The following is a 115,343-nucleotide window of genomic DNA, read 5'->3' as shown; positions in this document are numbered from 1 at the left end:
TACCCTTCTTTTTATTTCATTCTCGATGCTTTTTCCAAAATTTTGCGTGAAATTAAGGTATTCATCTGAATTGATATTTAAATTTTCTGCCGTCAACAATTCATCATCAATTTCTACATCAACATCCAATGCTACACACATCTGTTCTTTTTCAACGGGAGTAAAATAATAATTCGGAACCACCCCTTTTACATGTGAAAAAGCTTCTTCAATCTGGCTTGGATATACATTGACTCCTCTTACGATCAGCATATCATCGGCTCTTCCGAGAATGGGCCTCATTTTCACCATCGTTCTTTTCTGATTTTCATCATAATAGAGACTGGTAATATCGTTTGTCCAGTACCGCAAAAGAGGCATTGCTTTTTTCGTTAATGTGGTGATCACCAAAACTCCTTCTTCCCCAAAAGGAACAGGCTCTTTTGTAACCGGATTTAAAATTTCCGGATAGAAATGATCTTCCCATATATAGGAGCCCCCTTTTTCCTCGAAATCTTCCATCGAAACGCCAGGACCAATGATTTCGCTTAACCCATAAATATTAGTCGCATGAACACCTAATCTTTCTTCAATATGATGTCTTATTAATTCCGTCCAGGGCTCTGATCCTAATACCGCATATTTTAAGCTGATTTCGTCTGCTGAAATGCCTCTCTTTGCAAATTCATCAGCAATGGTCAGCGCATATGAAGGCGAGCAGCATAATACTTCGGGCTTAAAATCGATGATTAAATCTACCTGTCTTACCGTCATTCCTCCTGAAATCGGGAGAACGCTCATTCCTAATTTTTCTGCCCCGTAATGAAGACCAAGTCCGCCCGTAAAAATTCCGTACCCGTAAGCATTGTGCAATTGCATTCCCGGTCTTGCTCCTGCTGCATTTAATGATCTTGCAACCACTTCGCTGAATACCCCCACATCTTCCTTAGTATATCCTACCACTGTCGGTTTTCCCGTTGTTCCGCTCGAACAGTGAATTCTCTGTAATTCTTCTTTCGGAACAGTAAATAATCCGAACGGATACTGATCTCTTAAATCCTGTTTGTAAGTAATCGGGAGTTTTGTAATATCTTCAATCGACCTGACATCCTGTGGGATTATTCCCGCTTCATTAAATTTCCTTTTATAAAATTCCGACTTTTCTCCAAGATAATCAACCAATTCAACCAACCGCTCAGACTGAAGCTGTCTCAACTGGTCGAGCTTCAAATATTCAACATCAAAATCCATAGCTAACTAACATTTGTTAGGTGTAAATTTAAAAAGATTTTGGAATGTGACAAAATATTTATGACTTTTGTCATATTTTGAATGATTCTAAATAATTTGAATCAGGCACGACAGAAGAATTTCCGGGGATTTTGACTATTATTGCAGCAATATTTTATTGAACAGTATAGTTAATATTTAAAAATCCTTTAGCAACTATTTTAAATTTTCAATTATACGATAAAGGCTTAATATCTCAACAAACACGTTTGTACATCAGGCAAGTCTACTTATGATGCCCCAACAATCCGTAAAGAATTTTATCCCTTATTTCATCGGTAATTTCAGTAGTTGATTCAATATTCCTTTTAAACCAGAAGTAGGAATTGTTTAAGGTATGGAGGATAAATCTTGTGGTAAAAGCGGATGATCTGAGTTCCCAGTTTTCAGCCGTGTATATTTCGGAAATTAAGTTTTCCACTTCCTGTTGGTAATTTTTTCTCAATTCAACAAATTCAGGAAGTTTTTCTTCCAGATGCTTCCATTCGTTAGAATAAATATGAGTCACATCACGATTTTTCAGGACAACAGACAAATGTTTTTCTATAAACAGATTCAGCTTATCTTTAGGACTGGCCTCTGTATTTTTAACTTCCTGAAGTTCAGCAAAGAATTCATGAGCAATTCCAAAACAGATCCATTCCAGGATTTCTTCTTTTGAACGGATATGTGCATACAGAGATGCCGCTTTAATATTGAGTTTTGTTGCCAAATCCCTTACAGAACTGCCCATATACCCTTTCTCCTTGAAAAGTTCTACGGCAACGTCCAGTATTTTCTTTTGTTTTTCTTTTAACTCCATCTGATCTTCGCAAAAGTAATTATTTTGATTGTAATATTTTGATTTTGAGAAAATGATTTTCACCATTCGCCAGAATGGACCTAATCCTTGTATATATCACCAGGCTTTAGCTGAGATTTATTTCTGATTTCCACTACTCCGTCAAAACCTTTAGAATTTGCTATTCCTGTAGTAATGAATTATAGCTTAATCCGGGCAATCTGAAGTTAAACATTCTTCAAGGATTTCGATTTCTAAACATGACTGTTTTTCCACAATTCCTTATTCATATGAAGCGAATCGGAAATTTTGTCTTCATCAACATTCTTAAAAATACAAATTTCGGAAATTTTGTCTAATATTTTTAAAAATTCATCAATTGAACAGTTTTTGCGATATAGCGGTTAGAATTAAATGATTAAATAAGATCAAAGACATCAGAAATTAGAAAATCGGATTTAAAAATTAACATTTATTAGACTCTTATGGTCTGAAATCTGATGTCTGAAATCTAAAATTGAAAACCAAAACTTAAAGAATCAAAATATACAAGATATGAACTTAAACCAATATACCGTAAAATCACAGGAAGCCATCCAGGCTGCACAACAGGTGGCCATGGAATTTGGTAATCAGCAGATCGAACCTCAACATCTCCTTGAAGGAATTTTCCAGGTAGATGAAAACATATCGCCATTCTTACTGAAAAAATCTGAAGCAGATGCCCAGTTGGTAAGAAGCGCAACCGTGAGAATCTTGAAAAACTCCCGAAAGTACAGGGCGGAAATATTTACCTTTCGCAATCAGCGAATAAAGTATTGCTTGATGCGCCCAACATTGCTAAAAAAATGGGTGACGAATTCGTAACCATCGAACATTTATGGCTATCACTTTTGGAAACAGGCTCAGAAGTTTCAAAAATGCTCAAGGATATGGGCGTTACGAAAAGCCTTCTGGAAGGTGGAATTAAAGAATTAAGGAAAGGGAGTAAGGCGACTTCTGCAAGTTCAGAAGAAACCTATCAATCTTTAAATAAATATGCGAAGAACTTTAACGAACTCGCTGCTGAGGGAAAACTGGATCCGGTCATCGGCCGTGATGAAGAAATAAGAAGGGTTTTACAGATTCTTTCAAGAAGGACAAAAAACAACCCTATCCTGATCGGTGAACCGGGTGTTGGTAAGACTGCGATTGCAGAAGGAATTGCGCACCGTATTATTTCCGGAGATATTCCTGAAAATCTTATGGATAAGACTTTATATTCATTAGATATGGGGGCATTAATCGCAGGTGCCAAATATAAGGGTGAATTTGAAGAGCGTTTAAAATCTGTAGTTAATGAAGTTATAAAATCTGACGGGCAAATCATCCTTTTTATTGATGAAATTCATACACTGGTAGGCGCAGGAGGCGGCGAAGGTGCGATGGACGCTGCAAACATTCTGAAACCTGCTCTGGCAAGAGGAGAATTAAGGGCGATCGGTGCCACGACATTGAATGAATATCAAAAATATTTTGAAAAAGATAAAGCCCTGGAGCGCCGTTTCCAGAAAGTAATGGTGGAAGAACCGGATACAGAATCTGCTATTTCTATTCTCCGTGGTATTAAAGACAAGTATGAAGCACACCACAAGGTAAGAATCAAAGATGAGGCAATAATTGCAGCAGTAGAGATGTCTCAGCGATATATTTCTGACCGGTTTTTACCGGATAAAGCGATCGACCTTATTGATGAAGCTTCGGCCAAACTGAGAATGGAAATCAATTCGAAACCTGAAGAGCTGGATGTTCTCGACCGAAAACTGATGCAGATGGAAATCGAATTGGCTGCGATCTCAAGAGAAGGCAATCAGACGAAAATTGACCATTTAAAAGAAGATATTTCTAAAATTTCTGAGGAAAGAAATGAAATCAATGCTAAATGGCTTAAGGAAAAACAGAAATCTGAGGATTTAACCTCAATTAAAAAAGATATTGAATCTCTGAAACTGGAAGCAGAAAGAGCGTCAAGGGCAGGAGATTATGCCAAAGTAGCAGAAATTCAGTACGGAAAAATCAAAGAGAAGGAAGATGCTTTGCAGAAACTGGAACTTGAGATGCAGAATCATCAGAATGAACTGATCAAAGAAGAAGTGACGGCAGATAATATCTCTGAGGTAATTGCAAAATGGACAGGGATTCCTGTAACAAAATTATTACAGTCCGAAAGAGAAAAATTATTAAACCTGGAAGCCGAACTTCATCACAGAGTGGTTGGTCAGGATGAAGCCATTACTGCCGTTGCAGATGCGATCAGAAGAAACAGAGCGGGATTAAGCGATGATAAAAAACCGATCGGGTCCTTCCTCTTCTTAGGAACTACCGGTGTCGGAAAAACGGAGCTGGCCAAAGCACTGGCTGAGTTTTTATTCGATGATGAAAACAACATGACGAGGATTGATATGAGTGAGTACCAGGAGAGACACAGTGTATCAAGGCTGGTGGGTGCGCCTCCGGGATATGTGGGATATGATGAAGGCGGACAACTGACTGAAGCCGTAAGAAGAAGACCTTATTCCGTAGTCCTTTTAGATGAAATTGAAAAGGCACATCCGGATGTTTTCAACACATTGCTGCAGGTTTTGGATGATGGCCGTCTTACCGATAATAAAGGAAGGGTGGTGAATTTTAAGAACTCGATTATCATTATGACTTCGAATTTAGGTTCACATCTTATTCAGGAGAATTTTGAAAATATCACTGATGAAAACCAGGATACGATCGTCGGTAAAACGAAAGATGAGGTCTTCGATCTGTTGAAACAGACTTTGCGTCCTGAGTTTTTGAACAGAATTGATGAGGTGGTACTGTTCCAGCCTTTAAGAAAAAAGGAGATCGGAAAAATTGTAACCTATCAGCTGAGAGGATTCAATGATATGCTGGCCAAACGAAATATCATCATGACTGCTACCCAGGATGCTGTGGATTATCTGATGAATAAAGGATATGATCCCGTGTTTGGTGCAAGGCCGCTGAAGAGAGTCATTCAACAGGAAGTTCTTAATAAATTATCCCGTGAGATTCTGGCCGGAACCGTGAATGACGGTGACAGAATCACGCTGGATTATTTTGAGGAAACAGGTCTGGTTTTCAGACCTACAGAAAAATAAATAGTTTTTTTCATATATATTAATTTTTGTAATACGTGCTGTAGATCATGTCTGCGGCACGTATTTTTTACTTGTTCGCTTTTTCCGGTACACTATAAAACGTAAAAAACAATCCGTAAAATCACGGAGAATTAACAGGAAAAAAACGTAGTATTTAACCTGAAATTTTTCCGAAATTTGCGGGACTAACTAACATTTCACTATAAAACTAACATTACATTATGAACACAACCCCTACCCCAGATCCTGAAACTTTTTCACAACCATCAGCTCCTAACACCATGAGCTATGAATTCATTCAGATGCTGGTAGACAATTACAGAAATAATCATCTTGTGGCGATTAAAGATAAACTAAACCTTGATGATTCCCATTCCATACATTTCGGTCTGGATACTTTAAAAAAATTCATCAGCGATATTGAAACTGAAGCTCAAAAAAACAATCCTGACATTACGGAAGAAGATTTGGGAATTCGTTTTTATTATGCAGCCTATCCCACCACAGCTAACTGGAGTACGATGGCGAATACCCCAGTCGGTACAAATTATGCGGAGAGACACACCCTGGTCATGATCCCTACTCTGAAAAAACCAGATGAGAACGGCGATCTTTTAAATTATGATTTCAATCCGTTGGAAAGCAGCGAAGGAGAATTTCTGGCCTTGCCAACCCAGAACCAAGGTCTTTCCGGAGAGATCATGAGTCAGAATCATGGTGCCCTTAACCCGCCTAACCAGATTAAAGTTGAATTATTTTAATTCTTCATCTACTATTTAGATTTTGACCAGAAAACCCCATGACTGAACTAGAGAGAATTTTACAGGAATCTATGATCTGGATCGAAGGCCTGGCGGCTGTCGTTTCTCTGCTCTGTTACAACCGAATCAAAAATCAGTACTGGAGATATTTTTCTTACTATTTGGTACTGATGTTTCTGTGTGAGCTTTTCGGAAAATGGGGCGATAATATAGTCGATTACAATAAACCCGCTTTTTATAATTATTTTGTTATTCCGATTGAATTTATTTTTTTCTATTGGCTCTATGCTGCAAAATCTTTTGGAAAACCGAAGTTGTTTTGTATGATATCCGCCTTATACCTGCTGTCATTTATCCCGAATGAAATTCTTATGACCAAGAAAATAATTTTTTCGTTCAATTATACCTTCGGATGTCTGATCCTGATGGGGCTGGTAGTGATGGAGTATTATAAACAGATTAATTCATCAAATATTCTTAATTTCAATAAGAATCCGATGTTTTACATTAATCTGGGAGTTACCTTATTTTATATTGGTACTTTACCGTTCTGGGCATTTTTTGCTTATATCAGAGTGTACAGGGAGATTTACCACATTTACTTTTCATACTTTTTAGGATCAGGAATCGTAATGTATTTATTATTCTCAATTTCATTCATATGGGGAAGACGGAACTCTTAATAACACTTATTTTATTTAACATATTTTTCGTATTGTTTGTAGCTGCGGTAATTGTTTATATACGAAAATACAAACAGCGTAAAAAAGAATATCTCAATGAAATTGAAATGAAAAATGAGATTCATCAGAAAGAGCTTCTGGCTACACAGCTGGAAATTCAGCAGGCGACTATGCAGCAGATCGGGCGCGAACTTCATGATAATATCGGCCAGAAATTAACTCTTGTAAGCCTGTATACCCAACAGCTTTTATATGAAAATAAGGTTCCGGAAGTAAGTGAGAGAATAGACCAGGTATCCCAGATTATCAATCAGTCTCTTCAGGATTTAAGAAGTCTTTCTAAAACCCTTACCGATGATAATATAAATCAAAAGGAAATCGTAACTTTAATTCAGGAAGAAGTAGACAATACCAATGCTTTTAAAAAATGTGCTGTAGATTTCAAGCATAATTTTAAACGGCTGGATCTGAGCTTTGTTCATAAAAACGTATTGCTCAGAATCACTCAGGAATTTATTCAGAACAGTATAAAACATGCCCATTGCAGGAATATTTTTATCAGTCTGAATACTTCTGATGAGTATCTCTGGGAACTGAGTTTAAAGGATGACGGTATCGGTTTCGATAAATCGAATATAAGTTCCAATGGTATCGGCCTGACCAATATGAAAAACCGCGCAGCAATCATCGGTGCAGAATTCAGCCTTGAAAGCACGGAAAACTGTGGAACCAAGCTCAATATTATTTTAAAGAAACAGCCATGAAAAAGACCATTGTCATTGTAGACGATCACGTACTTATCGCAAAAGCTCTGGAAGGGATTATTGATAATTTTAAGGAATTCGAAGTGATCTATGTTGCCGAAAACGGAAAAGACCTTATTCAGCAGTTTGAGAACAACAGCAGGATTCCGGACATCATCCTTTTAGATATCAGTATGCCCATTATGGATGGTTTTGAGACGGTACTCTGGTTAAAGGAAAATCACCCGGATATCAAAGTAATGGCTCTCAGCATGCAGGGTGACGATAAAAGCGTTATTAAAATGATTAAAAACGGAGCGAAAGGATATCTCCTGAAAAATACGCATCCGAAAGATCTCGAAACGGCATTAACAAAATTAAATAATGACGGATTTTTTTATCCCGAATGGGCTTCAAAGATTATTTTCACCAATATGAATAACCATGAGCAAGCCGTTAATATAAGGATTTCGGACCGTGAGAAAGAATTTCTACAATATACGGTCACAGAGCTCAGTTATAAAGAAATCGCTGAAAAAATGTGCTGCAGCCCAAGGACGGTCGAAAGTTACAGAGACCAGCTTTGCGATAAGTTAGATCTTAAAACACGGGTCGGTCTGGCTGTTTTTGCCATTAAAAACGGTTTCGCAGAATCATAATACAAAACACATTCACTCATATTATCTCAAAAAAACCTTTCTCCAGTACGGAGAAAGGTTTTGCTTTAACCTGTAATTCTTAGAGGCAAACTACAAATTTTTCAAATTATCCTGCGGTGTATAATCCATAAATAGATCACCGTCCAGCCGGACAGATTTTACTTTTTTCTTGATAGGTATTGTCAGCATGGTTTGCTTCTGATCCTTTTCCCATAGTGCAGGTGAGAAATGAAGTTTTTCGATACTGCCGTCTTCGTAATTCAGAACAGCATCAAAAGGAATGGCAAAACCTCCGACATTATCTATATTTACTGTCAGGAGATCATTTATCTGAGAAACATTAGTTATTTTAAGATCAATATAATAATTGGTATAGAACCAGTTATTAAAGAACCAGTTTAAGTTTTTTCCTGAGCCTGTATTCATAGAGTTAAAATAATCCCATGGAACAGGATGTTTTCCGTTCCAGTTGTTCATATAATGATGAAGGGCTTTTTTAAACAATTCATCACCCAGGTAGTCTTTCAGTGCCAAATACGATAGGGAAGCTTTTACATAAGAGTTATTCCCGTATCCGGCTCCGCTTACCTGTGTACTCATGGAAATAACAGGCTGATCCTGTTCTGCAGAAGGATCACTGATCCATCTTTTGACTCTGAAATTTTTATAAAATTCTTTGGCAGCGGCCTCTCCGTTTTCATCAATCCCGATCAGGTATTCCAGGGTAGTTGCCCAGCCTTCATCCATAAATGCATAACGTGTTTCATTTATTCCCATATAAAAAGGGAAATAGGTGTGGGCGATCTCGTGATCTGCCGTGAGCCTTGCATCCTGAAAATTATCCGGAATACTGGAATCATTAATCATCATTGGATATTCCATGTCGGCATATCCCTGGATAGCCGTCATCACATTGTACGGATACTCCACTCCGGGCCAGTTTTTTGAGAACCAGTCCAGGTTATACCGCATCCACTCTACGTAGCGTTCAAAATCTTTAGCTCCTGCTTTATAACCTGCCTGTACACTGGCTCGCTTCGTTTTAAGCTGCACACTGGATGCATCCCAGACATAATGATTGCTCAGCGCAAAACAGAAATCTGTAATGTGGCTGGCTTTGAATTTCCAGGTATTCCATTTATTCTGTTTGGTCACCTTTCCGGATTTCATTTCATGTTCGGTAGCGATGTGCATCACTTTGTCACTTTTCAATGATGCTTTATACCGTTTTAAATATTCCGGCTGAAGTACGGCATCAGGATTCAGGAAATCCCCGGTGGCCCAGACCACATAATTTTTCGGAGCAGTAATGGCAAAGCTGTAGTCATTGAAATCATTATAAAACTCCTGTCGGTCCGAGTGCTGAATCATATCCCAACCGTTATAATCATCATATACGGAAATTCTAGGGAAAGAATAGGCCACATAAAAAGTTTCCGGGTCTATCTGTCCTTCTCTTCCACTCTGTACAGAAAGCGGATATTCCCATTCTATTTTAATTTCAGCTTTTGTTTTTGATTTTAAAACGGAAGTGAGCTTTACTTTTTCAACGGTGCTCCAGTCTTCGCTGTTGATATTGTATTTTTCACCATTGACGCTGAACGACTTGATATTGAGTCCGGATGACAGAAAATCTTTAGATACAAACCCTGATCTCGGAGACTGTGGCTTATGAAGATTATTGACAAACCGGATGGCCAGTTCATCAAGATCATCGGGGCTGTTATTGGTATACACTATTGTTTCTTTTCCGGAAACCGTTTTGGAAGTAGCATCTACTTTCACCTCAACATTATAGATCCCCTTATTCTGCCAGTAGTTTTTCCCGGGAGCGCCTGAGAGGTCGCGGGTCCCGTTTTCATAAGCTTTTTTAATATTCCTCGGCATATATAATTCCTGCGCGGAAAACTGCCATAATGAGACCATCATTACGATTCCGGAAAGAAGTTTTTTCATAGCTCCTGCTCTTTTAATAAATTTATATCAAAAGTAGGAAAAATGTCACAGAGAACAGCTAATTCTTTCCGGTAATCACTTATAAAACGAGTTTTATATTATTTTATAATCTTTCCTGCTCGTCTGTTTTCTTAATCGTTCTGGCATTCTTTACGGATTGATTTCCGAAGTTGAATTTTAATGTCAGTATAAAGCCCTGTGTATCCCGATAATCCAGAAAATAATTATCCTGATTGGCATATCGGGTACTTATTTTTTCCTGTGTGGATCTGAATATATCATTAAAAATTAAACTCGCCTCCAGCTTTTTGCTGAAAAACTTTCTGTTCATCACGAAATAAGCTGACCACGAATCCGATATTCTGAAGGTTCCCTGTATTCCCGGGGAATTATATTTGTGGCCCACTTCCATTTTCCAGTCTGAATTTTTATCTAAAGTGAAACTCGTGGATAGATTGGAAACCCAGTTCCAGACCTTATTTTTATAAACGATATCATCCACTCCTTTGAAATAATTTTCATTATGTTCAAGATTTTCAGACATCACCACACTCCACCATGGCTTAACCTGGAAGTTTTTGTAAAGACTAAAACCGAAGGCCTGCCCTTTCTCAATATTGGTAAAATAATAAATCAGATGACTGGTACTGTGTTCCTGATACGATATTTCCATAGACGGATTTATTTCTTTCCGGTAATACAGATCCAGATTCCATTCTTTCCAGGAGTAGGTAAGATTCAGATTATGGGTAATCGTAGCTTTTAATTTTGGATCTCCCTGGTAGTAGGAGAAAAGATTAAAATACGACTTGGCAGGATTCAGCCATGAATAAAAAGGTCTGGTGATACGTTTTCCGTAAGAAAAGCCAAACTCATGTTTACTTTCTGTGGTATATTGGGCATAAAAAGTAGGAAACATATTCCAGTAATTATTTTTATTTACCTCATAAGGCTCAGAAACAATACCTTCAAGATCGGTCATCTCGGCACGCAAGCCTCCTTTAAAATCCCATTTTCCTACTTTATATCCGAGAGAGGTATATAAAGAAAAATTATGCTCATTATAATCAAAGAGGCTGCTTTTTTCAGGTTGGTACAGCATTTCACCGTTTTCGTTATCTGAAAAATACAGTTGGCTGTATGTTTTTACAAAACTGTATTTGGTTCCGGCTTCCAGTTCCAGTTTATCATTTTTCCATTGATAATCGAATTGGGTAGAATACAACTTAACATCACTTTTATTGTCTGTGAAAAAATTGTCTTCTGTGGGCAACTGACCGGCAAAATTAAGATGGGTGAGAACATTCTGATATTTCTGAGCATTGTTTCCTGTAAAATAACTGATCCAGGCCATATTGCTTTTTTTATTCAGTTTACGGTCTATCTGGAAACTCACAGAATTATTAATCGACCTCGACTGGTGATCATTAACCGTAAGATAATAAGATTCGATCTGATTCTGGGTATTATAAATGAGAGTCGGCACATGATACGTACCAAAAGATTTAGGCGTAAAATATCCTGAATAATTGAGACTGGCATTGGTAAGACTGTCTATTTCATATTCAATATTGAAATTAACGGTATTCTGACTGTTATTTTTGTCTTTCCTGTTCATGGTACTGATCCATGTAGTTCCATTTTCAGGGTAATTTACATAGTCTGTCCCTTCCCGGTAGTAGGTTCCGGCTCCTCTGTAGAAACTTCCCATCACAGAAAGCTTTTTCTTTCTATAATATTGGGAGATTCCCACATTTCCCTTTGCATACTGAGTTTGTGTATATTTAGACGATAAAGTTCCCCGGTACCCTTCTATTGTATTTTTTTTCAGAACAATATTCAGGACAGCACTGCCGGAAGCCTCATATTTGGCAGGCGGATTCGTAATAACTTCTACCGACTTCACCTCATCGCCCTGTGTATTTTCCAACAGATTCCTAAGCTCATCACCGTTTAACATTATTTTTTTATCATTAATAGTAACCATAATTCCCGTGCTTCCTTTTATTGCCAATACCTCATTATTTGATGTCACACCAGGCGTCTGCTTCAGAATCTCCCAGGCATTCTGTGACGAAATATTAGAATTTTCGACATTGAATTCCAGACGGTCTACTTTTCTTTTTACCAAAGGCTTTTTCTTTGTCAGTGAGATCCCGTCTATATTTTGCTGATTTCTTTTGAGTATTATTTTTAAGATCTCCGTCCGGCTATCGCGATTGATTATGGTTTCAAAAGGATCATATTCATTTTCATGAATCACCAGTTTTACAGGATCATCATTAATTTCAGCTAAGGTAAAATGCCCTTCAGGATCTGTTAAAAATGTTTTAATCAGAACATTTTGAGAATTGTAAATATGAATCGTCACCGAATCGAGGTTGTGATTTTCTGTATCCCAAACGGTCCCCTCCAGGTTTTTTTGTTGGGAAAACATAAAAAACGGAAAACAGAGAAAAAAGAGAAATTTATACATACTATTTTGAAGAACAGTTTCATTATTCTTCACTGGCAAAATTGCAGATTGGCGGAAAGAATTACGGTTAACGGAAGGTTAATGCAAGGTTAATGTCTATTAGGGAAAGACTAAAATTTTATCTTTGCTCCGGATGATATTAAAAAGTAAATACCTGATCTCGCTCTTTGCGGCTCTGTTCCTGCTCCTTCTTGGGATTCAGGTTTATTTTATGTACAAAACCTATCAGGTGAAAGAACGTGAAATCTACAGGACCGTACACGAAGGGCTTACTCACTACACCGACAAATTAGAAGATGCGGGCGGACTGAAAAAAGCGGATAAGGATGACATTATTCAGAAGCTTTTCATCGATTACCATCATAAAAAAATCAGTAGGAAAGACTTTTTGGGATATTTCGAAAAAAACAGAAAAGAAAATCAGAGCAGACTCAGTAAATATATTGATCAGAAATTTGAGAAGGAAGGCTATCTCATTGCTGCCAAAATTCAGTATATATCGATCATCTATATCCCCGACAGCACAAAATTAATCGATCATCCTATTGTTTTATATGACACCGAGAACAGACTGGAAAAGGTGGGAATCTCAAATTCAGGAAGATGGGAAACCTCATCATCAGCTACGAATGATGAAAACAAAAAATTAGAAAAGAACGATTCTTTTCTGGTAAAAAGCAAAACCGAATTTCAGATTTTAAATATTAAAAGTATCGTTTTCAAAGAACTTACATTGCTGATTCTATGCTGTACCTCCTTACTGTTAAGTGTTTTACTGATCTATCTTTTTACCGTCAGAAATTTAATTAAACAACAGAAACAGGTAGATATGCTCCACACTGTGGTGGATAATATTTCCCATGAATTCAAAACGCCGATCGCCACCTTAAAAATTGCATCCAAAACGTTAAAAAAGGAATTCAATCCGGAAACGCTTCCTCTCATTGACAGACAAATACAGCGTCTGGAAAATTTAATGCTTCAGCTGCATACAGATGAACCGGAGACAGAAGTGATCAAAATAAAGCCTGCAGACTGGGACTTTTTTGTCCATGATCTGGCTTTCACCTATCCGGATATAAAATTTAACCTGAAAAACACTGTTTGTGAGGAGTTTCATCTGGATAAGAATCTGATGGAGACGGTTATTAAAAACCTTTGCGAAAACAGTGTGAAGTACGGAGCTTCTGATATTAAAATTGACATCAGTTCTTCTAAGGATACTCTTGAGATCGGGGTGTCGGATAATGGAGACGGAATCGAAAAGAGTGAACTGAACAATATCTTTGAAAAATTCTACCGAATACAGTCCAACAATATTCATAACACCAAAGGATTAGGATTGGGGCTCTATTTCGTTAAGAAAATCATTACAAAATATAACGGGAAAGTAGACGTTTCCAGCACCGTGAATTCCGGTACCGTATTTAAAATATCCATTCCCTATGAACACTAAAATTCTCCTTGCTGAAGATGACCCGGATTTCGGAATGATTCTGAAACAATACCTGGAACTGGAAGATTTTGACGTAATCTGGTTTCAGAATCCTGAAGAAATAATTCCCGTTCTATCATCGGAATTTCATTTTCATTTGGGTATTTTAGATATTATGATGCCCAATATCGACGGCTTTTCTTTAGCCAAAATGATTTTAAAGGAAAAACCCAATTTTCCCCTATTATTTCTGACGGCTAAAAATCAAAAGATTGACCGGCTGACCGGTTTGAAAATCGGGGCCGATGATTATATCGCAAAGCCCTGTGATCCCGAAGAGCTGGTCCTGAGAATTAAAAATATCCTGAAAAGAACGGCTCCCACCGCTACTGAAACCTCTATCAGAATAGGACAATATGTTCTTGATACGGAAAAACTGCTTCTCTCTCATCCGGCAGGCAACATCCGGCTGACCATTCGCGAGCAGGAACTGCTGCTTTATTTCCTTGCCCATAATCAGAAGACCTTAAAAAGAGATGATATTCTTGATCGTCTGTGGGAAACGAATGATTATTTTACAGGAAGAAGTCTTGATGTTTTTATCAGCAGGCTGCGAAAGTACTTTCAGCACGATCCGGAAATAAAGATCCTTTCTCTGCGCGGAATCGGCTTTGAAATCAATTTCCCAAAGGAATAAATTCTTTGTCGATCAAAAAAATAAGCTCTATCCGGATGAATAAAGCTTATGATTTATAAATTGTTATCTATTTAAAACTGTAAATCTACCAATACCGGAAAATGATCTGACGGATACAGTAAATTGTTTCTTCTGTCGTTAACATGTCTGTGTGACTTTATTCTGAATCCTTTTACGAAAATATAGTCAATCCTGTCTTTTGGAACTTCATTGACATTAAATCCTGTAAAGGTTCCTACCGGACCATAATGCAGTTTTTCCGAATTGTAAAAAGAATCTTCGAGATTCTGTGATAAAATCTTAACAGGCTCCGAATCTTCAGTTAAATTGAAATCTCCAGTCAGCGTCAGTGGTAAATTATCCGGATTAAGCTCTTTAATTTTCTTTAAAATCAATTCTGAAGATTTCACCCTGGCTACATTTCCGATATGGTCGAAATGAAGATTCATAGCCATCCATTCTTTTTTCGATTTTTTGTCTCTGAAAACAGCATAGGTACAGATTCTGTTCAAAGCAGCATCCCATCCTTTTGAAGGTTTGTCAGGGGTCTCGGACAGCCAGAAAGTTCCGGATTTTACAACCTGAAGTCTGCTCGTATCATAAAAAATAGCCGAAAATTCGCCCTTCATTTTTCCATCCTCTCTTCCAACGCCTACGTAATCATAACTTTTCAGTCCTGTTTTGATATCTTGCATCTGCTCAGGAAGCGCTTCCTGAACGCCAAAATAATCGGGATGATAATAGCTCAGTAAGTCCATGACATCCTGTTTTCTCTCCGGCCATGCATTTTCCTTATCGGATTCCACATTCAGTCTTATATTAAAACTCATTACTTTCAGGTCTTGCGAAAAGCTTAACCCGAAAAACATCAGGAATACCATAAAAAATCTCCAGTTCATAATCATATATTTTAATTAATAAAGAACAAAAATAAGACTTCTTCCGAAGAGAGAAGTCTTATGTGTAATTATTATGTTCGTTTTTCAATACACCAGACAGCAAACCTGATAATGGAAAAATGCAGCTAATGATCAACATGACTTAATTAATGTATAGTCAGTTGAAATAAAAGCTTATTAAAACTCAGGCTTTGTGGTTCTCATCTTTAAGCTGAAAACGTATTTCTTTATCAGTTTGATTTTTTTGCTTTAATCATGGCTTCCAGCGCATCCCACATCTCCTGCGGAATATCTTCCAGCATATTAAACTCACCGGCGCCCTGAAGCCACTCGCCACCGTCGATGGTTACCACTTCACCATTCACAAAAGATGAAAAATCGGAAACTAAATAAGCGGCAAGATTGGCCAGTTCCTGATGCTCACCTACTCTTTTTAGCGGATTTTTCTTTGCCAGATCGAACTGATCTTTCATATCTCCCGGAAGTAACCTGTCCCAAGCTCCTTTTGTTGGAAATGGTCCCGGCGCGATGGCATTAAATCTGATGTTATATTTCCCCCACTCCACAGCAAGAGACCGTGTCATCGCCAGTACGCCGGCTTTTGCACAGGCCGAAGGAACTACATAAGCAGAACCTGTCCAGGCATAGGTGGTTACAATATTTAAGACTGTGCCCGGAGATTTCGAATCGATCCAGTGCTTTCCTACAGAAAGCGTACAGTTTTTTGTTCCTTTCAGTACAATATCTAAAATAGAATCAAAAGCGGAATGGGTTAACCTTTCCGTTGGAGAAATGAAATTTCCTGCAGCATTATTCAGTAAGATATCGATTCTCCCGAATTCTTTTAAGGCAGTTTCTTTCATGGCTTCCACTTCATCCCAGTTTCTTACATCGCAAGCCACGCAAAGAACCTTTCCTCCGGTTTCTTCCTCCAGCTCTTTTGCAGTACCCTGTAATTTCTCCAGATTTCTGGATGTAATGACGACTTTTGCGCCCAATTGAAGAAAATATCTGGTCATGGCTTTTCCAAGGCCGCTTCCGCCACCGGTAACGATCGCCACTTTATCTTTAAGCGCATCTTCACGCAACATCGGCTGTGTATATGGATTCATAATTTTATTGTTTCAGTAAATTTAAGATTTTAAGTTGTTCGACACGTCATAAATGATATGCTCAAAATAATAAGGTTTTAACGGTTCAGGATTTCGGCGGCTTTGCCGCCGAAATCCTGAACCTCCGAAATAAACTAAAAAGACATTTTAAAATTAATTAAATTTAAGCTCCGAAAAAAATATATTCACTCATGAAAAGACCAGAAACTACTGTTTTTCTTTTTATTTTATTTTTTAGTTTATATGGTAAAGCTCAAAAATTAGAAAATTTACACCCCTACGTCAATCCGTTAATCGGAAGTGAAAAAATGGGACACACTTATCCCGGAGCCACGGCACCATTTGGAGCTGTCCAGCTAAGCCCGGAAACCGATACCATTTCTTACGAAATGAACGGTAAATACAACGGTGATGTCTATAAATACTGTGCAGGATACCGATATGAAGACAAAACAATTGTAGGATTCAGTGCTACCCATTTCAGCGGAACGGGGCATTCTGACCTGGGAGATTTTTTAGTCATGCCCACCGTGGGAAAATTACAGCTGAATCCCGGAACGGCAGCTCATCCTGAAAACGGATACAGAAGCAGATTTTCCCATCAGAATGAACAGGCAGAAGCAGGCTACTACAAAGTTAAACTGGAAGATGATAATATTTTGGCTGAATTAACGGCCACTACCAGAGTCGGAGTTCACCGGTATACTTTTCCGAAATCTGACCAGGCACACCTGATTTTAGATATGATGGCCGGAATTTACAATTATGACGGCAAGAATGTATGGACTTATATTCGCGTAGAAAATGGAAACACCATTACCGGTTATCGACAGACCAACGGCTGGGCGAGAACAAGAACCGTATATTTTGCGATGAAGTTTTCAAAACCGTTTAAGTCGTACGGACAGAAAAATTATGACGGGAAACAGGTGTATAACGGATTCTGGAGGAAATTTGACCAGACCAAAAACTTTCCGGAAATCGCAGGAAAAAACCTGAAGATGTATTTTGATTTTGATACCGATGAAAACGAGGCGATTGAAGTTAAGCTGGCCATTTCTCCCGTAAGTCAGGCCAATGCACTCGAAAATTTAGAAAAAGAAACCGGAAGCCTCTCTTTTGACCAGGTGAAAGCACAAACACAGGAAAGCTGGAATAAAGAACTAAACAAGATTGTTATAAAAGGTTCTGACACTGAAAAAATGAACTTTTACACCGCAATGTATCATACTTTTATCAATCCCACAACATATACAGATTTCAATGGAGAGTATAAAGGTTTAGATCAAAATATTCATAAAGCGGACGGCTTCATCAACTATACCACCTTCTCGATTTGGGATACCTATCGGGCACTTCATCCTTTCTTCAATATCATTCAGCCCAAGAGGAATGATGATATGGTAAAATCCATGATGGCCCATTATGACCAGTTTTCGATGAAAATGCTTCCGATATGGTCGCATTATGCCAATGATAACTGGTGCATGAGCGGATATCACAGCGTGAGTGTAGTGGCAGACGCCATTATTAAAGGAAACTACACCGGGGACGCACAAGCAGCACTAAAAGCTTGTGTAGAAACGGCCAATAAGAGAGATTACGAGGGAATCGGACAGTATATAGATCTTGGCTATATTCCTGCGGAAAAAAACGGGACTTCCGTTTCCAATACTTTGGAGTATGCCTACGACGACTGGGCTATTGCTCAGTTGGCAAAACATCTTGGAGAAACAGAAATTTATAACCAATTTATAAAACGCTCCGAAAACTGGAAAAATAATTTCGATAAAACAGTCGGGTTTATGCGGCCACGTTTGGCGGATGGAACTTTTAAAAAAGATTTTAATGCTCTGAGTACACACGGACAGGGTTTCATTGAAGGAAATTCCTGGAACTACAGTTTCTTCGTTCCTCAAAACCCGGATCAATTGATTCAGGCCATGGGAGGAAAGAAAAAGTTTGCCTCAAAGCTGGATGAATTGTTTACGATGCATTTACCGGACGAGTTTTTTGCAGATACTGAAGACATTACCAGAGAAGGAATCATCGGAGGGTATGTTCACGGCAACGAACCGGCCCACCATGTTGCTTATTTTTATAACTGGGCGGGACAGCCCTGGAAAACACAGGCGCAAATAAGACGCATCTTAGAAATGCAGTACAAAGCGACTCCTGACGGATTGGGCGGAAATGACGATGCAGGACAGATGAGTGCCTGGTATATTTTAAGCTCACTTGGGTTTTATCCTGTGGCTCCGGGTTCGGAAAATTATGCGATCGGAAGTCCGGCGGTTGATCACGCTGTTTTAAACTTAGAAAACGGAAAAACATTCGAAATAGAGGCAGTCAATCAGAGTCCTAAAAATGTATATGTTGAAAAAATCCTTCTGAATGGAAAAGAAATAAAAAACTATACCCTGAAACATTCTGATATTATGAATGGTGGAAAACTGAGTTTTCATATGCGTTCAAAAGCCCGGAAATAATTCTTATCAAGTTTTTAACTCTGGCAAGAGTACAATAAAAAAACAATCCGTAATTTGAATACGACAATCATGGTTTTGCATACATAAGATTCTTAATTTCTGCTGAATTTTGTATCAATAAAAATCAACAATATGAAATTGAATCAGATACAACTGGGAAGCCAGGGTCTAATCGTTCCGAACATCGGTTTGGGGTGTATGGGAATGACAGGTTTCGGAGATGCAGATATGTACGGTAAAACCGATGAAAAAGAAGCGATTGCAACCATTCACCGTTCGCTGGAACTCGGTGGTAATTTTTTAGATACAGCTGATTTATACGGCCCTTTCAAAAACGAACAGTTAATCGCAAAAGCTATTGAAGGAAATCGCAATGCCTATATTATCGCGACAAAATTCGGGTGGGAAATTGATGACAATGACCAGGTGACGTGGAAAATCAACGGAAAAAAAGAGTACATAAAAAAATCAGTTGAACGTTCCCTGAAAAACCTGAAAACAGACTATATCGACCTTTATTATATGCACCGTCTTGATAAAAATACTCCAATTGAAGAAACTGTCGGAGCGATGAGCGAATTGGTAAAAGAAGGGAAAATAGGATATATCGGGTTGTCGGAAGTATCTTCTGAAACGGTAAAAAGAGCGCATGCCGTTCATCCGTTTTCGGCAGTACAAAGTGAATATTCTTTGTTTGAAAGAACGGTAGAAGAAAAAGGAGTGATAAAAACACTGAAAGAACTGGGTATTGGTTTTGTGGCTTATTCTCCGCTGGGAAGAGGGTTTTTATCCGGAAATATCAAGACGATTGATGATTTGCCTGAAAATGATTTCAGAAGAGGAATTCCTCGTTTTCAGGGGGAACAATTTCATAAAAATATCGAATTGGTGAAAGCGATTGAAAGTCTTGCAAAAGAAAAAAATATCACTTCCTCACAACTGGCACTGGCATGGATCATCAGTAAAGGAATTCTTCCTATTCCCGGAACCAAACGCAGAAAATATCTTGAACAGAATATTGAAGCATCAACGATTGAATGGTCAGAAGCTGAACTTCAGAAGCTGGAAAGTATCGTACCGTTGGGAACAGATACAGGTAAACCTTATGATGAATTCAGTATGGGATTGCTGGACTATTAATGTACCTTTACTTATTAATCAATTCAACCTAACAGGTTTTAAAAACCTGTTAGGTTTATATCTGAACGAAATACTCTGACAACCCTGATTGAATGAAATCCGTACGCACCATAAAAATAAAAGTTTAAAACTATGAACACCATACAGTCTGTTTCAGCATTTCACAAATTGCTGTCTCTTCCTGAACCAAAGCATCCGATGGTAAGTGTGATCAATCTTCATGAAAGTGTTTTTATTGAAGATGAGGTCTGGAAAGGCTTTGTCAGCAGATATTATTGTGTTGCCCTGAAGCGGAATGCCACAGGAAAAATAAAATACGGACAGCAACATTATGATTATGACAAAGGGGTACTGAGTTTTACTGCTCCCAATCAGGTCCAGTACCTGGATCTGAAAACCATGGACTGTGAAAATACAGGATACCTTCTTATCTTCCATGAAGATTTTCTGTTGAAACATTCATTGGCAAAAACGATCTCTTCTTACGGATTTTTCTCCTATGCCGTGAATGAGGCATTGCATTTATCTGAAGAGGAAGAGAATAATTTGCTTGAAATAATGTATAAAATCGATAAAGAATGTCAGCATATCGATCATCATACGCAGGAAATTATTTTGTCACAGATTGAATTGCTGTTAAATTATTCCAAACGGTTTTACGAGAGACAGTTTATTACCCGAAAAAGCGGAAGCCATCAGCTTTTAACTAAATTTGAATCCTATCTGAATGATTATTTTGATAAAGAATCTTCTGATAAAGGACTTTTGACAGTACACCGAATTGCAGAAGCGATGAATCTTTCAGCCAATTATCTAAGTGATCTTTTGAGAGTGCATACCGGACAGAATACCCAACAGCATATTCATGAAAAACTGATCAGCAAGGCAAAAGAAAAGCTTTCAACAACAGCACTTTCGGTGAGCGAAATTGCGTATGAATTGGGATTTGAGCATTCTCAGTCTTTCAGTACACTCTTCAGAAAGAAAACCAATATGTCGCCGTTGGAATTCAGGCAGTCCTTCAATTGATTTCCCTGAACCATAGCCTACAGACTTCACAGATAATTATCTTTAAATTCAAATAAAGGGTAGAGTCTGACGGCGAAATTATATCCCGATCACAGATGATATGACTGACAGTTTTACACATGAAATCTTTAAAATGCATCTTCTCTGATGTTCCGTTTATGGGTTTGTCCCCATTCTGAAAGTGACATGATTACATTTTTAAGCGTCCTGCTGTAATCAGTAGAAATATATTCCACAATAACCGGAGTCTGTTCTGCGTGAACGACTCTTTTGACAAAACCATTAAGTTCCAGGTCTTTCAGCTCATTGGAGAGTACTCTTGCTGAAATACCCTGAATACTTCTCTGAAGTTCGTTAAAACGGATATTTCCGCTTTCCTGTAATACAATGATGATCTTCAGTTTCCATTTTCCTCCGATCACATACAGGGCATCTTCAACAGATGAAAGACTTTGAGAACATTTCTTACTGCATTCAGAATTATTTACCGTAATTGTTTTTTCCATACATCAGAATTTTTCAACTAACCAAAAAGTTACTGCTAACCTTTAGTTCACTACTAACTTTTCATAAGCAAATGTACATAATTTTGTGAAAGAAATTTTAATTAAAAAAAATGAGAAACATACTTCACATTATTTCAAGCCCGAGAAAGGAAGTTTCGGCAAGTAGAAAATTAGGAAATGCTGTTATCGAAAAGATTCAGGAAAAATATTCTGACAGTGTTGTAAGGGAACGTGATCTTACCCAAAATCCGGTTCCGTTTTTAGAAGAAGAACATATTATTACTTTCTTTTCACCGGCAGAAAACCATTCGCCAGAACAGCAATCTATCAACAGATATTCTGAAGATTTAATTTCTGAGTTGAAGGAAGCTGATATTATTGTTATCGATTCGCCAATGTACAACTTCTCTGTTCCTGCAACTTTGCGGGCTTATTTCGACTTTACCTCAAGAGCAGGATATACTTTTAAATATGATGAAAACGGACCTAAAGGTTTGCTGAATGATAAAAAACTGTATATTGCTTTTACGTCGGGAAATATTTATTCTGAAGGTCCTTATCAGATCTATGATTCTAATGTTCCGTATATTAAAAATATTTTTGGTTTTTACGGAGTTTCTGATGTCAGTGTCTTCCGTGCAGAAGGTTTGTCGATTCCGGGAATCCAGGAAACTTCTTTGGAAAAAGCGATTGAAGAGATTACGATTGATTAATTTTTTTAATAATGTTAGTTAATTAATCCTTGTCAGGGCTTTGAACCCTGACAGGGATTATTATTTACAATAAGTTTTGGCTAAAGCCTATTGATTCAACATAAAAAACGGGCTAAAGCCCGTTCCTATTGATATAATTATTTGTTTATCATTTATTCTGCCACTTCAAAAAGCAAACGCTCCCCGAATTTTGTATCATTAACTTTTCCATTTTCATAAACCAGGTTTCCATTGACAAACGTGTGCGTCACTTTAGAGTGGAAATTCATGCCTTCCAGTGGACTCCAACCGCATTTATAAAGGATATTTTCTTTTTCTACCGTCCAGTTTTCGTTTAAATCTACCAAAACCAAATCCGCTTTATAGCCTTCTCTTACAAAACCCCTCTTCTCCACCCTGAAAAGAATCGCAGGGTTATGAGCCATTTTTTCAACAATTTTTTCCAGAGAAATTTTCCCGTCGATATAATTTTCCAGCATCACGACTAAGGAATGCTGAACCAAAGGCGCTCCCGAAGGACATTTTGTATAGACATTCTGCTTTTCTTCCCAGGTATGAGGGGCATGGTCAGTGGCAATTACGTCAATTCTATCATCCAGCAATGCCTCCCAAAGCCCATCTTTGTCTTTCTGAGTTTTTACAGCAGGGTTCCATTTGATCAATCCTCCTTTGGTATCATAATCTTCGTTGGTGAATGTCAGGTGATGAACACAGACTTCTGCTGTGATTTTTTTATCTTTTAAAGGAATATCATTTCTGAAAAGTTCTGTTTCTTTTGCGGTAGACAAGTGAAAAACATGAAGCCTGGCTCCTGTTTTTTCTGCCAGCTCAACTGCTTTTGAAGAAGACAGATAGCAGGCTTCTTCACTTCTGATCAGATGGTGGAATTTTACAGGAATATCATCACCGTATTTATCCATATATTTCTGAGTATTGGCCCTGATGGTTGCTTCATCTTCGCAATGAACAGCAATAAGCATTTTTGTATTGCCGAAAATATTCTCCAGCGTTTCAGGATTGTCTACCAGCATATTCCCTGTGGAAGAACCAAGAAAAAGTTTAACTCCGGGTACATTTCTCGGATTTGTTTTTAATACTTCTTCCAGATTATCATTGGTTCCGCCCATCATAAAACCGTAATTGGCATAGGCTTTTTCAGAAGCAATCTCATATTTATCGGCCAGTAATTCCTGGGTAACTGCATTGGGAACGGTATTGGGCTGATCAATAAAACTAGTTATCCCGCCTGCAACAGCTGCACGCGATTCGGTCTCGATGTTGCCTTTATGGGTAAGGCCCGGCTCACGGAAATGCACCTGATCATCGATGACGCCGGGTAGAAGATATTTTCCTCCGCCATCAATAACCTGATCAGTTTCCTCTGAAATCCGGGAATCTATTTTGGATATTAAATCATTTTCAATTAAAATATCGCCTTCAACGATCTTCCCTTCGTTTACGATTTTTACATTTTTAATTAAGGTCTTCATCTTTACTATTTAGATTATATTTAGGACATAAGAAGTTATATTTAAATACTACTTTATTATGTTTCACGTATAAAAACAAAATTAAGGTTTATGAATGAATTTTGACCGTGCAGATCAAAATCTGTTTCTAAATATTTACATTTGCAGAAAAAATTTCGACTTTGTACAAGAAACTATTAGGGCAGACCATCATCTACGGAGTAGGAGCCATAGCGCCCAGAATAATACTTTTTATTCTTAATCCACTTTTGATCTACAAAATTCCCAATGAAGGTTTTGCGGTTTTCACACAGCTGTATGCATGGATTTCGTTTGTTAATATTATGCTTTCTTTTGGTTTTGAAACGGCTTATTTCAGATTCTCAGCAGAAGATGGAAATGAAAAGAAAACTTTCAATACTTCATTTTGGTTTCTGTTTTCAACCTCCACCCTATTCCTGGCTCTTTGTTATTTATTCAACCAGCCGATAGCAGATTATGCAGGTTACCATGACCATCCTGAATATATTAAATGGTTTGCACTAATCGCCTTTTTTGACAATTTACTGGTGATTCCGTTTGCATGGCTGCGTTTTCATAACAAGCCGGTCAAATATTCTGCCGTGAGAATTATTCAGGCAGTTTTTCAGGCGTTTTTCACGGCAGCTTTATTCTTCTGGATTCCACAAAGTATCTCAAAAGGCTTGGGTTTAAATCAGAATGTAGATTACCCGTTTTTCAGTAATCTTGCCGGAAGCGCTTTAGGCTTTTTATTACTGCTTCCGATCATCATAAAGGTAAGATTTCAGTTCATAACCTCTTTATTTGCCCGGATGATCAGATATTCGTTTCCTTTAATGCTGGCAGGGCTGGCCTTTATGGTGAATGAAAACTTCGATAAATCTATACAGAGAAACCATATATCAGATGAAGAGGCCGGTGCTTATGGAGGCTGTTATAAGCTGGCGGTACTGATGACCTTATTTGTTACGGCTTACAGAATGGGTATTGAACCGTTCTTTTTCAAACAGATGGATAAAGGGGACGCAAAAAAAACCTATGCAAAGGTGGCTGAATATTTTGCTTTTTTTGCCTGTGCCGTAGCCTTAGGAATCATTGCCAATATTGCCTGGCTGAAAGACGTTTTTATACCCAATAAATCTTACTGGATCGCTATAGATATCATTCCGATCATTGTTGTGGCCAATCTTTGCTTCGGGATCTATTACAACTTTTCAACCTGGTATAAAGTAACCGACAGGACCAGTATAGGAACTGTTATCTCATGGCTCGGAGCGGGAATCAATATCGCACTGAACCTGTTGGCACTGAACTATTTCCACAGTATGATCGGTTCTGCATGGGCCACTTTCGGGGCCTATGCCGTTATGATGATTGTATCCTATCTGTTGGGGCAGAAATATTATCCTATCCCCTACAGAATGAAAAAAATGTCGTTTTTCCTGATATTACTCGGCGTATTCAGTCTTATTATTGTGAAATATCTAAACTATCACATCGTAACCAGTAATTTATTATTCTTAATTTTTATCGGAATTTTGGCATACTCCGAAAAAGACATGCTGCTTTCCAAAATCAGGAAAAATTAACTTTTGGTCTCTGTTTTGCTGATAAACAGTCTGCGAAAAACGTGACGAGGGTTTCGAAGATATGATAAATGTTACTCTGAAGATGGGTTTTAATTTATTATCTTTAACCTGAAATTAAAACAAACAAATAAAAACATTCTTATATATTTTATGAAAATTATTGTTCCTATGGCTGGGCGTGGTTCCAGATTACGCCCACATACCTTAACGGTTCCAAAACCTCTTATTCCTATCGCCGGAAAACCTATCGTACAACGACTGGTAGAAGATATTGCTAAAGTTGCAGGAGAAAAAATTGAAGAAGTAGCATTTATCATCGGAGATTTTGGTCCGGAGATTGAAAAATCTCTGTTACAGATTGCCGAAAAATTAGGAGCAAAAGGAAGCATCTATTACCAGAATGATCCTCTGGGCACCGCTCATGCGATCAAATGTGCCGAACAATCGATGACAGGAGATGTGGTGATCGCCTTTGCAGACACCCTTTTCCGTGCAGACTTTATTTTAGATAAAAACTCCGATGGAGTGATCTGGGTGAAAAGTGTTGAAGATCCTTCTGCATTCGGAGTTGTAAAATTGGACAACTACGGTTTTATTACCGACTTTGTCGAAAAACCGGCAACTTTCGTTTCAGATCTGGCTATTATCGGTATCTATTATTTTAACAGTGCCGAAAAACTGATGGATGAGATTAATTACATCATGGATAATAATATTAAAAATGGTGGCGAGTATCAGTTAACAACAGCACTGGAAAACCTTAGAGCGAAGGGGGCAAAATTTACTTTAGGAAAAGTAAATGACTGGATGGACTGCGGGAATAAAAATGCTACCGTCGAAACAAACAGCAAAATCCTGGACTACGAAAAAGAAGAAATGCTGAATTATCCTGCTTCTGCAGTTATTGAAAACTCACTCATCATACAGCCATGTTTTATCGGTGAAAATGTAAAGATTTCCAATTCTAAAGTAGGTCCTGGCGTTTCACTGGGAAATAATACCATCATTGTGAATTCAAATATTGAAAACTCATTGATTCAGGAAAACACAAGGATTAATCACGGCAATCTTTCCAATTCGATGATTGGAAATTCGGCTCAGTACTTCGGGGTATCCAGAGAGATCTCATTAGGAGATTATTCCGTTTTAGATTTTTTATCTAAATAATAGATTATCATTAACGTAACTTACATAAAACCAAACCACACAAAATATTTTTGTGTGGTTTGGCGTTAATATTGCACCTTATTTTTTAACTCAAAGGTATATACATGAAAAATTGGATTCCGCTAATAGTATTACTTTTCGTGGTGACTTCCTGCAAAACCAGGAATGCCAGCCGGAAAAAAGACAACCCTATAAAAACAGACAGCACTTATGTTACCGGTAACGGTAATAATCCAAAGGATGCCAATGAACCGGTAAGAGACAAACTTACATTCTATGAACACGTATTGGTTCCGCCAAAATTTGATCAGATCAAAATCAACAGTAAAGTAAATGTAGAAACAGGCAGTTTTATTCCAACCCTTGATGCAACGATCTATATTGAAAATAATAAAAAGGTCTGGATGAATCTGTCAGCTCTCCTATTTAATGTTGCACGTGGAATTGCCACTCCTGAAGGCATTAAAGGCCAGGATAAAACCAGCAGAACGTACATTGATTCGGATTTTGATTACCTGAATAATTTACTGAACGTTAATTTTATCGATTACAAATCTCTAGAGAAAATTTTAATGGGCCGGACTTTTGTAAAAATTACAGATTCTCAGTTTACCCTCACAAAAAATGCCCGGGGATTTAAATTGGTCTCCAATACTAATCAAAAGATTGTAACAGACGATAAAACCAGAGAGTATAAAATTGTTTTACAGTATGATACGAATTACGACTTATTAAGTGTCAATTTAAGAGATGTCTTATCTCCTGACGAATTGGAAATTTCATACAGCAACTGGGATGAATTGAGTGGAATACGTCTTCCAAAAAATGTTAAAATAATTATAAAAGGCTCAAAATCTAGTCAGATTTTACTGGAAAATACGAAATTTGACTTTTCGAGGATGGAAACACCCTATTCTGTACCGTCCAGTTACAAGAAAATTGAGATTAAATGATTAAAAAATTTAGCTTTTTAATAGGTATCGTAATGTTCGGACTTCAATTTGGACAAGGCCCAAAGAAAGAACAGTTACAGAAACAGAATGCCGAGCTTAAAAAACAAATTGCACAAATAAATACAGATCTTGCGAAGACCAGAAATGAGTCTAAGCTGTCGATCGGTTACCTGACGAATGTTAATAAGAAATTGGTTTTAAGAGAGAAAGTTTATTCCAATACTCAGAAAGAGAAAAGATTTATTGAGGATGACATTTATCTTCGTCAGTTGGAGATCAACCGCCAAAACAGAGAGCTTGCTGTTCTCAGAAAGAATTATGCTGAAGTTCTGGTGAATGCTTACAAGAATAAAGGGGTACAAAATAAGGTAACCTTCATTCTGTCTGCGAAAAATATGGGTGAAGCCATCAGAAGAGTTCAATATCTGAAACAATACTCGGATTACCAGGATAAAAAAGCCGCAGAAATTACGGATGCTGCCAACCAGATTAAAAGAACCATCGCTCAGAAACAGTCTTCTGTAAAAGCTAAGGAACAGCTCCTGATCAATCAGCAGAAAGATTTAACCACGATTAACATTGAAAGACAGCAGAAAGAACAGCTTGTCGCAGAGTTTAAAAAGAACGAAGCAAAATTAACAGGTGACTTGAGACAGAAACAGGCGCAGTCAAAAGCTCTTGAAGGACAGATCCGAACCATTATCGCTGAAGAAATAAGAAAAGCAAAAGCTGAAGAAGAAGCAAGGCGAAAAGCTGAAGCAGAAAAAATACGTCTCGCAAAAATCGCTGCAGAAAGAGAAAAAGCAAGAATTGAAGCTGAAGCAAAAGCACGGGCCGAGGCGTTAGAAAGAGAGAGATTGGCGGCTGAAGCTGAAGCAAGAAAAGCAACGGAATTAGCGGCAAAAAGAGCGGAAGAAGAAAGAAAACGTACGGAGGAAGCTGCAAGAGCAGAGTCCAATGCGAGAGACGAAGCCCGAAAGGTAGCGGCCAAAAAGGCTTCGGAAGAAGCGGCTGCAAAAGCAAGAGAAGCTGCCAATAAAGTGACGGCAGCCCGGGCAGCAGAAGCAGCTCTGGAAAAAAGAAAAGAAGACGATAAAAAGGCCGCCGAAAGCAAAGCGATGACCAATTATGGAGTTACCACGGTAGCCGGAAGTAATTTTGCAGATAATAAAGGTAGGTTAGGCTATCCCGCCGACAGGATCGGTCAGATTACTCACCGTTTTGGAAGACAGCCACATCCTGTTTTTAAAAATATCTACGAAGAAAATAACGGTATAAAAATATCGGTGGCTTCCGGTACACGAGCAAAATCTGTATTTCCGGGAACCGTATCTTCAGTAATCGCCAGCAGCGACGGCACAAAAACCGTTATGCTGAAACACGGGAATTACTTCACCATTTATTCAAACTTGGGTAGTGTGAACGTTTCCAAAGGCCAGCAAGTTTCTGCCGGAACGATTCTTGGAGCAGTAGGTCAGGATTTCGACGGGTCTTATACCCTTGATTTCCAGGTATGGAACGGAAGTTCACCAGTTGATCCATTAGGTTGGGTTTCTTATTAAAAAAGATTAACTTTGCAAAAAGAATTAACATGAATACACTAACAATACTTGCCTTATCTTGGCAACATATCTTGATCGTAGCGATACTTCTGGTATTACTTTTCGGTGGCAAAAAAATCCCGGAACTAATGAGAGGAGTAGGTTCAGGTATTAAAGAATTTAAAGATGCAGTGAAAGAAGAAGACAAACCCGGTGCAGAAAAAAAGACGCCTTCTACACCTCCTGCCAATGATCCTTCTTCCAGCAACTAAATTCTACAGAATTAATGAACTTTACAGAGATTGCATGGGCCGTCTTCAATCGAGCTATTGAAGATTATCACATGTTTGATGACGTTAACACTCTAATTAATAACCCGTTCGAAAAAGACAGTTTGGAACGGATTTTGTATGCAAAGAACTGGATTGATACCGTTCAATGGCATTTAGAAGATATCATTAGAGATGAAAATATAGATCCGACAGAAGCTCTTCAGCTGAAGAGAACAATAGATGCTTCTAATCAGAAAAGAACTGATTTGGTAGAATTTATAGATGGTTGGTTTCTTAAAAAGTTTGAAAATATAACTCCTAAACCGGATGCAAAATTAAATACCGAAACTCCCGCTTGGGCAGTAGACCGATTATCCATTCTTGCACTAAAGGTTTATCACATGTCATTAGAAGCTCATAGAGAATCTGCTTCAGAAGAACACAGAGCCAGTTGTCAGAAAAAACTGGACGTCCTTCTAACCCAGAAAATTGATCTTTCGACTTCTATTGATCAGTTGCTTGCTGATATTGAGAACGGTGATGTTAAGATGAAAGTATACAAACAGATGAAAATGTATAATGATGAAAGTCTTAACCCAATCCTCTATCAAAAGGGGCAAAAATGAAACGACTATTTTTCTTAGGAGTACTATTAATAATAACATCTTGCGCAACGGAAAAACTTAATTTTTCTCCGTTGACAAATAATTTTTATAGCGAATCAAAAGGTTCGAATGCTGATAAGAGTTTGAAAAAAGGCATAGAAATTAACATCAAGGAAAATGTGAATGCCTCTGAAATTTCAAACCTGATCTCCACCTTTCCTAAGTTTAAAGACCCTGCTCTTAATGATGAAGTTTCTTCATTGAAATATAGCTTACAGAATTATCTGTATGCAATAGATGCCAACAATGCAGGCGGTAAAAACAGAGCAGTTAAAGATTTCGAAAGATCTTATAAAAAAATTCAAAGACTCAGGAAAAATCTCAACAAAGATGACGATGAGGTTCTTAACAGGTACTTGGTACGGTTAAAAACCAATATCACAATTATAGAAGACGTTATAAAAGGAAGTTAAAACTAATTAGAACGATTAATGATTAAAATTCAGGCGGAAGCCAATGTTCCGACGGAACACGGTACCTTCCGAATGATTGCTTTTTCCGAAAACGAAAACGACTGGATGCCCCATATGGCTATTATTGCCGATACTACAGATTTCTCTAAACCTGTAAATGTACGTTTTCATTCAGAATGTATCACCGGAGAAGTTTTCCATTCAAAAAAATGTGAGTGTGGTCAACAGTTAGATGCTGCAATGAAATATATCCACGAGAACGGAGGAATTATTATTTACCTTCGTCAGGAAGGGAGAAATATTGGAATCATTAATAAGCTTAAGGCTTATTCTCTTCAGGAAAAAGGATTTGATACAGTAGAAGCTAATCTGAAACTGGGGCTTCCCGCTGATGACAGAAACTTCGGGGTTGCTATTGAGATTTTAAACATATTGGATATAAAAGATATTAATCTGCTAACCAATAATCCTGAAAAGATAAAATATGTAAAGGAAAGCAATATTCATCTTAACTCAAGAATTCCTTTGCAAATTGCTGCCAATGAAGTAAGCAGAGGATATTTACAGACTAAAAAAGATTATTTTGGTCATTTACTCGACGAGAATGATAATTAAAATTTTCTTATAGAAAACATGGGCTCCGAAAGAATTTCTTTCGGAGTTTTTTATTGTAAGAATATTCTGGCCTTTAACTATATAAACTGCTTGTATAAAGATTGCAAGATTCTCCAAATTAACAATAATAAAGCTCCGAAATAAATTCCGGAGCTTTTGTAATTATAAAAAACTGAAAAGATATATTCTTAATTTACTTTGTAAGTCTTTATTTTAGACTCATCAATATGATAATATTTTACTACAGCATTATAATCGCTGTGATCTACAGAATTGGTACTTTTACTCTGGCTGGCAGGTACCAATACAATTCTGAATCTCTGATTTTGCAGGTATTGATTAACTTCTCCTGCACTCATCGATGATAAACTAAAGTTATTGTCATCAATTCTAATCTGAACCTCCTGAGAGTCAAAAACAAAATTATAATCAAATTTTCTTGCAGTAGCACTTGGAGTATCTAAATAAGTTGTTTTTGGAATCTGCTGCCAAGCACCTCCTGCACTTCTGTAAACTAATACAACATCTGTACCCTGAATATTAATTCCCTGGGAAAATGCATAATTATTAGCACTTGTAAAAGAACCAACAACATCTCTTGATTGTGAATAAGTATCGAAATCTTCATCATCGTCCTTACAGCTGAATACAAATAAGCTTACAAAAGCAAGTAATAATATTGGAAAAATTTTTTTCATTTTATAGAAGTTTAGTTATTATTTATAAAGCGTATTCAAATCATATACCAAAAATTTCAAAAACCTTGTTTTCATCGTTTTTTTAATTGTATTTTTGTTCATATCGAAAAATCATGAAGAAATTAGTGTACGCTACCCTCTTTATATTCTTTTTTTTAAGTTCAGGCATATCCGCTCAGTACCAGCCTGAAAACATCTCAAAAAAAGAGTTGAAAATAGCTCATCAATGGGTTGATAAGACCTATCAAGCGCTTTCTCAGGATGAGAAATTAGGACAGCTTTTTATCGTAGCCTTATATACCAACAGAGGTGAAAATGAAATCAGTAGCGTGAGAAACATTATCACTAATGATAAAATTGGAGGACTTATTTTAATGCAGGATGATGCCGCAAGAGAAATAAATCTGGTCAACGAATTTCAGCAAAAATCAAAGATCCCTTTAATGATCGGGATGGATGCAGAATGGGGATTGTACCAGAGGATTCCAACAGCACACAAATTTCCCTGGGCAACGACGTTGGGAGCTATCCAGGATAAGAAATTAATTGAGCAGATGTCTGCCAAAATTGCCGAAGACTGCCGGAGAATGGGCATTAATTGGAATTTTGCGCCAGTAGTTGACGTTAATACCAATCCTGACAATCCCATCATTGGCAACAGAAGTTTCGGTTCTGAAGTGAATAATGTGATCAGTTCTGCTTTATCGTATTCAAACGGGCTTCAGGATAACCGTATTCTGGCTGCGATTAAACATTTCCCGGGACACGGCGATACCAATACCGATTCACATCTAGACCTGCCCGTAGTCTCTCACGATATTAACCGGCTAAATAAAATAGAATTGGCCCCTTTTAAGGCTTTAATGGATAAAGGAATCGGAGGCGTTATGGTCGCACATTTGTATGTTCCGGCTTTAGAGTCAGGAAAAGGAATTCCTGCTTCCGTATCGAAAAACATTATCACAGGCCTGCTGAAAGAAAAATTAGGATATAAGGGCTTAATTATTACGGATGCTCTGAATATGGGAGCAGTAGCGAATAAATACAAACCCGGAGAATTAGATGCAATGGCTTTCAAAGCCGGAAACGATATTATGCTGTTCTCTCAGGGCGTGGCGAGTGGAAAAAAACTGATTCAAAAAGCCATTGACAGAGGAGAAATTTCCCAATCACGGGTGGAAGAAAGTGTAAAGAAAATTCTACTGACTAAATATTTCCTGGGACTTAATCAATATACTCCCAGAAATGCGGAAAACATCACTTCAGACATTAATAACAATTCTCATAAAGTATTGATTCAGAATTTATATTCGAATGCTTTAACTTTAATAAAGGACGACCGTAAACTGCTTCCGCTTCAGACAAAACAAATCTATTATGTTCCTCTGGAAGAAGCACCTTATCAGACTTTCGTCGATGAACTGGGATCGAATGTAGTCATAAAAAAAGCCGGAGAGATTAATACCATTCCCAATAATTCGACTGTGATCGTAGGCTTTCATAAAGATAATTCCACAGCCTATAAGCCGTATAAGATTTCAGAAACATCGAAAAGAGTCCTGGCAGACTTGGCAAAAACTCAGAATGTTATTCTCAATGTTTTCGGAAGTGCTTACGCGCTGAAGGATATTGATATTTCTAAAGTGTCCACAGTTCTCGTTTCATACGAAAATAACGATGATTCGATGACCGCTACAGCCAATGCATTAAAAGGAAAGACAAAAATCCGGGGCAGACTGCCTGTTCTGGTTAATGACCAACTAAAGGCAGGAATGGGTATCGATTTGGATACTGCGACTGCAAAACAATGGTGAATTCAGCTATTTACAACATCAAAACAACAATAAACTAATGAAAATAGGCATACTTTGCTATCCAACATACGGCGGAAGCGGAATCGTAGCAACAGAACTGGGAATGTCACTGGCCAACAAAGGCTATGAGGTTCACTTTATCAGTAATGCGCTTCCTGCAAGACTTGATATTACCAATCCGAATATTTTCTTTCACAGGGTGAATGTTCAGACGTATCCGCTTTTTCAATATCAGCCTTATGATATCGCATTAAGTTCCATGATCTATCGGGTAGTGAATCTTTACAAACTGGATCTACTGCATGCTCATTATGCTATACCCTATGCCTACGCAGCTTTTACTGCAAAACAGATGTTGCGGGAAGACAATAATGACATTCCGTTGGTAACCACGCTTCACGGAACGGATATTACTTTGGTAGGACAACATCCAAGCTACAAACATGCGGTAGAATTTTCTATCAATCAGTCGGATGCCATCACTTCTGTTTCAGAAAGCCTTAAAAGAGATACCTTACAGTTCTTTAAAATCAAAAAAGAAATTCAGGTCATTACCAATTTTATTGATAATTCTGAATTTGATGAACCGAGTGACTGCCAGCGCACCCAGTTTGCCAATTCTGATGAGAAAATCCTGATCCATGTTTCTAATTTGCGCCCGGTAAAAAGAGTCGATGAAGTACTACAGATTTTCAAAAATGTTCAGAACAAGGTTAAATCAAAATTAATCATCATCGGTGAAGGTCCGGATATGGAAAAGATCAGTCAGTTCTTAGAAGAAAACCCTGATCTAATTTCAAAGATCCGTCTGCTCGGTAAAGTAAACGATTTATACAGGATCCTTCAGCTTTCAGATGTATTTTTATTGCCTTCGGAACAGGAAAGCTTTGGTTTGGCCGCATTAGAAGCAATGGCTGCCCATACGCCGGTGATCAGCTCGAATGCAGGAGGAATTCCGGAAGTAAACATCCAGGGAGAAACCGGATTCTTAGCAGAAATCGGAAATGTGGAGGCGATGAGCAACTATACCATTAAACTGCTGAGCAACGATGAACTTTTAGCCAAAATGAAAGAAAATGCGAAAGAACAGGCTATAAAATTCGATTTAAAAAACATTCTTCCTATCTATGAAGAAATGTATAGAACAACGATCGAAAATTTCAAAAAAGAGTTGACAAAAGTGTAGCATTTCTGTTATATTTGTGTCACATTTATGACGGAAAAACTGCTTCAATATCTTTGGAACTTTAAGGTTTTCAAACATTTTGACTTCAAGGATATTGAAGGGAATTCCGTTGAAATACACGACTTCGGTAAATGGAATACAGATTCCGGCCCGGATTTCTTATCGGCAAGAATTAAAATCAATGATCTTATTTTTGCCGGAAATATTGAGCTCCACGTCAAATCTTCCGACTGGATCTTTCATAACCACTCTTCAGATCCTAATTATCAGAATATTATCCTTCATATTGTTTTTCAAAACGACATGGAAATCGAGGAGTTTAATCATAATCATATTCCGACATTAGAATTACTCAATTACATCGACCAGGATATTCTCTGGAAATATAAAAAACTGGCGGGCGGAAGTCAGTTTATTCCCTGCGAAACCATTTTTAATCCTACCCGGATCCCGGTTAATTTCCATGAACAGAACATGTTAAAAAAACTGGAGCAGAAGTCCCTGGAATTAGAAAAAAGCTTACAGCAGTTTAAAAACAATTTTGAAGCTGTTTTATTTCAGAGCCTCGCCTATTCTTTCGGTTTAAAAGTTAATGCATTTATTTTTAAGCAGATCGCAGAAAGTGTCGACTTCAGCATCATTAACAAACTCCGCCATAATGAGACGCAGCTCGAAGCATTATTGTTTGGTATTTCCGGTTGGCTGGAAAACCCTGAAGATGACCGGATGAAAATCTGGAAACGCGAATTCGATTTTATTAAAGTGAAATTTAATATTTCCGATCTAAAATTCCGTCCCAAATTCTTACGGTTACGGCCACCTAATTTTCCGACCATCCGTTTATCACAATTAGCGAATCTTTATCATCAGCATCAGAGTTTATTTTCTAAAATTATTCATATTCAGCGTTCAGAGGATATATTTGAAATATTTAAAAAAGTAAAAGCTTCGGAATATTGGGACAATCATTTCAATTTCGGAAAAATTTCTACGGTACACCAGCCAAAGACGCTGAGCAGAGACTTTGTTGAATTGCTGATTTTAAATACTGTTTTACCCCTGAAATATACTTATCAGAAATATCAGAATGAGGAAACAGCAGATGAAGTATTGAATTTTTACAGGCATCTTCCTGCTGAAAAAAACGCCGTGGTAAGTGATTGGAAAAGATTGGGATTGACTTGCAAAAACGCTTTAGAAAGTCAGAGTCTGATTTATCATTATAAAAATTCATGTGAAGAAAAAAATTGCTTAAATTGCAGTATCGGATTTAAACTTTTAAAAGAATCTTCAAATGTTTGATAATATTCGCCACAAAATGGAAAGAGAATGGTTTGGTGTTCTGACCAGAACAGGCGCAAAACTGGGCATTCCTGTCTCTAAGCTGAGGGTATTTTTCATCTACTCTACTTTTGCTACCGCAGGATTTTTCTTTCTTATTTATTTGGGATTAGCCTTTACACTTTGGATTAAAGATATTTTCATTACAAGAAGACCGAGTGTTTTTGATTTATAACCATGGAATTTTTACAAATTACAAGTCCTGACGATTACAGAGTTCAGGAAATTTTCGACTCCTACTGCAGTACCTTTCCCGAAGACGAGAGAAGAGACTGGAAAACGCTGGTTGCCTTATTCTCAAATCCGAAAGTTAAAATAATTTCGGTTTCATCCGAATCTAAAAATGTCGGGTATCTTATTATCTGGGAACTGAGCAATTATACTTTTGTGGAACATTTTGAAGTATTCCCGGAGTTCCGGAGTCAGAAATTAGGTTCGTACATCACCGGTTATTTATTTGAAAACTATCCCAGGATTATTCTGGAGATTGAGCCCGACCACTTAGGCGATGATGCCAAAAGACGTTACTCTTTTTATGAGCGGAACGGTTTTCATCTGATTGATGAAATGTATGTTCAGCCAAGTTACGGACCAGGAAAAAAACCACTCGATTTATGGTTGCTGGCCAACTATTCTCCTGAGAATATAAAGGAGATTAAAGATGAAATCTATGATGTCGTTTATCATTAAAATATAAATCCGGGATACAAACCCCGGAGTTTATTATGTATTAAACGTAAGATCAGTTTACTTCGTATTCCAGCTTGATTGTAATGCTTGCTTCTTTTTCTTTGGAAGATGTATTGAATGTTCCTCCATAGGAATAATCTTCGTTGGAATTGGGGGCAGTAATCTGAATAACACCCATGGTTGCTTTTTTCAGATTTCCAAGATCACTACCTGAGTTTTCTGCAATTTTTTCTGCGCGTTCTTTAGCATCTTTTGTAGCAGAAGCGATCATTTCCTGTTTTACGGTGGCTAGCTTTGTATAGAAATAACTGGGCGAAGATGAGGTAAACTCTATCCCGCGATTGATAATTTCTGTGATATTTCTCGAAAGATTCTCAATTTTAGTAACTTCTTTACTTTCTATGGAAACCCTTTGCGTAAGGCTATAGCCGGAGAATTCCCCCTGAACATTATTTCCGTTGGCATCCGTGTAGTTTCTGAACTGCTTTTGAATGTCAACCGAAGAAAAAACAATTTCGCTTTGCTTTACTCCCTTTGAAAGAAGATAGTCATTGATCGTTTTTTTGTCTATTGCCAGCTCATCATATGCTGCCTTCAGATCAAAATTATTTTTAGAAAAACTTCCGGACCAGGTTACGAGATCGGAAGTAAATTTTTTAGAACCTAATCCGGTAACTGAAATGGTATTTTCAGATTTATTCCTGTTTTTGACGGCATTTCCCAAAAGCCCTAGACCTATAATAAATCCAAGTGCACCAATGGCAATTGCTATAATATTTTTATTCATAAAACCAGCTTTTGTTTTGATTTACAATTAGATTCAACAATTCCCATTCCAATTTTAAGATTTTTTAACATGTTCAACGTTTATTTTTTCCTGTTTGCAAACGCTCAAGATACGTAGGAATAGTTTCTTCCATTCTGAATAAAACTCCGGATAGGTTTTTAGATTTTACATAGGTTCTGATATGAGGGTTTTCGGAAAACGAAAACTCGATAAATTCAGAAATTCTTTCAACGGGAATTCCCGCTTTTGTAAAATAATCATTATCGACTCTGTTTCTCACCCATAAAATATGCTCCTGTAAGTCATCATACCGGTAAGCTCTTTTTTGTCGCCGTGCTTTTCCACTGATCAGGTCGTATGCGCCCTGAACATTTAACTGTCCTAAAAGAATGGGAATCAGCACCTGCTTTACTTCTGCCGGTTTTTCTCTCATTTTACCTCTGGGTTGCGGAAGCCCTACGGCATCTCTTACCTGCTCCCCTTTAGTCCTACGGGCAGCATCTTCTTTTCTGGCCACTTTTACTTCTTCAATTTCTTCAGGAACTTTTATCATCATCATAAACACCTTAGAATTTATCCCGGATTTCAAAACTCTTACGGAATTTCTTTCATAGCCGACTTTTACGAACCTAAGCTCATCATCTTCTGATGCTGAGATTGAAAATTCTCCGGAAGAATCACTGTATGTTTTCTGGTCTGTAGCCATATTAATAACCATGACGGATGCGAGGTCACTATGATCCTGATCTGTAATTTTCCCGGTAACCGTTTCCTGAGAATAAATTATTCCAAAGAGAAAAATTAAAATTATTCCCCATCTGCCTTTTGCCATACCAAGAATTTATTTTTGAGTATAAGGTGCACGGTAAGAGGAGATACGCGTTAAAACAGCTCTCTGAAACCTGTTTAAATCTGCATCGCTGCAATATCCGTATTTTAATATATTTTTCCTTTCAAAACCTCCGGCAAAGACATAATAAATAAAATGCTGAATATTCGGTTTATCTATTTTCAGATCTGTAAAATACTGCTCACCCAATACATTGGTTAGATAAGTCATAAAATCCACATCATCCCATTTGTTTTTCACCTTCCCCACAGAAAATCCCTGTCCTTTAGGCTGTACAAATTCTCCGGCTCTTGCTGCCAGAATCCTGGGATCCGACTTTTTTACCATATACTGATCGATCTCTCTAACCAGCCGCTCCACTTTTTTAGGTCTGTTGAGGGTTTTGGAATCGATCTTCAGGTCTCCCGTAAGGCCTTTGGAGATTTCAATTTCAGGGATCTGAATGCTTGCGCGGGTAAGCCTAATGTTCAGCGGTGCGCTGATATTTTCCTTCGTAATTTTTACATTGAAACGATCGTAGCCGGTTTTAATAAATCTCAGCTCATCTCCGGCTCTTCCGGATATCATAAAATGACCGTCTTTATTGGAGGGTACACGTTCGTCTGTTCTGATATTAATAACAGTAACATCCTGCATCTCCAGATTCTCTTCGGACATCACCTTCCCGAAAATGTATTCCTGAGCATTACCGGTAATAAAAAATAGCGTTAATAAAATAAAGAGTAGTTTAATTTTCACGAATAGTTTTTTATGAAACAAAACTATCAATATTTTTAAATTATAGCATAAGTTTAACCACAGTTAACGCGTTTTGGGATTTATTTAGTATTTTGATTTTCGAAACCGTTAAATAGCGAGCCTGTATTGTTAAAATTTCATGTAAATTTTAGCTAACTTGCACTTCCAATTCTTCATAAAAATGCAAAATTCTTATACAGTAATCAATGCTTCTGCGGGCTCCGGCAAAACTTATGCCCTGGTGCAGCGTCTTTTGATGATCTGTCTTCGTTATCCTCATCAGCAGCACTCGATCAGGAATATTCTGGCACTCACTTTTACCAATAAAGCTGCCAACGAAATGAAGGAAAGAATTTTATCCTGGCTGGGAAACTTTTCGGCAGATTCTTATGCTGAAAACGGGGATTTAAAAAACATACAGAAGGCATTTGAGCAAGAAGGTCTGAAAATCACTATTGATGAATTGCATAACCGGTCTAAAAAACTCCTCGATTATGTGCTTCATAATTATTCAACACTTAATATCGGAACAATTGACCGTTTCAACTCAAGGCTGGTAAGAAGTTTCTCCTATGAACTGGGGCTGGCCAAAAATTTTAATCTTGAAATTGAAGCAGAACCCTATTTGATCGAGGCGGTAGATAAGATGCTTGATCAGATCGGAGAAAATGAAGTGATTTCCAATTCTTTCATGGATTATGTAGACTATAGCCTTGAAAACAATGAAAGAATCAATTTAAACAAAAGTCTTTATGATTCTGCAAAGGAATTTGTAAAGGATATCCATTATGAACACCTCAAAAATAATAAAGACTTCGACAGTGCCAATTATGAAAATATAAAAAATGCACTCCGGAAAGAAATTATTGCCAATAGAAAACAGGCTCATGAGCTTGCCACAAAATCGATTGAGCTTTTCAGGTCCAGAAATATTGAGGTTGAAGATTTTGCTCAGGGTAAAAACGGGATCGGAGGCTTCTTTGTAAAAGTTCTTGACTTTTATAATCAGCAGAGAACAGGTTTTCCGTTTCCCACAACACAGGAAGAATCCGTAGTTAATAATTACAGGAAGGGATGTTCTGCGAAATCTAAAAATAAAGAATCCGAGATATTTGAAATTTTGGAGCAACTGCTTGAAAACAGGATGCAGCTGATCCTTTTGTATATAGAAACACAGAAAAAAGAGAAAATTTTATCTGCTCTTCTTCCACTGAAAGTAAATAAGGATATTCAGGATGAACTCCATAAGATTGAAGAAGAGAATGACCTGGTCCTGTTATCAAAATTCAATATCCTGATTAATGAAAACCTGAGAAACGAGCCTTCCGCTTTTATTTATGAGAAAGTAGGATCCCAGTTTCAGCATTATTTCTTCGATGAGTTTCAGGATACCTCGGCACTTCAGTGGCAGAATTTTGTTCCGCTGCGAGATCATTCGGTATCTACAGAGAATACTACTTTTACGTTGGTGGGAGATCCCAAGCAAAGTATTTACCGTTTTCGTGGAGGAGAAAGTAAAATCATGCTGGATATTATCAACAAGAAGGAATTTTCACCAAGAGATGCTGAACTTCTTGTCTTAAAAGATAACTGGAGAAGCGCAAAAAATATTGTTAATTTCAATAACGAACTGTACCAGTACCATTCCAGAAACTTACAGGATGAGCATGCTTCTATTTTCGGAAGCGATGCCGGGCAGAGTCCAAGATCATCGAAAGAGGGGCGGGTGAAAGTCAATCTCATTGAGAATTTAACGAATGATGATTTTTATAACGATACGTCGGAGAAAATGCGCAAAGATATCCAAGAGAGCCTGGATCAGGGTTTTAAGTTTTCCGACATTACGATTCTCTGTCGCGGAAATTTTGATATTTTCAGTTATTCTCAGAAGCTGGGAAATCTTAAGGTCATCTATAACGGTGAAGAAACCAATGTTAAAACCATATCCGACAAGGGACTGACTCTGGAACTGTCTCATACCCTGAAAGCCGTGATTGAATTTCTGAAATGGGAAACCAATCCCAAAAATAAGCCCAACCTCATCATGATGATGTATTATCTGAATCAGCTGGGGAGAGTCAGAATGGCAGATTTCACGCTGGAAATGAGCAAAATTCTGGATATTGAATCTCATGAAGAAATTTTACAGTTTATTGAGAAAACCTATTCTTTACAATTAAAACAGGAGAATTTTCCGAGATTTAACCTGTATAATTTTATAGAATATTATATCAATGAATTTTCTTTTGAGGAGAAGGAAACGGACTTTCTGCTGAACTTCCTGGAAATGTTGTTCAACTTTACTCAGAATGCCGGAGCGAGTACAAAGGAATTCCTTAAATATTGGGATGAAGAAGCATCCAAATACACCATTCAGGCGTCAGAGAATATCGATGCCATACAAATTATGACCATCCATAAAGCCAAAGGTCTGGAATTTCCGATTGTATTTATCCCGATGATGAATAAAAACAGGGACAGTGAATTTACCAACTGGTTTGAGACAAGCACTGATGCAGCGCTGAAGTCGGTAAACATTAACCAGTTTAATAAGAACCTGGAAGTCTATGATCCTGAAATTGAGATCTTTAATAAGCAAAATTCTTACAAAAACCTGATCGACCGGTTATGTCTTCAATATGTAGCGACAACAAGACCTGTGGAACAGCTGTTTTTTTATATCCAGAAAGCCAATAAGACTTCCAATAATCTTGAACTTCTGGAATTTCTCCAGACAAAAAATCCCGACAATCTGGACGAGTTTGATTTGTATGACGTACATCCGGAAATGCTGAAAAAGTACTCTAAACACAAAACCTCATCTTTTAAAACCAAGGATATCCATATCCACAAGAATAAGAGCGAAGGCAATACCTCTATTAAAATAGCAACTCCGTCGAAAAATTATCAGGTACGTAATGAAAAAGTAAGGATCGGTCTTTTTGTTCACGAACTGTTATCCAAAATCAATACAAAGAAGGATATTGCCAAAGTACTGGAGCGCTATGTCCTCGAAGGGCAGATCATCATGGAGGAAAAAAACGAAATCCAGACGACCCTGGAAGAAATCGTGGATACTCACGCTGAGTTTTTTGATGAAAAATGGCAGGTGATCAATGAAAAAGACATCATGATCTCCCAAAACGGCGAAAGCCGAATCTACAGACCAGACCGTATACTGAAAGGTTCAGAGGGCTATATTATTGTTGATTTCAAAACGGGAGAAGAAACTGCAGCGAACGAAAAACAGATAGAAAACTATAAAAAGATTCTTGAATCGTTGGGAAGAAAAGTCCTAAAGACCCAGCTTATTTACTTATAATTATTTTAGCAGCAAAAACCATTTCCCGGTTTACAATTCACACTTATCTCATTAATTACATCACTTAATCATTATCGGTAATCAGTTAATTAATCCAGCTGGTTACCGATAAGGATTTTCCTATAACTTTAATAAAAGCTACTTTAAGATATTGATTACAAATATTTTAAGGACAGTTTTCTATTAACTTTAAATACATGAATTATGCCAAATAGACATTTTCACCCGCCTTAATGATCATTCGTTAATCCGTTTGCAAAATATTAACCACTGAAAACAAATCATTATGAAAATTAAAATTTTTACCCTCCTCTTATCGCTCTTTATGATACTGGGCATAAGTGCACAATCCCGGTATTTCTATTACTACCAGGGAAAAAAATATTTCCTAAAGGCAGACAGATCCTCAATAGCGATCTCCACCAGGACGGCAGATGCTTCGAAAACCCTTAAAACAAAAACCCCTGTCGTTGAAAATTTCACCAGAAACTCATTGGTGGCTGCTGACAGGAAATCTTTAGAAAACAACAGAACATTCTATGCAGAGATAGAAAGTGACGCTGCTACCGATGAAAAATATGCTGCTGACATTGCAGAAAAAAATGCCAACCCTGAAGTATTGATCGCATCACCTTGTTTTATAAGCGCTGAAGGCCAGAAAATGGGGATGTCCAATAACTTTTATGTAAAACTGAAGTCCAAAAATGATGTTGGATTATTACAGGAGCTTGCTGCCAAAAATAAGGTAACCGTTTTAGGATATAACGAATATATGCCCTTATGGTACACCGTAGAAGTAACTAAAAATTCTGTGCGGGCAAGTGCGATGGATATGGCTAATTTATTTTTTGAAACAGGAAAATTTGAAATTGCAGAGCCCGAATTTATGTATCATAACCTTGAGGCTACTGCCGATCCTTATTTTCCCAATCAATGGTCACTGAAAAATACAGGACAGTACGGAGCTGCCTATGCCGGAATCGACATTAAAGCAGAACAGGCATGGACTCTGTCTACCGGGGCCAATGTAAAAACCGCCATTTTCGATCACGGTTTTGAAATGAATCACCCTGATCTGGCAGCAAATGTATTTGGAACAGGATACGATGCACAGACCAACACCTCCCCTTCAGTGGTAAGAGGAGATCATGGCACTGCCTGCGCAGGAATTACGGGAGCAGTACAAAATAATAATCTTGGTGTGAGTGGTGTAGCGCCTAATACCGGGTTAATCTCTATCAGTATTAATCTTACGTTTGCGAACACTCCACAACAGCTCGCCAATGGTTTTAACTGGGCCACCACCAACGGAGTGGATGTCATCAGTAATTCATGGGGAGGTTATGCACCTTCCGCCATTATTGAAAATGCAATTACCAATGCTCTTGTCAACGGCAGAAGCGGCAAGGGTATGGTAGTCGTATTTGCAGCCGGTAATGAAGATAATACCAGTATCAGATATCCGGGAATATGGGATCCAAGAATTCTGGTAGTGGGCGCTTTAAGTCCCTGCGGACAAAGAAAGAGCTATACTTCCTGCGATGGAGAAAGTTGGGGAAGCTGCTATGGAACTCAGCTGGATATTATGGCTCCCGGGGTAAAAATGGCTACCACAGACAGACAGGGAAATAATGGATATGACTCGTCAAATTATACCCAGACTTTTAACGGTACTTCATCTGCCTGCCCGGTTATCGCAGGGGTTGCCGCATTAATCTTATCAGTGAATCCGTGTTTAACCGGCCAGCAGGTAAGAGATATTATAGAGCAGACGGCTCAAAAAGTAAGAACCGACCTTTATGCTTATGCATCTGCGTCCGGAAGAGCAAACGGAACCTGGCATAATCAAATGGGTTACGGATTGGTCAATGCATATGCCGCAGTGCAGAGAGCTAAATCCATGTCAGGCTTGGCAGCTCTTGACAGCGCAGCAGATATTGGATTGGAGCCCAATCCTTCAGCCAACACGTGGGCCAACATTTATCAAAGTCCTGATATCTGGAACAGATTAACCAATGATAACCTGAACATCACTCACGAAAATCCCGGATACGCAGGGCCTGGGCATAATGTCATGAGATTCAGAGTGCGTAATCTTGGATGTGCTACATCGGCTCCTAGTTTTGCTAAGCTGTATTGGACTATGGGCTCTACAGGAGAAACATGGCCGGAGTCATGGAACGGAACAAGACTGATTAACGGATATTCTGCCGGTGGTGAACTTACCATCCCGTACACAGGATTCAACCCTTCCAATTCATACGCAACCGCACAGGGATTTAAGATCCCTCCTATTGCACCGGGGCAGGAATATATTATTGATGCGAAATGGACACCGGTGGATCCGGCGATCTACGGAGGACATTCTGACAATGTCATCTGCTTCTTAGGAAGAATCACTTCTGCCAATGATCCGATGTTTAACGAAAATCCAGGGCCAAATGCTCCCCTTGAACCTAATGTGGTAAACAACAATAATATTGTAACCAGAAATGCAAGATTAGTAAACCTAAGCGGAACTTTCTCGAAATTCTCGGGATTCTACTTCGGAAACTATTTCGGATATGCCATGCCATTTGATATCCGTCTGCAATTGGTAAAAGATTCCAATACCCCGTTCAAATCAATAGGACGAACGGTTATTAAACTGAGTGATGTCATTTGGGACCGATGGAAAGAATCTGGAATGCAGGGAAGCGGAATTGACATCTTAAACTACAATACCCATGAGGTGCTGGTCGTAGATCCTTCCAATGTTATTCTAAGAAATATCCGCCTGGAAGCTGATGAATATTATCCGGTGACTTTAAGTTTCTCCGTGGCTAACAATGGTAACGGGGCGCCTGAAAACTATGATTTTGCAGCAACTCAGATTATTTCTGACAAACCGGACGAAATCTACGGAACAGCCTGTCACTTCCTGGTATCGATCAATCAGAAAGATTCTAACGGAACGCCTTACTGTGACGAGAAATGCAGACAGGCCCAGGCTCAGAGTATGATTGTTCAGGACCTAAAATTATCTCCAAACCCGGCATCTGATGTTGCTACATTGGAGATGAATCTGCTTCAGGACGCTAGAATGAGCATCCAGATCATGGATTACAACGGTAAAACCCTGAAAACAGTCAGTAACGGAGAAGGAATGAGAAAAGGGATCAATAAAAAATCATTCTCTATTTCTGAACTGATTGACGGAGTGTATGTAGTGAGCATTCTTGCTAATAACGAGAAAAGATCGGTACACCTGATTGTAAAACATTAATTTATTGATCAACAAGCATAAAAAAAGAGCAGAAATTTCTGCTCTTTTTGCTTTTGTCAACTATTCAGACTTGTTATGCGGTAGGATCTGCCACGAAAACTCTCTGTGCCAATTCCTGATCGAAAAGGTACAATGCAGAAGGGTTATCACTTACCATTTTTATTTTCGTTACATATTGAGATGCGCTGGCCTCCTCTTCTACCTGCTCGTTAATAAACCACTGCAGAAAAGATGTTGTAGCAAAATCTCCTTCTTCGTTTGCATTTTTTACAATATTGAAAATACTTCTCGTCACCGTTTTCTCATGCTCTAATGCTTTTTGAAAAATATCAATAGCATTGTCAAACTGATGAGGTGGTTTAGCAATTTCACCGATAATGATTTCTCCCCCTACATCATTAAGATAATCATACATTTTATCAGCATGCATTAATTCTTCTTTGCTCTGCACTCTGAAATAATTAGCAATTCCTTCAAGATCTTTACTTGAAAACCATGCAGACATAGAAAGATAATATTGTGCAGCGTATTGTTCGTGGGCTATCTGTTCGTTAATTAATTTTGCAATTTTCTCGCTTACCATAAGTAATAAATTTTATCTTCAAAATTATGGAATAAAACGTCGAAATCAAAAATTTAGGGAAAATTTAATACAAAAAAGGACGGAATACATCCGCCCTCTCAACATTAAAAAATTGAAACTTCAAGCTGTTACTTCACTTCAGGTGCAGCTGTATTCATTGGTTTATGCATCTTTCCCCCTTTCATTCCTCTCTCTTTCATTGCCATTCTTCTCTGCTCCATTTTTGCCTTTCTGTCTGCCTGCCATTGATCATACTGCTGAGGAGTAAGAATCTGCTTCATATCTGCATCCATCTGTGCTCTTTTTGCCTTCATCTCCGCCATCTTAGCCTGTCTCTGATCTTTATTTTTATCAAAATCAGCCTTCATTTCAGCCTTTCTTTTTTCATGAAGAGCCTTAATTTTATCTACCTGACCCTGGTTTAGATTCAGGTCCTTCTGCATCTGAGCCAGATGCTCCTGCTCTTTCTGTTGTCTTTTTTGTCTGAACTCAGCTTTTGTTGCTGCTTTGTCCTGTGAATTTGTAGTTTGTGCCATCGCAAAACTTCCGATTCCGATAAATGCTATTGCTAAAATCAACTTTTTCATCTTTAAAAAATATCTAATTAATTGTTATATATCTTTTTGATTATATGTTAAATAATAAGTTAAATGAAAATATTCATAAATAATGTTAAATTTAAATATAAAAACGATAACAATTAAAATAAAAAAAGAGCAGACTATAAAAATCTGCCCTCACACCACTTAAATATAATATATGAAAATTAATTATTTGCAAATCCGTTTCTAAAACCGGAATTTCTTCTTTCGTTGCTGCCGTTGTTTTCTCGTTTTGGAGCGGTATTTTCTCTTTGATTTCTAAAACCTCCGTTGTTTTCACGAGGTCTGCTGTTTTCAATTCGTTTTGGCTCCTCTCTTCTTACTTCAGAATTTCTGAATCCTCCATTATTTCCCGTTCTGTTATTATTATCGGAATTTCCTCTGAAACCGTTGTTATTATTTCTGACTCTGTCGTTATCATTACGGAAACCTCCGGAATTATTACCTCTTGTTCTGTTATCAGACTGATTACGGAACCCGCTGTTATTATCTCTTGTGTCGCCTCTGAACCCATTATTTGGTCTGTTGCTTCTCACAATATTAAAAGTAGGGTTATCACTTCTACGGAATTTTGCTCTGTCTACTCTGTAAATATTTATGTTTACGTTTCTGTAGCGGGGCATCGGTCTGTATCTTGGCGTATAGTACGTTCTTCTGTAATTCTGGAAATACACTACCGGGCTTGCACCTCTGTAATAATTATTCTGGAAAACCACAAATACTCTAGGACCCATAATTCTTTCCAAAGCATAGAATCTGTCATAATACCAGCGGTCCGGATTGTATCTGTAGTAGTTATTCCAGTTAGAGAAACTTACATACAGATTATTTAATCTTAAGATCTGATCGATCTGCCATCTGTTCAATCTGTTTTGATTAAAAAAAACATTCCAGTTTATGTTAACGATACTGTTTCTGTAATCGTTGTAATAATTCTGATAATAATCGGTAGGATAATAATCCTGAGGATAGTTGTAATAATAATCATCCGGAAAGTAATTCTGATCATCCTGATCGCTGTAATATCCGTCGTTACTTCCGTAATATTCATCATCTCCCCATCCGTTGTTCGGATATTGCTGAGCAAACGACAAAGTCGCCAAAGTCAAAGCAAATCCCAAGAGTATTTTTTTCATTTCTATAGTCGTTAATTGGTTATATAGTAAGATTTCTCTATTCTATCTTTTGGATATAAATAAAAAAAAGAAGTTAAATCATACGATAAAACTTCTTTTAATTTATTATTAAGTAATTGACAATCAAATATAAAATTTATAATCTTCCACTATCTTTTACCCAATTGGCTATCTTTTTGTTAAAATGGGTGGCTGCTTTCAAATCTTCAAGATTCAGATGCATCCTGTATCTCCAGTAATGAGGGAAAACAGCAGGATTATTAATCCTTTCGTTATCCATTTCAGGGTTAACAAGATCTTTATCTGTTGCTAAAAACTCCTGAATCGGGAAAATGGCCAGCATAGAATCATTATAAAGATGCTGCTTCATAATAATCTCAGCAAGATTTTCATCTAATTCATCAGGTGCCTTCCCATATTGAACCAGTTGTTCGTTGAAATATTTCTGCGTTAAAGCCGGATCTTCTTTCCACCATTGTCGCAAGGTTGAGCTATCATGAGAAGAGGCTGTGACTACGTTCAGATAACCTGCATTTTTTGGATTGTAAAACGGAATGTCATCAGAAGGCATACGCTGAACCTTTAAAGCCACGATTGCCAGTTCATCCATCACTACAGGAACACAGTCCGGCACCATCCCTAGATCCTCACCACAGATAAGCATTTTGGTCGAATTCAAAATGACAGGAAGCTTTTCCATGGCTTTTTCATACCATAAATGATCCTGTCTTTTAAAGAAATAATCGTGATAGAGATCATAAATAGACTTTTTTTCCCAATCCGATAGATATAGATATGAATCGGTTGTGTATGCCTTGAATCGTGGATGGTAAACTACCTGCCCATTCTTTTCTTCAATGAGAAACAAGACATTCGCACACAGTGAGATCAACTGGTCTTCAATAGAACCGCATGGAGTTTTCTTAAAGAATTCTGATAACTTTCTCTGGGTATTAAATTCTTCTTTCAATGAGTATGTCCCGTCGCCGTTATTATCCATAAATTCTAAGGCTTTGCTGGTATTCTCACCGAAATATTTCAAGATGATCTGATCGTTTATAAATGGCTTACAATATCTGTCAAAGTTAAACGGGATATGCCATGCATTAAACTCTTCCAGGGTGATGGGAACCGCAGGATAAAAATATCCTAAAATCCCCTGCGTAGCAGAAACAGGCATTCTCCATATTCTGAAAAAACCTAAAATATGGTCTATCCTCATGGCATCAAAATACTGTTCTAATGCTTTAAACCTGTTTTTCCACCATGTATAGTCGTTGGCTCTCATGGCCTCCCAGTTATAGGTTGGAAATTCCCAGTTTTGTCCTAATTCTGTAAACTGATCAGGCGGCGCCCCAGCCTGGAAGTCCATTCCAAAAAGTTCAGGTTCCGTCCATGCTTCTACAGAATGCCTGTAAATTCCGATGGGAAGGTCACCTTTTACAGAAACCCCTAAACTGTGCATATAATTTACCGCATCTTTTAGTTGTTTATGAAGCTGATACTGAACCCAGGCATGAAGCATTGACGAATCGTAATCCTTGCTTTTTACCGTGAAAAAAGAGGCAATTTTCCCGGCTATGTATTTTTTATGGGTTTTCCATTCATTAAAATTCGGAGTTTTGTACTTGTCTCTTAGTACACAGAATGCAGAATATGCAAGCAACCAGCTTTCATTATCTTTAATAAACTTTTTAAAATTTCTGTCTTTGTATATTTTATCTTTATCTTCATTAAAGACTGCTTTCAGATATTTCCATTTTGAGGAAATCATTTTTTCGTAATCGATTAACTCTAAAGAATTTAATGCTGTCTTTTCAGCGTTATACTCTTCAACTAAATCTTTCGGCAATTCAAAATCAAGGTTATCTAATGAGATGTACTGCGGATGTAGGGCATACACGGAAACTGCTGCATAAGGATAAGAGTCCGTCCATGTATAATTGGCTGTCGTATCATTAATGGGTAAAATCTGGATTATTCCGAGCCCAGTTTCTCTATTCCATTCTGCCAGCTTTTTCAAATCGGAAAACTCTCCGACTCCGAAACCATTTTCCGTCCTCAGGGAGAAAACAGGAACGGCAACTCCCGCATCGTGATACATCTGATAGAGCCTGAACCTGAAATAATGATTGGAAACTACATGCAGGACCTCCTTCGATATATTCGGAACGGCAAACCTGTTTTCGCCTGTTTCAATATCAATAACTCTTCCCTCTACAAGGTCATAAATAGCATATTTATACTGAATAAATTCGTTTTCAGAAATTTCAACCGAAGCCTCCCAAATTCCGAAATTCGTCTGAGCCAGATGAACGGCTTTGTCATATTCCCAATTTCCTAATGAAGCGGTATTACCCATCAGAACAATTTTCCAGTCCGGATTATAAATCGGTGCCTCAATCCGGAAAAGATGAGTATGCTTTTTCAGCACTGATATTTTTCCGGGAGAAAACTGATTCAGCTTATTGTAAAGAATTTTATTGTTTAAATAATTTTCAGGAAAGTTTTTATTATTCCACTCATCGAAAATGACAAATTCTTTGTAATTGTGAGGAAAATTGAGCTCGTGAGAGACAAATTCCTCTCTCAGAATATTTCCTGTTTCATCTACCAGCTGATATTGATAAGAAATAGATCTTGAAAAAAAATCGACCTCAGATTTCCATAATCCGTTTTCCGAATAAAACATTATATGCTTCTGTGGAACAGCTCCTTCTTCATTGATAATCAACTGTAAACTCTCACCTACTTTTGTATTATAACCAACATTAAAATATAGCTTCATTTATATTTTTTTATAAAAATACGTTATAATCTCGAAAAATAAAACTTAATGAATATGAAATATTCATTAAAAAAACCTTCCCAAAAAGTTGGAAAGGTTGATAATCATCCTCAAAGTTAAGGTTATTCTGTAACTAAAATTTTCTTATTCAATACTATTTTTCCTGATTCATCGGTGATATTGATCAGATAAGCTCCACTTACCAGATTTTTAAGATCAACCTGCTGATTCAGCAAACCGTCTTTCACTCTTAGATTTAGTTTCAATACATTTTTACCCGACATATCAAAGACTTCCATCCTGATATCTCCTTTTACTGATCTATCATTTACCTGAATATTAATAACACCCTCATCTACCCGGGTCGGATAGATATCCAGATTGGCTGAAATTATATTTGAAACCGCTCTGTCATTGGCAAAATATTTACTTGCCAGATCATAAATATGGAGATTCTTTTCGCCACCAATTTCTCCAGCCTTCAAAGTTTTCAGATCCACTTCATATAAAGCAGCTCCTTTTGCACTGGCAATGACTACATTACCTTTAGAATTGACAGCAGAACCGTTTACCGAATAGTTTTCAGGAATCCCTGAAATACGACCGATAAATTTCGCTTTTAATTCTTTAGTCGAAACCTTGAAAACATTTCCTGATGTTGCAAAAACGTAGAAGTTATTATCTGCATCAGCGACCATATCGCCCCCAAATCCTGTTTCAATAGTGGTAAAAGAATTTTTCCCGTTGGAAACGTCATCCCTGATGATTCCGAGATCGCTGACGACATATTGGTTTCCGTTTCGGCTGATTTTTAAAAACTGGGTTCCCGCATTATTGATCGCATAAATATTCCCGTCATATCCTGTCGTCATTCTGGTGATATGGGAATTGATATCGCATGAGGTGACTCTGGCCACATTATTTTCAATTAAATTAATTTCCCTGGTCTTCGTATTTAAAATATAAATATTAGAAGAAAACATCGGCATATAGACGAGGTTATTACCAGAAGCATCATACGCTAATGTTGCCATTGTAATCGCCTGCGAATTGTTATAGGTATTTTTATCTTCAGTAACGGAACCTTTTCCGGACTGTGAAAATACCTTCGCTGAAGAATCAGATGTAAAAATTTTTTCACCTGAAGTACCGTTCGTGGCATCAAACGCACGGAAATCATTGAAAATAATGCTTGGTGTATCCTTTCCAACCAAAGCAAAAAAATCCTGTTGTGCATTTATCGTTGCTCCTGATAAAAGCAAAAATAAAGGGAATAAATGTTTTTTCATATCTATAAATTTATTTTTAATCATTTTAGTATGACTAAGTTACATAATTTATAGATCAGTTTATGAAAAATTTCTACAGTTTGGAAAGAATTTTACGAATGATGATGTTGTATTCAGAATGAGGAGAAAGCAGGTCGCAGAATTTATCTTTATTCCGAAAGCTATAGATGTTATGGCCCAAACCCATCAGATAAGATTTTCTGATAAAGAAGTACGAATATTTTATTAAGATCGCCCGGACTCTAAGATCGTTATAAAAACCTCCCGCATATTTTGATGATTTGGCAGATGATTTAGCCTAAAAATCCGCGTAATCAGCAAAATTTGCGAGAGATATTATTTAAGAAGTTTAGTTTAATTTAAAACGTACGTTGTTCCGTCTCTTCCGTCTTTCAATTCGATCCCTTCTGCAAGGAGCTTGTCGCGGATCTGGTCCGAAAGATCAAAATTTTTGGATTTTCTTGCCTGATTTCTTAATTCGATTAAAACCTGTAGCGTCTGGTCCAGTTTTTCGTTGTTGTTTTCTTCTACTGCCTGTAAGCCTAAAACATCAAAGATTAAAGCATTCAAAGTAGTTTTTAAATCCTGTAAATCTTCTGTTGAAATAGTTTCTTTGGCATCATTTAAAGCAAAGATAAATTTTACCGCTTCAAATAGATGCGCAATCAAGACAGGCGAATTAAAATCATCGGATAAGGCATCATAAGCTTTCTTTTTCCACTCTTCCAGGTTGAAGCCAGACTGTTTGTCATCGTTCGGACCGATTGAATTTAAAATTTTAATCGCTTCCATTAACCTGATAAAGCCTTTTTCGCTGGCAAGCATCGCATCATTGGAAATATCCAAAACACTTCTGTAATGAGCCTGCAGGAAACAGAAACGTACAATCGACGGATGGAAAGGTTTTTCAAAGAAATCATTTTCACCGGTCACCAGCTGCATGGGTAAAATATAATTTCCTGTTGATTTACTCATCCGTTGAGAATTCATCGTCAGCATATTGGCATGCATCCAGTAATTGACCGGCGCAGATCCATTGCAGGCTTTCCCCTGGGCAATTTCACACTCGTGGTGAGGGAACTTTAAATCCATTCCTCCTCCGTGAATATCAAACGTTTCTCCCAGATATTTTGTACTCATCGCCGTACACTCAAGATGCCATCCCGGGAAACCTTCTCCCCAAGGGGAGTTCCATCTCATAATGTGAGCAGGAGATGCTTTTTTCCATAATGCGAAATCCTGAGGATTCTTCTTTTCTCCCTGTCCGTCCAGGTCACGGGTATTGGCGAAGAGTTCTTCAATATTTCTTTTTGAAAGTTCACCGTAATTCAGACCTCTTCTGTTGTATTCCAACACATCAAAATATACAGAGCCGTTACTTTCATAGGCAAATCCTTTTTCAATTAATTTCTGAGTCAGTTCAATCTGCTCTACAATGTGTCCCGTTGCAGTCGGTTCAATATTAGGAGGCAACAGATTGAACATATCCAGGACTTTATGAAAATCAACGGTGTATTTCTGTACGATTTCCATGGGTTCCAGTTTCTCAAGACGGGTTTGCTTTACAAATCGGTCGTTGTTCACGTCTCCGTCATCCGTAAGGTGGCCTGCATCGGTGATATTTCTTACATATCTTACCTTATAGCCGAGATGCGTTAAGCTCCGGTAAATAAAATCGAAAGAAAGAAAGGTTCTTACATTTCCTAAATGTACATTGCTGTAAACAGTAGGTCCGCAAACGTACATTCCAACGTTTCCGTCTAAAATAGGTTTAAATATTTCTTTTTCTCCTGTAAGCGAGTTGTATAATTTTAATTGCATCGTTTTGTTTTTTGATGTAATGATTGTTAGTTTAGTTTAAAGTCTAAATATATTAAAAGACATATTTCTTTTAACAACAGTATTCACAGCAACAACAAATAATAGTGGTTACGTAAATCTTATCTGAAACTTTTTTAAATTTTATCATTACTTTAAATTTTAATAATCCAACTTCGCATGGCTTCCTACGTAATGCAGGAATTCCTGTCTTGTAATAGGATTTGTTCTGAAAATACCACTTAATTCTGCGGTAATTGTCGAACTTGCCGTGTCTTTTATTCCCCTGCAATTTACACATAGATGTTTCGCATCGATGATGCAGGCTACATCTTTAGTTCCAAGTGCTTCTTTCAGAGCGTCTACAATCTGCATGGTAAGTCTTTCCTGGACCTGCGGTCTTTTAGCATAGTAATCAACGATCCTGTTAATTTTTGAAAGACCGATCACCTCACCGTTCGAAATGTAAGCAACATGTGCTCTTCCGATAATCGGCAAAAAATGATGCTCACAGAACGAATATACTGTAATATCTTTTTCTACCAACATCTGCCGGTATTTATATTTGTTGGAAAATGTAGAGATTCCCGGTTTGTTTTCAGGAAGCAGACCCCCGAAAATTTCATTCACATACATTTTGGCAACCCGTTTTGGAGAATCTTTTAAAGAGTCATCTGTCATATCGAGCCCTAAGGTGTCCATGATTTCTCCGAAAAGTTCTGTTATTTTTTCTATTTTTTCTTGTGGCGATTTATCAAAAGCATCCTTCCTTATAGGCGTATGTTCTTTTCCTGTGAAAATATCATCATCGTTATCCGTAAAATCAACCATTTTTATTTAATTTGCAGCAAAAATACGGATAATATCTATTCGTTATATTTCAATTTAGCTTAAATATACCTAATCATTTATTTGCATAAAAAATTATGATGACTGTTGAAGAAGTACAAAACGAAAATCAAAAAAAAGAATTTCTGGAGTTTCCTGCGAGGCTTTATCAACACGACATCAACTATATCAGACCTTTGGATAAAGACATTGAAGAATTTTTTGATCCGGAGAAAAATAAATTTTTCAAAACCGGAGAATGCAAAAGATTTTTATTCAAAAACAAAGAAGGCAGGACCGTCGGAAAGGTAGCTGTTTTTGTTAATGAACTCTATACGCAGAAACAGCCTACAGGAGGATTCGGTTTTTTTGACTGTATTAACGATCAGGAAACTGCCAATTTTATTTTTGACTATTGTAAAAACTGGCTTCTACAAAAAGGTATGGAAGCGATGGATGGACCCATCAATTTTGGAGAGCGGGACAAATTCTGGGGTCTTCTAATCGAAGGGTTTGTTGAACCTTTGTACGGAATGAATTATAATTTTCCTTATTACAAGGATCTTCTTGAAAACTATGGATTTAATATTTATTTTGAACAGCTTTGCTTCTCAAGATCGATTTATGCGGAAGTTTCAAGAGTTTTCACCGTCATGCATGCCAAACACAGTAAGAATCCGAATATTTCTGCAAGACCGATGAAAAAGAATGATCTCGAAAAATTTGCCAAAGACTTTACTGAAATCTACAATAAAGCCTGGGCATCTCATGGAGAGGGAAAATGCCTGGATGAACCGAAAACTCTGGAAATGTTTAAAACTATGAAGCCTATCATCAACGAGCATATTTCATGGTTTGTCTATGAGAATGAGAAGCCCATTGCTATGTGGATGAACATTCCGGATCTGAACCAATGGTTCAAATATCTGAATGGAAAATTTGGCTTCATAGAAAAACTGAAATTTCTATGGGTAAAAAAAACCAGAAAAAATGAAAAAATGGTGGGGCTGGTTTTTGGAGTTGTTCCGGAATGGCAAAGGAAAGGTATTGAAGGCTATATGATCTGGGAAGGAACCCAACATTTGAGAAAGCATACTGATTTCACAGAAACCGAACTGCAGTGGATAGGTGATTTTAATCCCAAGATGATTAAAATTGCTGAAAATCTGGATACGGAAGTAACGCGAAAACTGGCAACATACCGGTATTTATTTGACAGAGAAAAGCCTTTTGAGCGGCATCCTGAATTGCAATAACTAAATTAAAAGATCATTTTACATTTAACTTAAATTTGTATTTTTGATACCAAAATTAATAATAATGAAAAATCTATTTCTAAGTGCTGTTTTAGCATTATCTTTTAATATTGTTACTGCTCAGAATTATACTCCGGCTGGTATCAATCAAGCTTTTCAAGTACTTACTCCGTTAATAGCCTCGGAGGAGATCATGCTGTTTTTGGCGTAAAATCGGAAAATGCAGGAAAATCCTTAAAATATGACGAGATTGCAGGATCTCCCTATGTTGATATCAATTTTGCGCCAGCAAAAGTTGCTGAAAACTACGAAAAAACAAGTATCAGATATAATAGTTATACTGATGAGGTAGAATTTCAAAAGGATGGGAAACCGTTAACACTACCAAAAGACTCCAAATTTTCAAGAATAGAAGTAGCTTCGCCTAAAAAAGCTACATTAGTTTTGCTTGAGACCAATGATGATATGAGTGGTTATTTTTACGAGCTTGTCAATGGAAAAAATAAGCTGTATAAAAAAATAAAGACAAAGTTCATTGATATGGTTCCTGCTCTGAATTCGTATGCAACGGACAGACCTGCGTCTTTTAAAACATTAGAACCCGTCTATTACATTAAAACTGAAAATGGATTTATAAAAAAACCTAAAAACCTGAAAGAAATTACCCAGCAGCTTCCTGATAAAAAAGAAGCTATTGAAGAATTTGCCAAATCAAACAAAATAAAATTCAATAACGAAGCTGATCTTATAAAATTAGTGAAGTTTTTAAATCAATAATTACTATTGAAGCCGCCTCATTCTAAATGAGACGGCTTCTCTTCATTTATTCCAACTCTATTGGATTATAAGGTTTTGATTTAAGTTTAATATTGATTGGCTCTCCATTAGCATCATAGATTGGTTTACTATAAAAACCAGGATTTTCATGTACATTTTTTTGAACTTTCCTAAATCTCTCTCTTGAAACTTCTAATACATGTTTACCCGTTTTCAAATAAATTTTACTAGGTTTATGATCGATAGCAATTGCTTTAAAATGATAATTGTCTTTAGAATCTCCTATTTCCATTATTAATCCAGGAAGATCCTGAAAAACATAAGGCCCATTATTCATTGGAAGGTCTTTAGAATACCAAGCTATATATTTTCTACCCCTATATTCAGTTAAGGCTTTTTGGCAAACATATCCTAATATTTCTTTGGTTTCATTTTCTAACTTCCAATCAAATTTGAAATGTTTTTCTTCATATTGATAAATACCTTTAGCATAGTCTTGAATAATATTTTTATTGTGTTTAAAATCTTTTAGAATAGTAATTTTCCATTTTTCTATAAAATTATTATACATGCTAAATTCTTGTGCATTAATCTGATTTTTGTGACTATAGTTTTCTGATAAGGAATCACTCCTTACTTCGTTATAATCTGAAAATAAAGACAAATTATCTCCCAACATTAATATACATACAGCTTCTTCTAATTTTTTTGTTTTTCTTGTATCCTTAGCAAATTTCACTTCATAATATACATTGTAATTACCGGTACTTATTATTTTTTCATCATATGAAAAAGGTTTCATAGAATTTCCAGCCAAAGAAATTTTTTGAGATTTAAATTGTACAAATATTAATATTAAAAGGGAGAATAAATTTTCATTTTTTTATTAATTAAGGTGTATCACAACTAAACGATGTAGGTTTAGAATCGTTTGAATGAAAATCGTTCTCGTATAGGGATACAGGAAAATTTCATGAAAAAGGCCGTTTTCACGAGTTGCGGGACGGCCTCATTAAATTTTAACCGCATTTAATTTTGTTAAACTCATTCATCGCATCATGCATGTCTCCAATTGTAGCATAGTTATCACCACATAAAGAATAGTCTTTACCACAGCCTGAGTATATGGTGTACCATTGACTACATGCTTTACTTCCTTTTACAGTTTTAAGTTCATTACGAGACAATTTTTTAAGCTTTTCATATTTGTGAATTTTAAATGTTAAGTCACAAATATATATAAACAAATCAAATAGTTGAGAAATATTTTATTATGTTAAATGCCTCTATCATAGTATTTTAAACAGGTCATTACATCCTTTAACATTTGATAATAAATATATAAATATTTCACTTGAACTCATTTTTCCTGTATTATATCTAAATACCAATTCAAAGATGTATTTCTGAAGATGTTTACTTGAAACAACTCTGTAAATTCCAATAATTCCACGTTTTAAACTTCCCAAAAAATTCTCGATACAATTTGTGCTTGTATTACCATTCACATATTCCTTTTTAGCATGATTAACAATTACTTTATTAGTAGATTTTAAGTTCGTATACAAAGTATGTAGGCGCCTAAATTTATTTATAAAAAAAGAGCCCTGAATAAAGGCTCTCTTTCCATTAAATATTTACTATCAGAATAGCTCTCCGGCTACTTTTTTAATATTATCACTCTTCCCCATAGAGTAAAAATGTAAGACCGGAACATGAAATTGAAGTAATTCCCTGCATTGATTAACTGCCCACTCAATTCCGATCTGCTTTACGGCTTCATTATTTTTTGCCTTTTCCACTTCGTTAATTAATTCTTCCGGTAAATCAATTTTAAAAATCTGGGGTAAGATTTTAAGATGTTTTTTCGTTGCAATCGGTTTGATTCCGGGAATAATGGGAACAGTAATTCCCATTTCACGGGCTTTCGTTACAAATTCTATGTATTTTTTATTGTCAAAAAACATTTGGGTAACAATATAATCTGCCCCGGCATCAACTTTTTGTTTCAGCCATTTCAGGTCATAATTCATGGACGGAGCTTCCATATGTTTTTCAGGATATCCCGCTACTCCAATGCAGAATTTGTTATGTTCTTCACACTCTTTTTCCTCATTATGCAGGTATTTTCCCCTTCCCAGATTATTGATCTGATGTACCAGATCCATGGCACTGGCATGCCCACCCAGCGTAGGCTCAAAGTATTGATGCCCTTTCATAGCATCACCTCTCAGTGCCATAATATTGTCAATTCCAAGATACATACAGTCAACCAAAAGGTATTCTGTTTCTTCTTTGGTAAAGCCACCGCACAGTAAATGCGGGACCGTATCTACGCTGTATTTATGTTGGATGGCTGCACAAATTCCTAAAGTCCCCGGACGCATCCGTGTAATTCGGCGCTCCATTAGACCATTACCTTTATCGATATAAATATATTCTTCTCTGGAGGTCGTAACATCGATGAATGGCGGCTTAAACTCCATTAACGGATCAATATTCCTGTATAAATCTTCAATTCCGATTCCCTTCTGTGGCGGTACCACCTCAAGGGAAAATAAAGTTTTTCCGTTTGCGTTTTTTATATGATCTGTTATTTTCATTTTATTTTTTGTTGAGTGTTGATGGTCAGCTGTCAATTGTTTTAAACAGCACAACAACTATCATTCATTCTTATTTTGTTAATCTGCCAAATTTGGTGACAGCCATTTTCTTGCTTCCTGTAAAGAAATCCCTTTTCTTTTGGAATAGTCTTTCAACTGATCTTCTGTAATTTTTCCCAATCCGAAATATTTTGCATGAGGACTTCCAAAATAATACCCTGATACCGAAGCTGTAGGAAACATCGCTAAACTTTCCGTAAGATAAACTCCGATGTTTTCTTCTACTTTTAAAAGATCCCAGATAGCATGTTTCTCCAGATGATCGGGACAGGCCGGATAGCCAGGAGCCGGACGGATTCCTTTATATTTTTCAGCAATTAGATCTTCGTTGCTTAAGCTTTCCTGATTCGCATAGCCCCAGTATTCGGTTCTGACCTTTTTATGTAAAAATTCTGCATACGCCTCTGCAAAACGATCTGCTAATGCTTTTACCATAATGGCGTTGTAATCATCATTTGCCTTTTCATATTCTTCCGACAGCTCATCGGTACCGAAACCTGTCGTTACACAGAAAGCGCCCATATAATCGGTTTTCCCGGAACTTTGTGGAGCGATAAAGTCGCTTAATGCGATATAATCTTTCCCTTTCGATTTCTGAACTTGTTGTCTTAATGTGAGAAACTTAACCCTTTCCTGATCGTTTTCATCGAAAATCAGGATGTCATCCGTATCGTTCGAGTTGGCTTTAAAGATCCCGAAAATAGCTTTCGCGGTTAATAGTTTCCCATCCAGAATTTTCTTTAGAATAACCTGAGCATCTTTAAACAATTCCGTTGCCTGAGCTCCGACCACTTCGTCTTTTAAAATATCCGGATATTTGCCATGCAGATCCCAGCTTCTGAAAAAAGGTGACCAGTCGATGAAAGGAACCAACTCATTCAGATCCTGGTTTTCTACAATCTGAACGCCCAATTGGTTTGGTGTAAATATTTGTTCATTTTCCCAATCAATTTTAAACTTATCCCTTCGCGCATCTTCAATGGAAACATAATTTTTATCAACCTGTCTGTTTAAGAATTTTTCTCTGAAATCAGAATAATCACTTTTCAAATCCTCGACATATTCTTTATTTCTGTCTCCTAAAAGGGAACTTACTACATTTACCGCTCTTGAAGCATCATTTACGTGAACAACGGCATTTTTATATTTTAAATCGATTTTTACAGCGGTATGGGCTTTGGAAGTTGTAGCACCTCCAATCAATAGAGGAAAGTTCAGATTTTGTCTTTCTAACTCCTGAGCGATGTATACCATTTCATCGAGGCTTGGAGTAATTAACCCGCTCAACCCGATAACATCTACTTTTTCAGCAATCGCAGTCTGAATAATTTTCTCAGCCGGAACCATCACCCCAAGATCTACGATTTCATAGTTGTTACACCCCAAAACTACGCTCACAATATTTTTTCCGATATCATGAACATCTCCTTTTACGGTTGCCATTAAAATTTTTCCGTTAGCCGGCCTTGAGCCGTCTTTTTCCGCTTCAATAAATGGCTGCAAATAGGCAACTGCCTTCTTCATTACCCTGGCGGATTTTACTACCTGCGGCAAGAACATTTTTCCACTTCCGAACAAATCGCCCACGACTCCCATTCCGGTCATCAGATTAATTTCTATAACATGAAGTGGTTTCTCGGCCTGTAATCTGGCTTCTTCAACATCCTCTTCTATAAAACGGTCGATCCCTTTTACCAGAGAATGCGTAATTCTTTCCTGCAAAGGTTTTGTGCGCCATTCCAGCTCCTCTACTTTCTCTTTTTTAACTGATTTATGTTTCTCCGAATAATCAAGAAGCCTTTCGGTAGCATCTTCCCTTTTATCAAGAATTACATCTTCTACTAATTCAAGAAGTTCTTTATTAATTTCATCATAGACCTCCAGCATGGCAGGGTTTACAATTCCCATATTCATTCCTGCCTGAATCGCGTGATAAAGGAAAACGGAGTGCATCGCCTCTCTTACTGTATCATTTCCGCGAAATGAAAAGGAGACATTACTCACTCCACCGCTCACAGACGCGTACGGAAGGTTCTGGCGAACCCATCTTGTTGCTTCGATGAAGTCGATTGCATTTCTTCGATGCTCGTCCATCCCTGTGGCTACAGGGAAAATATTTAAATCGAAAATAATATCTTCTGCAGGGAAATTAAGCTGATTTACCAATAGATCATAGGACCGTTTAGAGATTTCAACCCTGCGTTCATAAGTATCGGCCTGACCCACCTCATCAAATGCCATGACAATCATCGCGGCACCATATCTCTTGATGGCTTTTGCGTGTTTGATAAATTCTTCCTCTCCTTCTTTTAAGCTGATAGAATTCACCACACATTTTCCCTGTGCAACCTGTAGTCCGGCCTCAAGAATTTCCCATTTTGAGGAATCGATCATGATCGGGATTCTGGAAATATCGGGTTCAGAAGCAATTAAATTTAAAAATTTGATCATCGAAGCTTTTCCATCGATCAGGCCGTCGTCAAAATTGACATCCAGAATCTGAGCTCCTCCTTCAACCTGATGGCGGGCTATATCCAGGGCTTCTCCAAATTTTTCTTCTTTTATTAATCTTAAAAATTTCTTCGAACCGGCAACATTGGTTCTTTCTCCAACATTGATAAAGTTACTTTCCGGTGTAATAATCAAAGGCTCAAGCCCTGATAATCTTAAATATTTCATCAATTTATTCTTCTAAAATAAAATATGCATTATTTGCATTTTGCTTCAGCAAATCAACATGTTTGCCCAAAGCCGTAAAAATCGGAAATCGTTTATATGCCAAATCGTGTTCTTTGGCAAATGCTTCTATTTCTTCTGTAATTTCATTATAATAGCAATAGCTGTAGTTTGGAAACAGATGATGGGCAACGTGAAAATTGAAATTTCCTAATATATTTCTTACGAACCAGTTATTTTCCTTTAAGTCATTGGTCACTTCAAATTGGTGATGAAGCCAGCTGAACGGCAGCCCGTTTTTATCGTTAAGCTTCGGAAAAGCGTTATCCGGAAGCGGATGCAGTGGCAGCAGCACGAAAAGTGCAAAAATACTCGCTGCAATTACCTGCAGGAACCAGGCTCCCAAAGCTAATCCTAATGATACCTTAAAAAACAGAACAGGAACTGCAATCTGGTAAAAGAAGTAGAAAAGCTTATAAAACACCATTTTCACTTTTTCATTTGCAGGAATTGCTCCCTGTGTTTTGAGAATTACCCTCTCTTTATCAAAAAAGTCTCTGAAATCTCTGATAAACATCCAGTTAAAAAGATATAACGGATACACCAAAAAGAAAAAGAAGTGCTGATATTTCTGTACGCCTTTTGCTTTAATCCACGGAACGATCAGTAAAAGTCCGCTCTGTTCAATATCCGTATCCCAACCATCCACATTCGGATAAGCATGATGACTTGCAATATGTCTTTTTTTCCAGATGTAGGAATTAGCCCCCACAAAGTCGAAAATCTGCAATACGAGCGCATTTAACTTCTTGCTTTTATAAATATTATTGTGAGCAGCCTCGTGAATTAAATTTAAATAGATCAGCACCAAAGAAATGCCCATCAGAACAAAACTTACAATATAAACCCAGGTTTTTTCAGCATTAAAAAGGGCAAATGCGTATAAACCAAAATAGACCAAAGGCAAAATAATTGCTTTGATCTGAATATATAAATCCCTGTTTTCGGGAATGGCTTCTACACGCCGGCTCACTTTTTTTCTGAGTTCATTAAACAGTTTTGTATCTTCTGAATCTTTTAAGTAAATAGGCTTTTCCATAATATTAAATTTGTGTGATATCTAAATTTATTATTAAAAATCGTTCCTTTAGTATTGATTCAATAAAAAAAATCTATTATATCAGACAAATGTCCTCAATTTTCTTGGTGGATATGGTGCCACCAGATCAGCGATCGCCTTTATATGGTCGGGCGTTGTTCCGCAGCATCCTCCAATTATATTAATTAATCCTTTTTCCACATATTCTTTGATCTGACCCGCCATATCTTCAGGTGTTTCATCATACTTTCCAAAAGCATTTGGCAACCCTGCATTCGGATAAGCTGAAACATGAAATTCAGAATTATGAGCCAACGTTTCTAAATAAGGTGTAAGCTGATTCGCTCCCAAAGCACAGTTGAAGCCGACACTTAACAAGTTCAGGTGTGAAACAGAAATTAAAAATGCTTCTGCCGTTTGTCCGCTTAGCGTTCTGCCGGAGGCATCCGTAATGGTTCCGGATACCATAATCGGAATTTTGATGCCTCTTTCTTCCTGGATTTCATCAATGGCAAAAAGGGCAGCTTTTGCATTTAACGTATCAAAAATGGTTTCTACCAGAAGGATATCTGAACCTCCGTCTAACAAGGCTTCTGATTGCTGTTTGTAAGCAACCCTCAATTCATCGAATGTGATGGCCCGGTAGCCGGGGTCGTTCACGTCCGGACTTAAACTTGCCGTTCTGTTGGTGGGACCGATTGAACCTGCTACGAACCTTGGCTTATCGGGATTTTGTGCTGTAAATTCATCACATACCTTTCTTGCGATCTTAGCTGATTCATAATTCAGTTCGTACACCAGATCTTCCATATGATAATCCGCCATCGCAATGGTAGTTCCGGAAAAGGTATTGGTTTCAAGAATATCTGCTCCTGCCTCCAGGTATTTCCGGTGAACCTCCTCGATCGCGTGAGGCTGTGTCAGTGAAAGGAGATCGTTGTTTCCCTTCACCGGATGTTCCCAATCTTTGAAACGCTCGCCCCGATAGTCTTCTTCTTCAAATTTATATCGCTGCAGCATTGTTCCCATGGCTCCGTCCAGAATTAAAATTCTTTCGGATAATGCTTTGTATAGTTGTTCTGAATTTTTCATTTTTTATATCTTTACCAAAGGTTAGGTTATACCTACGGCTGTTAATGTTGAACCCTTCGGGTTTGTTGTTAATCCAATGCCTGTTTTAAATCCGCAATAATATCATCTGCATTTTCCAATCCTACCGAACAACGAACCAGGCCGGCCGTAATTCCTACTTCATTTCTTTCATCATCTGACAGTTTGGAGTGTGTGGTAGAGGCCGGATGCGTTACAATCGTTCTGGTATCACCCAGGTTTGCTGAAAGTGAACACATTTTTATTTTATCTAAAAAGTTTCTTCCGCCTTCGATTCCTCCTTTGATTTCGAATGCTACGATGTTTCCACCCATTTTCATTTGTCTTTTAGCAATTTCGTACCCTGGATGAGATGGCAGAAATGGATACTTGGTTAATTCTACATTGGGATGATTTTCTAAAAACTGAGCTACTTTTAAAGCATTTTCGCAATGTTTCTCGACACGGATCGCTAATGTTTCAAGACTTTTTGACAATACCCAGGCATTGAAAGGGGACATTGCCGGACCTGTATTTCTTGCAAAAAGATAAATTTCGCGGATCAAATCTTCCCGACCTACTGCTACGCCTCCTAACACACGTCCCTGACCGTCGATCAGCTTTGTTGCAGAGTGCACGACGATGTCCGCACCGTATTTTATGGGCTGTTGCAGATAAGGTGTGGCGAAACAGTTATCTACAATAAAAATCAGGTTATGTTTCTTTGCAATCTGTCCAAAGAATTCTAAATCAAGGACTTCAATCGCCGGATTCGTAGGCGTTTCGAGATATAAAATTTTTGTGTTAGGCTGAATATATTTTTCAATATTTTCTGCATCTCCCGCTTTGAAATAGGTCGTCTCAATATTCCACTTCGGGAAATATTTTGTAAATAAAGTGTGGGTAGAACCAAAAACCGACTGACAGCTTACGATATGATCACCTGCATCCAGTAAGGTGGCGAACGTTGAATAAATCGCAGCCATCCCTGTTGCAAAAGCATATCCTGCTTCTGCTCCTTCCATTTTTACAATTTTGTCGGTAAATTCGGTTACATTAGGGTTTGAAAACCGGCTGTATAAATTCTTTGATTTTTCTTCTGCGAAACTTGCCCTCATATCTTCCGCATCCTGAAAGATGAAGCTTGAGGTAAGATACAGCGGTGTAGAATGCTCATCAAACTGCGTTCTTTCTGTCTGTGTGCGAATGGCTAATGTTTCGAAATTTTCGTTTTCCATTATTTTTATTATTTTTCCATAGGTTTCACCTACTGCTATTGATATTGAACCCTGTCGGGTTCAAATGACTTTTTTATTTGGTTTCACTTACTCTCAAGATATCTCCGAAAACGCCTCTCGCTGTAACCTGAGCTCCTGCGCCGGCTCCCATGATGACGATCGGATTTTCCCCATAACTTTCAGTATAAATTTCAAAGATTGAATCTGAGCCTTTTAATTGTCCTAACGCAGAGGTTGCAGGGACGGAAATTAATTTTACGTCCAGTTCACCCTTATCTTTCTGAAGGTCACCGTGAAGATCTCCAACATATCTCAGGACATGGCCCTCTTCCTGATTTTCTTTGATTTTTTCATATTCCTGATCCAATTCTTCCAGTTTTGAAAGGAATTCCGGTTTTGAAACGGACCGCAGGCTGTCGGGAACCAGATTCTGAATACGGATATCATCAAATTCATTAATTAAATCTAATTCTCTTGCAAGGATCAACAACTTTCTTGCTACGTCATTTCCAGATAAGTCTTCTCTTGGATCCGGTTCTGTATAACCTTTTTCTAAAGCTTCGTTGATGATGGTTGAAAACTTATCGTTTCTCAGAGAAAAATTATTGAAGACATAACTCAGTGTTCCCGAAAAGACTCCTTTTATTCTGGTGATGTTTTCGCCTGAAAGGTGTAACAGCTTGATCGTATCAATTAGTGGTAAACCTGCACCTACATTCGTTTCGTACAGATAACGCCTGTTGTTTTTGTTCAACGTATATCTTAGTTGACGGTATTCTTCAATGGGAAGGGTATTGAAAATTTTATTGGAAGAAACCAGGTCAAAACCGTTTTCAGCCAGCGTGTGGTAGTGATGTACAAAATCTTTGCTTGCGGTATTATCTACAACGATTAGGTTTTCCAGTTGATTTTCTTTGGAGAATCTGATCAGTTCCCTGATATCGGATGGTTTTTCCGCAGTCAGCACCTCATCGTTCCAGTTGTTATCAAAACCTTTTTTATTGAAAGCGATTTTTCTTGAATTGGCCACTGCCACTACTTTTAAATCGATTTTTTTGCGTCTTCTGATTTCTTCCGATGACTCTAAAACCTGTTCTATTAAAGTTTTCCCTACATTTCCGTGTCCAATAATGGCCAAATGGACGGTTTTAGGCTTTTTAGAAATTTCAGATTCGATGATATTTTTTGCTTTTTCGTCCTGTGAAGAAGTGACGATAATATTAATGCGTTTTTCACTTGCCACCTGGTTTAAAAGCAAAGGAAAAACATTATTTCTTGCCAGCTCAGCTAGCACTTTGTTGAAATCTTCGGTAACAAACCCTATCACAGACACATTATTGATACTGTAAATCTGAGATACTTTCCCTGATTTTCTTTCTGCTTCAAATTCGTCAATCAGACAGTTTACTGCTTTTTCAGAGTCGGCTTCCTGTACCAAAATGGATAATCCGTTTTCGATTGCCTGCTGAGAAATTACTCCAACACTGATTCGCGCCAAAGTAAGCGCTTTAAAAATTCTCCCGTCAATCCCTATTTCACCTAAGAAATCTTCCCCTTCAAACTTGATGATTGATCTGTTTTTTAAAAATTTTATTTCGTTTGCATTATTTTTCATCCTACAAAATATTTTTAATGATGTTATTTAATTGTTCGTATTCCATTAAGAAGGCATCATGCCCATGAATTGAGGTGATCTCGTGATAGAAGACATTTTCCTTTTTCCGGTTAAGCTTTTCAAAACACATCCGTATTTCGGAAGCGGGAAAAAATAAATCGGTATCAACGGAGATCATGTGCATTCGTGCCTGGATTCTTTCCAGTTGATATTCATCAGCATTGATATTCATCAGCAGATGGTTCATTAGCTTATACGATTTTAAACTAAACCTTTCGTTTAATGAATTCCCATGATAAATCAGCCAGTCTTCTGATTCCAAACGCTGCTTCTCCTTATTATACTTGTTTTGAAATCTGTCATTTAATGACTCTGGTGTCCGGTAACATAACATCGCATGAATTCTTGCTTTTTGTATTGGCTCATCATCCTGATTTAATAAAAATTTCTGAATCAGGCATTGGGCATGAAGCCAATCATGGGTTTTAAAATCACAGGCAACAGGAATGAAAATTTCGGCAAGATCCGGTTTATTCGCCAGCATCTCCCAGCCGATCCCTCCTCCAAGAGAGCCTCCGATAATGGCGTGTAAACGATTAATATGTAAACTTTCAAGACCTTGTAAAAAAATTCCGGCCATATCTGATGCCGTAAAATCTTCATGATCATCAATAAAAAAATCATCATAGCCGTTTCCGGGAATATTGAAACACAGAACCGTATATTTATTGGTATCGATCACCTGATTTTTACCGATCAATTTTTTCCACCATCCTTTTTCTCCGGCAACTGCTGAGTTTCCGGTTAAGGCATGATTCACCAAAATAACCGGAGCTGAAAACAGCTCTTTCCCGAACAGCTGATAGCTCAACGGGATATGATACTCCTTTTTTGATTGGGTCTGATACGAAAAATTAATATATTTTAGTTCTGTTTTCAATTCTATTATACTTTTGATAATACAATTTGAAAATGCCATAAGAAATGGCTGAAAGAACTTCAGTAAGTTATCTGTCCAAAAAAATTTTCGGTAGAACGTAGCACCTTCTCTGCTTGCGCAAAGGGTTGCTAAGGTTTCACAGGGTCTAATCCCTCAACCTTTCTTGATAACATTTTCAATATGTGAATGATCGAATGCGGCAAAGATATAACATTTTTTTTAAATATTTATAAAAATTTAATTTAACATTGTAAATAACGATAAACAGAAGGATTTTGAAACGATATTAACAATTTTTCAGATTTTGAAAGTTGGATTTTTTTTCCAAAAAAACTACCTTCGTAATGAAATAGGTTGAAATATGAGTGCCGAAAAACAAAGATTACAAGATCATAACTGGAAAAATTGGGGACCATATGTCAGCAACAGGCAGTGGGGAAATGTGCGTGAAGATTATAGTGCAAACGGGGATGCCTGGAATTTTGCCAATCACAATAATGCCGAGAGCTACGCTTATCGATGGGGTGAAGAAGGAATCGCAGGTATCTCTGATGTAAAACAGCTTTTTTGTTTTGCCCTTGCTTTCTGGAATAAGAAAGACAAGATGGTTAAAGAACGTTTTTTTGGGTTAAGTAATCCCCAGGGGAATCACGGTGAGGATATCAAAGAACTTTTTTACTATCTGGACAATACTCCTACGCACAGTTACATGAAAATGGTGTATAAGTATCCTATCAATGAGTTTCCTTATGATGATATCCGTGCTGAAAACGGAAGAAGAAGCAAGAAAGAACCTGAATATGAGATTTTCGATACCGGAATTTTTGATAACGACGAATATTTTGATATTTTCATTGAATATGCGAAGGCTGAACATAATGATATTTTAGTCCGGGTGACCGTCTGCAACAGAAGTAACAATGATGCTCCTATTGTAGTGGCTCCTACTGTATGGTTCAGAAATAACTGGAAGTGGGGTTATAATACTTACAAGGGACAAACGAATGCTTCCGGTGATGGCTGTATCGACATCCATCATGACAGTGTTCCGATCAAAAAATTCTATTCCAGAAATACCGATGCAGAGAGTGTTTTCTGTGAAAATGAAACGAATGGTCCTAAATTGTACGGGGCACCTTATCCCGGAAATACCTACTATAAAGACGGAATCAATGACTACATTACTTACGGAAGCAACACGGTAAATCCTGAAAAAAACGGAAGTAAAGCTGCATTTTTGCGCGATGAAATCATCGGGGCCGGACAATCTAAAACATTTGATTTCCGATTGTCTCCCCATGATCTTGACGAACCTTTTGAGGATTTTGATAACATCCTGCATACCAGAATAGAGGAAGCCAACGAATTTTACAGTGAAATTCAGAATGATATTATAAGCGATGATGAAAAAAATGTTCAGAGACAGGCTTTTGCGGGACTTCTCTGGAACAAGCAGTTTTATCATTATAATGTCGGAAAATGGCTGAAAGGTGATCCTAATTTTAAGGCTCCAAGGGACTTTACCAATTATGTGCGAAATACGGAGTGGAATCATATGCACAATAAAGATATCATTTCCATGCCTGATAAGTGGGAATATCCATGGTATGCCACATGGGATCTAGCTTTTCACTGTGTGCCGTTTGCAATTATTGATGCTGAATTTGCAAAAGGACAGCTTCTTTTGCTGACGAAAGAATGGTATATGCATCCCAATGGCCAACTTCCTGCATACGAATGGAATCTAAGTGATGTGAACCCTCCGGTACATGCATGGTCATGCTTCCGCGTTTTTAAAATCGATGAGAAACAAAACGGAAAGCCGGATCTTTTATTCCTCGAAAAAGTATTTCAGAAGCTGCTGTTAAATTTTACCTGGTGGGTCAACAGAAAAGATAAAAACGGTAAAAATATCTTCGGAGGCGGTTTTCTTGGATTGGATAATATAGGTGCTTTTGACCGGAATATGGAATTAAAAGACGGGCAGCACCTGGAGCAGGCAGACGGGACAAGCTGGATGGCGATGTATGCCCTGAATATGATGAGAATTGCTATGGAGCTTGCTCAGTATTACCAGGTGTATGAAGACATGGCGATCAAGTTTTTTGAGCACTATTTATATATTGCTGAAGCTATGGAAAATCTGGGTGAAGGCACCAAAGGGCTGTGGAATGAGGAAGACGGGTTTTTCTATGATGTTCTGCAGCTTGGTAACGGGAATAGTGTTTCATTGAAACTGCGAAGTATTGTCGGATTAATTCCTCTGTTTGCTGTGGAAATTGTAGACCATCATCTCCTGGATAAGATGCCTAATTTCCAGGCCAGAATGGAATGGGTCTTAAAAAATAAGCCTGAACTTACCAAATTGGTATCCCACTGGGAAGAGGAAGGACATGGCAGAAAACACCTGATGAGTATTCTCCGAAAGACCCGTTTGACAAAAGTTTTATCAAGAATGCTTGATGAAAACGAATTTTTAAGTCAGTACGGAATCAGGGCTATGTCAAAAGTTTACCAGGAAAACCCTTTTAAATTCTCTGTTCATGGCACTGAAAATATCGTGTATTATACACCGGCAGAAAGCGACAGCCGTATGTTTGGCGGCAACAGCAATTGGCGGGGTCCTATCTGGTTTCCGATCAACTTCCTGATTGTGGAAAGTTTACAGCGTTTCCATTTTTACTATGGTAACAGCCTGAAAGTAGAATTGCCGACCGGAAGCGGAGATAAGCGGAACCTGGATGAAGTGGCACAGAACATCAGCGGAAGACTGTGTTCGATATTTTTGAAAGATGAGAATGGAGAACGTGCTTTCAATGGTGGAAATCCAAAGTTTAATTATGACGAAAATTTTAAAGATTATATTACCTTCTTTGAATATTTCCATGGAGATAATGGCCGCGGAGTCGGCGCCTCGCATCAGACGGGCTGGACTGCCACAGTCGCCAAATTAATGAAAACCAGATTGACAATATAATGTAAAACCTCTTTTAAAGAGGTTTTTTTTATATTTAAATGGGAATTTCCACATAGATATCAGCCATTTTATCATTAAAATTTACTTCTTATTATCCCAGTATGAGATTTAAAAGGCAACATAACAAATCTATTATTTTACCCTTCTATAAGTAAAAAATTAATATCATTTCAATTAATATAGTAAATTATTTACAATATATAATTATATTAGCATAACAAAACTAAAAGTATTCTTATGAAAGGAAAACTACTACCTATCGCAGGCCTGGTCCTGTCAAGTTTATTCACAACCCTTATTCACGCGCAGGAATATCAGCCCCTTACCATTCAAAGTGGTTTAAATGCTGATGTTATTGCCAATGGGGTCGGCCCTTCCGCTTCATCTACAAACAGCGATGTTGATGGTGTAAATTATGCCTTTATATCTAGAGATTTTCAACTGACAGGCTCAGGCTCTCCTTTATCCTATGGGCTTCCTGTTAACGGAATCATCAATACGGCTGTGGGATCTACATCCGGGCTGAGTTATCAGCTTGCTTCTTACTCTTCCAACAATTCATTAAGACTTCCTGCTGCAGGAAGCAATGGAACCGTTACATTCTCCAATCCGATTCCGGTTATCAGCCTTTTTATGCTGGCAACGGGTGGCAGCGGAGACTGCGTGGTAGATTTGGATGTTAACTTTTCAGATGGAAGTTCTCAGTCATTTGCAGCCGTAAATATTTCAGACTGGTACGGCGGGAGCGATTATGCCATTCAGGGAATCGGAAGAATTAATCTGACTAATGACAATCTGGAATCAGGGAATGGCACCAACCCAAGACTGTACCAGATTCCTTTAGCTATTAATGCAGCCAATCAATCAAAGAATGTTCAGAGTGTTACCGTAACCAAAGTATCCGGAGGTGTGCCTAATATCTTTGCATTTTCAGCTGATGCTTATAATGCCTGTTCTGCTCCTACTAATATTATTTCTACGACCACAACTACAACAGCAGTGCTGAGCTGGGCCGCCCCTGCTAATGCTCCATCAGCAGGATATCAGTATTATTACAGTACTTCTTCTACGGCTCCCACTGCAACTACCGTTCCTTCGGGAAGCGTTGCAGCAGGAACTACTTCTGTGAGTCTGAATAATCTGACCACCGGGCAAACCTATTATTTCTGGGTGAGATCAAACTGTGGTTCTTCACAAGGCTTCTGGAAAATGAAAGAATTCGTTACAGGACAGATATCCACTACATACTCTGCAGGAGATATCAATACAGAATACAGCGACCTTACTCCAACCACTACATCCACTGCAAGCTGTCCGGGTACTCTTACCGTAAACGTTCCTGCCGGGTTTAAGATAAAATCTACCAGTGTATCTTATACCATGACGGCGCAGGCGGGGGCATGGATGTCTGAACAGAAAAGTTTGCTGGTTTGCACAACCAACGGCAATACTGAAACGGAAGTTTCTTCAGGATCTTCTTCTTCGGGAGGAACCTACTCTTACAACAGAACCGGCCTGGCTATTGCCAACAATTTAACAGGCAATGTAAATTTCGAATTAAGAGCATGGAGAATGTGGGGTGACCAAAGTTTAGGGTGTGATGCTTCTTATAACAGAGTTGACAACAATACATGGACGGTAACGGTAACTTTGGAGCCACTGAATTTAGCAACGAATGAAACAAAAACAGAGAAGCCGATATTAGCATACCCTAATCCGTTTACAGATGTTCTGAATATTGATAAAGCTGACCAGGTGAAACATGCTGTAGTAACTGATCTTTCAGGAGTCGTAGTGAAAACTTTTGACAATCCTTCTTCAGGATTACATCTTGAAGGGGTAAAAGCAGGTATTTATATTCTAACGTTGACGATGAAAGACGGCGCCGTTAAAAGCACGAAAATTATTAAAAGATAATTAAAAACAATACTAATCAACAAAAAGCCGGACTGACAGTCCGGTTTTTTTACTTTTTTATACGAAGAAAATTAAATCTTTTCATCATTTACATACACTTCATACCCGATTTCTACATTGGGTTCCAGTGTTTTGGATACAGAACAGTATTTATCAAAAGACAGCTGTGCTGCTTTTTCAGCTTTTTTGGGATCTATATTTCCTTCAAGATAAAATTTCACCAACATCGATTTGAAGGGCTTGGCATCTTCTACCTGCACTCTTTCTCCTTCCACTTCAGCTTTAAAACCCGTAATTTCCTGTCTCTGCTTTTTCAAAATGGAAACGACATCTATCCCACTGCATCCTGCTACTGCCATCAGCACACTTTCCATTGGCGAAACTCCTTTCGCTCCCGGCTGTGTTGTATTGTCCAAAAGAATTGAATTTCCCTGTGAATTGGTGCATTCAAATAAAAAATCGTCGTTTATTCTGTTAAGTGTTATTTTCATTGGCTTATGGCTTCTTGCAAAATTACAAAATTCCTCTTGATTTTATCTCCAAATATTTATTGATAACATCGATGTTAAGATTCTCAGGTAAGGTATACACGGTATAGATACCGTATTTCCGAAGTTCCTGAATGATCAGTTTTTTTTCAAATTCGAATTTTTCGGCAATGATTTCGTCGTAGATTTCCTGCATCTTTTCCGGGTTTTTATGGATCAGTGTCTGCAGTTCTGAATTTTTAAAGAAAACAACAACCAGCAAATGGTTTTTTGCAATCCCTCGAAGATATTTCATCTGCCTGTTAAGACCATCCAGGGTTTCAAAATTCGTAAAAAGCAGGATCAGACTTCTTTGATTAATCGAGTATTTAACATCCTGATACAGCCTGTTGAAATCACTCTCGAAAAAGTCAGTCTTTATATTATAAAGAGCCTCGGATATTTTTTTCAGTTGTCCCGATTTATTTTCTGCTGCAATTTTGTTTTCTGTTTTTTTGGAAAAAGTCATCATTCCTGCCCTGTCGCTTTTCTTCAGAATAATATGGGAGAGCGCCATCGTTGCATTAATAGAATAATCCAGCAGACTAAGCCCGTTAAAGGGCATTTTCATCGTTCTTCCCGTATCGATCAACATAAAAATACGCTGAGATTTCTCATCCTGAAACTGATTTACCATCAGACGGTTTGTTTTAGACGTCGCCTTCCAGTTGATGGTGCGGATGTCGTCCCCCGGAACGTATTCTTTGATCTGCTCAAACTCCATCGTGTGGCCCAGTTTCCTTATCTTTTTGATTCCACCCAACATAAATTCGCTCTGAATAGCCATTAACTCATATTTCCGGAGATGAATAAATGAAGGATACGAGGCTAAGTCCGCATTTTTTAAGAACTGAAATCTCTTTGAAACGAATCCGATTGGTGATTCTGCATAAATATTTAAGCTTCCAAATTGATATTCTCCTCTTTCTTTGGGCTCGAGAATATATTGGAAAAATGTATTTTTTCCAGATTCAATGCGCTTTTGTATCATGAAATCTCTCTTCTGAAACTGAAAAGGGATTTCATCAATGATTTTAGCCGTAATTTTAAACCTGTAATTGTTTTTAACATCTATTTTTACAGGATTTTCATCTCCATTGGATAATTTTTCGGGTAAAATTCTCTGTGCGATTATTCCATCTTTCTCAATGAACAGTAAAAGACCATCAACAAAGGCTGCCAGGAAAGACAGTACCAGCAGAATATGGGCCATCCACATAAAAACCGGAAAGAAGAATGCCAGGACATAAAGTATCCCTACTCCGATGAGCATGAAAAAAAAGTGTGTATTGATGTATAAGTTCTTCATTAGCGGCTATAATTTCTGGCAGTAAGCTAAAACGGGCACCTGACAATTTTAGCGGTAATTATTTCTATCTGGGAATCTCTATTCCTTCTAATATCTGTCTTATAATTTCGTCCGCAGTAAGGCCTTCCATTTCTCTTTCGGGCGACACAATGACCCTGTGTCTCAGTACCGCGTAACTTGCTTCTTTAATATCTTCAGGCGTTACAAAATCTCTTCCCCGTAGTGCTGCAAATGCCTTTGAGGCCGTTAATAATGCCAGACTGGCTCTTGGAGATGCACCCAGATACAGAAACTGGTTTTCTCTAGTATTGATAATAATCTTAGCAATATATTCCATCAGCTGCGCTTCGACAATGATTTGTTTAACCAACTGCTGATAGCTCTTCAACTGCCGGGCTGTAATGACTTTGCCCACAGCTTCTGTTTTGTCTTCCTGTTTATTTTCGTGCTGATTTTTAATGATGATTATTTCCTGTTCAAGATTAGGATAGCCAACATTTATTTTGAAAAGAAAACGGTCCAGCTGAGCCTCGGGAAGTCTGTACGTTCCTTCGTGCTCTATCGGATTCTGAGTAGCCACTACCAAAAACGGTTCTTCCATAATGTAGCGTGTTCCGTCCATCGTGATCTGTTGCTCTTCCATTACTTCAAAAAGAGCAGCCTGGGTTTTAGCAGGCGACCTGTTGATTTCGTCAATTAAAATAAAGTTGGAGAAAACAGGTCCTTTTTTAAATTCAAATTCAGAGTTTTTTACATTAAAAATAGAGGTTCCTAGAATATCCGAAGGCATGAGATCCGGGGTAAACTGAATCCTGCTGAAATCGACATCAATTGTTTTGGCTAATAATTTTGCGGTAATGGTCTTGGCAACTCCGGGTACGCCCTCGATCAGAACATGTCCGTTCGATAAGAGTGCGGCTAAGAGATGTTCAATCATCGTTTCCTGGCCTACAATTACTTTTGCAATTTCGGCTTTTACTTTTTCCAGGCTTGCGCGAAGTTCAATCATATCTATTCTTGACTGAAACTGATCTTCTTTTTTATCAAGATTTATAGAAATCTGATCTTCTATATTTTGGTTTTCAAAGTTTTCCATATTCTTTTTAATTTAACAATTGAGCAATTTAACAGTTTACCAATAGGGGAAATTGTTACTTTGCCATATTTCCAGAGGGTTAGATTCTTACAATTTCATCCAGTATTTTATTCATTCTTACAAGATCTTCTTTTATGACACTGGCATAGGGATCCTGTGCTTTTTTGATCAGTTCGATACCTTCAAGAATCAATTCTATCGGTTTTCCGGTTTTCAGCTGAAGTTTATTCGCAAAATCATCATTCAGATTTTGGGTATCGATTAAAAGATCCAATCTTACTTTGTTTAGAAAATACTGGGCTTTTTTGGCCATCATATCATGAAAGTCTCCTTCCTGCAAATAAAGATTTCCGATACTTTTCACGAAATCAACCGATGTGTTTCTCAGAGGCACAATAACCGGTACGATCCGCTGTTTTCTTTTTGCATTGAAGAAAATAAATAAGACCAAGCCTCCCAAAAGTACCCACCAGGCATATTTTAAAGCCGGATTGGCGAGAACAAACCTCATAAAAAAACGTGAAGTTTGTGTACTGCTTTCTACAAACCACAGGGTTTCTTTGTTATCAAGGTAAGAGAATACATCCTGTGCATATTGGATATTTCCGGATTTCAGAAGATAGTAATTGGTCAGAAAAAGAGGCTCACAGTGGACATAAATATTCCCTTTGCCTAATTTTCTTTTGATAAAATTAACCTGCTCATGTTTACTTTCATCAATCATTTTTCCCAGAATTTCCACCTGAGGCTTGATATACACAAAACCTCGGCCCGACGGAAATTTATCCAGGGTAATAAAATCATTCTGATATTTTTTATCCGTCAGTTTCAAAACATTCTGTTCGGCAAAAGAGATCTGGGAATCGTAGTATCCTATACTGTCTGCGATGTTTTTCGGCATTTCACTTACGACCAGCATGGCATCCGAACCTTTTGAAACCTGGTCCAGAATATTATTCCATGATTCTGTATCTACTTCACTTTCGACAATCAGAATATTATGAGGGTTCTTTTTATGCTGGTTATAGTAATCATAAGGAGTCTTTTCTATTTTTTTTAACTGATTATGAAAAAGACTTTTAGCCTCTTCATTAAAAACAAATAATCCGAACGGCGACTTTTCATTAACACTGAAATTCTTTCGCCAATCCGTCGTTTCTTTTTTATTAACTTCAAGCAATGCCAGAATCACCATGACAATGATGAAAATTACAGCATATATTTTGAAAGTTTTATTCATGGTAAGAGGTAATTACGGTTTAAATGACTGATACTGGGTTTTGAATTTCAGATAATTTTCTTCATCGATACTGAATTCTCCATACCATACATACTCGAAAATATAAGAAAGGGCGGAGAAATCACTTTTGAGAGGTGCAGATTTTAATTCTTTTTCATAATCTTTATTGGTTTTCTCAGGATTCCAGCTGATCATTTTTTTGTCGCTGAGTTTTTTTAAGACATATAAAAACTGATACCGGACCGCAGAACGGTAATCATGTGATTTTTCAAATATCAGGATGCTCTCCGGAAAATTGATCTCGTGAATATTTTCGTGCAGCTCTTCTTCAGCAATATCTAATTTTTTATTCTTCTTGCCAAAAATAAAATTTCCGTCTTTACCCAGAAGAAATTTAACGATAATATATAAAAGAAAGCCGACAAGGACTATGGCAAAAAGACGGATCAGAATTTCAGCACCTTTCGCTGAAGAGCTGAACGCTGTCTTACCGAAGATACTCTCCAGTATCTTTGCCACCTTTCGCATCAGTTTCTGCCCGAACGACTCTCTGGGTTTTGATGTTGAATAATCAAATTCATTCCCTCTGTATCGTGACTGAAGATTTTCTTTAAATTTTTTGGGATAGATCTGATTTTCAGATACAGGCTTTTTCAGCAATACAGAATCCGCACGCAGCATATTTGCATAATGCGACAATCCCAATGAATCCGTATAGGCTTCAGAGGCCGGCAACACCGGTTCTGTATCACTTTGAGCATATCCGTTCTGAGTGAAAAATAAAACCAGCAGGAAAAAAAGAATTTTATTCATTAATACCGATCTTTTCTATTTCTTCAAGTTCTACCTTCTGATGAAGATCTGTTCTGCTGTCGTAGTACATTAATCCTGAATTGATATATAATAAATTCATCATTAAAAATGAAACCAGGGCCGAGATTCCGTACACAATAAACACGGCGATTCCTAAAGTTCCTGAAAACGGATTCTGTTCAAAATTTCCATCGGACGGATTTGTAAACAATGAACCGTAAAACAGCAGCATCGGCACAAATGTAAATATCAGATTGATGATATAATAAATGATGCCCAAAATAAGCGTAGAACTCCAGTATTTCCAGTAAGGAGAGTCTTCCCGTCCATTCGGATAAGAGAATTGTGACCGTACCGCATAACTTAAACTTTCAAAAAATCTGCGGCGGCTGCTAAAATAGTCATAGCTCAGAAAAGTAATGACGTTAAATAATGTAGGAGTGACAAAAAGAAGAATCACTAATCCTATCAGGACAAAAATTAAAATATATGAAATTCCGAAAATAAAGAGGGAAGCAGGCATTACCAGAAAAGTCAGCCCTAAATAGAGCTTAAAGATCTTCCCTGCATTCCGCTTAAAATCACCCAGAATCTCATCTGTTTTAATATTTATTTCTCCTGCCGAGACTCTTTTGGTATAAAACACCGGAAACAGAAAATTAATAACCATTAATGCTGAATAAAGTAAAAACATCAGCATTCCTGTAATGAAAAGCATGCCCAGATTATTTTGAAAATACTCCTCAAAATAATAAGCATTCCCATTCAGATTGGAGCCAAAAGCCTGGCCGAAGAGTTCTTTAAATCCAAAGATTCCGACGACCACCAGTAAAATCAAAAGCAAGCCATTGATTAAAATATAGCTTTTAAAATAATTCTTTCCGTATAATTTAAAGAAATTGAATGTATCACTTATAAAAGTACCGAAATCTCTTTTTTTATAAAACTGTATCATTGATTTGGTTATTTATTTTTTTACTGACCATGGACGGATATACAAGATAGTAAAATCCAATGATAAAAAGAGAACCGAAAATAATAATCAGGTTCAGCATTAACGGCATTTTCAAGGCATGTCTTGTTACATATCCCTCAATGATCCCCGCACAGACCGTAAATGGAATGGTACTTAAGAATATTTTAAAGGAATCTTTAAATCCGTTTTTAAAAGAATGAAATCTTGACAGGGTTTTTGGAAACAAGATAGAAGCCCCCAAAATTAATCCGCACATTGCTTCGACTACCATCGAAAAAATTTCGAAGACACCATGAAGCCAGATTCCCCTTGCACTTTCTTTTAATGCACCGTAATCATAGAAAAAATACTGAAAGGATCCCAGCATCACGCTATTGGATAACAGGGTAAATAAAGTACCGACCCCTCCGAAAATTCCATATACATACAGTCTTGCTCCGACACCGATATTATTAAAAATAATACCTATCGTGCTGCCCCATGTCGAACCGCTCTGATATACCCCGACAGCATTTCCTTTTTTAATATTTTCAATGGTTTCATTAACATAGCTTTCGCCTAGAATGATATTGGCAAAATCTTTATCATAGATCGCTGAAAGCACTCCTATCGAAGTAAATAATGCGAAAAACAGGAAGGCGTACATCAGAAATCTTCTGTATTCGAACACCAGTAACGGAACCTCTGTCTTAAAAAAATACAGCAGCCTGTTCTCTTCTACTCTCTTCGTTTTGTAAATTTTCTGAAAAATCTGTGAAGAAAGATGATTGAGATAGACCGTAGTATTACTTTTGGGATAATACGTTTGCGCAAAAGAGAGATCGTTGATCAGGTTAATGTACAGCGAAGACAGGTCATCGGGATTTTTTTTTATTTTCCCCTGAATAACCTGTTCAATTCCCAACCATTTTTCTTTATTTTGTTTAATGAAATAGACCTCTCTCATAATGATTAGGCTAAAATAATAAAAAATATGTCTCAGATTGCGATAAATACTTCACAAAATGTAAATATTAATTTCACCATTGCCGGTGTTGGAGAAAGAATGCTTGCCTTTATTATCGATCTTCTGATCAAGGTGGCTTACGGAGTGTCGGTATTTTATATTTTCTTTAATGTATTGAACTTAGAATATATTTTAAATGGACTGGATCAATGGTCTGTAAGGGCGGTCTATATCATTCTGCTTTTTCCGGTTTTCATTTATCCCGTCGTTCTGGAAAGCTTAATGGAAGGGCAGACTCCCGGAAAAAAGGTGATGAAAATAAGGGTGGTAAAGATCGACGGCTACCAGGCAAATTTTGGTGATTATCTTGTCCGCTGGTTTTTCAGATTGATCGATACTTCTTTTGCAGGAGTGATCGGTTTGATTTCCATGATTGTTTCAAAAAACAATCAGCGTCTGGGAGATATCGCTTCGGGCACGGCCGTCATTTCTTTAAAAAACAGTATTGACATTTCGCATACCATTTTAGAAAATATTAAAGAAGATTATATTCCTTCTTTTCCGCAGGTTATAGCTTTAAGTGATAATGATATGAGGATTATCAAAGAAAATTATACCAAAGCTTTGCAACAGGATGACAGGCAGGTCATCACTAAACTTTCTGATAAAATTAAAAGCATTTTAAAACTGGAAGTTGATGCAACAAAAATAACTGAAAGACAATTTATCGGAACCGTTATCAAGGATTATAATTATTACACAGGAAAAGATCACTAGCTTTTGAGGCTTAGCTGAAAGGGAGCCGATAGAGCTCATACTCATTATATTTTTCTTAGTCTATTCACGTAAGATTTACAAAATTAATACTCCGAAAACAGGCTCCTTCATTCAGAACCAGGTGAAAATTTTCCTGTAAGTAAAAATACAAGCGGTGCGGTTTTTGTATTTTACTGAGGATTAAAACTTAATTATGAGATTCGAAAACAATCAGTCAGGAAACGGTGGTGTCATTACTCTGAATAATGAAATTAAAGAAATCGGCAGATTAACCTATACAGTCTTTCCGGAAGATCATAAATTTATCATTTCATTTGTTTTGGTTCATCCTGAATTTGAAGGTCGCGGTATGGGTAAATATCTGGTGGAAGAAGCTATTAAATTTGCCCGGGAAAATAACTGGAAAGTATATCCGCACTGCTCATATGCCAGAGCGGTAATGAATAGGATGAATGATGTAGAAGATGTCTTCCTAAAAAATTAATACTTCATTGATTAAAATATCCTCAATGTTATCGGGGTAGTTTACTTTCAGTTGAAAATCAGAAGCTACCCACTCTTCTATTTCTTCCAATTTCAGAATTTTGGAATTGGGTATTCCCATCTTATCCAGTGCGCAGGCATTACATTCCTGCTCGTACTGATGGTGTATGGGAATAACAAATAATTTCTTATCCATGAAAAGGGCTTCCGCCGGGCTCTCAAATCCTGCATTGCAGAGAACACCGTCACAGTTTTCAAAAGATTTTAAATATTCAGTTTCGCCTATTGGAAATATTTCGACATTTTGATCCCTGAACTGTAATGTACTGTGCTTGGAAAATATTTTCCATTCCACAGGAATCTGTTTTAGAATTTTAATAATATTAGCGTCAGAAAAGCTTGGGAGATAAACCAGATAAAACCCTTTTTTATCCGGATTGAGATTTCGGATTTTTCTTCTGATCACCGGTTTTTTGATCTGCGGATGGTAACTTTCAAAGTGAAACCCTATTTTTCTGTCACTCGGAACATAATATTTTAGCACGAGTTCTCCAAAAACGTCTTTTTTTTCAGGTTTCGGCGTTTCTTTAAATAACATTGCTGCCTGATGGCTTAACTCAATCATCGGATACTTCTTCCATTTACAGGCCCATCCCGTTATTGGCTCATAGTCATTAATGATCAGATCATATTGTGATAGTTCGATTTCCCTGATCGTTTTGAAAGCCTGATAGAAATTATTATCAATAAGTGTTTTCCGATAGGATAAACCGCCTGTTTTGTTATAAAGCAGGGAAATACCTTTATGTTGAAAATTAACGTCAAAATCGGCTTTTAACTGCGATTGATGTCCACTGATCAACGTATCGACGGATGCATGCTTTTTAAGAATGGGAACGATTTCCTGAGCTCTTGCCACATGTCCGTTTCCGGTTCCCTGGAATGCGTATAAGATTTTCATTCTGTAAAATTGGTTACTAATTTTAAAAGTGCTGAATGATCGATATCCTGAATCTCTTCGGTTTCATTGTCCTTCAGGATGTGTTTATGCTCGTCATAATAAAAAACAGTCCATTCTTTATGATGATATTCTAATGCTGAAAGATTTTCGATCCAGTCCCCGGAATTCAGATAGGTACATGATCCTTTTCTGTTCGTGACCTGGCGGATCTGCGGCTGGTGAATATGTCCGCAAATAACGTAATCATAGTGATTGTCAATTGCCAGTTCAGAAGCCGTCAGCTCAAAGTCACCAATGTACTTAACCGCTTTTTTGACGTTGTTTTTAATTTTTTTTGAAAATGAATATTTTTCCTTACCCATTTTCTCCAGAAACCAGTTAACCATATTATTGATTACAATGAGAAGATCATAGCCTTTTCCTCCGAGCTTAGCGATCCATTTGGAATGCTGAACAGAGGCGTCGAAAACATCACCGTGAAAAATCCAGGTTTTTTTATGGTCAATATCCAGACAGATTTTATTGCAGACTTTAAGGTTACCCAGTTCGAAATCGGTGAACTTCCGGAACATCTCATCATGGTTCCCGGTAATATAGTAGACATCTGTATTTTTTGTAGCAAAGGAAAGGATCTTCTTGATCACTTCCAGATGGGGTTTAGGAAAGTAAGACTTTTTGAACTGCCAGATATCAATAATATCTCCATTCAAAACTAAAGTTTTGGGCTGAATAGAATTGAGGTATCTCAGTAATTCTTTAGCCTTACATCCATAAGTTCCCAGATGAACATCCGATATGACAACCAATTCAATATTTCTTTTCATAGTTTTATGCAAAGAAAGTACTTGAAAGTTAACTGTATATGAATGTTATATTATTTTTATAAAGAGTTCATCAGCTCTTCCGTGATTTCCATATTATGGTAGACATTCTGAACATCATCATCATCTTCGAAACGCTCAAGCATTTTCATATTTGCTTTAAACTGATCTGCATTTACCTCTTTTGAATTATTAGGAATTCTCTGAAGTTCTGCACTTTTCGCTTCGATTTTAAGCTCATCTAACTTATGGGACAGGGATCCGAAATCTTCAAAAGCCGTTGTAATCATTACTTCCTCTTCATCTTTTTCTACATCTTCTGCGCCTCCGTCTATCATTTCCATTTCAAAGTCGTCCCAGTCCATTTTAATTTGTGCTAAATCGATGGTAAAGATTCCTTTTCTGTCGAAGATAAAAGCCAGTTCACCGTTTTTCCCGAGGTTTCCGTCAAACTTATTAAAGATCGCTCTTACATTGGCAACGGTACGCGTTGGGTTGTTTGTCGTACATTCCACAAAAAATGCGACACCTCCCTGGCCGTAACCTTCATAGGTAATCTCTTCATAATTTTCCGCATCAGCACCACCCGCCTTCTTGATCGCTCTTTCTACGTTATCTTTCGGCATATTGGCACCCTTAGCATTCTGGATGCATCTTCTCAGAGCCGGATTTGCTTCCGGGTCTGTACCACCCGCTTTTACAGCGAGGGCAATGTCTTTACCTATCTTAGAAAAGGTTTTAGCCATTTTATCCCATCTGGCCATTTTAGAAGCTTTTCTATATTCAAATGCTCTTCCCATTTTATTTTTTTATTTCAACAAAATTAATCAAAAAGTCTTCAAAAAAAAATACCCCCAAAAAAATTGGAGGTATTTATTATTTAGAAAAATTAATTATTTTCTTTTTTTAGCCGGAGCTTTTTTCTTAACTGCTTTTTTAGCAGCAGGCTTAGCTACAGTCATGTCATTTTTCTTGTAAGTTTCCCACTCAGAACCTGAGATTGCTCTTACGATAACTTTTCTGTCAACTTGTCTTTCAGCATCAGAAGCTTTTGCAGGAACAGTTGCTTCCTGAGAACCGATACCGATAGACTTAAGCGTGTTAGGGTTGATACCTCTAGCTTCTAAAGCACCTACTACAGCAGCAGCTCTTTGTCTTGATAAGTTCAAGTTATAAGCAGCAGAACCTTTAGCATCGGTCATACCTACTACTAAGAAGTTAGTTTCTTCTGCTTCTTTAATAATTTGAGCAGCAGTATCTAGTTTACCGTTTGATTCCGCTTTGATTGTAGCTTTGTTGAAATCAAATAAGATATCTTTTAATGTTTTGTTAACAACTTCTACGTCTGGTTTTCTTGGAGGAGGACATCCGTTGTACTCAGGTACACCTGGAACTGTAGGACAAGCATCATCTTTATCTAAGATACCATCACCGTCTGTATCAGGCCAAGGACAACCGTTGTTTTCAGCAGGACCTGCTACTGTAGGACAAGCATCATCTTTGTCGATAATACCGTCACCATCTGTATCTGGCCAAGGACAACCGTTGTTTTCAACCGGACCAGCTACGTCTGGACATTGATCGTCTTTATCTGGAACTCCATCACCATCTGTATCAGGACATCCCTGGAATTCTGGTAAACCTGGTGTATCAGGACATAAATCGTCTTTATCTAAAATACCATCCTTATCTCTGTCTCTGTTTCCGAATCTGAAGTTCAATGAAGCAGAAGCTTGCCAGAAGTTAGCGATTGTAGATTTATCACCCGGCGTAGATACGTAATCTCCCTGTACTCCTAAACCGAAGTTTTTAGTTAACCAGAAGTTTACACCAGCACCGGTAGACACTGTAAAGTAATTGGCTTTACCATTTTCATTACCTTCTTCTCCATTCGGAACATTTTCAATAACGTTTCCATTATCGTAACTGTCTCTAGGGAAAGTAAGTGAAGTATAGTCATGTCTCAAGTAGTTTGCACCAACTCTCAAGTATGGATCGAACCAAGATTCTTCATTCCATAAAATACCAGCTGCTTTAACTTGTAAACCAAGACCTGTCATTAAGAAGAACTCTTTACCCATGTTGAATCTTTTGTTTTCAACATTTCCTACTGTAGTCTGCCAGTCAACAACGAAACCTTTAGCAACGTTTCTTGCAACGGTTAACTTAGATAATGGAGGTGTAATAGAGAAATTGTTCATATTGAACATGCTCTTCGTTAAATTTTTAGCAGAGAACGTATTACTGAAGCTATTACGGGCTGCTACATGGTTTTCGGCATGAGCACCAACTCCGATCATCCACGGATTGTTGGTAGTCTGTGCGAAAACAGTAGAGGCAACAGTAAGCGCCAATGCTGAAATTCCTAATTTTAGATTTTTCATAGAATTAAATGATTAAATAATTGATAATGCAAAATAAATATAATTTTTCTTTATATACAAAGTTTTTCAAATGATTTTTAACTTTTCTTTAATATTCTGTCCAGGTTACGTTTGCTTTCCCTATCTTTGATGCTCTCCCTTTTATCGAAAAGCTTTTTTCCCCTTCCCAGGGCGATTAACACTTTAGCTTTGCCCCTGTCATTGATATATAATTTTAAGGGTATAATCGTATTACCGGCATCTTTTAATTTCTTTTCAAGTTTCTGCAACTCTTTTTTGTGCAACAGCAATTTCCGTTCCCTTTTTGTTTTATGATTATAAAATGTCCCCAATTTATATTCGTCGATCATCATATTAATAATGTATAGTTCCCCATCAATAAACTGACAGAAAGCTTCCGTAATAGATGCTTTCGAAGAGCGTAAAGATTTTATTTCTGTACCGGTAAGAACCATACCAGCCTCTGTCTCTTCGATAATTTCGTATTCGAATCTGGCTCTCCTGTTAAATATATTAACTGTTTTTTCAATCTTCATTTTAAAATTTCTTTAATGAAATATATAAAAAATACCCCATATTTAAAAACTTGAGTATGACATTATTACGAAATACCCAAATTCTTTTCGTATTTTTGCGCCAAATTTACAAAACTATATGTTAACAGTATCTAACTTATCTTTACAATTCGGGAAAAGAGTTCTTTTTGACGAGGTAAATATTATGTTTACCAAAGGAAACTGCTACGGTATCATCGGAGCAAATGGTGCAGGAAAGTCTACATTCCTTAAAATATTAACAGGAAAACAGGACCCGACTACAGGACACGTATCTTTGGAACCTGGAAAAAGAATGTCAGTTCTTGAGCAGGACCATTTTGCTTACGATCAATTTACTGTTTTGGAGGCTGTTTTAAGAGGTAATAAAAAATTATTCGAGATAAAAGAGGAAATGGATGCGTTGTACGCAAAAGAAGATTTCTCTGATGAGGATGGTATTAAAGCTGGTGAATTAGGCGTTATCTATGACGAAATGGGAGGCTGGACTGCAGAACCGGATGCACAGACGATGCTTTCAAACGTCGGGATTAAAGATGATATGCACTGGCAGATGATGAGTGAGCTTGAGAATAAAGATAAAGTAAAGGTTCTTTTGGCTCAGGCGCTTTTCGGAAATCCTGATGTTCTGATCCTGGATGAACCTACCAATGACCTTGATATCGATACGATTTCATGGTTAGAAGATTTCCTGGCTGATTACGAAAACACCGTTATCGTGGTTTCTCACGACCGTCACTTCCTGGATACGGTTTGTACCCATATCGGAGATTTGGATTATGCTAAACTTAACCTCTATACAGGGAACTACTCTTTCTGGTACCAGGCTTCACAGCTGGCGACAAGACAAAGAGCCCAGGCTAATAAAAAAGCAGAAGAAAAGAAAAAGGAGCTTCAGGATTTTATCGCCAGATTCAGTTCTAACGTTGCAAAGGCAAAACAGGCGACTGCGAGAAAAAAAATGATCGATAAATTAAACATCGATGATATCAAGCCGTCTTCGAGAAGATATCCTGCCATTATTTTTGAAATGGAAAGGGAAGCGGGAGACCAGATTCTGGATGTGAAAGGTCTTGAAAAAACAAAAGACGGAGAATTACTATTCTCAAACATCGATCTAAACCTTAAGAAAGGCGATAAAGTTGCTGTTTTGTCTAAAAACTCATTAGCGATTACAGAATTTTTCGAAATCTTAGCCGGAAACGTTCAGGCAGATAAAGGAACCGTTGCATGGGGAGTTACGACCAACCAGTCCCACATGCCTCTTGACAACACCAATTTCTTCCAGGAAGACCTGAGCTTAGTAGACTGGCTGAGACAGTTTACCAAAAATGATGAAGAACGTCATGAAGAATTCGTAAGAGGATTCTTAGGAAGAATGCTTTTCTCGGGAGATGAAGCGTTGAAATCCTGTAAAGTACTTTCAGGAGGTGAAAAAATGAGATGTATGTTCAGCAGAATGATGCTTCAGAAAGCCAATGTTCTTTTACTGGATGAGCCTACCAACCACTTAGACCTTGAAAGTATCACGACCTTGAACAACTCTTTGTCCAACTTCAAAGGAAATCTGTTACTGGCTTCTCATGACCACGAGATGCTTTCTACCGTGTGTAACAGAATCATCGAATTGACACCGACAGGAATCATCGACAGAGAAATGACTTACGATGATTATCTTGCAGATAAAAAAGTGAAAGAATTGAGAGAAAAAATGTATTCTTAATCTTTAACTGATCATCAAAAATAAAGAAAGCCATTCAGAATTGTCTGAATGGCTTTCTTTATTCCTATAATTTAGATCGAATGATCCGTATCTATGGCTTATTTTGTAAGTTTCGTTTTCGGTATAGTGACTGTTCCAGGATCCTTCCATAAACCGTCTTTCTCTGCTCTTTTTTTAATGGCCTGAGCTCGTTTTTCGCTATCAGGATGAGAATTGAACATCTTCTGAAAGCCCGTCTGTACACTTCCTTCGGAAAGGAGCGCCAGTTTTTTGAAAGCTGTATAGGCCCCTACTACATTATACTTATTCGCTTTCATAAAGTCATATGAGTACGTGTCGGCCTGAGATTCCTGCTTTTTACTGTGAGAGGCATCCAGGAAAGCATTGGCCATCTTTCCGACCTGGCTGTCGTTCAGGGTAGCGACGGTACTCGACGCTGAAGAGGCAGCATCCAGTGCAGCAGCCTTCAGATAAGCCGATTTCATAGCATCCTTGGTATCCTGGTTTTTAACGTGACCGATTTCATGACCGATAACGGCTAACAATTCATCATCGGTCATGATATCCATTAATGATGAAAAAACCCTTACACTTCCATCAGCACAGGCAAATGCATTGATATCTTTTACCAGATACACCTTATAGTTAAGATTCAGCCCGTCCTGGCTTTTGTGTTTTCCGAAAAGTTTATTGAGTCTGATTGTATACGGATCTTTGGGACCGGCCACTTTATTGTTGTTATCCATCCATTCTACGGATTCTTTAGATAAAGTGATGGCATCTGCGTTGGTAAAAGTTAAGGCTTTAGCTCCATTTGAAACTATTCCTGCGGCTTTACCCAGATTTATTTTCTGTGCATTCGCAGCATGTACTGCCCCGATAATCATCAGGCACATGGTGATTTTTTTCATAATCATTAATTTGAATTTGGACGGCGAAGATAATTATTTTTTTAACAATTTTAAAATTAAAACTTAAGCTTTAATGATTTCAAATGCTATTTTTTTTCCCTATTTTTGTGAAATGAGTCAAAAATGGATTTACAAGCCTGAACCCGATGAGGAAATTGTAGACAGATTAAGTTCGTCTCTTGGTTTTGGAACTTTCGAATCTAAACTCCTCGTTCTGAGAGGAATTGACAATTATCAAAAGGCGAGAGAGTTTTTCAAACCCAATCTTACAGATATACACAATCCATTTTTAATGGCCGACATGCAAAAAGCCGTAGAGCGTATTGCGACCGCCATAGAAAATGGAGAAAAAATACTGGTATACGGAGATTACGATGTAGACGGAACTACAGCTGTAGCTTTGATGTACTTATACCTCAGCAAAATTGTTGAGAAAAAATACCTGGATTATTATATTCCGGACAGAAATTCCGAAGGATATGGAATTTCAACAGAAGGAATTGACTTTGCTAAAGAAAACGGCTTTTCACTGATCATCGCTCTGGATTGCGGGATCAAAGCATTGGATATGATCAGTTATGCCCAGAGCCTGGCCATTGATTTTATCATCTGTGACCACCATTTACCCGGAGATGAGATTCCCAATGCCGTGGCTGTTCTAGATCCCAAGAGAAGGGACTGCAGATATCCGTTTAAGGAGCTTTCCGGATGCGGGGTGGGATTCAAACTTTGCCAGGGTCTAAATACAATCTACAAACTTCCGGAAGCGGAGTTGTTTGAATTAACCGATCTTCTTGCCATTTCTATTGCAGCCGACATTGTATCAATGACCGGCGAAAACAGGGTTCTGGCCAAAATGGGATTAAAAATTCTCAGAAAGACCAGGAATCTGGGATTGAGATTACTGATTCCCGAAGATAAGCTTTCTCACTTTGAAATTTCGAATATCGTTTTTGAAATCGCCCCGAAGATCAATGCTGCAGGAAGAATTTCCCACGGTAAAGCAGCTGTTGAACTTATGGTTTCCGATAACCTGAAGCATGCTCATCAGATTGTAAACGATATTATGAATCTAAATGATGAAAGGCGTGAACTGGATATGAATTCTACGCTTTCCGCATTGAATCAGATCATTGAGTCACAGCAGGAGACCAAATATTCTACCATCGTTTATCATCCGGAATGGAATAAAGGTGTGATCGGAATTGTGGCTTCCAGGTTAATCGAAACGTATTATAAACCTACTTTGGTCTTCACAGACGGAAATAATGGGGAAATGGTTGCTTCGGCAAGATCCGTTTCAGATTTTGACGTTCATGAGGCTCTTGATTTATGTTCTGAGTATTTTCTGAAATTCGGAGGACATCACGCAGCAGCCGGACTTTCTATGGAAAAGGATAAATTTGAAGCGTTTAAGGAAAAATTTGAGAGAATTGTTTCTGAAAAACTTAAGGAGCATCAAAAAGAACCTTCCATTACGATCGATTCGGAGATTCAGGCGGACGATATCAATAGGGAGTTTATTAATTTCCACAGAAAACTGGCCCCTTTCGGACCTCACAATATGAAACCTATTCTGGCTCTGACGAATCAGAAGCTTTCGGGCTATATCAAAACGATGGGGAAAGACAATAATCATCTTAAATTTTATATCCGCCAGGAGGCTACCGGGAGAAATATTGAGTGTGTAGGTTTTAAACTGGGACAGTTTGCAGAAGATTTTAAGAATAAAAATTTTGATCTTGTTTTTACGCTTGAAGAGAATCACTGGAAAGGAAATGTGACGCATTACCTCAATATTAAAGATGTCAAATTCAGAGATTAAGAAAATAAGCGTTATGAAAAAAACAGGTTTGTTTTTCGGTTCTTTTAATCCTATTCATATCGGACATCTGATTCTTGCAAATTATATTCTTGAAAATTCTGATATGGAAGAGTTATGGTTTGTGGTAAGTCCTCAAAATCCTTTTAAGGACAAGAAATCTTTACTCAAAGATCATAACAGACTGGATATGGTGCAGCTTGCTGTGAAAAACTATCCGCAGATGCGTGCTTCTAATGCAGAATTCGCACTTCCTCAACCCAGTTATACTATTGATACCCTTACCTATCTTCATGAGAAGTACCCGGACTATTCTTTCAGTTTAATCATGGGGGAAGACAATCTTGAAGGACTTCACAGGTGGAAGAATTCTGATACCTTAATTAAAAACCATCATATTATCGTATATCCGAGAATTTTTGAAGGTAAAAAAACGGATTCCGAGTATCTGCAGCATGATCATATTTCATTGGTTAAAGCTCCGGTGATCGAGCTTTCTGCGACGGAAATCCGGAACATGATCAAAGAGGGTAAAAATGTAAGACCGATGCTCCCGCCTGAGGTATTTGAATATTTGGACGGAAGCAGCTTTTATAAGTAATTTTGTACAACCAGAAATCAGGGACCGGCAGTTAATCATCCTACTGTTATCCCAACCTTTCAACTCAACCATTATGAATTTCATCGAACAATTTTTCTCCAGATATCCACAGGAAAAACTTATTAAATGGTTTAAGCAGATCTGTCTTGCGGAAGCACTTTCGTGCATGCTTTTATACGGAGTTGCCATGATCTGGATCCGATATGATGAAAATCTGTATTCGATCATATTTATCAGCGTGATCGGAAGTCTGCACGGTCTTTTTTTCACCCTTTATCTTTTGCTATGCCTTCCGGCCCGAAAAATCTATAAGTGGGATGATGAAGATTTTGTTTTCGCACTATTGTCTGCTTTTTTTCCTTTTGCGACGATCTGGGTCGATAAGAAACTGGCCCGTTTCGACAGAGAATAAAAATTATTTTTAACAAAATTTAAATCTTACTGTAATGCAATTGCCATTACAGTTGTCTTATTATGTAAGAAAACCAAAGTATTTAGATTTTAAGCTAAAATTTTACATACTGAAAATCAGTCATTTAAAATAAACTATAAAATATTTTAAGTACTTTGTATTGCAAGATACTGTTTTAATTATATATCTTTGCAATGTTAAATAATAACAAATACAAGCTATTATAATTAAAACTCTCTAAAACTCTACAACATGAAAACGCCTATTCTCATCGCAGCTCTATTTTTCAGCGGACTGACTTTCGCTCAGGAAAAAAAATCCGACTCTGTAAAAACACAGAATATTGAGGGAGTTACTTTAACCAAACAGATTTTCAAAAAACAAAGTGACCGTTTTGTGTATGATGTTGCGGCTTCACCGGTGACCAAAGGAAATACAACGTTCGATATTTTAAAACAGACCCCACTGCTGTCTTCTACAGATGATAAAACATTAAAAATTGCCGGGAAGAACAATGCTCTGATTTATATTAATGGCAGAAAAAGCAATATGGATGCAGAGTCTCTGGTTCAGTTCCTGAAAAATACACCTGCCGAAAATATCCAGAAAATTGAGGTGATCACGGTTCCAGGCAGTGAATTCCAGGTGGAGTCTTCAGACGGCATCATCAATATTGTACTGAAGAAAAAAATGAGCGACGGCACAAGCGGAAATATGAGAATGTCTAACAGCCAGAATAAATTCAACTCCAGCAATGCCAGCTTCTCCGTAAATTACAGAAAAGATAAATTAGGAATCAGTGCCAATCTCAGCGGTGGTGAAAACATACAGCCTCAGAGTTATGTTCTGAAAAACGGGACAGATCTGGTAAAGAATGAATCTGTAGGAGACATTGATGATCCTAATAAAAATCTCGGAGGCTATTTAAATATTGATTATCAATTAAATGACAAAAGTAATTTAGCTTTATCCTGGAATTCGTGGGCTAATAAAAGTTATGATTCAACAATTAATTTATTTAATACTCTGACAGAATATAACACAGACGGAAGCTTGAAAAGCACAACGTACACAAAAACTCAAAATAAAGAAGATGCCCGAAATTACAATAACTCCGTTAATTTAAACTATGAAATAAAACTCGACTCTTTAGGAAGTAAACTGAATGCGAATGCAGCTTATCTGAATTACAGAAGATTTCAGTATTCTGATAACAGAACTTTAGTACCCGGAATGTCTAATGATTATTCCACCATTGGAAAACAGATCATTCAGAATATTCCTCAGGTGATCAATAATTTTTCAGGAACGTTAGATTACATCCAGAAATTTAAAAATGATTTCACCGTTTCTGTCGGTGGTAATTATAATAAAACCAAAACAGATAACGACACTAAAAACGATACAACTGTTTTTACAGATAAGGACCAGAATCTTCTGCCAACTCCTGTAAATTCTGAAGCACCCAATCATTTTGTTTACGATGAAAATATTTACGGTGCTTATGTTACGCTTGAAAAGAAATTTTCAGATAAATTTTCAGGAAAAGCAGGAGCACGATATGAAATCACCAATAGCCTGGGAACGTCCGACAATTCTTCTCCTGATTATAGCAGAATTGAAAGAAATTACAATAATCTGCTTCCCTATTTAAGCTTAAACTATGCGATCAATGACAAAAACAACCTTTCCTATTCATTCTCAAGCAGAATGAGAAGACCGAGCTTCTGGGAACTTAACCCGGTGAGAAACTATATTTCAGAATATAACTACACTCAAAATAATCCTTTTGTAAAAGCATTCTCTACGTATAATCAGGAATTAACCTATATGTACAAGAACTCCTACTTTCTTATTTTGAATCACTCGTATGTAAAAGACCAGATCACTCAGGTTCCGTTGCAAGGGTATGTGAAATCTCTGGATGGTAAGATCAGTGAGCAAAATATGCTGAGGTACATCAGAACGAATTTCGGAGATAAACAAGAGATGTCTGCCATGCTGGGAATTCAGAAAACATTATTCAAACAATATTTGACCCTTAATTTCAACGCCGGAATCCAACATAATATTAACAACGGAACGCTGGCTGTAGATCCTACAACAGGAGATACTTTTGTGGATATCGACGGAAAAGAGCTCGTATACACCAACAAAGTAAAATCTACCAGCGTAGTTATTACCAGCAATAATACGTTACGTCTGGATAAAAAGAAAACATGGTTTCTGGGGGTAAATTTTTTCTATGTAGACAAGCAACAGATCGAATTGGGAATGCTGAAAGACCTGATGAGCCTCGACCTGAGCATCAAGAAAAACTGGAACGACTGGACATTTGCCGTTAATGTAAATGATGTTTTAAGAACCAATGTGGTAGAAATTGAAGACTACCAGGATAACGGAAACTACAATTATATCAAGAACGATATGTACAGAAGAAACCTTACGGTAAGTATTACGTACAATTTCGGGAATCAGAAAGTGAAAAAAGTCAGAGATATCGACGCGGCATCAGATGCCATCAAAAACAGAACAAGGTAAGGACACAATCATTCTTCATTCATATAAATTATTTTGTACACCAGCTCACCGATTTACCGGTGAGTTTTTTATCTTTATTCCTATGAAAAAAAGTTTAATCATATTTTGGGGTTCTGTCATCTTCATGCTTCTCTATCAGTGTAAAGACAAAACCATTCATCTGGGAAAAGAGATTTCTTATACCAGTCAGGAAGACCTTCACTATGGTAATGATACCGAACAGGTGCTGGATCTTTATATGCCGAAAAATAAGCCGAAAGAACAACAGGATGTTTTCCTTATCATTCATGGCGGTGGCTGGCGCGGAGGTAATAAATCGCAGCTTACGTATTTCACCTTGTCTCTTATGCAGAAATTTCCTAATGCTATTTTTGCCAATATGAATTACAGACTGGCCTCAGCCTCCCGTTTCGCTCTTCCCAATCAGACCGATGATATCCATAAGGCGATCTTATTCCTGGAAAAAAGACTCGATTATAAGCCAAGATTTATTTTGCTCGGCAACAGTGCCGGCGGACATTTATCCATGTTTTATGCTTATCACTCGGACAAGAAGAAGAAAGTAAAAGCGGTGATTAATATTGTAGGGCCTGCAGATTTATCAGATGCGGGATTTAAAAACTATGATGACTATTCCTTTCTGGAAAAGCATCTTATAGATCCTGAAACCGTTCAGCCTGATGTTTCATTAATGACTTTCGGAAGCCCTATCCACTGGATTCGTCCTACGTCTGCTCCTACTCTTTCTTATTACGGAACGCAGGATGCTGTGGTTCCTGATTCACAGGGAGAAATTCTGGATTCGGTATTGAAAAAGAACCATGTTTATCATGAGCTTTATAAATTCGATGGTGACCATGTAGGATGGGCAAAAGAACCACATGATGATTTCCTGATTGAGAAAATAGCCGGATTTCTGAAAAAGATCGGCCCAAAAAAACGCTCTGAAAATTTCAAAGCGTTATAATATTATAGATTCGTTTAGTAGCCCAGCCTTTTCTTTACCTCCAGTCCGGTGACATTAAGGGTCATAAGACATTTTTCGAATTTTGCAGTGCTGGTAAGATCCCAGAACGGAAGTAAAACAATAACTGAAACATCTGTCTTCGGATCATAGGTCATTAAAGAAAGGTATCCTTCCGTAGCGCCATTATGCCCGTATCCTATTCCAGGAAAGTTAGAACATCCTAACGCATACTGGGAGGTCGTTGCCAGGCCTTTGCTCGTACGCATCAGTTCTGCAGTGGAAGCATACAAGACATTCTCCCCTTTCATCAGCGTTCTGATATATTCCGTAAGGGTAACCATGGTTCCTATTCCGTTGCCTTCTGCGATATGGGCACTTGCATTTTTCTTATCGGTGACCTCACCATGATCAGCATATTTTATTAATCCTTTGATATATGGGGCAGGCAACTGGTTGTCAGTAGCAAGTTCAGGAAACCTGATAGGCAACGGCTTTTTTGATGACGGCCCTACGATGTGGTCATACATATAATTACCATATGTTTTTGCTGAGTTTGTTTTCTGCGAATAGATTCTTGCAACAATTTCTCCCAGGATAGAAAATCCGGTATTGGAATAATGATAGACCGTATTGGGAGCCCCATAGGTGAGGTTATGATCAGTCAGAAGCTTTACATATTCTGAAGTGGTAAACTGATGATCCGGAGAAGTTTCCAGCATATGGTCCGTATAAGTTTCGCCTCCCACGTTATATTGTGAAATATCATTACTTAAATCATAAATTCCTGCGTTATGCTGTAAAATCTGACGAATGGTGATCTGATTTTTATGGGGGAAATTCCAGTCTGGCCCGTCCGGAGTATATGGGACTGCTGTTCCGGGAATATTGCCCGTGATTTTATCATCCAGATTAAGCCATCCGTCCTGCATCATTTTCAAGATTGCCGCAGAGGTAAAATTTTTAGTGTTGCTGGCAAAGCGGAAATACATATCAGGCGTTACGGCGGAACCATTTGTACCTTTTACGGTGCTGAAATAGGTTCCTTTCGGAGACACAACATAAACACTTAATGACGGAACATCTGTGTTCAGGTCTTTCTGCAGATTCTCATGAATATTTTTTACCGCCGTATCCAGTTCCTCCTGATCGTTTTTTTCGTCTTCGTTATCGCTGCAACCCAATGCAACAGCAAGCCATAGGGGTAAGAAAAAGAGTTTAAGTATTTTCATAGTTTATTAATTTATTTTAAAGCAAATTTCGGCTTTTTTTATAAATATTCAATCTAAAGAATACATTTGCCTGATATAGATTCTGATGAAACAGGTACTAAGCGGGTATAACAAAACCCTTAAAATTTTTAAGGGTTTAATTTTAACATTACGAGCTATAGGTTATTCTGCTTTAAAGATCTCGGTTTGTTCCGAGACTCCATTGGCATTAAAGGCTTCAATCCGGAAATAGTAGGAATCTGTTCTGTCTGCTCCGGTAAAGAAATATTCATTTTTACCATACACCATCATGCTTCCGTATAATTTATCCGGAGATTTTCCCCAATAGATCACATACCCGTCTGCCTCAGAATTTTGCTGCCATTTCATCCAGATGCTTCTTCTTTCCCCATATTTTTTAGGATCAGCTCTTAACGGAACAAAATTCTGCACTTTCGGGGGAACCGCTCCCTGCCCTTTTCCGAATACCCTGAATCCGCTTAAAGCAAATTTCCCGGTTGGCATTTTTAGATTTTCCATTTTCAGAAATCTCGCTTTGGCAGGCTTTTCAAGCTCCACGTAATCATGAGGAACATCTTTTGTATTTTTACTTTTATCTACGATAACCGTCCATTTTTTACCATCATCGGATCCGAAAATTTTATACTGATGCATCTTGCCCAACGTCTTGCCCATAAATTCTGCATCCTGATCTGCATAATTGATCTGAATGGCGTTAATGGTAGAAACTTCTCCTAAATCGGTCTGAAACCACTCGCCCGCGTTTCCTGTTTTTGCACTCCAGTACGTTTTAATATCTTCATCCACCGCTAAATTGGGCTGATATCCTCCCAGCGTTGATGAAACCTGAACCGGCTTATTGTAATTCAGCAACATCCAGCCGGCGAACAAGCCTTTTGAAAAATCTTTACCCTGAGCATATTGAGGAAGAAAGGTAGGATAGTCGCCATACGCTGTATTGGTATACATCACATCGTCTTTATCGAATCCTGCAGGCCAGATTCCCAGCCTCCGTTCGAAGTTATTTTTGGTGGAAATAAAAATCGTGGAAATATGCCACCAGTTTTTATACTTATCTTCAAATGTAGCGCCGTGGCCTGCTCCTCTTGCAAATCCTCCGGGCTTATAGGAAAAAGGATTGTGCTGCTGATATTCGAAACCTTCCAAGGGATTATTGCTCACATATACGCCATCCGAATATCCGCTGAATTCCGTAGCCGGTGCACCGTACTGCATATAATATTTCCCGTTGTGCTTCGTCATCCAGGCTCCTTCTACGAAAGGCTGCAGAAAAACGTTATCATTGTACTCTCCGAATCTTTCCCAACCGTGATCTTCGGGCTTTAACCGTAAAATAGGCTTTACAAAACCTTCGGACTGCAATGTTTTTACTTTTACTTCTGTTCCCAGCAAAGGCCATTCGTTGCTTGAGCCCCAATAGAGGTACAGTTTGTTTTTATCTTCATCATAATGAAAGGCAGGATCCCAGGCTCCCACTTTTAAAGTATCGACTGCAATATGCCAGTCATTTTCTGTCGGGTTGGTACTTTTCCAGATCGGAAAATCCTGCTCCCAGGTTGAGCCGAATACATACAGCGTATCTTTCATCGCCCAGACCGCAGGCGCATTGAGGTCATGCTGATATTTGTTATCTCTGAGGAATTTCCTTTTCACAAATTTCCAGTCCAGCATATCGTCACTGTACCAGTACCCTTCCTGGTTGGTTGAAAAAAGGAATAATTTGTTTTTAAAGTTAACGATTACCGGATCTGCGGTAGCCCGGTGTTTTCCCTGGGTTGAAAAATTTTTAAACGGGGTATATCCGTAATCGATATTAATGGGATTACAAAATGTCTTCTGCTGCGCATTTACAGACATTGCCATCCATAGGACGAATAAGAAAAAGTACTTCTGCATCTTCATATTTTTTACATTAATGACAAATTTACTTAAGTTTTTTCGGTTTTCTCCAAATAAAGCCGTCTAATAGGTAATGCGTTAACTGGGGTACAACTAATAATGGAATTAAAAACTGAAACCAATTTTCAGAGACCCGTATATTCAGTGAAAAATGTTCGTTCCAAACTAATATTTCCCATATCAATTCCTCAAAAAAAGCAAATCCTAAAATTACAGCAATAAATAAAAAAATTCCGAATGCTGACTGAAACACAGAGAGACTTCATCTTTTATTTTAAGAAACCTCATAGGTTTTAAAAACCTATGAGGTTTAATCAATATTAATAATTACAGATTATACCGAATTTTTAATCCTATATATCCCGGCAACCTCCGGGTTATGCTTGTTTGTAACATTGTATTTTGTAAAGTCGATAATATAATCTGGTTTTTATTAAAGTTTAAAACGTCATTTCCTATGATACTGTACTTCCATTTTTTATTGTAAGTGTACTCTACTTCTACATCTGTTTTCAGGTAGTATGGTGCCTGCGGGGACTTATAGATATAATAATGATTATTAAAATAATATTTAAAATCTTTCTTTATGATACCTTCTGTATTAATAAATAATTCTGTCCTGTTATTAAATTTCTGCGTATTAAAATAAAGGTATTTGCTGTTATTTTCTTACTTTTTCGGCAAGAACACCTCAGCCAGCATACAACGTGCACTTCCGCCCCCGTTGACTTCAATGGTATGTAAATCTGAGTAAATGATCTCACAGTATTTTTCGATGGAGGAAACCTGATTTTCATCTAAAGATTTATAAGCGGTTTCGCTCATGACAAGAAATTTTTCGCCTTCTTTATTCTGCACCTGGAGCATATTTCCTGCAAACTGATGCATCTGGTCTTCCGAAATTTCGATGATCTCTTTTCCTGAATTTTTAATGGTTTCCATCACTTTATTTCTTTCTAGTTCATCATCGATACAGTCTAGACAGATAACCACAAACCGGTCGGCCACACACATCATAACATTGGTATGGTAGATCGGAAGTCTTTCTGAGTCTACAGTCTGAAATGAATGGAAGACCACAGGCGTAAAGCCATATTTTTCGCAGAACTCTCTGAATAATCTCTCATCAAGCCGCAAAGAAACCGAACCGTAGGCTATTTTATGATCGTGATCGAAAATCATGCTTCCTGTTCCTTCAAGAAAATGACCCTGGATCTCAGGGAGAGACCAGTCATCTATTTCCGAAACTTCAAATCCCTGTTCTTTGATGGTTTCAATAATATCTTCTCTTCTTTCCACTCTCCTGTTGGATGCAAACATCGGGTATAAAACCACTTTTCCGTCATTGTGAAAACTCACCCAGTTATTGGGGAAAATAGAATCCGGGGTGTGAGGATCTAAGGTATCTTTGATCGTAATGACATTAATGCCTTTACTTCTCAGTTTTTCAGCAAAAGCTTTAAATTCGGTCAGCGCCTGGAACTGAATGTCAAAACCCTTCTGCTCGACCTGGAAATAATTATTTTTTGCGGTTTCTTCGTTAAAGCCAAATGCGATGGGCTCTATCATTAATACGGTATCTGTTGTCTGCATACTTTTAAGTTTGAGGGTGTTTTTGGGGTTCGAGAGTCTGAATGTTTTAGTGTAAATTATTACTCTTTTTTATTTTGTGAAAAAGAACATCATTTCCGGACTGACTCATCATATTAACCAACATCCCGGTTATTTGATTATAATGAATGTTTAAATTATTCAACTGTTCTTCGTTTATATAGGTACAGGCTAAAGCAAACTGAAGCCAAGTCTGCGGTTCTCTTGCTTCGCGTCCCGAATCTGTGAGTTTTGCTGTTCTTTAGAGAAAGACTTTGAAAGTTCGAAGATGATCATTGCGGTTTTAAAAGATTTTTGATAAACCTTCAAATCCTGATGAAATTTAATGGCTGACATATTTATATTTTTACTGAAATAGAAAAAATATCATTCGAACTCTACAATTCTCCAACACAAAAATGCTCAGATTCAGTTATTCTCTTACCAACGGCATCGTGGAACAACGTAAGAGGCCTCCCATTTTAGATATTTCCCTGTACGGAATTTCTTCTACGGTCATCCCCCACTCGTTTCTGAGATGATTATTCATCCGGGTGAATGTTTTATCGGATACTACAATTTCCGGTGAGATCGAGAAGATATTGGGACACATTTCGAACATTTCTTCGGGAGTCACATGGAAACAGTTTTCTTCGCCAAAGATATCAATAATCAGACGGTAATCGCTCTCATCTACAAACCCGTCTTTATAGATGATACATTTATCTTTTCCAACGGGATTGAAAGTACAGTCTAAATGGAGTATTCCTTCGTACGGAACTTTGTCATTTTTCTTTAATTCAAGATCGATGATTCTTTTTTTAGGAAAGTATTCTTTGAGAATTTCAATCGCATATTCGTTGGTCCTGGCGGTTTTATAATTTCTGTAATCTTCACTGAAACAGGTTCCGATAAACAGAAAATCGTCCCAGACGATGACATCACCACCTTCGATATGTGCCGTTTCCGGAAGATTGATAATTTTTCGCCATGCTACTTTTTCAAAGACTGTCTGGTAGGCGCCCTGTTCGTCTGCTCTGTCTGCGATGACATTGGAAATGATCATTTTGTCGTCGATCACGAAAGCGACATCTCTTGCAAAAACCTGATTATAATCTTTGATGATGCTCGGACGGAGAACTTCGACATCATATTTTTTCAAAACAGCTTCGAAAGCATTCATTTCGGCAATGATATCCTCTTCCTTCGGATAGATATTATTTTCAATGGAATAGTATGATTTGGCATCATAGCTTTCTGCCAGGACAGGCGTTCCGCCCAGTGAATTAGGCTGACCTAAAACCACGGATTTCAGCCTCCCTGTTTCATTTTTAATGTTTAGTTTCATAAAGATTTACGCAATGCTACAAATATAAGTAAAGGACAGTATCCGGGAAACTTTTACTCCATTTTTAGCGCTATAGTTTATGATAATTCTGAAAAATCTGTTTATTGCAGTTTTTTACTAAAGCATATTGAAGAACTAAGCTATTGATTCGCTTAAACACAGGCTTTTTACAGATAATTTTATGCACAACCTATTGTTTGTGAATATTTTATCATTAAAATGAATATGATATTAATTAATATTCATATATTAGTGATATATTTTTCGCTGGAAAATATTTTCTAAACTATTAACAATCAAAACACCAAACGTCATGAACACAAAAAAGACGGTGCTTAAAAATGCACAAAAATTAGGAAGAGAAGAGCAAAAAGCGATCACCGGAGGTGCTGCTGCTGCAAAACGCTGCTGTGAATGGGACTTTGAAACAGGAGCCTGCACGCTGTATACCTGTGACAGATGTCAGTGTCCTTAATCCATCAGAAACAAACCTGCTTCTTTAAGCAGGTTTATTTTTTATATACGGTGACACCGAACTGTCCGATAAATCTTTAATAATTAATGGGCCCACATCGGGCTTTAATAAGTTTCATAGGTCAGAATTTAAGCAATGAGAACATGAATTATTTAAAATTATTCTCTGATCTTCCTCAATGCTTTAACGGAATACCAGACTGCCACTAAACTCAGAATTAACTGGGCCGGAACAAAAGTTCCACGAAATAGTACACTGAATGCACTCGCCTCTTTATAAATATAGGGAACCCATCTTTCTACAGTTTTGTAAAAATACAGATAATAAACGGTAGCTGCTCTGAAAATAAGCAGTGCCATATTAATGAAAAATATGGTTTTAACGGATTGCCTTATTGAGACTAAAAACAGGATGCTAAAACCGAACAAAAAACAGATAATCATTTCCATCTGGTAATAGATAACATTGACCAGATCATACGTGGGATGAAAATCGGCGGGTTTTGTATGCAGCATTTCAAGAAAATCAAATGTTTCGATCAGGAAGATAAGGCCGTACACAAAGTACAAAACGGCATTAATTTGCATTACGCCTCTTAATGAATTTAATTTTTCGTTTTCCATGCTTTAATTTAATTTTTTAAAAATAAAAAAATCCCGGGCAAAACCCAGGATTAATTTTATAGATAGGAGATCTTATCTGTTTACTAAATCGATATAGTCTCTCTTCTGAGCTCCCTGATATACCTGTCTCGGTCTTCCGATCGGGTCTCCTTTCAATCTCATTTCTTTCCATTGAGCAATCCAGCCCGGAAGTCTTCCCAATGCGAACATTACAGTAAACATCTCGGTAGGAATTCCTAACGCTCTGTAGATGATTCCGGAATAGAAATCTACGTTTGGATACAATTTTCTTTCGATGAAATAGTCATCTTCCAATGCTACTTTTTCTAACTGCATGGCGATATCAAGTGCTTTGTCCTGAATACCTAATGCTGCTAATAAATCGTCTGCCGCCTTCTTGATGATTTTTGCTCTCGGGTCGAAGTTTTTGTATACTCTGTGTCCGAATCCCATCAGACGGAAGCTGTCATTTTTATCTTTAGCTTTAGCAACATATTTAGATACATCACCTCCGTCTTTCTCAATTAATTCAAGCATTTCAATAACTGCCTGGTTTGCGCCTCCGTGTAAAGGTCCCCAAAGTGCAGAAATACCTGCTGAAACAGAAGCGAAAAGTCCTGTATGAGCAGAACCTACCATTCTTACCGTAGAAGTAGAACAGTTTTGCTCATGATCAGCATGAAGAATTAATAATTTATCTAAAGCCTGAGTAACCACAGGATTGATCTGGAAGTCTTCATTTGGCAGTCTGAAAGCCATTTTGTAGAAGTTTTCTACATAATTCAGGCTGTTATCTCCATGATTTAATGGAAGACCTAACGTTTTTCTGTACGTCCAGGCCGCAAGATGGGCAAATTTAGCAATAAGCAATTCTGCAGCAAGGTCCATTTCTTCTTTAGAGTTTACATTAACCGCTTTCGGATTGAAGGCTGTTAAAGCAGAAGTCAAAGTAGATAAAACTCCCATTGGGTGAGCAGAACGAGGGAAAGCATCGATGATTTTTTTCATCTCCTCTGCTACGAAATTATATTTTTTGATGTTACCGTTGAAGGTATTGAATTGGTCCTGAGTTGGTAATTCACCGTGTAATAGAAGATACATTACTTCAGTGAAGTTAGACTTATCGGCAATCTGCTCGATAGGATATCCTCTGTAGAATAATTCTCCTTTGTCTCCGTCTAAGTAAGTGATGTCACTAAGTGTAGCCCCGGTGTTTTTATACCCTAAATCTAATGTGATTAAACCTGTCTGGTCTCTTAATTTTGAAATATCGATCCCTCTGTCTCCGATAGTACTATCTACGATAGGATATTCATACGAATTACCTGCGTAATTCAATATTACTTTGTTGTCTGACATTATTTAATTTATTTTTTTCTAAATATACTACTAATTACAAAATACGGCAAACTAAAAATTCGTTTGCCGTTATTTATAAATTCGATTAATTATCTTTTAATTTTGAAAGCTTCCAAGCCCGGGAAAATTGCCGTTTCCCCTAATGCTTCTTCAATTCGAAGCAGCTGATTGTATTTCGCCATTCTGTCTGATCTTGAAGCAGAACCTGTTTTGATCTGTCCACAGTTCATGGCTACTGCAAGGTCCGCAATGGTAGAGTCTTCCGTCTCCCCTGATCTGTGAGACATTACAGACGTAAACTTGTTATGCTGAGCCATCTGTACCGCTGCCATTGTTTCAGAAAGGGAACCGATCTGGTTTACTTTCACAAGAATTGAATTGGCGATCCCTTCTTTTACTCCTCTTGATAATCTTTCAACATTGGTTACGAATAAATCGTCACCAACCAACTGTACTCTGTCTCCGATTTTATCGGTTAACATTTTCCATCCTTCCCAGTCGTTTTCCTGCATTCCGTCTTCGATAGAAATAATAGGATATTTGTCTGCCAACTCTGCAAGATAAGAGACCTGTTCGCTGCTGGTAAACTGAGCGGCATCCGGAGTCTGGAATTTTCTGTAATCGTAAACACCGTCTTTATAGAATTCCGAAGCAGCACAGTCTAAGGCAATCATCACATCATCGCCTGGCTTATAGCCTGCTTTTTCGATAGCCTGAAGTAAGGTATCCAAAGCATCTTCCGTTCCTTTAAAAGTGGGTGCAAAACCTCCTTCATCGCCTACTGCAGTAGAAAGACCTCTTGAGTGAAGAATCGCTTTCAGGTTATGGAAAATCTCAGTTCCTTTTCTCAACGCGTGCGAGAAAGAATCTGCTTTTACCGGCATTACCATAAATTCCTGGAACGCGATCGGTGCATCTGAGTGGGAACCTCCATTGATCACGTTCATCATTGGTACAGGAAGTGTGTTTGCATTTACACCACCTACATATTTGTATAAAGGTAATTTCAATTCATTTGCAGCAGCTTTTGCAGCAGCCAGAGAAACACCAAGGATTGCATTGGCTCCTAAACCTCCTTTGTTGTTGGTTCCGTCCAGATCAATCATAATCTGATCAATCAGGTTCTGGTCAAAAACAGGAAGCCCCACCAATTCAGGTGCGATTACTTCTCTTACATTCTCAACAGCTTTAAGAACTCCTTTCCCCATGTATTCTGAACCACCGTCACGCAACTCAACTGCTTCATGCTCTCCTGTAGACGCTCCCGAAGGTACCGCAGCACGACCCATCGCACCACCTTCTGTGAATACATCTACTTCAACTGTAGGATTCCCTCTTGAATCCAAAATTTGTCTCGCTTCTATGTAAGAAATGTAACTCATTGTTCTTTTTTTTATAGTTCAGACAAATTTAATCAATTTTTAACTTTTATGGGTATTGCAAAGGCAATTTATACGTTTATCCTGAGTTAAATTTTAGTTAATTTTAAAAGCTTTCAGATAATGGATTAAAGGTGCGAAGAAATATTCTCCGCCTGAAGATGCACAAAACTTTTAATATCTATTTCCGTATTCCATCTGCATATCCGAAGTGTTCGATTCCTGCACCTTCCCGGTTTCTTATAATATTTCCGTTTTTTATTTTTGCATTCTGCAATTCTTTTTTGTGTTTTGACGGATCAACAATTTCTCTTCTTTAAGTATTGTCGGATTATCATCTGCTAGAAGTATCATTGCATGAATTTCACCTTGGAAACCGCTTTCCCATTCAGTAGACACGATGTCGTTTATTTTAGCATCTTTCATACTTCCGAAAAAACGGTTTTAAATCTCCGGATGATTTAGATTTTCAAGAAGTGAATATCCTAAAGAAGTTATGTAAAAAGCCATAGAAGGTTCCTCCGGGAATATGATCTTTTTTAAATGCAATATTTTCTTTAAGCTGCTTTTTACAGGAAGCTACTTTACCTCCAAACTCTCTCATCCATTTTTTTAAATCCTCTATTTTATTTTTATCAAATTCAAGAAAAATATGTGACGTAAAATCTGCCATGCCCTTTAAGAATGTTTCCCTGTAAGCTTTCAAACAGATTGTCATAAGACGGGTCATAGATATTGACTGGTTGTCGGTTGTTTAAATTTATCATTATATTGTTATTTTAATGATACGGCGTTAACTTTTGAAAGGTTGTAGGTGATTCCGATGAAATGACCGAATTTAAACTGTTTTACTACGGGAATCTGTCCGCTGGTTCCTAAATTGTAAACGTTTCCTTTTTCAAATCCATCGGCTAAACGATCTACGACTCCCATACTGAGACCACCGGACAGAATCCATCGCTCTTCCCTGCCGAAAATAAGACCTCCCCCGAGAATAACCTGAAATTTTTGATTCTGCGTAAAAATAAACCCAAAATTGATCTGTGGCTGTATCCAGGAATTCATTCTGAAGTTTGTATTGACTGTTGATCCAAAGGCAAAGTCATAACTTCCCTGCTTTTTTAAGGCAATTTGCTTTTGACCCGTACCGCCTTCGACATCTCTGGTTTCATATTCTTCATCATAAAGGCTTGTAAGAAAAACACCGGCACTGATGTCTATTTTAACTCCTCCACTTATCCAGACATTATATTTGCCATAACTTCCATCCTCTTTATTTGTTTTTTTATCCAATCTTTTTATGGTGAATTCCACCGCATCTATGTTTTTTCCCTGGATATCTTTTGGAAGCGTGTAAAAAGTATTTGAAAAAAAGAATTTGCTTTCGAATGATTTCAGCATCGTCTCCGATTTTTCTATACTATAGTTAATAAATTCTTTCGAAGTTTCTTTTTGATCATCTGTTATCGCATCCGAATATTCTACATTTTTTCCCCGTTCCAGACAGGCTTTATATTTTTTAGCTTCATAATGAACATTTTTCAATGTAATGTATAAAGAATCCCTTATCTGAAAAAAGTCGTCGCCAAGAACTTCTTCAGACATACTTTTTAATTCAAACTGATCTATAAATATTTCCAGATGATCCAGCTTTTCCTTTAGTTTTTTACTTTCCACAAAAATCGAAGCATACGTTGCACTGTTATTTTTTACAGAAGGATTTTCGGGACTTATATCAAGTGAAGATAAATGCTGGTTAATAGTGGCTGTATCCATAAAATAAGAAATATTATTATCGTTTATAGTGTACTCATATTTTAGTGGATTTGCATTTTTTAATTGTACTGCCAGCAATTCTCTCGGTTTTATGGAAAGCCATTTTCTTTCACATCGTGAAGAACATTTTTTGGGACCACTCAACGATACTGAATTTTCATTAGGATCAGACACATCAATAATGAGTATTCTGGTTTTTTGCGCATGTAATGCCTGAATCGTAAACAGACAAATAATTATTAAATAAAAAGTTTTCATGGCTGTGATTTTTGTTGTTTATTATTATGTTACAAGTGTTTAACTAATTATTACGAATTCTTAAGCGCATTTCCAACCTTATTAAAAGCATAAGGAATTACTCCGACACCTAAAGACAAAAGAACAGTAAGCAATTCATTTAATTCTGGTTTGGGGATATTCTTGTTGAAATAACTCCACATGTAAAAGGTTATAATGGTACAGGCAAGGCCTACGGAGATTAATCCGCTTATAAATGCTAATAACCTGCTTATACTTTGGGTTTGTTTTGGATTCGCTTCCTCCTCTGAGCTAACTTCATTTTTTTTAAAATTATTAACGTAAGTTCCAGCAGTTATAGGATCTAATTTTGCAACAATCCTCACTGTTTCCTGCGCTTGTTTAGCTTGCTGTTTCTCTACTTCCATAACAACATCTTTATCCAGAAGTAATTCCTTAAGGGTTACCTGATCTCTGCGCAGTTTCCAAAACACCAGAAATAAAATAAGAAAATAAAGAATGACCGGAATAAATGCTATAAATTCTTCGGATGCATTTATTGTTAAGAGTAATGTTTGTGTCTGCATGGTTATTAGTTTTAAAATTTCTACTTCAAAGTTCCCACAAAAACACAGCACTGTCAATTACACAAACGGGTGATTTTCAAAAAAAACAGCACCATTAAAATGATGCTGCTCAATTTTCAGTTGAAAACTATGATAATTCTATTTTAAAAATGAGATGTGTTCCCTGATCTGTAACTACTTTGCAATGGCCTCCCTGCTCCTGCATTCTTCGTTTCATGCTCCGCAGTCCGTTTCCTTCGGATTTTTCATGATGGATGCCTATTCCGTTGTCGGAAATTTTCATTATGAATTTTTCGTGTTCCTGCGCAAACGAGATTATTATCTGATTGCACTTACTGTGTTTGTAGGCATTATTCAGAGCTTCTTTCAGACACAGAAATAAATTTCTTCTCTGTTCGGTGGCAATCACCTTTTCGAAAGCCATATTTCCCTCTTCTATATTCAGGTGAATCTTTGTTTTCTTCAGAAAATGATGGGCATACTGTTTGGAGTACTCTATAAAGCTTCCCAAAGTGTCATTTCCAGAATTCAGGCTCCAGAGCATCTCCCGCATGGAAAGATTCATTTCTTCGGAGGTTTTTAATAAATCGTCAATATCATTTTTTAAATTATCATCCTGAACCATTTGCTTTAGAAACTCGGCCTGAAGTTTTAAGGCTGAAATACCGGCACCAAGGTCATCATGCATGTCGTGGGAAATCCGTTCTCTTTCCTTTTCGAGGAGTTTCTGTTTTTCCAGCTCTTTTTGCAGAAGTTGATTCTGATGCTCGGATTCTTTGAGCTGTTTTTCTTTTAAAAACAGCAGTTGTTTTCTATTGTACATCAAAACAACAAAAATGATAAATCCTGCAAAAAACATCATGATTACAATGGCCAAAATGTAAGTGGTCTTAAATTCTTCAGGAAGTTCTTTCATCTTTCATCAATATTAGACCCAGCAGGAAAAGGAGATACGTTACGATATTCACAATGGTAAAAGCACTGATGACAAAATTTAAAAGCTGGGGATCATTTTTCTGTAAAAAGTACATCGGAATTGCTCTAAAAATAAAAAACACCGACCATATAATTAATCCTGAGCTTATCCAAAACAGAAAATCATCCGTAATCCTGCTTTCATCAACTTTTTTCAATTTGTACAAATACCAGAATACCGAATTGAAAATAAATAAAACAGGAAGGCTAATGATGGGAATAAAATTCAGTTGTTCCACCTGTTCATTATTAAACTTATAGATATTTAAGAGTACAAGCACAGTAATAACGAATATATTAAAAATTCTAAAAATCTTATTTTCAACTTTTAGAAGATATAGTATTCCAAAATATAAAATTGATAATACAATGTATCCGGCAAACAGTATATTTCTGTCAAATTTCAGCAAATAAGGAAAATTCACGGGAATAATATCCACTCCTATTACCAGAAGCAGATATAAAAAAAAATAAAATTGCTGTTTTGATTTTCCCTTCCAGAGCCAAAGATACATCGAATATAAAAAGCTGATCAAAACAACAATTTCATAAATCCTGTTTAAGGGCATTGATTAGGGCATAAAGAATTCATGTCATAATAAGAGAGGTTTTCCACGGGATTCCCATTTTCATCGATGGCATCGAAAATGGCTGTTAACTGATTAGGTACATAATCCTTAGTTTTGATATAGTGTATCGTTTTTTCTTTGTCTTCATTTAAATTTTCGATTTCATCCACAGATCTGATATCTAATGCCTCGGCAAGGAAAATGTCAATATATTGTATTTTTTTTGAGTTATTATTCTGATTATAAAGCGAAATTTTCGCATAATAAGCTAATAGCTCTACTCTGGGTATTCTTATATAATCGGTATTTCCTTGCAGGTTATCCGGAACGCGCGCATCTATAATTTTTTTAACGATGCTTCTGTATTTTGCCGTCAGGGCATCAAAATCTTCTTTCAGTAGTTTTACCTGACTGGTTGCAGAATATATGGTATAATGGTCAAAATTTTCTATACTGTTATTATTACAAGTTGTATAAGCCAGATAAAGCGTTTTATCATACTGTGCAAGTTCCTCGTACCTGCTATTCAGTTCACTGTAGTAATAGATAAAATAGAACCTTATTTCATTGTATTTATCTTCTCCGTCTTCATTGATCCAAAGCATGTCCTCCAGGTTATCGACACTAAGTCTGTAGGGTTGCTTAAATCTGATGTTATTTTCCGTTAATAATCTGGAGGTCTCAGAAAATTTCAGTTTCATGGCTATTGCAGCCTCTTTTGGGATCCGTACCTGCTTTTCTCCTGAGTTTTTTTGTGCAGGGTTCAGATCAGATCCGTTTAAAATTACTTTTTCTTGTTGTGTGGTTTCCATGGTTTTTAGTTTTTAAAATGGTTAAATTTATTAATCGCCTCAACTTTGTTATTGACGTGAAGTTTTCTGTAGATATTTCCGACATGCTTTTTAACAGTGTCGATACTGATGAATATTTTATCACCGATTTCCTTGTAGAGAAGACCTTCTGATAAAAGGTTCAGAACTTCTTTTTCACGGTCTGTCAATTCATCAATATCTTTTACAACGCTGTTCTTTCTTTCGAAATGATTAAGGACCTTCCTGGCAATAGAGGAACTCATGGGTGCGCCTCCATTGTAGACATCACGGATCGATGCAAGAATTTTGTCCATACTTTCGCCTTTGATGAGGTAGCCTGTAGCGCCGGCCTTTAAAGAATTAAAAATTTTTTCATCATCGTCGAAACTGGTACACATGATAAACTGGGTCTCCGGCATTTCCTTTCTCAGTTTATCAATAATTTCTATGCCCAGCATATCCTGCAGCTGGATATCCATCATGACAACATCCGGAGAAATTTCTATAAGATTCTCAATCGCTTCACTGCCATTAAAAAACTGAGCAACAACCTTCATGTCATCCTGATAATTGATGACCTTTTTTAAGGCGTTGTTATAATTTTTTTCGTCTTCTACTATGACTATGGAAATGCTCATGCTCTTTGTTTGAAACAAATGTCGCCAGAAAACAAGGCAGAATCAATTACCCGTTTGTGTAATTTTAAAGTCCTGAGTCCATGGCAGTGTTTATTTTAGTTTTATTAAATTTAATAATTTCTCATCAAAACAGAATATTTTTAGTCATATTTTAAATTAATTCTGCTTAACAACTAATCAAAAGCGCTATAATAATGAAATTAATCATTCCTTATTTTATTAAATCTTGAATAATCTATAAATAAATTGTTAGAACGGACATTGAAATATCTGCTAAAATGTCCATATTTGTGAGGCATAATTTTTGTAAAAATAAAGAGCAAAAATCAGGCTTAACCTTAAAAAAAAGAATCATGAAAAAAATTGTAATCGTGCTGAACCTGCTGTTCGTATTATTAGTTGTCAGCTGTAAAAAATCTACTGAAAGCGGAAACAAAAGCATTATTAAAACCGACTCTGCCGAAACGATGGTTGTTGATAACAATGGGAAAATAGATTCATCATCAATGCATTCATCGACGACTAATATCGATGGAAAAAAGAATGAAAAAACAGATTTTGTTTACAAGGCAACCGACGGAACACTGGTAAAAGTGGTTTTTGCCAATACTCCGACAGAAAATACGGTAGCCATTACCAGTAATAAGAAAACCTTTACCCTGGAAAAAAAGGAAACAAAAGAAGGTGAAACGATTTATAAGAAAGACGATATGACCGCAAGAGTAAAAGGGGACAGTATCCATCTTGAGCAGGGGAACAATGTTATTGAATTGAAAAAGACTAAAATTTAAAATAAAAATTTCCCTTTCAAATTGTAAGGGACATTCAGTTTGGATCATAAAAAAACCGTTCAGAAATCTGAACGGTTTTTATTTTAGTTTTTAATAACTTTTTCCAGGTAAGTTTTGTCAGCTGAAATAAATTTTACAAAATAATTTCCATTATGTAAGTCTGAAATATCTATTGAATTTGAGGTTGGGTTCTGTATATTTTTAAAAACTCTACCTGAAATATCAAATACAGTGATATTTTTTATTTCATCTTTACTATCGAAAAATAATGTTGAAGAAGAAGGATTAGGATAAATCTTTATTTTATTCGTATTCACTTCCAGCTTAGGATCATTTGTAGAGAGATTCCCGGTTACAAAATCCAGTATATAGAAACCGGAATATCCCACGGCCACCATATAATTTCTTGCAAAAGTTACTTTATTAATCAAACTTCCGGGCGTAAGTAATAATTGTGTGTTTATGATTTTTTGCCATGAAGATCCATAATTCAGCGTCTTATACACATTTTTATCACCATCTACAGCATATCCAAGACCATCTGAAAAAATATCATAATCTTTAAAGCTCAGCATTTGCGATGGCACCTGAGTCCAGGCACTTCCCAAATTAGTGGTGTAATATTTCCCTATATACACTTTTGAATTTCCGACTACAATATTTCTGGCATCAAGTATTGCTCCGGGATAAGTGGTATCAGTCCAGGTTAATCCGCCATCTGTTGTTTTTTTAACTTTATCCCGGTTTACAAGAAAGCCCACATTATTATCCACAAACTTCAGTGCAGAAACTTCCCATTCAACATTTACCGGAGGAGTCCATCCATTTGCTGCAGAATACGTTGAAATATATCCCGTATAAGAATTGGCATTAGTTCCTAAATTAGCAATCGCAAAATCTCCATTAGGCTTCATTGCCGGAATGGTTAACCTTAAATTTGGTGAAAGAGCTTCAGTCCATGTCAATCCATTATCATTTGTTTTCCAAAACTGGGATGTACTTCTTCCTATGGCGATACCTTTACCATCCGGGTTTATACTCATAGCTCCTGCAGGAAAATTATTTTTTACTGCTTCCCAGGAATATCCTTTATCTAAAGAAAAATAATTAAAAGGTACAATCGTTAAATTATCACCTGCATAAGCCTGTTGATAATTAGCCCAATAAATCCACTTCATGTTTAAAGGAGTCCAGGTCAACAGATCTGTACTTTTAAAAATCGTGTGACGCAAGGTGCTGCTTCCAGATTCATTATTAGTTCCCGCAAGAATGAAATTCGGATGAATCGAAAGGCTTGTAAAAACGTGAAAGGAAGAGGGATACATATCACCCGAATCTGTCCACGATTCTCCAGTTGCAGTTCTGTAAAATTTATTTGGATTTCCTATAGCAATATATTGGTTGTTGTATAATTTTATATCGTTTAAAGTGCCTACCCCTGCAGCCTCCGTCCAGGTATTTCCGCCATCTAAGGTGTATAACGGATTACCGCCGTATCGGGTCGCAATCCCATTCATTGAATCTTTAAAAATGATCTTTCTGAACTCTACGGAACTTGTATTTACTTTTGTCCACGTTTGTCCTCCATCTGTTGTTTTAAAAATAAAGCTGTCTCCGATGGTAGAATCCGAAACACAAAATCCTGTATTGGCATCGGTAAAGTACACACTTGTAATTTTATCCTGATATACCGTTGGGACAAGATAACTCGTCCATGTTGCTCCGCCATTGGTAGACTTATGCATTCTGCTGTTTCCCGAGCTTACAAATATTATATTATCATTCAATACAAAAATCGATTGGGTACTTCCCGTAAAAGGATAGGAGACTCCGGGTGTGGAAAACTTAGAATCTGTAACCCTAAAATCGGGTCCGATCACAGCGTATCCCTTATTGTTGTAGATGGTAAAATCATATACGGACTTTCCATTATCATTGATCTGTCTCCAAGTTTTACCGTTGTTTTCAGTGATAATCAGATCATAATTGCTATTGCTTTTTTTGGCAAGGTAGCTTCCGTCTGGCAGGGTTTCCATTTTCATAACGTCTTCCTGACGTAAAAAAGGGGAAACAAGCTGCCAGTCTAAGTTTTGAGTCTGGGCAAAATTGAAAATACAAACCTGTATTAAAATTAAAAATAAAATTTTCTTCATGGTTAAAATAGTTTTAAAAAGAAAAGGGACATGTAAAAATACAAGCCCCTTTAATTATTTGAAGTATATAAAATATATTATTCTTCAGTTTTTTCCTCTGTAGAATCAGCTGCTTCTGCCTTAGGCTCTTCAACTTTTTCTTCTGCTTTAGGAGCTTCAGCTACTACAGCTTCTTTCTTAGCTGCTGTTGCTCTTCTGCTTCTTCTTGTCGCTTTTTTCTCTTCAGCATTAGGATTATAAAGCTCGTTGAAATCTACCAATTCGATAAGAGCAGTATCAGCAGCATCACCTGGTCTGAAACCTGTCTTAATGATTCTTGTATAACCACCGTTTCTCTCAGCGATTTTAGGAGCTACAGTTCTGAACAATTCAGCAACTGCTTCTTTATTTTGAAGATATGAAAAAACAATTCTTCTGTTGTGTGTAGTATCTTCTTTTGCTTTTGTTAATAGAGGTTCAACATATACTCTCAAAGCTTTAGCTTTAGCTACAGTAGTGTTGATTCTTTTATGCTCAATTAGAGAACAAGCCATATTAGAAAGTAAAGCACTTCTGTGAGAAGCCGTTCTTCCTAAGTGATTGAATTTTTTACCGTGTCTCATTATTAATTATTTATCAGCGTCTAACTTATATTTTGCAACGTCGAAACCGAAGTTAAGACCTTTTGAATGCACTAATTCTTCTAGTTCTGTCAAAGATTTTTTACCAAAATTTCTGAATTTCATCAAATCAGACTTACTGTAAGAAACCAATTCTCCAAGCGTTTCTACTTCAGCCGCTTTCAGACAGTTCAGGGCTCTTACGGAAAGATCCATATCTGCTAATTTAGACTTAAGGAGTTGTCTTGTATGAAGTGTTTCTTCATCGTACTGGATCGATGCTTTTACTGCTTCTGTTTCAAGCGTGATTCTCTCATCGGAGAACAGCATGAAGTGATAAATTAATATCTTCGAAGCTTCAGTTAAAGCATTTTGAGGGCTGATAGATCCATCAGTCTCTATATCTAATACAAGTTTTTCGTAGTCTGTTTTTTGCTCTACACGGTAATTTTCAATACTATACTGTACTTTCTTAATGGGTGTAAAAATAGAGTCAATAGCAATAGTACCTACCGGTGCATTGTTTGACTTATTTTGTTCTGAAGGAACATATCCTCTACCTTTTTCAATATTGAAGGTAATTTCGAAAGTTACATCACTGTTCAGGTTACAAATAACCAACTCAGGATTCAAGATCTCAAATCCGTTGATTGATTTACCTAAATCTCCAGCAGTAATAACGTTTTGACCCGAAACTTTGGCAATCACCTGCTCATTCGTCTGGTTTTCTGCCGTAGCTTTTAATCTTACCTGTTTAAGGTTAAGAATAATTTCGGTAACGTCTTCGATTACTCCCGGAATAGTTGAAAATTCGTGCTCTACACCTTCTATTTTGATAGATGAAATAGCGTATCCTTCCAGAGAAGAAAGCAACACTCTTCTCAAAGCATTACCGATTGTAAGCCCGAAACCTGGTTCTAGAGGTCTGAATTCGAATTGACCTTTAAATTCATCAGAGTTAAGTAAAATTACTTTATCGGGTTTTATGAATTGTAAAATTGCCATATTATTGGGTTGAGCAAAAATTTGATTAAAAAATTATTTAGAGTAAAGTTCGACGATAAGCTGTTCCTTGATCTCCTCCGGAATCTGGATTCTGTCTGGAGCAGAAACGAAAGTACCTTCTTTCTTCTCATCGTTGAATTGTAACCACTCATAGTTTGCTTTACCAGCTAATGCATTGGTAACCACATCAAGAGACTTAGACTTTTCTCTTACAGCGATTACATCACCAG

At 37.4% G+C, this 115,343-nt stretch carries 100 protein-coding genes, 3 pseudogenes and 1 riboswitch (2 of these 104 running past the window's edge); of the genes and pseudogenes, 41 read left to right on the top strand and 62 right to left on the bottom strand.

Annotated features, from left to right (window positions below):
- Window positions 1-1,230: the 5' portion of a phenylacetate--CoA ligase family protein gene (locus tag ODZ84_RS16905; protein ID WP_266173571.1), read on the bottom strand. Its footprint begins 90 nt before the window's first position; 1,230 of the gene's 1,320 nt are visible here — the first part of the coding sequence; it begins with the start codon at window positions 1,228-1,230; its stop codon lies off the left edge, out of view.
- Between the two features lie 265 nt (window positions 1,231-1,495).
- Window positions 1,496-2,137, bottom strand: a complete 642-nt coding sequence (locus ODZ84_RS16900; protein WP_266173570.1) for a TetR/AcrR family transcriptional regulator — start codon at window positions 2,135-2,137, stop codon at window positions 1,496-1,498.
- A 468-nt stretch (window positions 2,138-2,605) separates the two neighbouring features.
- Here ODZ84_RS16900 and clpB point away from each other — a divergent pair.
- The 5 genes and pseudogenes from clpB to ODZ84_RS16870 all read left to right on the top strand — a co-directional run bounded on the left by clpB (window position 2,606) and on the right by ODZ84_RS16870 (window position 8,045).
- Window positions 2,606-5,199 (top strand): annotated as a pseudogene (gene clpB / locus ODZ84_RS16890) (ATP-dependent chaperone ClpB).
- A gap of 221 nt (window positions 5,200-5,420) precedes the next feature.
- Entirely contained in the window at window positions 5,421-5,960 is a 540-nt protein-coding gene (locus ODZ84_RS16885; RefSeq protein WP_266173568.1) for a hypothetical protein, read from the top strand.
- Between the two features lie 38 nt (window positions 5,961-5,998).
- Window positions 5,999-6,643 (top strand): hypothetical protein, encoded by a 645-nt coding sequence (locus ODZ84_RS16880; protein ID WP_266173567.1) that lies wholly within the window; start codon window positions 5,999-6,001, stop codon window positions 6,641-6,643.
- Window positions 6,622-7,407, top strand: coding sequence for a sensor histidine kinase (locus tag ODZ84_RS16875; RefSeq protein WP_266173566.1), 786 nt, complete (start codon window positions 6,622-6,624; stop codon window positions 7,405-7,407). The genes ODZ84_RS16880 and ODZ84_RS16875 overlap by 22 nt, the downstream gene beginning before the upstream one ends.
- Window positions 7,404-8,045, top strand: a complete 642-nt coding sequence (locus ODZ84_RS16870) for a response regulator transcription factor (protein ID WP_266173565.1) — start codon at window positions 7,404-7,406, stop codon at window positions 8,043-8,045. The genes ODZ84_RS16875 and ODZ84_RS16870 overlap by 4 nt, the downstream gene beginning before the upstream one ends.
- A gap of 90 nt (window positions 8,046-8,135) precedes the next feature.
- Here the strand turns inward: ODZ84_RS16870 and ODZ84_RS16865 are convergent, their stop codons facing one another.
- Together ODZ84_RS16865 and ODZ84_RS16860 are read right to left on the bottom strand one after the other, a co-directional pair.
- Window positions 8,136-10,001, bottom strand: a complete 1,866-nt coding sequence (locus ODZ84_RS16865; protein WP_266173564.1) for a M1 family metallopeptidase — start codon at window positions 9,999-10,001, stop codon at window positions 8,136-8,138.
- A 103-nt stretch (window positions 10,002-10,104) separates the two neighbouring features.
- Window positions 10,105-12,477 carry an outer membrane beta-barrel family protein gene (locus tag ODZ84_RS16860; protein WP_266173563.1) on the bottom strand — a complete coding sequence of 791 codons (2,373 nt, stop codon included), beginning with the start codon at window positions 12,475-12,477 and terminating at the stop codon, window positions 10,105-10,107.
- A 133-nt stretch (window positions 12,478-12,610) separates the two neighbouring features.
- Between ODZ84_RS16860 and ODZ84_RS16855 the strand changes: the two genes are divergently transcribed.
- Window positions 12,611-13,933 (top strand): sensor histidine kinase, encoded by a 1,323-nt coding sequence (locus tag ODZ84_RS16855; protein WP_266173562.1) that lies wholly within the window; start codon window positions 12,611-12,613, stop codon window positions 13,931-13,933.
- Window positions 13,923-14,609: a response regulator transcription factor gene (locus ODZ84_RS16850; protein WP_266173561.1), complete on the top strand. Its 687-nt coding sequence runs from the start codon at window positions 13,923-13,925 to the stop codon at window positions 14,607-14,609. Before ODZ84_RS16855 ends, ODZ84_RS16850 begins: the two co-directional genes overlap by 11 nt.
- Before the next feature lie 71 nt (window positions 14,610-14,680).
- On the opposite strand, the gene ODZ84_RS16845 is transcribed toward ODZ84_RS16850, so the two are convergent.
- Both ODZ84_RS16845 and ODZ84_RS16840 read right to left on the bottom strand, forming a co-directional pair.
- Window positions 14,681-15,508, bottom strand: a complete 828-nt coding sequence (locus ODZ84_RS16845; RefSeq protein ID WP_266173560.1) for an endonuclease/exonuclease/phosphatase family protein — start codon at window positions 15,506-15,508, stop codon at window positions 14,681-14,683.
- 230 nt (window positions 15,509-15,738) lie between these two features.
- Window positions 15,739-16,620: an SDR family oxidoreductase gene (locus ODZ84_RS16840; protein WP_266173559.1), complete on the bottom strand. Its 882-nt coding sequence runs from the start codon at window positions 16,618-16,620 to the stop codon at window positions 15,739-15,741.
- 191 nt (window positions 16,621-16,811) lie between these two features.
- Between ODZ84_RS16840 and ODZ84_RS16835 the strand changes: the two genes are divergently transcribed.
- From ODZ84_RS16835 to ODZ84_RS16825, 3 genes are all read left to right on the top strand, one after another.
- The gene (locus tag ODZ84_RS16835) at window positions 16,812-19,109 is read left to right on the top strand and encodes a GH92 family glycosyl hydrolase (protein WP_266173558.1); all 2,298 of its coding nucleotides are present in this window, start codon (window positions 16,812-16,814) and stop codon (window positions 19,107-19,109) included.
- A 132-nt stretch (window positions 19,110-19,241) separates the two neighbouring features.
- Window positions 19,242-20,249, top strand: a complete 1,008-nt coding sequence (locus ODZ84_RS16830; protein WP_266173557.1) for an aldo/keto reductase — start codon at window positions 19,242-19,244, stop codon at window positions 20,247-20,249.
- Between the two features lie 132 nt (window positions 20,250-20,381).
- A complete protein-coding gene (locus tag ODZ84_RS16825) occupies window positions 20,382-21,278 on the top strand; it encodes a helix-turn-helix domain-containing protein (RefSeq protein WP_266173556.1) in 897 nt (298 codons plus the stop codon).
- A 128-nt stretch (window positions 21,279-21,406) separates the two neighbouring features.
- Here ODZ84_RS16825 and ODZ84_RS16820 read toward each other — a convergent pair whose 3' ends face one another.
- Window positions 21,407-21,784: a winged helix-turn-helix transcriptional regulator gene (locus tag ODZ84_RS16820; RefSeq protein ID WP_266173555.1), complete on the bottom strand. Its 378-nt coding sequence runs from the start codon at window positions 21,782-21,784 to the stop codon at window positions 21,407-21,409.
- A 110-nt stretch (window positions 21,785-21,894) separates the two neighbouring features.
- Here ODZ84_RS16820 and ODZ84_RS16815 point away from each other — a divergent pair, with 110 nt between their 5' ends.
- Window positions 21,895-22,497, top strand: a complete 603-nt coding sequence (locus ODZ84_RS16815; protein ID WP_266173554.1) for an FMN-dependent NADH-azoreductase — start codon at window positions 21,895-21,897, stop codon at window positions 22,495-22,497.
- A 152-nt stretch (window positions 22,498-22,649) separates the two neighbouring features.
- On the opposite strand, the gene ODZ84_RS16810 is transcribed toward ODZ84_RS16815, so the two are convergent.
- Window positions 22,650-23,987 carry a dihydroorotase gene (locus tag ODZ84_RS16810; RefSeq protein WP_266173553.1) on the bottom strand — a complete coding sequence of 446 codons (1,338 nt, stop codon included), beginning with the start codon at window positions 23,985-23,987 and terminating at the stop codon, window positions 22,650-22,652.
- Window positions 23,988-24,148: 161 nt separating this feature from the next.
- On the opposite strand from ODZ84_RS16810, the gene ODZ84_RS16805 reads away from it, so the two are divergent.
- The 8 genes from ODZ84_RS16805 (at window position 24,149) to ribA (ending at window position 31,202) form a co-directional block, all read left to right on the top strand.
- The gene (locus tag ODZ84_RS16805) at window positions 24,149-25,576 is read left to right on the top strand and encodes an oligosaccharide flippase family protein (RefSeq protein WP_266173552.1); all 1,428 of its coding nucleotides are present in this window, start codon (window positions 24,149-24,151) and stop codon (window positions 25,574-25,576) included.
- 150 nt (window positions 25,577-25,726) lie between these two features.
- Window positions 25,727-26,743 (top strand): sugar phosphate nucleotidyltransferase, encoded by a 1,017-nt coding sequence (locus tag ODZ84_RS16800; protein WP_266173551.1) that lies wholly within the window; start codon window positions 25,727-25,729, stop codon window positions 26,741-26,743.
- Window positions 26,744-26,847: 104 nt separating this feature from the next.
- A complete protein-coding gene (locus ODZ84_RS16795; RefSeq protein ID WP_266173550.1) occupies window positions 26,848-27,696 on the top strand; it encodes a DUF4292 domain-containing protein in 849 nt (282 codons plus the stop codon).
- Complete coding sequence (locus tag ODZ84_RS16790) at window positions 27,693-29,258, top strand: murein hydrolase activator EnvC family protein (protein ID WP_266173549.1); 1,566 nt, start codon at window positions 27,693-27,695, stop codon at window positions 29,256-29,258. Before ODZ84_RS16795 ends, ODZ84_RS16790 begins: the two co-directional genes overlap by 4 nt.
- 29 nt (window positions 29,259-29,287) lie before the next feature.
- A complete protein-coding gene (locus tag ODZ84_RS16785; protein ID WP_266173548.1) occupies window positions 29,288-29,509 on the top strand; it encodes a twin-arginine translocase TatA/TatE family subunit in 222 nt (73 codons plus the stop codon).
- A gap of 14 nt (window positions 29,510-29,523) precedes the next feature.
- A complete protein-coding gene (locus ODZ84_RS16780; RefSeq protein WP_266173547.1) occupies window positions 29,524-30,135 on the top strand; it encodes a DUF4254 domain-containing protein in 612 nt (203 codons plus the stop codon).
- Window positions 30,132-30,587 carry a hypothetical protein gene (locus ODZ84_RS16775; RefSeq protein WP_266173546.1) on the top strand — a complete coding sequence of 152 codons (456 nt, stop codon included), beginning with the start codon at window positions 30,132-30,134 and terminating at the stop codon, window positions 30,585-30,587. Before ODZ84_RS16780 ends, ODZ84_RS16775 begins: the two co-directional genes overlap by 4 nt.
- Window positions 30,588-30,605: 18 nt before the next feature.
- Window positions 30,606-31,202: a GTP cyclohydrolase II gene (ribA, locus tag ODZ84_RS16770; RefSeq protein WP_266173545.1), complete on the top strand. Its 597-nt coding sequence runs from the start codon at window positions 30,606-30,608 to the stop codon at window positions 31,200-31,202.
- Between the two features lie 188 nt (window positions 31,203-31,390).
- On the opposite strand, the gene ODZ84_RS16765 is transcribed toward ribA, so the two are convergent.
- Window positions 31,391-31,900, bottom strand: coding sequence for a hypothetical protein (locus ODZ84_RS16765; protein WP_266173544.1), 510 nt, complete (start codon window positions 31,898-31,900; stop codon window positions 31,391-31,393).
- A gap of 113 nt (window positions 31,901-32,013) precedes the next feature.
- On the opposite strand from ODZ84_RS16765, the gene ODZ84_RS16760 reads away from it, so the two are divergent.
- The 5 genes from ODZ84_RS16760 to ODZ84_RS16740 are packed head-to-tail and all read left to right on the top strand — an operon-like array spanning window position 32,014 to window position 36,931.
- Entirely contained in the window at window positions 32,014-33,714 is a 1,701-nt protein-coding gene (locus ODZ84_RS16760; protein ID WP_266173543.1) for a glycoside hydrolase family 3 protein, read from the top strand.
- Between the two features lie 37 nt (window positions 33,715-33,751).
- On the top strand, window positions 33,752-34,900 hold the full coding sequence (gene bshA / locus ODZ84_RS16755; protein ID WP_266173542.1) for an N-acetyl-alpha-D-glucosaminyl L-malate synthase BshA: 1,149 nt from the start codon (window positions 33,752-33,754) through the stop codon (window positions 34,898-34,900).
- A 27-nt stretch (window positions 34,901-34,927) separates the two neighbouring features.
- Window positions 34,928-36,202, top strand: coding sequence for a DUF2851 family protein (locus tag ODZ84_RS16750; RefSeq protein WP_266173541.1), 1,275 nt, complete (start codon window positions 34,928-34,930; stop codon window positions 36,200-36,202).
- Window positions 36,195-36,416 (top strand): PspC family transcriptional regulator, encoded by a 222-nt coding sequence (locus ODZ84_RS16745; protein ID WP_169234843.1) that lies wholly within the window; start codon window positions 36,195-36,197, stop codon window positions 36,414-36,416. Before ODZ84_RS16750 ends, ODZ84_RS16745 begins: the two co-directional genes overlap by 8 nt.
- 2 nt (window positions 36,417-36,418) lie before the next feature.
- Window positions 36,419-36,931, top strand: coding sequence for a GNAT family N-acetyltransferase (locus ODZ84_RS16740; protein ID WP_266173540.1), 513 nt, complete (start codon window positions 36,419-36,421; stop codon window positions 36,929-36,931).
- A gap of 52 nt (window positions 36,932-36,983) precedes the next feature.
- On the opposite strand, the gene ODZ84_RS16735 is transcribed toward ODZ84_RS16740, so the two are convergent.
- From ODZ84_RS16735 to ODZ84_RS16725, 3 genes are all read right to left on the bottom strand, one after another.
- Window positions 36,984-37,718 carry an SIMPL domain-containing protein gene (locus tag ODZ84_RS16735; RefSeq protein WP_266173539.1) on the bottom strand — a complete coding sequence of 245 codons (735 nt, stop codon included), beginning with the start codon at window positions 37,716-37,718 and terminating at the stop codon, window positions 36,984-36,986.
- Window positions 37,719-37,791: 73 nt separating this feature from the next.
- Window positions 37,792-38,550 carry a carboxypeptidase-like regulatory domain-containing protein gene (locus ODZ84_RS16730; protein ID WP_266173538.1) on the bottom strand — a complete coding sequence of 253 codons (759 nt, stop codon included), beginning with the start codon at window positions 38,548-38,550 and terminating at the stop codon, window positions 37,792-37,794.
- 9 nt (window positions 38,551-38,559) lie between these two features.
- A complete protein-coding gene (locus ODZ84_RS16725; RefSeq protein ID WP_266173537.1) occupies window positions 38,560-39,306 on the bottom strand; it encodes a hypothetical protein in 747 nt (248 codons plus the stop codon).
- Window positions 39,307-39,487: 181 nt separating this feature from the next.
- Between ODZ84_RS16725 and ODZ84_RS16720 the strand changes: the two genes are divergently transcribed.
- Complete coding sequence (locus ODZ84_RS16720) at window positions 39,488-42,628, top strand: UvrD-helicase domain-containing protein (protein ID WP_266173536.1); 3,141 nt, start codon at window positions 39,488-39,490, stop codon at window positions 42,626-42,628.
- A gap of 286 nt (window positions 42,629-42,914) precedes the next feature.
- The gene (locus ODZ84_RS16715) at window positions 42,915-45,893 is read left to right on the top strand and encodes a S8 family serine peptidase (protein WP_323136760.1); all 2,979 of its coding nucleotides are present in this window, start codon (window positions 42,915-42,917) and stop codon (window positions 45,891-45,893) included.
- Between the two features lie 73 nt (window positions 45,894-45,966).
- On the opposite strand, the gene ODZ84_RS16710 is transcribed toward ODZ84_RS16715, so the two are convergent.
- From ODZ84_RS16710 to folE, 7 genes are all read right to left on the bottom strand, one after another.
- On the bottom strand, window positions 45,967-46,476 hold the full coding sequence (locus tag ODZ84_RS16710) for a ferritin (RefSeq protein ID WP_266173535.1): 510 nt from the start codon (window positions 46,474-46,476) through the stop codon (window positions 45,967-45,969).
- 128 nt (window positions 46,477-46,604) lie between these two features.
- Entirely contained in the window at window positions 46,605-47,063 is a 459-nt protein-coding gene (locus ODZ84_RS16705) for a hypothetical protein (protein WP_266173534.1), read from the bottom strand.
- Window positions 47,064-47,242: 179 nt separating this feature from the next.
- Window positions 47,243-48,214, bottom strand: a complete 972-nt coding sequence (locus ODZ84_RS16700; RefSeq protein WP_266173533.1) for a hypothetical protein — start codon at window positions 48,212-48,214, stop codon at window positions 47,243-47,245.
- Between the two features lie 136 nt (window positions 48,215-48,350).
- Window positions 48,351-51,002 (bottom strand): 4-alpha-glucanotransferase, encoded by a 2,652-nt coding sequence (locus ODZ84_RS16695; protein WP_266173532.1) that lies wholly within the window; start codon window positions 51,000-51,002, stop codon window positions 48,351-48,353.
- A gap of 122 nt (window positions 51,003-51,124) precedes the next feature.
- Window positions 51,125-52,291, bottom strand: a complete 1,167-nt coding sequence (locus ODZ84_RS16690; RefSeq protein WP_266173531.1) for a T9SS type A sorting domain-containing protein — start codon at window positions 52,289-52,291, stop codon at window positions 51,125-51,127.
- Window positions 52,292-52,645: 354 nt separating this feature from the next.
- Window positions 52,646-54,112, bottom strand: a complete 1,467-nt coding sequence (gene cysS / locus ODZ84_RS16685) for a cysteine--tRNA ligase (RefSeq protein WP_266173530.1) — start codon at window positions 54,110-54,112, stop codon at window positions 52,646-52,648.
- Between the two features lie 159 nt (window positions 54,113-54,271).
- Window positions 54,272-54,940 (bottom strand): GTP cyclohydrolase I FolE, encoded by a 669-nt coding sequence (gene folE / locus ODZ84_RS16680; protein WP_266173529.1) that lies wholly within the window; start codon window positions 54,938-54,940, stop codon window positions 54,272-54,274.
- Between the two features lie 95 nt (window positions 54,941-55,035).
- On the opposite strand from folE, the gene ODZ84_RS16675 reads away from it, so the two are divergent.
- The 3 genes from ODZ84_RS16675 to ODZ84_RS16665 all read left to right on the top strand — a co-directional run bounded on the left by ODZ84_RS16675 (window position 55,036) and on the right by ODZ84_RS16665 (window position 56,970).
- Window positions 55,036-56,193 carry a hypothetical protein gene (locus ODZ84_RS16675; RefSeq protein ID WP_323136759.1) on the top strand — a complete coding sequence of 386 codons (1,158 nt, stop codon included), beginning with the start codon at window positions 55,036-55,038 and terminating at the stop codon, window positions 56,191-56,193.
- A gap of 64 nt (window positions 56,194-56,257) precedes the next feature.
- Complete coding sequence (locus ODZ84_RS16670; protein ID WP_266173528.1) at window positions 56,258-56,404, top strand: hypothetical protein; 147 nt, start codon at window positions 56,258-56,260, stop codon at window positions 56,402-56,404.
- A gap of 233 nt (window positions 56,405-56,637) precedes the next feature.
- Window positions 56,638-56,970: a hypothetical protein gene (locus tag ODZ84_RS16665; RefSeq protein WP_266173527.1), complete on the top strand. Its 333-nt coding sequence runs from the start codon at window positions 56,638-56,640 to the stop codon at window positions 56,968-56,970.
- 46 nt (window positions 56,971-57,016) lie between these two features.
- Here ODZ84_RS16665 and ODZ84_RS16660 read toward each other — a convergent pair.
- From ODZ84_RS16660 to ODZ84_RS23675, 10 genes and pseudogenes are all read right to left on the bottom strand, one after another.
- A pseudogene (locus ODZ84_RS16660) lies at window positions 57,017-57,829 on the bottom strand (GLPGLI family protein); the annotation flags it as partial.
- A gap of 160 nt (window positions 57,830-57,989) precedes the next feature.
- Complete coding sequence (locus ODZ84_RS23685; RefSeq protein ID WP_408612350.1) at window positions 57,990-58,217, bottom strand: bacteriocin-like protein; 228 nt, start codon at window positions 58,215-58,217, stop codon at window positions 57,990-57,992.
- 42 nt (window positions 58,218-58,259) lie between these two features.
- Window positions 58,260-58,538: a transposase gene (locus ODZ84_RS16655; protein WP_408612349.1), complete on the bottom strand. Its 279-nt coding sequence runs from the start codon at window positions 58,536-58,538 to the stop codon at window positions 58,260-58,262.
- A gap of 75 nt (window positions 58,539-58,613) precedes the next feature.
- Complete coding sequence (gene metF / locus ODZ84_RS16650) at window positions 58,614-59,573, bottom strand: methylenetetrahydrofolate reductase [NAD(P)H] (RefSeq protein ID WP_266173526.1); 960 nt, start codon at window positions 59,571-59,573, stop codon at window positions 58,614-58,616.
- A gap of 78 nt (window positions 59,574-59,651) precedes the next feature.
- Window positions 59,652-62,312 (bottom strand): methionine synthase, encoded by a 2,661-nt coding sequence (gene metH, locus ODZ84_RS16645; RefSeq protein WP_266173525.1) that lies wholly within the window; start codon window positions 62,310-62,312, stop codon window positions 59,652-59,654.
- 4 nt (window positions 62,313-62,316) lie between these two features.
- Entirely contained in the window at window positions 62,317-63,408 is a 1,092-nt protein-coding gene (locus ODZ84_RS16640) for a fatty acid desaturase family protein (protein WP_266173524.1), read from the bottom strand.
- Between the two features lie 81 nt (window positions 63,409-63,489).
- Window positions 63,490-64,500, bottom strand: coding sequence for a homocysteine S-methyltransferase family protein (locus tag ODZ84_RS16635; protein WP_266173523.1), 1,011 nt, complete (start codon window positions 64,498-64,500; stop codon window positions 63,490-63,492).
- 68 nt (window positions 64,501-64,568) lie between these two features.
- Window positions 64,569-65,735, bottom strand: a complete 1,167-nt coding sequence (locus ODZ84_RS16630; RefSeq protein ID WP_266173522.1) for an O-succinylhomoserine sulfhydrylase — start codon at window positions 65,733-65,735, stop codon at window positions 64,569-64,571.
- Between the two features lie 73 nt (window positions 65,736-65,808).
- Entirely contained in the window at window positions 65,809-67,350 is a 1,542-nt protein-coding gene (locus ODZ84_RS23680; protein ID WP_266173521.1) for an ACT domain-containing protein, read from the bottom strand.
- A 1-nt stretch (window position 67,351) separates the two neighbouring features.
- Window positions 67,352-68,290, bottom strand: a complete 939-nt coding sequence (locus ODZ84_RS23675) for an alpha/beta fold hydrolase (protein WP_266173520.1) — start codon at window positions 68,288-68,290, stop codon at window positions 67,352-67,354.
- A gap of 64 nt (window positions 68,291-68,354) precedes the next feature.
- Window positions 68,355-68,463, bottom strand: a riboswitch (SAM riboswitch).
- Window positions 68,464-68,651: 188 nt separating this feature from the next.
- Between ODZ84_RS23675 and ODZ84_RS16615 the strand changes: the two genes are divergently transcribed.
- Both ODZ84_RS16615 and ODZ84_RS16610 read left to right on the top strand, forming a co-directional pair.
- On the top strand, window positions 68,652-71,267 hold the full coding sequence (locus ODZ84_RS16615; RefSeq protein ID WP_266173519.1) for an MGH1-like glycoside hydrolase domain-containing protein: 2,616 nt from the start codon (window positions 68,652-68,654) through the stop codon (window positions 71,265-71,267).
- 237 nt (window positions 71,268-71,504) lie between these two features.
- Entirely contained in the window at window positions 71,505-73,184 is a 1,680-nt protein-coding gene (locus tag ODZ84_RS16610; RefSeq protein ID WP_266173518.1) for a T9SS type A sorting domain-containing protein, read from the top strand.
- A 71-nt stretch (window positions 73,185-73,255) separates the two neighbouring features.
- Here ODZ84_RS16610 and ODZ84_RS16605 read toward each other — a convergent pair whose 3' ends face one another.
- The 7 genes from ODZ84_RS16605 to ODZ84_RS16575 form a co-directional block, all read right to left on the bottom strand.
- Window positions 73,256-73,675: an OsmC family protein gene (locus ODZ84_RS16605; protein ID WP_266173517.1), complete on the bottom strand. Its 420-nt coding sequence runs from the start codon at window positions 73,673-73,675 to the stop codon at window positions 73,256-73,258.
- A gap of 22 nt (window positions 73,676-73,697) precedes the next feature.
- Window positions 73,698-75,020 (bottom strand): DUF58 domain-containing protein, encoded by a 1,323-nt coding sequence (locus tag ODZ84_RS16600; RefSeq protein ID WP_266173516.1) that lies wholly within the window; start codon window positions 75,018-75,020, stop codon window positions 73,698-73,700.
- A gap of 64 nt (window positions 75,021-75,084) precedes the next feature.
- Entirely contained in the window at window positions 75,085-76,116 is a 1,032-nt protein-coding gene (locus ODZ84_RS16595; protein ID WP_323136758.1) for an AAA family ATPase, read from the bottom strand.
- Between the two features lie 79 nt (window positions 76,117-76,195).
- Window positions 76,196-77,356, bottom strand: a complete 1,161-nt coding sequence (locus ODZ84_RS16590) for a DUF4350 domain-containing protein (protein WP_266173515.1) — start codon at window positions 77,354-77,356, stop codon at window positions 76,196-76,198.
- A 12-nt stretch (window positions 77,357-77,368) separates the two neighbouring features.
- A complete protein-coding gene (locus ODZ84_RS16585) occupies window positions 77,369-78,169 on the bottom strand; it encodes a DUF4129 domain-containing protein (protein WP_266173514.1) in 801 nt (266 codons plus the stop codon).
- Window positions 78,162-79,124: a DUF4013 domain-containing protein gene (locus tag ODZ84_RS16580; protein WP_266173513.1), complete on the bottom strand. Its 963-nt coding sequence runs from the start codon at window positions 79,122-79,124 to the stop codon at window positions 78,162-78,164. The genes ODZ84_RS16585 and ODZ84_RS16580 overlap by 8 nt, the downstream gene beginning before the upstream one ends.
- Window positions 79,108-80,091: a stage II sporulation protein M gene (locus tag ODZ84_RS16575; RefSeq protein ID WP_266173512.1), complete on the bottom strand. Its 984-nt coding sequence runs from the start codon at window positions 80,089-80,091 to the stop codon at window positions 79,108-79,110. The genes ODZ84_RS16580 and ODZ84_RS16575 overlap by 17 nt, the downstream gene beginning before the upstream one ends.
- A 27-nt stretch (window positions 80,092-80,118) precedes the next feature.
- On the opposite strand from ODZ84_RS16575, the gene ODZ84_RS16570 reads away from it, so the two are divergent.
- Window positions 80,119-80,868: an RDD family protein gene (locus ODZ84_RS16570; RefSeq protein WP_266173511.1), complete on the top strand. Its 750-nt coding sequence runs from the start codon at window positions 80,119-80,121 to the stop codon at window positions 80,866-80,868.
- Window positions 80,869-81,061: 193 nt separating this feature from the next.
- Window positions 81,062-81,352 carry a GNAT family N-acetyltransferase gene (locus ODZ84_RS16565; RefSeq protein ID WP_266173510.1) on the top strand — a complete coding sequence of 97 codons (291 nt, stop codon included), beginning with the start codon at window positions 81,062-81,064 and terminating at the stop codon, window positions 81,350-81,352.
- On the opposite strand, the gene ODZ84_RS16560 is transcribed toward ODZ84_RS16565, so the two are convergent.
- The 5 genes from ODZ84_RS16560 to smpB form a co-directional block, all read right to left on the bottom strand.
- The gene (locus tag ODZ84_RS16560; protein WP_266173509.1) at window positions 81,341-82,312 is read right to left on the bottom strand and encodes a glycosyltransferase family protein; all 972 of its coding nucleotides are present in this window, start codon (window positions 82,310-82,312) and stop codon (window positions 81,341-81,343) included. The genes ODZ84_RS16565 and ODZ84_RS16560 overlap by 12 nt on opposite strands.
- The gene (locus ODZ84_RS16555) at window positions 82,309-83,136 is read right to left on the bottom strand and encodes a UDP-2,3-diacylglucosamine diphosphatase (RefSeq protein WP_266173508.1); all 828 of its coding nucleotides are present in this window, start codon (window positions 83,134-83,136) and stop codon (window positions 82,309-82,311) included. The genes ODZ84_RS16560 and ODZ84_RS16555 overlap by 4 nt, the downstream gene beginning before the upstream one ends.
- Window positions 83,137-83,192: 56 nt before the next feature.
- The gene (locus ODZ84_RS16550; protein ID WP_266173507.1) at window positions 83,193-83,933 is read right to left on the bottom strand and encodes a YebC/PmpR family DNA-binding transcriptional regulator; all 741 of its coding nucleotides are present in this window, start codon (window positions 83,931-83,933) and stop codon (window positions 83,193-83,195) included.
- A 93-nt stretch (window positions 83,934-84,026) separates the two neighbouring features.
- On the bottom strand, window positions 84,027-85,517 hold the full coding sequence (locus tag ODZ84_RS16545; RefSeq protein ID WP_266173506.1) for an OmpA family protein: 1,491 nt from the start codon (window positions 85,515-85,517) through the stop codon (window positions 84,027-84,029).
- A gap of 77 nt (window positions 85,518-85,594) precedes the next feature.
- Window positions 85,595-86,053, bottom strand: a complete 459-nt coding sequence (gene smpB, locus ODZ84_RS16540; RefSeq protein ID WP_266173505.1) for an SsrA-binding protein SmpB — start codon at window positions 86,051-86,053, stop codon at window positions 85,595-85,597.
- Window positions 86,054-86,171: 118 nt separating this feature from the next.
- Here smpB and ODZ84_RS16535 point away from each other — a divergent pair, with 118 nt between their 5' ends.
- The gene (locus tag ODZ84_RS16535) at window positions 86,172-87,794 is read left to right on the top strand and encodes an ABC-F family ATP-binding cassette domain-containing protein (RefSeq protein WP_266173504.1); all 1,623 of its coding nucleotides are present in this window, start codon (window positions 86,172-86,174) and stop codon (window positions 87,792-87,794) included.
- A gap of 98 nt (window positions 87,795-87,892) precedes the next feature.
- Here the strand turns inward: ODZ84_RS16535 and ODZ84_RS16530 are convergent, their stop codons facing one another.
- Entirely contained in the window at window positions 87,893-88,705 is an 813-nt protein-coding gene (locus tag ODZ84_RS16530) for a M48 family metallopeptidase (RefSeq protein ID WP_266173503.1), read from the bottom strand.
- Between the two features lie 112 nt (window positions 88,706-88,817).
- Between ODZ84_RS16530 and recJ the strand changes: the two genes are divergently transcribed.
- From recJ to ODZ84_RS16505, 5 genes are all read left to right on the top strand, one after another.
- Window positions 88,818-90,530, top strand: a complete 1,713-nt coding sequence (gene recJ / locus ODZ84_RS16525; RefSeq protein WP_266173502.1) for a single-stranded-DNA-specific exonuclease RecJ — start codon at window positions 88,818-88,820, stop codon at window positions 90,528-90,530.
- Window positions 90,531-90,543: 13 nt separating this feature from the next.
- The gene (gene nadD, locus ODZ84_RS16520) at window positions 90,544-91,128 is read left to right on the top strand and encodes a nicotinate (nicotinamide) nucleotide adenylyltransferase (protein ID WP_266173501.1); all 585 of its coding nucleotides are present in this window, start codon (window positions 90,544-90,546) and stop codon (window positions 91,126-91,128) included.
- Between the two features lie 73 nt (window positions 91,129-91,201).
- The gene (locus tag ODZ84_RS16515) at window positions 91,202-91,540 is read left to right on the top strand and encodes a DUF3817 domain-containing protein (RefSeq protein ID WP_266173500.1); all 339 of its coding nucleotides are present in this window, start codon (window positions 91,202-91,204) and stop codon (window positions 91,538-91,540) included.
- A 252-nt stretch (window positions 91,541-91,792) separates the two neighbouring features.
- The gene (locus ODZ84_RS16510) at window positions 91,793-94,081 is read left to right on the top strand and encodes a TonB-dependent receptor domain-containing protein (RefSeq protein ID WP_266173499.1); all 2,289 of its coding nucleotides are present in this window, start codon (window positions 91,793-91,795) and stop codon (window positions 94,079-94,081) included.
- 82 nt (window positions 94,082-94,163) lie between these two features.
- Window positions 94,164-95,048, top strand: a complete 885-nt coding sequence (locus ODZ84_RS16505) for an alpha/beta hydrolase (RefSeq protein WP_266173498.1) — start codon at window positions 94,164-94,166, stop codon at window positions 95,046-95,048.
- Window positions 95,049-95,062: 14 nt separating this feature from the next.
- On the opposite strand, the gene ODZ84_RS16500 is transcribed toward ODZ84_RS16505, so the two are convergent.
- The 6 genes and pseudogenes from ODZ84_RS16500 to ODZ84_RS16475 form a co-directional block, all read right to left on the bottom strand.
- Window positions 95,063-96,277: a serine hydrolase domain-containing protein gene (locus ODZ84_RS16500; protein WP_266173497.1), complete on the bottom strand. Its 1,215-nt coding sequence runs from the start codon at window positions 96,275-96,277 to the stop codon at window positions 95,063-95,065.
- Between the two features lie 162 nt (window positions 96,278-96,439).
- Window positions 96,440-98,194, bottom strand: coding sequence for a discoidin domain-containing protein (locus ODZ84_RS16495; protein WP_266173496.1), 1,755 nt, complete (start codon window positions 98,192-98,194; stop codon window positions 96,440-96,442).
- Window positions 98,195-98,866: 672 nt separating this feature from the next.
- Window positions 98,867-99,790, bottom strand: a complete 924-nt coding sequence (gene ctlX / locus ODZ84_RS16490; RefSeq protein ID WP_266173495.1) for a citrulline utilization hydrolase CtlX — start codon at window positions 99,788-99,790, stop codon at window positions 98,867-98,869.
- A 46-nt stretch (window positions 99,791-99,836) separates the two neighbouring features.
- Window positions 99,837-99,983, bottom strand: a pseudogene (locus ODZ84_RS23465) (four helix bundle protein); the annotation flags it as partial.
- Window positions 99,980-100,144 (bottom strand): four helix bundle protein, encoded by a 165-nt coding sequence (locus ODZ84_RS16480; RefSeq protein ID WP_266173494.1) that lies wholly within the window; start codon window positions 100,142-100,144, stop codon window positions 99,980-99,982. The pseudogene ODZ84_RS23465 and the gene ODZ84_RS16480, both read right to left, overlap by 4 nt.
- A gap of 76 nt (window positions 100,145-100,220) precedes the next feature.
- Complete coding sequence (locus tag ODZ84_RS16475; RefSeq protein WP_266173493.1) at window positions 100,221-101,135, bottom strand: dimethylarginine dimethylaminohydrolase family protein; 915 nt, start codon at window positions 101,133-101,135, stop codon at window positions 100,221-100,223.
- Between the two features lie 313 nt (window positions 101,136-101,448).
- Here ODZ84_RS16475 and ODZ84_RS16470 point away from each other — a divergent pair, with 313 nt between their 5' ends.
- Entirely contained in the window at window positions 101,449-101,610 is a 162-nt protein-coding gene (locus ODZ84_RS16470) for a hypothetical protein (protein ID WP_266173492.1), read from the top strand.
- A 158-nt stretch (window positions 101,611-101,768) separates the two neighbouring features.
- Here ODZ84_RS16470 and ODZ84_RS16465 read toward each other — a convergent pair whose 3' ends face one another.
- The 10 genes from ODZ84_RS16465 to ODZ84_RS16420 form a co-directional block, all read right to left on the bottom strand.
- Window positions 101,769-102,233, bottom strand: coding sequence for a hypothetical protein (locus ODZ84_RS16465; protein WP_266173491.1), 465 nt, complete (start codon window positions 102,231-102,233; stop codon window positions 101,769-101,771).
- 72 nt (window positions 102,234-102,305) lie between these two features.
- On the bottom strand, window positions 102,306-103,592 hold the full coding sequence (locus tag ODZ84_RS16460) for a citrate synthase (RefSeq protein ID WP_266173490.1): 1,287 nt from the start codon (window positions 103,590-103,592) through the stop codon (window positions 102,306-102,308).
- Between the two features lie 89 nt (window positions 103,593-103,681).
- Window positions 103,682-104,974: a phosphopyruvate hydratase gene (eno, locus tag ODZ84_RS16455; RefSeq protein WP_266173489.1), complete on the bottom strand. Its 1,293-nt coding sequence runs from the start codon at window positions 104,972-104,974 to the stop codon at window positions 103,682-103,684.
- Between the two features lie 466 nt (window positions 104,975-105,440).
- Window positions 105,441-105,689, bottom strand: coding sequence for a hypothetical protein (locus ODZ84_RS16450; protein ID WP_266173488.1), 249 nt, complete (start codon window positions 105,687-105,689; stop codon window positions 105,441-105,443).
- A gap of 56 nt (window positions 105,690-105,745) precedes the next feature.
- Window positions 105,746-107,005 (bottom strand): hypothetical protein, encoded by a 1,260-nt coding sequence (locus tag ODZ84_RS16445; RefSeq protein ID WP_266173487.1) that lies wholly within the window; start codon window positions 107,003-107,005, stop codon window positions 105,746-105,748.
- A 50-nt stretch (window positions 107,006-107,055) separates the two neighbouring features.
- Window positions 107,056-107,571, bottom strand: a complete 516-nt coding sequence (locus tag ODZ84_RS16440) for a hypothetical protein (RefSeq protein ID WP_266173486.1) — start codon at window positions 107,569-107,571, stop codon at window positions 107,056-107,058.
- Window positions 107,572-107,698: 127 nt separating this feature from the next.
- Window positions 107,699-108,487 (bottom strand): sensor histidine kinase, encoded by a 789-nt coding sequence (locus tag ODZ84_RS16435; RefSeq protein WP_266173485.1) that lies wholly within the window; start codon window positions 108,485-108,487, stop codon window positions 107,699-107,701.
- Window positions 108,471-108,785: a hypothetical protein gene (locus ODZ84_RS16430; protein ID WP_266173484.1), complete on the bottom strand. Its 315-nt coding sequence runs from the start codon at window positions 108,783-108,785 to the stop codon at window positions 108,471-108,473. Before ODZ84_RS16430 ends, ODZ84_RS16435 begins: the two co-directional genes overlap by 17 nt.
- A 320-nt stretch (window positions 108,786-109,105) precedes the next feature.
- Window positions 109,106-109,927, bottom strand: coding sequence for a hypothetical protein (locus ODZ84_RS16425; protein WP_266173483.1), 822 nt, complete (start codon window positions 109,925-109,927; stop codon window positions 109,106-109,108).
- Window positions 109,928-109,932: 5 nt separating this feature from the next.
- Entirely contained in the window at window positions 109,933-110,565 is a 633-nt protein-coding gene (locus ODZ84_RS16420; protein ID WP_266173482.1) for a response regulator, read from the bottom strand.
- Window positions 110,566-110,918: 353 nt separating this feature from the next.
- Here ODZ84_RS16420 and ODZ84_RS16415 point away from each other — a divergent pair, with 353 nt between their 5' ends.
- On the top strand, window positions 110,919-111,356 hold the full coding sequence (locus ODZ84_RS16415; protein ID WP_266173481.1) for a hypothetical protein: 438 nt from the start codon (window positions 110,919-110,921) through the stop codon (window positions 111,354-111,356).
- An 83-nt stretch (window positions 111,357-111,439) separates the two neighbouring features.
- On the opposite strand, the gene ODZ84_RS16410 is transcribed toward ODZ84_RS16415, so the two are convergent.
- The 4 genes from ODZ84_RS16410 to rpsD all read right to left on the bottom strand — a co-directional run.
- Complete coding sequence (locus ODZ84_RS16410) at window positions 111,440-113,509, bottom strand: T9SS type A sorting domain-containing protein (protein WP_266173480.1); 2,070 nt, start codon at window positions 113,507-113,509, stop codon at window positions 111,440-111,442.
- A 77-nt stretch (window positions 113,510-113,586) separates the two neighbouring features.
- Complete coding sequence (gene rplQ / locus ODZ84_RS16405; RefSeq protein WP_266173479.1) at window positions 113,587-114,111, bottom strand: 50S ribosomal protein L17; 525 nt, start codon at window positions 114,109-114,111, stop codon at window positions 113,587-113,589.
- A gap of 6 nt (window positions 114,112-114,117) precedes the next feature.
- Window positions 114,118-115,113 carry a DNA-directed RNA polymerase subunit alpha gene (locus ODZ84_RS16400; protein ID WP_266173478.1) on the bottom strand — a complete coding sequence of 332 codons (996 nt, stop codon included), beginning with the start codon at window positions 115,111-115,113 and terminating at the stop codon, window positions 114,118-114,120.
- A gap of 33 nt (window positions 115,114-115,146) precedes the next feature.
- Window positions 115,147-115,343 carry the 3' end of a 30S ribosomal protein S4 gene (rpsD, locus tag ODZ84_RS16395; RefSeq protein WP_266173477.1) on the bottom strand. 412 nt of this gene lie beyond the right edge of the window, so 197 of the gene's 609 nt are visible here — the last part of the coding sequence; the start codon falls outside the window, past its right edge; it ends in the stop codon at window positions 115,147-115,149.

It is taken from the genome of Chryseobacterium fluminis, from assembly GCF_026314945.1.
In the GTDB taxonomy this organism is placed as follows: Bacteria; Bacteroidota; Bacteroidia; order Flavobacteriales; family Weeksellaceae; genus Chryseobacterium; species Chryseobacterium fluminis.
Note: the sequence above shows the minus strand (reverse complement) of the source record. Positions and strands in the feature narration are given on the sequence as shown.

What these genes read in the sequence shown, in the direction of transcription:
- ODZ84_RS16900 (WP_266173570.1), bottom strand. Translation starts at nt 2,137, where the DNA reads ATGGTGAAAATCATTTTCTCAAAATCAAAATATTACAATCAAAATAAT.
- ODZ84_RS16885 (WP_266173568.1), top strand. Translation starts at nt 5,421, where the DNA reads ATGAACACAACCCCTACCCCAGATCCTGAAACTTTTTCACAACCATCA.
- ODZ84_RS16880 (WP_266173567.1), top strand. Translation starts at nt 5,999, where the DNA reads ATGACTGAACTAGAGAGAATTTTACAGGAATCTATGATCTGGATCGAA.
- ODZ84_RS16875 (WP_266173566.1), top strand. Translation starts at nt 6,622, where the DNA reads ATGGGGAAGACGGAACTCTTAATAACACTTATTTTATTTAACATATTT.
- ODZ84_RS16870 (WP_266173565.1), top strand. Translation starts at nt 7,404, where the DNA reads ATGAAAAAGACCATTGTCATTGTAGACGATCACGTACTTATCGCAAAA.
- ODZ84_RS16865 (WP_266173564.1), bottom strand. Translation starts at nt 10,001, where the DNA reads ATGAAAAAACTTCTTTCCGGAATCGTAATGATGGTCTCATTATGGCAG.
- ODZ84_RS16860 (WP_266173563.1), bottom strand. Translation starts at nt 12,477, where the DNA reads ATGTATAAATTTCTCTTTTTTCTCTGTTTTCCGTTTTTTATGTTTTCC.
- ODZ84_RS16855 (WP_266173562.1), top strand. Translation starts at nt 12,611, where the DNA reads ATGATATTAAAAAGTAAATACCTGATCTCGCTCTTTGCGGCTCTGTTC.
- ODZ84_RS16850 (WP_266173561.1), top strand. Translation starts at nt 13,923, where the DNA reads ATGAACACTAAAATTCTCCTTGCTGAAGATGACCCGGATTTCGGAATG.
- ODZ84_RS16845 (WP_266173560.1), bottom strand. Translation starts at nt 15,508, where the DNA reads ATGAACTGGAGATTTTTTATGGTATTCCTGATGTTTTTCGGGTTAAGC.
- ODZ84_RS16840 (WP_266173559.1), bottom strand. Translation starts at nt 16,620, where the DNA reads ATGAATCCATATACACAGCCGATGTTGCGTGAAGATGCGCTTAAAGAT.
- ODZ84_RS16835 (WP_266173558.1), top strand. Translation starts at nt 16,812, where the DNA reads ATGAAAAGACCAGAAACTACTGTTTTTCTTTTTATTTTATTTTTTAGT.
- ODZ84_RS16830 (WP_266173557.1), top strand. Translation starts at nt 19,242, where the DNA reads ATGAAATTGAATCAGATACAACTGGGAAGCCAGGGTCTAATCGTTCCG.
- ODZ84_RS16825 (WP_266173556.1), top strand. Translation starts at nt 20,382, where the DNA reads ATGAACACCATACAGTCTGTTTCAGCATTTCACAAATTGCTGTCTCTT.
- ODZ84_RS16820 (WP_266173555.1), bottom strand. Translation starts at nt 21,784, where the DNA reads ATGGAAAAAACAATTACGGTAAATAATTCTGAATGCAGTAAGAAATGT.
- ODZ84_RS16815 (WP_266173554.1), top strand. Translation starts at nt 21,895, where the DNA reads ATGAGAAACATACTTCACATTATTTCAAGCCCGAGAAAGGAAGTTTCG.
- ODZ84_RS16810 (WP_266173553.1), bottom strand. Translation starts at nt 23,987, where the DNA reads ATGAAGACCTTAATTAAAAATGTAAAAATCGTAAACGAAGGGAAGATC.
- ODZ84_RS16800 (WP_266173551.1), top strand. Translation starts at nt 25,727, where the DNA reads ATGAAAATTATTGTTCCTATGGCTGGGCGTGGTTCCAGATTACGCCCA.
- ODZ84_RS16795 (WP_266173550.1), top strand. Translation starts at nt 26,848, where the DNA reads ATGAAAAATTGGATTCCGCTAATAGTATTACTTTTCGTGGTGACTTCC.
- ODZ84_RS16790 (WP_266173549.1), top strand. Translation starts at nt 27,693, where the DNA reads ATGATTAAAAAATTTAGCTTTTTAATAGGTATCGTAATGTTCGGACTT.
- ODZ84_RS16785 (WP_266173548.1), top strand. Translation starts at nt 29,288, where the DNA reads ATGAATACACTAACAATACTTGCCTTATCTTGGCAACATATCTTGATC.
- ODZ84_RS16780 (WP_266173547.1), top strand. Translation starts at nt 29,524, where the DNA reads ATGAACTTTACAGAGATTGCATGGGCCGTCTTCAATCGAGCTATTGAA.
- ODZ84_RS16775 (WP_266173546.1), top strand. Translation starts at nt 30,132, where the DNA reads ATGAAACGACTATTTTTCTTAGGAGTACTATTAATAATAACATCTTGC.
- ribA (WP_266173545.1), top strand. Translation starts at nt 30,606, where the DNA reads ATGATTAAAATTCAGGCGGAAGCCAATGTTCCGACGGAACACGGTACC.
- ODZ84_RS16765 (WP_266173544.1), bottom strand. Translation starts at nt 31,900, where the DNA reads ATGAAAAAAATTTTTCCAATATTATTACTTGCTTTTGTAAGCTTATTT.
- ODZ84_RS16760 (WP_266173543.1), top strand. Translation starts at nt 32,014, where the DNA reads ATGAAGAAATTAGTGTACGCTACCCTCTTTATATTCTTTTTTTTAAGT.
- bshA (WP_266173542.1), top strand. Translation starts at nt 33,752, where the DNA reads ATGAAAATAGGCATACTTTGCTATCCAACATACGGCGGAAGCGGAATC.
- ODZ84_RS16750 (WP_266173541.1), top strand. Translation starts at nt 34,928, where the DNA reads ATGACGGAAAAACTGCTTCAATATCTTTGGAACTTTAAGGTTTTCAAA.
- ODZ84_RS16745 (WP_169234843.1), top strand. Translation starts at nt 36,195, where the DNA reads ATGTTTGATAATATTCGCCACAAAATGGAAAGAGAATGGTTTGGTGTT.
- ODZ84_RS16740 (WP_266173540.1), top strand. Translation starts at nt 36,419, where the DNA reads ATGGAATTTTTACAAATTACAAGTCCTGACGATTACAGAGTTCAGGAA.
- ODZ84_RS16735 (WP_266173539.1), bottom strand. Translation starts at nt 37,718, where the DNA reads ATGAATAAAAATATTATAGCAATTGCCATTGGTGCACTTGGATTTATT.
- ODZ84_RS16730 (WP_266173538.1), bottom strand. Translation starts at nt 38,550, where the DNA reads ATGGCAAAAGGCAGATGGGGAATAATTTTAATTTTTCTCTTTGGAATA.
- ODZ84_RS16720 (WP_266173536.1), top strand. Translation starts at nt 39,488, where the DNA reads ATGCAAAATTCTTATACAGTAATCAATGCTTCTGCGGGCTCCGGCAAA.
- ODZ84_RS16715 (WP_323136760.1), top strand. Translation starts at nt 42,915, where the DNA reads ATGAAAATTAAAATTTTTACCCTCCTCTTATCGCTCTTTATGATACTG.
- ODZ84_RS16710 (WP_266173535.1), bottom strand. Translation starts at nt 46,476, where the DNA reads ATGGTAAGCGAGAAAATTGCAAAATTAATTAACGAACAGATAGCCCAC.
- ODZ84_RS16705 (WP_266173534.1), bottom strand. Translation starts at nt 47,063, where the DNA reads ATGAAAAAGTTGATTTTAGCAATAGCATTTATCGGAATCGGAAGTTTT.
- ODZ84_RS16700 (WP_266173533.1), bottom strand. Translation starts at nt 48,214, where the DNA reads ATGAAAAAAATACTCTTGGGATTTGCTTTGACTTTGGCGACTTTGTCG.
- ODZ84_RS16695 (WP_266173532.1), bottom strand. Translation starts at nt 51,002, where the DNA reads ATGAAGCTATATTTTAATGTTGGTTATAATACAAAAGTAGGTGAGAGT.
- ODZ84_RS16690 (WP_266173531.1), bottom strand. Translation starts at nt 52,291, where the DNA reads ATGAAAAAACATTTATTCCCTTTATTTTTGCTTTTATCAGGAGCAACG.
- cysS (WP_266173530.1), bottom strand. Translation starts at nt 54,112, where the DNA reads ATGCAATTAAAATTATACAACTCGCTTACAGGAGAAAAAGAAATATTT.
- folE (WP_266173529.1), bottom strand. Translation starts at nt 54,940, where the DNA reads ATGGTTGATTTTACGGATAACGATGATGATATTTTCACAGGAAAAGAA.
- ODZ84_RS16675 (WP_323136759.1), top strand. Translation starts at nt 55,036, where the DNA reads ATGATGACTGTTGAAGAAGTACAAAACGAAAATCAAAAAAAAGAATTT.
- ODZ84_RS16670 (WP_266173528.1), top strand. Translation starts at nt 56,258, where the DNA reads ATGAAAAATCTATTTCTAAGTGCTGTTTTAGCATTATCTTTTAATATT.
- metF (WP_266173526.1), bottom strand. Translation starts at nt 59,573, where the DNA reads ATGAAAATAACAGATCATATAAAAAACGCAAACGGAAAAACTTTATTT.
- metH (WP_266173525.1), bottom strand. Translation starts at nt 62,312, where the DNA reads ATGAAATATTTAAGATTATCAGGGCTTGAGCCTTTGATTATTACACCG.
- ODZ84_RS16640 (WP_266173524.1), bottom strand. Translation starts at nt 63,408, where the DNA reads ATGGAAAAGCCTATTTACTTAAAAGATTCAGAAGATACAAAACTGTTT.
- ODZ84_RS16635 (WP_266173523.1), bottom strand. Translation starts at nt 64,500, where the DNA reads ATGAAAAATTCAGAACAACTATACAAAGCATTATCCGAAAGAATTTTA.
- ODZ84_RS16630 (WP_266173522.1), bottom strand. Translation starts at nt 65,735, where the DNA reads ATGGAAAACGAAAATTTCGAAACATTAGCCATTCGCACACAGACAGAA.
- ODZ84_RS23680 (WP_266173521.1), bottom strand. Translation starts at nt 67,350, where the DNA reads ATGAAAAATAATGCAAACGAAATAAAATTTTTAAAAAACAGATCAATC.
- ODZ84_RS16615 (WP_266173519.1), top strand. Translation starts at nt 68,652, where the DNA reads ATGAGTGCCGAAAAACAAAGATTACAAGATCATAACTGGAAAAATTGG.
- ODZ84_RS16610 (WP_266173518.1), top strand. Translation starts at nt 71,505, where the DNA reads ATGAAAGGAAAACTACTACCTATCGCAGGCCTGGTCCTGTCAAGTTTA.
- ODZ84_RS16605 (WP_266173517.1), bottom strand. Translation starts at nt 73,675, where the DNA reads ATGAAAATAACACTTAACAGAATAAACGACGATTTTTTATTTGAATGC.
- ODZ84_RS16600 (WP_266173516.1), bottom strand. Translation starts at nt 75,020, where the DNA reads ATGAAGAACTTATACATCAATACACACTTTTTTTTCATGCTCATCGGA.
- ODZ84_RS16595 (WP_323136758.1), bottom strand. Translation starts at nt 76,116, where the DNA reads ATGGAAAACTTTGAAAACCAAAATATAGAAGATCAGATTTCTATAAAT.
- ODZ84_RS16590 (WP_266173515.1), bottom strand. Translation starts at nt 77,356, where the DNA reads ATGAATAAAACTTTCAAAATATATGCTGTAATTTTCATCATTGTCATG.
- ODZ84_RS16585 (WP_266173514.1), bottom strand. Translation starts at nt 78,169, where the DNA reads ATGAATAAAATTCTTTTTTTCCTGCTGGTTTTATTTTTCACTCAGAAC.
- ODZ84_RS16580 (WP_266173513.1), bottom strand. Translation starts at nt 79,124, where the DNA reads ATGATACAGTTTTATAAAAAAAGAGATTTCGGTACTTTTATAAGTGAT.
- ODZ84_RS16575 (WP_266173512.1), bottom strand. Translation starts at nt 80,091, where the DNA reads ATGAGAGAGGTCTATTTCATTAAACAAAATAAAGAAAAATGGTTGGGA.
- ODZ84_RS16570 (WP_266173511.1), top strand. Translation starts at nt 80,119, where the DNA reads ATGTCTCAGATTGCGATAAATACTTCACAAAATGTAAATATTAATTTC.
- ODZ84_RS16565 (WP_266173510.1), top strand. Translation starts at nt 81,062, where the DNA reads ATGAGATTCGAAAACAATCAGTCAGGAAACGGTGGTGTCATTACTCTG.
- ODZ84_RS16560 (WP_266173509.1), bottom strand. Translation starts at nt 82,312, where the DNA reads ATGAAAATCTTATACGCATTCCAGGGAACCGGAAACGGACATGTGGCA.
- ODZ84_RS16555 (WP_266173508.1), bottom strand. Translation starts at nt 83,136, where the DNA reads ATGAAAAGAAATATTGAATTGGTTGTCATATCGGATGTTCATCTGGGA.
- ODZ84_RS16550 (WP_266173507.1), bottom strand. Translation starts at nt 83,933, where the DNA reads ATGGGAAGAGCATTTGAATATAGAAAAGCTTCTAAAATGGCCAGATGG.
- ODZ84_RS16545 (WP_266173506.1), bottom strand. Translation starts at nt 85,517, where the DNA reads ATGAAAAATCTAAAATTAGGAATTTCAGCATTGGCGCTTACTGTTGCC.
- smpB (WP_266173505.1), bottom strand. Translation starts at nt 86,053, where the DNA reads ATGAAGATTGAAAAAACAGTTAATATATTTAACAGGAGAGCCAGATTC.
- ODZ84_RS16535 (WP_266173504.1), top strand. Translation starts at nt 86,172, where the DNA reads ATGTTAACAGTATCTAACTTATCTTTACAATTCGGGAAAAGAGTTCTT.
- ODZ84_RS16530 (WP_266173503.1), bottom strand. Translation starts at nt 88,705, where the DNA reads ATGAAAAAAATCACCATGTGCCTGATGATTATCGGGGCAGTACATGCT.
- recJ (WP_266173502.1), top strand. Translation starts at nt 88,818, where the DNA reads ATGAGTCAAAAATGGATTTACAAGCCTGAACCCGATGAGGAAATTGTA.
- nadD (WP_266173501.1), top strand. Translation starts at nt 90,544, where the DNA reads ATGAAAAAAACAGGTTTGTTTTTCGGTTCTTTTAATCCTATTCATATC.
- ODZ84_RS16515 (WP_266173500.1), top strand. Translation starts at nt 91,202, where the DNA reads ATGAATTTCATCGAACAATTTTTCTCCAGATATCCACAGGAAAAACTT.
- ODZ84_RS16510 (WP_266173499.1), top strand. Translation starts at nt 91,793, where the DNA reads ATGAAAACGCCTATTCTCATCGCAGCTCTATTTTTCAGCGGACTGACT.
- ODZ84_RS16505 (WP_266173498.1), top strand. Translation starts at nt 94,164, where the DNA reads ATGAAAAAAAGTTTAATCATATTTTGGGGTTCTGTCATCTTCATGCTT.
- ODZ84_RS16500 (WP_266173497.1), bottom strand. Translation starts at nt 96,277, where the DNA reads ATGAAAATACTTAAACTCTTTTTCTTACCCCTATGGCTTGCTGTTGCA.
- ODZ84_RS16495 (WP_266173496.1), bottom strand. Translation starts at nt 98,194, where the DNA reads ATGCAGAAGTACTTTTTCTTATTCGTCCTATGGATGGCAATGTCTGTA.
- ctlX (WP_266173495.1), bottom strand. Translation starts at nt 99,790, where the DNA reads ATGCAGACAACAGATACCGTATTAATGATAGAGCCCATCGCATTTGGC.
- ODZ84_RS16480 (WP_266173494.1), bottom strand. Translation starts at nt 100,144, where the DNA reads ATGTCAGCCATTAAATTTCATCAGGATTTGAAGGTTTATCAAAAATCT.
- ODZ84_RS16475 (WP_266173493.1), bottom strand. Translation starts at nt 101,135, where the DNA reads ATGAAACTAAACATTAAAAATGAAACAGGGAGGCTGAAATCCGTGGTT.
- ODZ84_RS16470 (WP_266173492.1), top strand. Translation starts at nt 101,449, where the DNA reads ATGAACACAAAAAAGACGGTGCTTAAAAATGCACAAAAATTAGGAAGA.
- ODZ84_RS16465 (WP_266173491.1), bottom strand. Translation starts at nt 102,233, where the DNA reads ATGGAAAACGAAAAATTAAATTCATTAAGAGGCGTAATGCAAATTAAT.
- ODZ84_RS16460 (WP_266173490.1), bottom strand. Translation starts at nt 103,592, where the DNA reads ATGTCAGACAACAAAGTAATATTGAATTACGCAGGTAATTCGTATGAA.
- eno (WP_266173489.1), bottom strand. Translation starts at nt 104,974, where the DNA reads ATGAGTTACATTTCTTACATAGAAGCGAGACAAATTTTGGATTCAAGA.
- ODZ84_RS16450 (WP_266173488.1), bottom strand. Translation starts at nt 105,689, where the DNA reads ATGACAATCTGTTTGAAAGCTTACAGGGAAACATTCTTAAAGGGCATG.
- ODZ84_RS16445 (WP_266173487.1), bottom strand. Translation starts at nt 107,005, where the DNA reads ATGAAAACTTTTTATTTAATAATTATTTGTCTGTTTACGATTCAGGCA.
- ODZ84_RS16440 (WP_266173486.1), bottom strand. Translation starts at nt 107,571, where the DNA reads ATGCAGACACAAACATTACTCTTAACAATAAATGCATCCGAAGAATTT.
- ODZ84_RS16435 (WP_266173485.1), bottom strand. Translation starts at nt 108,487, where the DNA reads ATGAAAGAACTTCCTGAAGAATTTAAGACCACTTACATTTTGGCCATT.
- ODZ84_RS16425 (WP_266173483.1), bottom strand. Translation starts at nt 109,927, where the DNA reads ATGGAAACCACACAACAAGAAAAAGTAATTTTAAACGGATCTGATCTG.
- ODZ84_RS16420 (WP_266173482.1), bottom strand. Translation starts at nt 110,565, where the DNA reads ATGAGCATTTCCATAGTCATAGTAGAAGACGAAAAAAATTATAACAAC.
- ODZ84_RS16415 (WP_266173481.1), top strand. Translation starts at nt 110,919, where the DNA reads ATGAAAAAAATTGTAATCGTGCTGAACCTGCTGTTCGTATTATTAGTT.
- ODZ84_RS16410 (WP_266173480.1), bottom strand. Translation starts at nt 113,509, where the DNA reads ATGAAGAAAATTTTATTTTTAATTTTAATACAGGTTTGTATTTTCAAT.
- rplQ (WP_266173479.1), bottom strand. Translation starts at nt 114,111, where the DNA reads ATGAGACACGGTAAAAAATTCAATCACTTAGGAAGAACGGCTTCTCAC.
- ODZ84_RS16400 (WP_266173478.1), bottom strand. Translation starts at nt 115,113, where the DNA reads ATGGCAATTTTACAATTCATAAAACCCGATAAAGTAATTTTACTTAAC.